The organism is Buchnera aphidicola str. Sg (Schizaphis graminum) (assembly GCF_000007365.1).
GTDB classification, from domain to species: Bacteria; Pseudomonadota; Gammaproteobacteria; order Enterobacterales; family Enterobacteriaceae; genus Buchnera; species Buchnera aphidicola.
Map to the genome: position 1 here is coordinate 1 of NC_004061.1, position 115,343 is coordinate 115,343.

The window sequence follows — 115,343 nt, forward strand, 5'->3', positions numbered from 1 at the left end:
ATGTCAAAGTCGTATTTAAAAAATTTTGATGTTATTGTTATTGGTGGAGGGCATGCTGGCACTGAAGCTGCAGCAGCCTCTGCAAGAGTAGGTTGTAAAACATTATTATTAACTCAAAAAATAACTGATATAGGTGTATTATCTTGCAATCCTGCTATCGGAGGAATAGGTAAAAGTCATTTGGTAAAAGAAATAGATGCTTTAGGTGGTTTGATGGCCAGAGCTATTGATTATTCAGGAATTCAGTTTAGAGTTTTAAATTCTAAAAAGGGTCCTGCTGTAAGGTCAACTAGAGCTCAAGCTGATAGAATACTTTATTGTCAAAATATAAAAAAATTATTAAAAAAAGAACTTAATTTGTTAATTCTGGAAACAGAAGTAAAAGATTTAATTGTAAAAAATTATCAAGTGATAGGTGTTCTAACACAAAGTAATATGAGTTTTTATTCTAGATCAGTTGTATTATCAACAGGTACCTTTCTAGGTGGAAAAATACACATAGGTTTAGAAAGTTATTCTGCTGGAAGAAAAGGAGAAAAAGCATCTATAGATTTAGCTCTTCGTTTAAGAGATTTGCCTTTTCGTGTGGATAGATTAAAAACTGGAACACCACCTCGAATTGATATTAATACAATTAATTTTGAAAATTTATTTGTCCAGCATGGTGATGTTCCTACTCCTGTTTTTTCTTTTATGGGGGATATTTCTAATCATCCTCTTCAAATACCGTGTTTTCTTACACACACTAATGAAAAAACGCATGAAATAATACGTAAAAATTTACATAAGAGTCCTCTATATACAGGTATTATTAAAGGTGTGGGACCTCGATATTGTCCTTCTATTGAAGATAAAATTGTACGTTTCCCTGATAGGAAATCACATCAAATTTTTTTAGAGCCAGAAGGATTAACTAGTATTGAAATATATCCAAATGGTATCTCAACTAGTTTACCCTTAGATGTTCAAAAAGAAATAGTAAGTTCTGTAAAAGGTTTAGAAAAGTCTAAAATTATTACTCCTGGTTATGCTGTAGAATATGATTTTTTTGATCCTAAGGATTTAAATCTTACTTTAGAGAGTAAATGGATTAAAGGTCTTTTTTTAGCTGGTCAAATTAATGGTACTACTGGTTATGAAGAAGCTGCGTCTCAAGGACTTTTAGCAGGTTTAAATGCAGCTTTAAGTGCAAAAGATTGCAAACAATGGTTTCCTAGACGTGATCAAGCTTATTTAGGTGTTCTTATTGATGATTTAACTACTCAAGGTGCGAATGAACCTTATCGAATGTTTACTTCAAGATCTGAATATCGGTTAACTTTAAGAGAAGATAATGCTGATTTACGTTTAACTGAAATAGCTTATAAATTGGGATTAGTAGATAATCCAAGATGGATTCGTTATAATGAAAAAGTACTAAATATCAGTAATGAAAAAAATCGTTTAAAAAAAATAAAAATATATCCTAAATCCTCTGATAGTACTATTTTAAATCAGTTATTTAATATTGTTTTAACTAAAGAAATTAATATTTTAAATTTATTAAAACGTCCAGAAATTACATATGAAAATTTAAAGTATTTAAAAAATTTTAAAGTAGGTATTTCTGATTTAGAAGCAGCAGGTCAAATAGAAAATGAAATCAAATATGAAGGTTATATTAAAAGACAGTTGGAAGAAATTAATAGACATTTAAAAAATGAAAACACTCCTTTATTACCTACTTATGATTATAATAAAATTAAAGGTTTGTCTCATGAAGCTGTTCTAAAATTAAATGATTATAAACCAGTTTCTGTCGGTCAGGCATCGCGAATTTCTGGTATAACACCAGCTACTATATCTATTTTATTAATACACTTAAAAAAAGAATATTACAAAAATCATTTATCATAATAAATTTTCATTTTTTTAAGTTTAAATATGTAATAATTTTTCTTGATTTTATTAATTTAGTAATTTTTAAAATTAGTTATTTTATTTGTCTTGTTTTTATTTATTTATAAAATAAATGAGAAAAAAATTATGTCTTTAGAGAAAATATCTAATCCTCAAAAATATATCAGTCATCATTTAAATCATTTGCAAATAGATTTATGTAATTTTAAGTTTGTTGAACCAGGAAAAATTGTTTCTCATTTTTGGGTTTTAAATATTGATTCAATCATATTTTCTCTTGTATTAGGATGTTTTTTTTTGAGCATCTTTTACACAGTGGCAAAAAAAATTACGACTGGTGTTCCAAATGGATTACAAGCTTCTATTGAATTAATTTTTGATTTTATCCGTTCTAATGTTAAGAGTATGTATCAAGGAAAAAATCCTCTTATTGCACCTTTATCGTTAACAGTTTTTGTTTGGGTTTTTTTAATGAATCTTATGGATTTAATTCCAATTGATTTTTTTCCATTTATTTCTGAGAGGTTTTTTCATTTTCCAGCAATGCGTATTGTGCCGTCCGCTGATATTAATATTACATTGTCAATGTCATTGGGTGTTTTTATTTTAATTTTATTTTATAGTGTAAAGATGAAGGGATTAATTGGTTTTTGTAAAGAACTTACTTTACAACCTTTTAATCATCCTGTATTTTTTATTTTTAATTTTTTATTAGAATTAGTTTCTTTATTATCAAAACCAATTTCTTTGGGATTAAGACTTTTTGGAAATATGTATTCTGGTGAAATGATTTTTATTTTAATTGCTGGTTTACTCCCATGGTGGTCACAGTTTTTTTTAAATGTTCCATGGGCTATTTTTCATATTTTAATAATTTCTCTACAGGCTTTTATTTTTATGGTATTGACGATTGTTTATTTGTCAATGGCTTCTCAATCTCATTAAGATGAAAATTGACCATAATTGTATTGAAAACTGGAGTTTGTAATGGAAAGTTTAAATGTTGATATGTTGTATATAGCGGTTGCTATTATGATTGGATTAGCGGCAATTGGAGCTGCAATTGGTATTGGTATTTTAGGTAGTAAATTTTTAGAAGGAGCTGCAAGGCAGCCTGATTTAGTTCCTTTATTAAGAACACAGTTTTTTGTTGTAATGGGATTAGTAGATGCAATTCCAATGATTGCAGTTGGATTAGGCTTATATATGCTTTTCGCTATTTCTTAATATTTTATTTTTTTGTAAAAAAATTATTATTTTAAATTATAATTAAAATCTTTACGTTTTTTAGACAGCGTAAAGATTAATTTTTATTTTAATACATAAGGTCCATTATCGTGAATCTTAATGCAACAATTCTTGGACAAGCACTGTCATTTATTTTATTTGTTTGGTTTTGTATGAAATATATATGGCCTCCTATTATTTTTGCCATCGAGACAAGACAAAAAAATATTGAGGAATCTTTGATTTCTTTGAAAAAAGCTGAAGAAGAACTTATTATTATTCAAAAAAAAATGAATCAAATAATTCAAGATTCTAAAGAAAAAGCATCTTTTATTATCAACGAAGCAAATAAAAAAAAATCAATTATTTTAGAGGATGCAAAGAGTATTGCTTTAGAGGAAAGCAAAAAAATTTTTTTAAGAAATCAATTAGAAATTGATTTAAAAGTTATGCAAGTACGTAAAAATTTACATAAAGAAATTGTAGATTTATCAATTTTGATAGCTGAAAAAATTATTAAAGACAATATTCAAAAAGATCAATATAAGTATTCAATAAAAAAATTAATTGTTTCTTTATCTAAAGATAAGAAATTAATATAGGTAAAATATTAATGTCAGTACTTGATACTATTGCTAGACCTTATGCTAAAGCAATTTTTGAATTAGCAATTGAAAATCAATCAATAGAAAAATGGAAAAAAACGTTAATTTTTATTAACGAAATCATTCGTTCAAAAAAAATTGAAAAATTTTTATCTGGATCTTTATCACCTAGTTATTTATCATCTTTTTTTATCTTTGTTGCTGGTGATCACATTGATAAAGATGCAAGAAATTTAATAAAATTATTAGCTGAAAATCAGCGTTTTAAAATATTTAATAATATATTGCGACAGTTTTTAAAATTAGAAACATCTTATCAAGGTAATACTATTATTGAGTTAATATCAGCATATTCTTTGCAAGAACATGAGATTATTGATATACGTTGTATATTACAAAAAATATTTTTATCTAAAATTAAATTTATATATAAAATTGATCATCAGATACTTGATGGCATAATTATAAAAAAAGCTGATACAGTTTTTGATTTTTCTGTTCGTAGTTATCTTAAACAATTATCTGACGTTTTAAATTTTTAAGTGAGCATTGTATATGCAATTAAATTCTACAGAAATTAGTCAATTGATTAAAGAAAGAATTGCTCAATTTGAAGTATTTAATCAATCTTATAATGAAGGTACTATTATTTCTGTTAATGATGGTATCATAAAAATTTATGGTCTTTCTGATGTTATGTTAGGAGAAATGATTTTATTACCTGACAATGAATATGCAATTGCATTAAATATAGAAAGAGATACAATTGGTGCTGTAGTGATGGGACCTTATATTCATATTACTGAAGGTACTAAGGTTCGATGTACAGGAAAAATCCTAGAAGTTCCAGTTGGTGTTGCACTTTTAGGAAGGATAGTGAATGCATTAGGTTTTCCTATTGATGGCAAAGGTTCTATAGAACATGATATTTATTTACCAGTAGAGGCGGATGCACCTGGTGTTATTGAACGCGAATCTATTAATGAACCGATACAAACTGGTTATAAAGCTATTGATGCTATGGTTCCTATCGGTCGTGGACAACGTGAATTAATTATTGGAGATAGACAAACGGGAAAAACAGCACTTGCAATAGATACTATTATTAATCAAAAAAAAATTAATCTTCCATGTGTTTACGTTGCTATCGGTCAAAAACTTTCAACTATTATAAACGTTGTAAAAAAATTAGATGAGCATGATGCTTTATTAAATACTATTGTTGTTGTTGCTTCAGCTTCAGAAGCAGCTTCTTTGCAATATTTAGCACCTTATTCCGGTTGTGCAATGGGTGAATATTTTCGCGATCGAGGAAAAGATGCTTTAATTGTTTATGATGATCTTTCAAAACATGCGGTAGCGTATCGTCAAATTTCTTTATTATTACGTAGACCACCTGGAAGAGAAGCATTTCCGGGAGATGTATTTTATCTTCATTCACGTTTATTAGAAAGAGCATCTCGTGTTTCTAAAGAACATGTGAAAAATGTTACTAAAGGTAAAATCACTGGAAAAACTGGTTCTCTTACAGCTTTACCTATTATTGAAACGCAATCTGGTGACGTTTCTGCATTTGTTCCTACAAATGTAATTTCCATCACTGATGGACAAATATTTTTAGAATCTAATTTATTTAATTCAGGTATTCGTCCTGCAGTGAATGCAGGTATATCTGTATCTCGTGTTGGCAGTGCTGCTCAAACTAAAATTATTAAAAAATTATCTTCTGGAATTCGTACTGCATTAGCTCAATATCACGAACTTGCAGCATTTTCGCAATTTGCATCTGATTTAGATCAAACAACTAGAAAACAATTAATATACGGTCAAAAAATTACTGAGTTATTGAAACAAAAACAATATAGACCTATGTCTATATCAGAACAAGGATTAATGTTTTTTATCGCTGAAAATAATTTTCTTGACGATATCTCTGTAGAAAATATTATTCAATTTGAAAAAGAAATTTTGACATATGCTTATAATTATCATTTAGATTTAATGGAAGAAATAAACAAAGATGGAAATTTCAATGATATAATAAAGAAAAAATTTATAGAATTAATTAATAATTTTAAGAATTCTTAATTGTAAAATTTTTATTTTCTTATTTTTATTTTTTGATAATGCAAAAAAATTCATTGAGAAAACATAGTGGCAAGTAAAAAAGAAATAAAAGATCAAATAATAAGTGTTACAAACACTAAAAAGATCACTAAAGCGATGGAAATGGTTGCTGTTTCTAAAATGAGAAAAACAGAAGAAAGGATGCGTTTAGGTCGACCGTATTCTGAAATAATTAAAAAAGTAATTCATCATGTTCTACAAGGTAGTTTAGAATATAAACATAGTTATTTGGAAAAAAGAAATGATAAAAGAATAGGCATAATCATAGTTTCTACTGATCGAGGATTATGTGGAAGTTTAAATACTAATCTTTTTAAACAAGTACTATTTAAAATTCAAAATTTTGCTAAAATAAATATTCCTTGTGATTTAATATTATTTGGTTTAAAAAGTTTATCTGTTTTTAAATTATACGGTAGTTCTATTATTTCAAGTGTGACTAATTTAGGTGAAACTCCTGATTTATCAAAATTAATCGGATCGATTAAAATTATTTTAGAAAAATATCAAAATAATCAAATTGATAGACTTTTTATTGCTTATAATAAGTTTCATAATAAACTGTCACAGTATCCAAAAATTAGTCAACTTTTACCTCTTTATAATGAAAAAAATATTTTTTCTAATAAGAAAATAAAATGGGATTATTTATATGAACCAGAATCTAAATTAATTTTAGATACATTATTTGATCGATATATTGAATCTCAGATTTATCAAAGTCTTTTAGAGAATATCGCAAGTGAGCAAGCAGCTCGTATGGTTGCTATGAAAACTGCTACAGATAATAGTGGTAATCGCATTAAAGAATTACAGTTGATTTATAATAAAGTTCGTCAAGCTAACATTACTCAAGAATTGACTGAAATTGTTGCAGGAGCATCAGCAGTATCAGTAGATTAAAAATTGGTTAGAGGTTTTAAAATGATAGCTACTGGAAAAATTATTCAAATTATTGGTGCCGTAGTAGATGTAGAATTTGATCAAAATTCAGTACCAAAGATATATAACGCTCTAGAAGTAAAAAATAAAAAAATACAACTTATTTTAGAAGTACAGCAACAATTAGGTGCTGGAATTGTACGAACAATAGCTATGGGTTCTACTAATGGTTTGAAAAGGGGATTGATTGTTATTGATCTTGGACACTATATTAAAGTTCCGGTAGGGCAAGCTACGTTAGGTCGCATAATTAATGTGTTAGGAAAAACAATAGACAATAAAGGACCATTAAAAAATTTAGATAATTCTAAATTAGAGTACTGGGAAATTCATCGTTCTGCACCAAGTTATCAAGAACAAGCATCTTCTCAAGAAATATTGGAAACGGGTATAAAAGTTATTGATTTAATTTGTCCTTTTTCAAAAGGTGGAAAAGTTGGTTTATTTGGTGGAGCAGGTGTAGGTAAAACAGTTAATATGATGGAATTGATTAGAAATATTGCAATAGAACATTCTGGTTATTCAGTATTTACTGGGGTTGGTGAAAGAACTCGTGAAGGTAATGATTTTTATCATGAAATGAAAGATTCTAAAGTATTAGATAAAGTTTCTCTTGTCTACGGTCAGATGAATGAACCTCCTGGTAATCGATTACGTGTGGCTTTTACAGGATTAACTATTGCTGAAAAATTTCGTGATGAAGGTAGAGATGTTTTGTTATTTATTGATAATATATATCGTTATACCTTAGCTGGAACAGAAGTTTCTGCACTTCTTGGTCGAATGCCCTCTGCTGTAGGTTATCAACCAACCTTAGCTGAAGAAATGGGCTTGCTTCAAGAAAGAATTACCTCGACTAAAGAAGGTTCCATTACATCTGTTCAAGCAGTATATGTTCCAGCTGATGATTTAACTGATCCCTCTCCAGCTACTACGTTTGCGCATTTAGATTCTACAGTAACATTAAGTCGTCAAATAGCTGCTTTAGGTATTTATCCAGCTATTGATCCTTTAAATTCGACTAGTCGTCAATTAGATCCTTATATTGTAGGCGACGAACATTATGATACAGCGCGAGGGGTACAGTCAATCTTACAAAGATATCAAGAACTAAAAGATATTATTGCAATTTTAGGCATGGACGAATTATCTCAAGAAGATAAAATTTTAGTTTCAAGAGCGCGCAAGATACAGAGATTTTTATCTCAACCATTTTTTGTAGCAGAAGTTTTTACTGGTTTTCCAGGAAAATATGTATCTTTAAAAGATAATATTCGTGCTTTTAAAGGAATTATTGGAGGTGAATTTGATAATTTACCAGAGCAGGCGTTTTATATGGTAGGTACTATTGAAGAAGTAATAAAAAAAGCAAAATTATTATAATTAAATATTTTGGATATATCCATGGATTTTTACTTAGATATTGTTAGTGTTGAAAAGCGCATATTTTCTGGATTAGTCGATAGAATACAGGTATCTGGAAGTGAAGGAGAAATGGGAATTTATCCAGGACATACTCAATTGTTGAGTATAATTAAACCAGGTGTAATATATATATTTCATAAAAATAAAACAGAAGAATGTCTTTATATATCTGGAGGTATTTTAGAAGTTCAACCTTCCGTTGTTTCTATTTTAGCAGATGTTGCTATTCGTGGTATTGATTTAGATCGAAAACGTGTTGTAAAAGCGAAAAAACAAGCTGAAGAATATTTTAAAAAAGAAACTACAAATGTCAAAAAAGACGATGTTTTGCTCGAGATTTCTAAAGCAATTGCAAAATTACGTGTTCTTGAGATTATGGATAAATTTAAGAAATAAAGATCTTTCGCGGCTGGTTTTTTCCTGCCGCAATCATTATTTAGATAGTTTATAGAATTAAAAAAAAAATTTAAGATATTTTATAATTTTTTAAATTATATATTTTAAATATCTATGTTTTCTGCTTTTAAAGCGTTTTTTTGTATAAATTTTCTTCTTGGTTCTACTAAGTCTCCCATCAATGTATTAAATAAATTATTAGCAGAAATAGCATCTTTGATAGTTACTTGTAACATATTTCGTGTTTCAGGATTCATTGTTGTATTCCATAGTTGATCGGGATTCATTTCTCCAAGTCCCTTATAACGTTGTACAAAAAAACCGCGTTTTGTTTCTTTTATTAGCCATTCTAATGTGTTTTTTATGTCATTTATTTTATAAATTTTTTCTCCCTTTTCTATAAAATTTTCATTTTCTTGGAATTTTTTAAATTTTTCACCTAAATTAGTAATTAAAAAATATTCTTTACTTTCTAAAAAATCATTTTTTAAATCATATTGAGTATGGTTGGCATATCTTGATAATTTTATACTTGGTTCAAATATACTATCATTTTCATTTCTCTTGATTTTTGACGTGTATATTGTATTATTTTTATCTTTTTTATTTAATTTTTCTACTAGTTTTTCTATCCAATTTTGAACTACGTTTTCGTTTTTTAAATTATATAAACGAGGATGATAGATCAGTTCATTCAATATTAATTCAGGGAAATAATTTTTATTTTTTTTCATTTTAATTTGAATATGATTAAAATCAGATACTATTTTTTGAAATTCTTTGATAATTTTATTGCAATTTTCATTTTTTTTGTTTTTTATAACAATTTCTTTTAAAGCTATTTTAATTTGATATTTATTCATCTCTTCATCATTTTTAATATATTTTTCTTGTTTTCCTTTTTTTACCTTATATAAAGGTGGCTGAGCAATATAAACATATCCTTTTTTAATTAATTCTGGTAATTGACGATAAAAGAATGTTAATAATAGTGTTCGAATATGTGCTCCATCTACATCAGCATCAGTCATTATGATAATATGATTATATCTTAGTTTATCTAAACTATATTCACTTTTAGTAATGCTACATCCTAATGCTGTTATAAGCGATGTTAATTCTTGAGATAAGATTATTTTATCAAATTTTGTTTTTTGTACATTTAATATTTTTCCTTTCAAAGGAAGAATAGCTTGATTTTTTCGGTTTCTGCCTTGTTTTGCTGATCCACCTGCAGAGTCTCCCTCAACTAAATAAATTTCTGATAATTTAGGATCATTTTCTTGACAATCAGATAGTTTTCCAGGTAACGTACCTAAATCTAATGTCCCCTTTTTTTTATTTATTTCTCTAGCTCGTCTTGCTGCTTCTCTTATTTTAGCTGAGTTTATGATTTTTTGAATTATAAACTTTGCATCAATAGGATTTTCTAAAAGATATTCGATAAGATTTTCGTTAATTAATGATTCTATTACTGATTTTACTTCAGAAGAAACTAGTTTATCTTTAGTTTGAGAAGAAAATTTAGGATCAGGTATTTTTATAGATATGATTGCTGTTAATCCCTCTCGTGTATCTTCACCTGTAATAATTGTTTTGTTTTTTTTATTGTACCCTTCGCGTTCTATATGTAAATTTAATGTACGTGTTATTCCTGCTCGAAAACCAGATAAATGTGTTCCACCATCTTTTTGGGGTATGTTATTAGTGAAACAAAGTATATTTTCTTGGTGTGAATTATTCCATTGTATTGCGATTTCTAATTCTATTTGATTTTTAATACATCGAAAATAAAATATATTTAGATTAATTGGGAATTTATTTTTATTTAAAAATTTGATAAATGCTTTAATACCTCCCTTATAGTGATATTTTTCTTCTAAATTTGTTCGATTGTCTTTTAAGTGAATCAATATGTTAGAATTAAGAAAGGATAATTCGCGTAAACGTTTAGATAAAATTTCATATTGAAATTGTGTTTTATTAGTAAAAATTTTGTAACTAGGCCAAAATCTTATGTATGTTCCTGTTATTTCAGTTGCACCTATGATGCATAAAGGGGATTCTGGATTTCCGTTTTTATATTGTTGTCGATATTTTTTTTTATTTTTATAAATTATTAATTCTAGTTTTTCTGATAAAGCGTTCACAACCGATATTCCTACTCCATGTAATCCACCTGATATCTTATAAGAAGCGTTATCAAACTTACCACCTGAGTGTAATACTGTCATAATAACTTCTGCAGCTGAAATTTTTTCTTCAGGATGTATATCAGTTGGAATACCCCTTCCATCGTCTTTAATTGATACTGAATTATCAGAATGAATAACTACTTTGATTTCTTTACAAAACCCTGCTAATGCTTCGTCAATAGAATTATCAACAATTTCGAAAACCATATGATGTAGTCCACTTCCATCATCAGTATCTCCAATATACATTCCTGGTCTTTTACGAACGGCATCTAATCCTCTTAATATTTTTATTTTAGAAGAATCATAAGTATCTATCATATTTTTCCTTGTTATTTTTTAATTGATAATGTGTTTTTTATAATACGATTATTATATATTTTCTATTTTTAAAATTTTAATTATTTTTTATATTTTGAATATGTTAAAATTTATGTTCTTAAATTTCTTTGATATATATATAAATTACTTATTTTTATCTTTTCAATAGCATTACAACATATGCGTTTGAAGAATTGTTTTCTGCTTCGATTTGTATAGAAGATTTAGATTTATTTAAAAATAAAGCAATATTTTCACTTTTTATATTGTTGATAACATCTAATAGATAATAAACATTTATTGAGATTTCTATTTTTTCTCCGAAATAATCAATTTCGAATAGATCTTCAGCAGTTTCTTCTTCTTGATTATCAGATAGTACTTTAAACTTACCGTTTTCAATTTTTATTTCAATTCCACAGAACTTTTCATGAGCTAGAATAGCAACGCGTAATAGTGATTTTTTTAATAAAATAGAATTAGTAATAATTGGATTCTTTTTTTCTTTAAATAAAACACTCTTATAATCAGGATATTCACCTTCAATTAATTGAGTAGTAAAAATTAAATTTTTTGTATATATTCTAATACTATTGGAACCAATTAAAATATTTAATAATTGTGGTTGAGTATTTAATAATTTTAACAATTCCATTACTGCTTTATTAGGAATAATAATTGAAAAAAAATTGATATCTTTCTTTAATTGAGTATACGATATTGCTAATCTATATCCATCTGTTGCAACACTACGTAAAAATTTATCTTTTTTTTCTAATAACATACCATTTAAGTAATATCTTACATCTTGTTTTCCCATTGAAAATTCAGTTTTTTCTATCATTTCTTTTAATATATTTGAGGATATATCAAATTTGGAAATATAATCAAAATTTTGATGATTTGGAAAAGTATCAGCAGATAAAGTACTTAATATATAATTGCTATTTTCAGAAGAAATATACATTTTTTTATTTTTTAGTTGCATTTTTATTTTTGATTTTTCTGATAAAGTTCGACAAATATTTAAAATTTTTCTACCTGAAATAGTTGTTTTTCCTGGTATATATTTTGTTATAATTTCAATTTTTGAAATAAGCTCTATTTCTAAATTTGTTGTTGTTAAAGACAAAGTTCCATCTTCAACTTGAATTAATATATTTTCTAAAATAGGAAATGAAATATTTTTGACTAGTACTCGAGTTATTTTTTTTAAATTTTTAGTTAAAATATCGTTTTGAATAGTAAATTTCATAATATCACACTGATAGAGTTCTGATTAAATTTGAAAAATCTTCTTTAATATCGTGATTTTCTTTACGTAATTGTTCAATTTTACGACAAGCATGAAGTACTGTGGTATGATCTCTTCCGCTAAAAGCATCTCCAATTTCTGGCAAGCTATGATTAGTTAATTCTTTTGCCATAGCCATCGCCATTTGTCTGGGACGAGCTACTGAACGAGAACGTCGTCTAGATAATAAATCTGCTACTTTTATTTTATAATATTCTGCAACTGTTTTTTGAATATTAGCAATGGTAACTAGTTTTTCCTGCAAAGCTAATATATCTCGAAGCGCTTCACGAACGAATTCTACAGTAATAGAACGGTGTGTAAAATTAGCATTAACAATTACTCTGTTTAGAGCTCCTTCTAATTCGCGAACATTAGAACGTAAATGTTTGGCTATAAAGAATGCAACTTCGTCAGATAATACAATATTATTTTCATCTGCTTTTTTAATCAATATGGCGACTCTTGTTTCTAATTCTGGTGGATCAATAGCAACTGTCAGACCCCAACCAAATCTCGATTTTAAACGATCTTCAACTCCATTAATTTCTTTAGGATATCGATCTGAAGTTAAAATGATTTGTTGATTCCCTTCTAAAAGAGCATTAAATGTATGAAAAAATTCTTCTTGAGAACGTTCTTTATGTGCAAAAAATTGAATATCGTCAATTAACAATGCGTCAACAGAACGATAGTATAATTTAAATTTTTCAATTGCATTATTTTGTAAAGCCTTGACCATATCTTGCACAAAACGTTCAGAATGCATATAGATAATTTTAACATTATATTTATATGCTAATATTCCGTTCCCTATAGCATGTAATAAATGTGTTTTTCCTAATCCTGTACCTCCATATAAAAAAAGTGGATTATAAGAGTTTCCAGGGTTTTTAGCTACTTGAGATGCAGCTGCTCGTGCTAATTGATTTGATTTTCCTTCTATAAAATTTTCAAAACTATGTTTTTTGTTAATATTAGAACGATGAGACGATTTTTTAAAAATTGGTATCTTATCCCAAATTGGTTTTGCATTTAAATTTTGTATTTTTTGTAAAATGTTTTTTTTAAATTTTTTTTCTTTAGAAGTTTGGTATACTTTAAATTTTATGAATGGTGAATTAGAACCACAAAAATCTTGTAGTATTTTTTTAAAATGAATTAAATATTTATCTTTTACCCAATCTAAAATAAATTGATTTGGAGCATATATTTCTAAAATATTATTGTTTAATTTGGCTTTTAGAGAGCGTATCCACATACTAAATTCTGTAGATGGCAGCTCGCTCTGCAACCGGTCAAGACACTGTTTCCAAAGACAAAGTGACACGCTAGACTCCAAGCGAACAAAATTCAATGAAATTTAAAAAATGGCTGTTTTTTTTGTTTTTCTATTTTGACACATATGTTTAATATAAAAAAAAATTATATTTTTTTACATTAAAAGTTATACAATTTAAGATTGGTGAGTATAACGAAAAGGATATAATGTATTTTTAGATATTTTTTATCTAAAGAAGTGATTTTTTTAAATTTAGTTTTTTTATAAAAAAATACATTTTTTATATCAAAATAAAATATCAAAAATTTTTTTTAAATAGTATTTTTTCATTTTTTTAAAATGATGAATTATTAATTTAACAAATAAAGTAAATTTATTTTTATCATTTAAAAAAACATTCTTCTCTTCTTGGTTTAGAGAATCTTATTAATTATATTTAATAAAGTATATTGAGGTAAATATTAAAATGAAACGAACTTTCCAACCATCAATATTAAAACGTAATCGTTCACATGGATTTAGAACTCGGATGGCAACTAAAAATGGGCGTTATATTTTGTCACGTAGACGTGCAAAATTGAGAACGCGTTTAACTGTTTCTAGTAAATAATAGGTTGAATATAGTGTTAAATTATTTTTTTAAAAAAAAATCGAAATTGTTAAAATCTACAAATTTTCAATATGTTTTTAGTAATCCCTGTAATAAAAATACTTTTCACATAAACATATTAGGACGTTCTAATTTATTAGGACATCCTAGATTAGGTCTTAGTATATCGCGTAAAAATATTAAACATGCATATAGACGTAATAAAATTAAACGATTAATTCGAGAAACTTTTCGTTTATTACAACATAGATTAATCTCAATGGATTTCGTTGTTATAGCAAAGAAAAATATTGTTTATTTAAATAATAAAAAAATAGTAAATATATTGGAGTATATATGGTCAAACTATCAACGATAGTTGTTTTTTGTTTAACTTTTTTCGTTTCGATTTATCAAAATTATATTAGTTTTTTTATGCCTTCAAATTGTCGTTTTTATCCTACTTGCTCAACATATATGATTTTATCTTTGCGTAAATTTGGAGTTATCAAAGGTATAATTTTAACAATTTTACGTTTATTTAAATGTCATCCATTGCATCAAGGTGGAGAAGATTTAGTGCCTTTAAAAATTAAAGATAAAAGTGAATATTAATGATGGAATTACAGCGTAATTTTTTTATTTTTGCTTTTTTGTTTGTTTCTTTTTTATTATGGCAAGCATGGCAGAGTCAATCTTTAAAAAAAAATAAAAAAAATGAAGAAACTAATTCGTTTTTTCATTTGAATCATAAAAAAGAAGATAAAAATCAAATAATTATTAAAAATGACGTACTTCGTTTAGTGATAAATATGTATGGAGGTGATATAGAAGAAGCAAGTTTACTTGATTATAAAACTCAATTAAATTCTCCTGAGAATTTGAAATTATTAGAAACAAAATCTGATTTTGTTTATCAGGCTCAAAGTGGATTGATTGGAAAAGATGGTTTAGATAATTCAATTAATAAAATTAGACCATTGTATTCTGCAAAAAAAAATTTTTTTGAATTAGGTCATAATGAAAAAGAATTACGTGTTCCAATAACTTTTATTGCCAAAAATGGGATAACGTATATAAAAAATTTTATCCTTAAACCTGGTAAATATAATGTAGAAGTAGAATATGATATTAATAATTTGAGTAATAAAAAATTAGAACTAAATATTTTTGGACAACTAAAACAAACTGTTAAACTGCCTAAAAATCGTGATATTTATAGTGGTAATTTTGCCCTTCAGACTTTTCGTGGTGCTGCTTATTCAAGTTCAGATGCGAAATATGAAAAATATAAATTTGATAATATCGCTAATCATGAACATCTTCATATCATTACTCATCATGGTTGGATCGCCATGCTGCAACAGTATTTTGTAGTTGCTTGGGTACCTGATACTAACATCAGCAGTTCTAATATAATTTATACATCTTATCTAGATAATGATGGTATTGCTATAATTGGATATAAGTCTTCTTTAATTAACATTCCATCTAATTCTAGATACATTATAAAATCTAAATTATGGATAGGACCTGAAAAACAGCAAGAGATGGCGCTAGTAGCACCAAATTTAGATTTAACAGTAGATTATGGTTTCCTTTGGTTTTTATCTCAACCTTTATTTAAATTATTAAGTACTATACATAATTTTATAGGAAATTGGGGTTTTTCTATTATTTTAATTACTTTTATGATGAAAGCAATTACTTATCCGTTGACTAAAGCGCAATATACTTCTATGTCAAAAATGCGTGAATTACAACCGAAAATTAATGAGTTAAAGAAAAATTTCGGACATGATAAGCAACGGATGAGCAAAGAAATAATGGCTTTATATAAGAAAGAAAAAATAAATCCATTAGGCGGTTGTTTGCCAGTTTTTATTCAAATGCCTATTTTTTTATCTCTTTACTATATGTTAATTGGTTCTGTGGAACTACGTCATGCACCCTTTTTGTTTTGGATAAAAGATTTATCTGATCAGGATCCATATTATGTTTTACCGATATTTATGGGTTTAACTATGTTTTTTATCCAAAGAACATCGTCTAATAATATTTCAGATCCTTTTCAACAAAAAATAATGCATTTTATGCCTTTTATTTTTACAGTGTTTTTTTTGTGGTTTCCATCAGGATTAGTTTTATACTATATTGTTAGTAATTTAGTTACTATTATACAACAAAAATATATTTTATCTAATTTTAAAAAAAATCAAAAAAGATAAAAATTATTTATTCTTTTTATTTAAAAATTAAGAAAATATTTTATGATTCGAAATGATACTATTATTGCTCAAGTTACCTGTCCTGGAAAAAGTGCTGTTGGAATATTAAGAGTTTCAGGTATTCATGCCAATCAAGTTGCTTTTGCAGTGTTAGGTAAAATCCCTAAACCAAGATTTGCTACTTATTCAAAGTTTTTTGATGAAAGTAAAAAGGTATTAGATGAAGGTATATCTTTATGGTTTCCAGCACCTTTTTCTTTAACAGGAGAAGATGTATTAGAACTACAAGGTCATGGTAATCCATTTATTATGGACTTACTAATAAAAAGAATTTTATGTTTGAAAAATATTAAAATAAGAATTGCTCAACCAGGTGAATTTTGTCAACGCGCATTTTTAAATGGGAAAATAGATTTGATTCAAGCAGAAGCAATAGATGATTTAATTAATTCTGAAACAGAGTCCGTGGTTCGAGCGTCCTTAAATTCTTTACATGGAAATTTTTCATTTTATATTCAAAAAATAATAAAAAAATTAATTGAATTTCGTACTAATATAGAAGCAAGTATAGATTTTTCAGAAGAAAATATTGATTTTGATTTTAATATTTTTATTATGTCAAATTTTGAAAAATTGAATGATAAATTTTTAAAAATAAAAAATATAGTTTCAGAAGGTAGTTTGATAAGAGAAGCAAAAAGAATAGTAATTGTCGGACCACCGAATGCTGGAAAATCTAGTTTGTTAAATGTTTTATCATGTCGTGATAGAGCTATAGTAACTGATTTACCTGGTACAACACGCGACGTTCTTTATGAAAATATAAATATTCATGGTATTTCATGTGAAATAATTGATACTGCGGGTTTACGTGAAACAGAAGATAAAATTGAAAAAATTGGAATACAACGTTCTTGGGAGATGATCAAAAATTCTGATCATGTTCTATATGTGATGGATAAAACAATTAGTTTAGAAGATCAAAAAAAAACATCTATTCAGTTTATGAAACAAATTTCTTCTTATAACATACAAGAAGTGACTTTTGTTTTGAATAAAAATGATTTAGTAGAAGATTTTTGTGGAATTACAAAAATTGAAAATTTACTATTTATCAGTATTTCTGCTCTTACGGGTCAAGGAATTGATATTTTAAAAAAACATCTTTCAAACAGACAAAAAGATAAAAGTCAAGAAGGTCTTTTTATTGCTAGAAGACGTCATATTCATCAAATTGATCTATCGTATTGTGAACTTTTAAAAGCTCAAAAAAATTGGTTAAAATATAAAAATATTGAATTATTAGCTGAATCACTCAATATAATTAATAAATTATTAGGAGAAATAACAGGTGAGTTTACTTCTAGTGATTTATTAAAACGTATTTTTTCTACCTTTTGCATAGGAAAATAAGAATATAATTTTTGCCCGGAGGCGGAATTGAACCACCGACACGGGGATTTTCAGTCCCCTGCTCTACCGACTGAGCTATCCGGGCAATTTTTACATTAAATCATCAAAGATAAAACTTTGTCAATCTTTTTTTGTAGAAGTTAATTTGAAATTTTGATTTAACTAATATCTTTTCTATTTTGAAAATATAAAATAAAAATAAAAAAATAATTTTTTCCCCTTGAAAGTTTTAGTAAGCATCCCTATATTTAATATATAAAGAAAGTATTAAATAAAAAAATAATTTTTTTTAATATAATTAAGCAAAATTATTCACAGGAGTATCGCTAATATGAAAATTCGTCCATTGCATGATCGCGTGCTTGTAAAACGTAACGAAGCAGAATTAAAGTCTGCAGGTGGTATTGTACTTACAGGTTCTGCTGCAGCAAAATCTACTCGCGGAACGATTACAGCAGTTGGTAATGGTCGTGTTCTAGATAATGGTCAAATTAAACCATTAGATGTTAAAGTTGGTGATGTTGTAATTTTTAATGAAGGTTATGGTGCAAAAACAGAAAAAATTGATAATGAAGAACTATTAATTTTAAATGAGAGTGACATTTTAGCAATTGTTGAATAGTAAACTAAACCATATATGCTATATCCATAAAACAATATATTTAAGGAAATGTCAAAAATGGGCGCTAAAGATGTAAAATTTGGTAATGAAGCTCGAATTAAAATGCTTCGTGGAGTAAATGTATTAGCAGATGCAGTTAAAGTAACTTTAGGGCCAAAAGGTAGAAATGTAGTATTAGATAAATCTTTTGGAGCACCTAGTATTACTAAAGACGGAGTATCAGTAGCTCGTGAAATTGAACTAGAAGATAAGTTCGAAAATATGGGAGCTCAAATGGTAAAAGAAGTTGCATCAAAAGCAAATGATGCAGCAGGTGATGGTACAACAACAGCTACATTATTGGCACAATCTATAGTGAATGAAGGCTTAAAAGCTGTAGCAGCCGGTATGAATCCTATGGATCTAAAACGTGGAATTGATAAAGCCGTAATTAGCGCTGTTGAAGAATTAAAAAATTTATCTGTACCGTGTTCAGATTCTAAAGCTATTACTCAAGTTGGTACTATTTCTGCAAATGCAGATGAAAAAGTTGGTGCTTTAATTGCAGAAGCAATGGAAAAAGTTGGCAACGACGGAGTTATTACAGTAGAAGAAGGGACAGGTCTTCAAAATGAACTTGAAGTTGTAAAAGGTATGCAGTTTGATAGAGGTTATCTATCTCCTTATTTTATTAATAAACCAGAAACAGGTATTGTTGAATTAGAAAATCCGTATATTTTAATGGCTGATAAAAAAATTTCTAATGTTCGTGAAATGTTACCAATATTAGAATCCGTTGCAAAGTCTGGAAAACCATTATTAATAATTTCAGAAGATTTAGAAGGAGAAGCACTAGCTACTCTAGTAGTAAATTCTATGCGAGGAATTGTTAAAGTTGCAGCTGTTAAAGCGCCTGGATTTGGTGATCGACGTAAAGCAATGTTACAAGATATTTCTATTTTAACGGGTGGTTCTGTAATATCTGAAGAATTAGCTATGGATTTAGAAAAATCTACCTTAGAAGATTTAGGACAAGCAAAAAGAGTTGTAATTAACAAAGATACTACAACTATTATCGGTGGTTCTGGAGAAAAACAAGCTATTCAAAGTCGTATTGGTCAAATTCGTCAAGAAATTCAAGAAGCTACTTCTGATTATGATAAAGAAAAATTAAATGAACGTTTAGCTAAGTTATCTGGCGGTGTTGCAGTACTTAAAGTAGGTGCAGCTACAGAAGTAGAAATGAAAGAGAAGAAAGCTCGTGTAGAAGATGCCTTACATGCTACTCGTGCTGCTGTAGAAGAAGGTGTTGTTGCAGGTGGAGGTGTTGCTTTAGTTCGTGTAGCTGGAAAAATATCTAATCTACGTGGTCACAACGAAGATCAAAATGTTGGTATTAGAGTAGCTCTTCGTGCCATGGAAGCTCCATTGCGTCAAATTGTTTCAAACTCTGGTGAAGAACCTTCCGTAGTTACTAATAATGTGAAAGATGGAAAGGGTAATTATGGTTATAACGCTGCTACTGACGAATATGGCGACATGATTGATTTTGGTATATTAGATCCTACTAAAGTTACTAGATCAGCTTTACAATATGCAGCTTCTGTTGCTGGTTTAATGATTACAACAGAATGTATGGTAACAGATTTACCAAGAGAAGATAAATCTTCTGATGTCGCTTCATCTCCTGCTGGTGGAATGGGTGGTATGGGCGGAATGATGTAAAAATTTTTAGTTAATACTTTTTTAAATTAATTTAAAGATATCTTTCCTCAGATATATTTGTCTGAGGAAAGATTTTAATTTTTTTATTAAGAATAAAAAAATTAAAATTAACTATTTATACTAAATGATAATTAACTTGTTATCTTTCGATCCATTATCAAAAACTAATCTCGGTACTAAAAAACCTGATATCATTTTCATTAAATCTGATATGATAGATTTAGCTTTTTTATTTGAAACTAAAAAATGTGACGTTCCTTTAACTTTATCTAAAATATGTAAATAATATGGAATAATATTATTTTCACATAAACGACTGCTCAGTTCTGCTAAAATAATAGCATTATCGTTTATGTTTTTTAGTAAAACACTTTGATTAAGTAAAATAACGTTAGATTTTTTTAATTTCAATAGACTATCGCTTAATTGTTCATTAATTTCTTGAGGATGATTAATATGAGTAACAATAATGATTTTTAAAACAGAATTTGAAAAAATTTGACAGAGATCAGAAGTTATTCGATTTGGTATTACAATAGGTAGTCTGGTATGAATTCTTAATCTTTTTATGTGTTTTATTTTAGATAAAGATGTAATAAGCCATAGTAATTCATGATCTTTTGCCATTAACGGATCTCCTCCTGACAAAATGACTTCATTTAACTCTATGTTTTGACTAATATAATGAAGTATCTGAATCCAGTTTTTTTTATTCCCTTTATTTTTTTCATATGGAAAATGTTTTCTAAAACAATATCTACAATTAATAGCACAATTTGTTTTTAATATCCATAATACTCTATCTTTATATTTATGTAATAGTCCTGGTAAAACAATGTCTTTTTTTTCTTTTACAGGATCTTCGTTAAATTGTAAATTATTTAAAAATTCTTGATTTTTTGTAATAACTTGTAATAATAATGGATCTTTAGGGTCGTTTTTTTTCATTCTTGATGCAAAAGAATAAGGAACACGAAATGGAAAAACTTTTTTTGGTTTAGAATCGTAATATTTTGGATACTTTTCTAAATGAAGAAATTTTAACAGTTTTTTTGGTTCAACAATAGAATTTGAAATTTCATATAACCATGAATCTTTTTCTCTATTTAATTTTTTTGTGTTGTAATGTTTCATAAATTTATTAAAAGTAGAGGTTTTTATGAGAGTATATCATAGTAATAACTTTCGTTCAGGTCGTAAAATTATTTTTGAAAAAGAACCTTGTTTAATAGAGTCTAGTGAATTTGTTAAACCTGGAAAAGGTCAATCTTTTGTTCGTGTAAAATTAAGAAAATTGTTAACAAAGCAATTAATAGAAAAAACATTTAAATCTACAGATTCTTTAGAAATAGCTGATGTTTCAGAATATACATTATCTTATTTATATAACGATGGTCATTTTTGGTATTTTATTAATAATAATTTTGAAGAATTATCAGTAGATAAAAAAATTGTTGGTGTCAATAAAAAGTGGTTATCAGAACAAGATACATGTGTTATTACTTTTTGGAATAATCAAGCAATTTCTATTACACCTAACATTTTTGTGGAACTTAAAGTGATAGATACAGAGATAGCATTAAAGAGTGATACAATAAACACTACTACTAAATTAGCAACATTAAGTACAGGTGCAATCCTAAAAGTTCCTTTATTTATACAAATTGGATCATTAATTAAAGTAGACACTAGATCTGGTGAATATGTGTCTAGAATTAAATAAAAAAATTATTTATTTCTGATTATTAATATTCATCCCCCCTTACGTATTGTCTATAGCTATCCCATTCAAAAGTTAACCATAGACTATTACCTAAACGCATTCTATCAATTACTCTTTCTCCTAATAAATTTTTCATACCTCTGTGATCTAAATTAGATAACATCCCAGTAGAACGCTTAGAAGATGATCTCCTATCAACTATTTGATTGATAATTACCTTCTCATAACGTGATTCAGTTTGCATACCAATTTCATCAATCATTAACAAATCAACACTACTAAGATTATGTAATAAATTTTCTTCAGTGATATTACTAGTACCACTAAATGTACCTTTCATATTAGACATTAAATCTGCTACTGTTACAATTAAAATACTTTTTCCATGTAAAATTAAATAATTACCTATAGCTGATGCTAAATGATTTTTTCCAGTTCCTGGTCTTCCTGAAAAAATAAAACTTGCAATGTTTTCATTAAATTCTTCAGCATAACGTTTTGCTGCTTTCAGTACCTTTCTTTGTCCATCATGTTCAATTTTATAGTTTTCAAAAGAACAATTCATATATAATTCACGTATTCCTGATCTTCCTAAAACGCGTTGCATTTTCATAGCTTTGTTTTCACGTAATATAGATTCTGAAGATAGCCTACCTTGTTCTTGATTCCAAGCTAATAAATCTTGATCACTTTCAAATTTTGGTTTTACATTACTAGGCATAAGACGTTGAAGGCGTTTAAAAAATTCATTATAAAATGTCATTACTTGCCTCGAAATCCATCAGGTGTTTTTTGATCAGGTACTGGTATATAAGTAATATCTTTTTTTTGTTGTATTGCATTATTCATAGATCGACTTCGTTCTAAACTTCTAGCTAATTTCTGTTGCCATTGTATATGATGAAAAAATAAACCTTCTGCTTCCCAATAGGAAATAAAGGAAGCAAGTTCATATTTTGAAACTTCTTCGTTTAATGATATTCCCCATAATGCAGCTTTTTGTATAAAATCTTTGTCGGGAATCCAATTAGTATGCATTGGAAACTTTTCTATGATTTTTTTTTCTTTTTTTGTTATTTTACTTTTTACAAAATATTCTTTAATATCAAATAATTTTTTTAAAGCTTTTGGCTGTATTACATAAAATACAGTTTTTTTGTTTTTTGATATAGATATAATTTCATTTTTTTCTTTTTCTATAATTTGAATTGGATTTTTGCAAAATAAGTCAAGAGTTATTTTTTTTGAAACTAAAATTTTCATGAATATTTGATCCTATTTGCTTTTATTACAATGACTTTTATTTTTTAAATTTTAAAAAAGTAAAGATAACATGCTATTCTATTTGTAGTTTTCTTCTTATATAAAGTCCAATTTTTAGATATAAAAAAAGAATTTGTATTTTCTTTTTCTATATAAATCAATGATTTTTTTCTCACCCACTGTTTTTGTTCTAATAAAAAAAGAGTTTGGTCAACTAATTTTTGATTATATGGTGGATCTATAAATATTATATCATACGGTTTTTTTTTTTTTTAAGCCAATCAAGAGTGTTAGTATGTATAATTTCTGAATTAGATATATTTAATCTTGTTATATTATTTTTTAATGAAAATATTGTTTTCTTTTCTATTTCCAATAAGGTTACAAATTTTGCATTTCTAGATATAGCTTCTATTCCTAATGCACCGCTTCCTGCAAAACAATCTAAACAATGAGCATTTTCAATATATGCAGATAACCAATTAAAAAGTGTTTCTCGTATTCGATTTGTCGTTGGTCTTATATTTACATTATTTGTAATTAATATTTTTTTTCCCTTTAATTTTCCAGAAATAATACGAATTTTTCCGTTTTTTTTTGCAAAAGAATTGTGCATTTTATTAGATTTTCTTATTTTTTTAATATAATTTATTTTATTATTAAATATAATTTAAATAAATATTTAATTTCTAGTTTTTTAAGTTATAAATAAAATAATTATTATTTGTTTAAATTAGGAGTAACAAGATGAATTTTGATAAAAAAAACAGTTTTTTTTCTTGGATAAATTCTAAGATAAAAAAAAATAATAAAAAAGAAAAAAAAGAAAATATACTGTTAAAGAAAGAAAAAGAAGGTATTCATACAATACAAAATATTGACAATAAAAAAATAGATTTTCTTTTTAAATTGAAAAATAGTTTAAATAAAACTAAACAATTTTTTGGTGACAGCATTAGTCGTATTTTTTTATCAAAAAAAATAGATGATGCTTTTTTTGAGGAATTAGAAGACACGATGCTTCTTTCTGATATTGGTGTTCATACTACAGATCAGATTATCAGTAAATTAATTAATGATGCAACACATAAAGAATTAAAAAATCCTGAAAAAGTTTATTTTCTCTTAAAAGAACACATGTATTCTATTTTAAATAGAGTAGAAAAACCTTTAAAAATATCTAATCATACCCCTTTTGTTATTTTGGTAGTAGGGATAAATGGAACTGGAAAAACAACAACAGTTTCTAAATTAGCAAAAAAATATAAATTAGCAGGAAAATCTGTAATGTTAGCAGCAGCAGATACATTTCGTGCTGCTGGTATAGAACAGTTGCAAATTTTGGGAAAACGTAACAATATTCCTGTTATATCTCAATCTTCTGGTTCAGATCCAGCTTCAGTGGCTTTTGATGCAGTAAAATCTGCTATATCAAAAAAAATAGATGTTCTAATTATTGATACAGCTGGAAGATTACACAATAAATTACATTTGTTAGAAGAATTAAAAAAGATGGTTAGAGTTATTAAAAAATTAAATTTATCTGCTCCACATGAAATTATGTTGATTATTGATGCTTGTAATGGTCAAAATACTATTAAGCAAACAGAAATGTTTCATAAAGCAATAAACTTAACTGGATTAGTTATTACTAAACTAGATGGAACAGCAAAAGGAGGAGTTATTTTTTCTTTAGCTAATCAATTTTTAATTCCTATTCGTTATATTGGTATTGGTGAAAAAACAACAGATTTAGTTGTTTTTAATAGTAATGATTTTATTAAATCTATTTTTGTGAAATAGTAAACTGAAAAATTGTTTATTTTCAAGTGACAGTTTAATTTTTTCATAATTAGTATTTTTATAAATTTTTGATTTTAATTTTTAATTAAAGTATGATTAAATCATCCCATATATTTATAATTCATTAAATATATTTTCTTAATACGGGAATTAAGATGACCAATAAAGTACAGATTTTATCTGTAACAGCACTAGGTAATTTAGATGCTTATATTCGAATAGCTAATCTATGGCCAATGTTGTCGATTAAAGAAGAAAAATTATTAACTAAACGTTTACGCTATCACGATGATTTAGATGCTGCAAAAACTTTAATTCTTTCTCATCTTCGTTTTGTTATTCATATTTCACGTAATTATTCGGGATACGGTTTACTCCAAGCTGATTTAATACAGGAAGGTAATATAGGTTTAATGAAAGCAGTACGTAGATTCAATCCAGACATAGGAGTACGTCTTGTTTCTTTTGCTGTACATTGGATTAAATCAGAAATACATGAGTATGTATTGCGTAATTGGCGAATTGTAAAAGTAGCAACAACTAAGTCTCAAAGAAAATTATTTTTTAATTTAAGAAAAAACAAAAAAAGATTAGGTTGGTTTAATCAAGAAGAAATTGAAATAGTTGCTCGAGAATTAGGTGTAAGCAGTGAAGATGTCAGAGAGATGGAGTCTAGAATGTCAGCTCAAGATATAACTTTTAATCCTTTTCCAGAAGAAGATTTAAAAGATGGAAAAATTAATGGAAATATGTTTTATTTACAAGATAAAACATCTAATTTTGCAAATGGATTAGAACAAGATAATTGGAATAAACATACTACAAGCAAACTAAGTAATGCTTTGTTAAGATTAGATGAGCGAAGTCGAAATATTATTCGTGCACGTTGGTTAGATAAGAAGGAAAAAAACACTTTGCAAAAAATTGCAAATAATTATGGAATATCTGCCGAGCGTGTTAGACAATTAGAAAAAAATGCTATGAAAAAATTAAAAATAGCGATAGAAAATTAATTTTATAATAGTATCAAGTTTTAAAAATTAATAATCTTAAAATTAAGATAATGATCTACATAGAGTATGAGATTAAGTTTTTAAAATTGATCGCTCATACTCTTTTTTTTGATAAAAAAGTTATGTTTGTTAAAGATAAAAATAAAAAAAATTTTATTCTACTGTAACTGATTTTGCAAGATGTCTTGGTTGATCAATATTTTTTCCTTTACTCAATGCAATATAATAAGCAAGCAATTGCAATGGAATTATATATAAAATAGGTGCTATTATTTCTTCTACGTAAGGAATTTTTATAATAGTCATGTTTTTTTCTAAATCAATTTCTTGATCTGAAAAAACGTAAATTATACCACCTCTCGCGCATATCTCTTTAATATTTTTTTTTGTTTTTTCAAGTAATGAATTTTTTGGTGCTGTAATAATAACTGGTATATTTTTATCAATTAATGCAAGAGGACCGTGCTTCAATTCTCCAGAAGGATAAGCTTCAGCATGAATATAAGAAATTTCTTTTAATTTTAAAGCTCCTTCCATAGCAATAGGATATTGATCTCCTCGTCCGAGAAATAATATATTTTTTTTGTTACATAATTGATTTGCAAGAGTTTTAATTAGAGTGTTTTTTTTTAAAATTGCTTCTACTTTAGACGGTAGAAGACTTAGTATTTGTGCAATTTTTTTTTCAATATTATTTTTTTGTTTTTTTAATTTTGTTATTTTTGCTATTAACATTAGTAAAACAGTTAACTGTGTAGTAAAAGATTTTGTTGAAGCTACTCCTATTTCTATTCCTGCTTTAGTTAATAAATAACAATCAGATTCTTGAACTAAAGATGAACCTTTCATATTGCATATAGTTAAACTTCCTAGATAACCTAGTTTTTTTGAAATTCTAAGCGCTGCTAATGTGTCTGCTGTTTCACCAGATTGTGATAAGGTAATAAAAACACTTTTTTTTCTAACTGCTAATTTTCGTGAAGAAAATTCAGAAGCTATTTCAACATCACATGGAATGTTAGCAAGTGATTCAAACCAATATCTAGAAACCATTGCAGCATGATAAGATGTACCACATGCTACTATTTGAATATGTTCTGCATTTAAAAAAAATTTTTTTTCTCTATCTCCTAATTCGGAAAAATTAATTGTGTCTTTTTTTATACGATTATTTAATGTATTTTGAATTGAAATAGGTTGTTCATATATTTCTTTTTCCATATAATGTTTATACTTACCTTTATTTATTGATTTATATTTTACATTAGATGTAATTTCTTTTCTTTTAATTATAAGATTATTTTTATTAAAAATATTTATTTTTTTGGTTTCAACAATAGCAGTATCTCCTTCTTCTAAATATATAAAACGTTTAGTGATATTTAATAATGCAATTTGATCTGAAGCTATAAAGTTTTCTTTGATACCTAATCCAATAACTAAAGGACTTCCAGAGCGAACGGCTATTAATCTTGATGAATTGTAGGCATCCATAACAACCATACTATAATTTCCGTTTAATTTCATTTTGCTCCTTTGTATAACTTCTACTAGTGATTCTCCTGTTTTAGTTTGTTCCCAATGCAATAAATGTGCGATTACCTCTGTATCTGTATCTGAATAAAATATATAGCCTTTTTTTTCTAAAAAATGTCGTAATTTTGTGTTGTTTTCAATTACTCCGTTATGGACTACTGCAATATGTGAAGATATGTGAGGATGTGTATTTTTTTCTGAAACTTGTCCATGAGTAGCCCATCTAGTGTGAGCAAGACCAATATTACTGAATAATTTTTTTTTCTTAACTTTTTTTAAAAGCTTATTTACTCTTCCTACGCATCGGATCCGAACAATATTTTGGTTTTTATTTATTATAGCTAATCCTGAAGAGTCATATCCACGATATTCTAATTTTTTAATACCTTCGAGAAGAAAATCAATTATGTTACGTTGTGTTACTGCAGCAACAATACCACACATAGAAATATACCTTTTTAATTTTTATTGAATAGTTTCACAATGAAATATATCAATTGTTTAATATTATTGATCAGTTTTTTTTATGATTTTTTGAGGACGTTTCCAGTTTTTTTTTTGTTTTTGTTCTTTATTATTATAAATCAAACATGGTGTATTAACGTCTTGAGTTAAGGTAGTTCCTGCTGCTATCGTCGCATTTTTCGTAATTTTAATGGGTGCAATTAACTTTGTGTTAGCACCTATTAAAACGTTATCACCAATAATAGTTTTGAATTTATTGACACCATCATAATTGCATGTGATACTACCTGCTCCAATATTAACTTGAGAACCAATTTCAGAATTTCCAAAATAACTTAGGTGTTTAATCTTAGATTCTTTTTTTATGATACTATCCTTAATTTCAACAAAATTACCTACATGAATTTGATCATCTAATACAGTTTTAGGTCGTAAATGCGCAAAAGGACCTATAATACATTTTTTGCCTATTTTGACGTTTTCTATAATTGTATATTCTTTAATTTCAGTTTGATCGTCAATAAAGCTATTTTTAATCACAGATCCAACTCCAATTTTGATATTATTTCCTAAAATTATATTTCCTTCTAATATAACACCAGTATCGATTTCTATATTTTTTCCATGTTTTAATATTCCTCTTAAAATAAAATGATTTGGATCTTTTAACGTTACACCTGAAAGAAGTAAATCATTAACCTGTTTTTTTCGAAAAATTTTTTCTAAAATAGATAATTGTAGTTTATTATTTACACCTAATATTTCTTTACAGTTTAAAACTTGTACTGTTTTAATAGTACTGTTTTCTAAATTAGCAAAATGGACAATATCGGTTGCATAAAATTCTTTTTTAATATTTTTATTATTAATTTGATTTAGCCATCTTTTTAGATCTTTTCCATTTGCTATGAAGGTTCCAGAATATACTTCTTTAATTTTTTTTTCGTGAAAATTAGCATCTTGTTCTTCTATTATTTTAATAACTTTCCCATTTTTTTTAAAGACTCGTCCGTATCCATCAGGATTTTTAACGTATGCAGTCAATAAGCTAATATCAGATTGTTTTTTAGAGGTAAATAATTTTTTTATTGATTCAATTGAAATATATGGCATATCTCCATAAAGAACTACTATATCGTCTTTATCTGAAAATTTTTTAGATGCTTTTAGTATAGCATCCCCTGTTCCCTTTTGTTCTTTTTGAATAACCCAATCTATAGAAGTGTCACTAATTTTAGATTTTATTTCTTTTTCTTTATTGTTATAAACTAATATAATTTTTTTAGGTTTAACAGATTTTGCTATATTTATAACATGTTCTAAAATTGTTTTTCCACCTAATTTATGTAATACCTTAGGATAGCTAGATTGCATTCTTGTTCCTTTTCCAGCTGCAAGTATTACTACATTTATTTCTTTTTTTAACATTTATATATTCCTTTTTATTTTTATAAGATTGCAATTTTTATTTCAGTCATTAATTTTTACAAAATTTTAAATTATTTTTATATTTTTTATGATATATTTTCATATATTAAATATATATTTTTTATTAAGGTTTTAATTTTTATGTATCGAATTATTGCAGCAGATTTAGATGGCACTTTACTTTCACCAGAAAATAAAATAACAAAATATACTGAAAAAATCATAAAATTTTTAATAGAAAAAGGTTTTTATTTTGTTTTTGCTTCAGGTCGTCACTATATTGATATAATGAAAATTAGAGATACTTTGAATATAAAAGTTTTTATGATTACCTCTAATGGAGCTCAAGTTTACGATTTAAATAATGTATTAATTTTTGAAAACCACTTAGATGAAGAGATTGCTTTAAAATTATGCAAAATGAAATACTTAGATGCAGATATTATCACTCAAGTATATCGTAATAATCAATGGTATATAAATAATAATAAGATAGATAATAATTTTTGCCCTACCTTATCGTCATTAAGGTATAAGTATTTTTGTCCTGATGTGTTTAACTTTAAGAAAGTCAGTAAGGTTTTTTTTACAAGTCATAATTTAAAAAAATTACATACTCTTCAAAAAGACATTATTTCTTTTTTAGGAAATCGAGTTAATGTTCATTTTTCTGTACCAGGTTGTCTAGAAGTTGTATCTGGTGAAGTTTCGAAAGGATATGGATTAAAGTTAATATCTAATATTCTTGGTATTTCTTTAAAAGAATGTATTACTTTTGGAGATGGTATGAATGATCAAGATATGCTTAGTATTTCTGGAAAAGCATGCATTATGGAGAATGCAGATTCGTCTTTAAAAAAGAATTTGCCATATGCTGAGGTTATTGGAAGCAATAAAAATGATGGTGTTGCAGTTTTTTTAAATAAAAATTTTATAAAAAATAATAAATTTATTAAATGTTTTTAACGTTTTTAAAAAAATGCGGTTTTTGTGTATCACGAATGAATTTTAAATGAGTACAAACATGTAAACGTATAGCATAAATAAAATTTTTTATTATTAGTTCTTTTTGATCACCGTCACGTATAGCAGCATATAAACGTTTCCATATTCCATCTCCTAATTTTTTTGTCACTACTAAACCTTGTTTTTCAAAAGTGTCTACTACCCAATGTGGTAATGCAGTAATGCCCATTTTTGCTGCAACCATTTGAATTAAAAGTAAAGTGTTATTTACATTTTTAAAGATTGGTATGATTCCAGCTGGTTGTAAAAAAAATTTCCATATATCTAATTTATCACGTTTAACAGGATATATCATAAGTATTTCAGAAATTAAATCTTCTGGAAGGATATTATGTTTTTTTTGAGCTAAAGGATGATTAGGAGATAATACTAAACGAACTTCAAAATCAAATATAGGAAAATAAAACAAATTGCTTCTTGGTAAAACTTCTGAAGTTAATACAATGTCTAATTTTCCTTGTTGAAGAGAAGGTTGAGGACTAAAAATCATATCTGAATAAAAATCTATTTCTACTCTTGGCCATTTTTTTTGAAAAATTTTTAATGCTGGTGTTAACCATTGAATACAACTATGACATTCAATCGCGAGCTTAATAATCATCTGATGAGTTTTTTTACAATTTTGTATTGCTTTATGAATTTTTGGTAGTATTTCTTTTGATAATTGCAGTAAAATTTCACCTTGTGCTGTAAACTTTATAGGGTTGCTTTTTCTAATAAATAATTTAAAACCTAATTTTTTTTCTAACTCATTAAATTGATGAGATATTGCTGATTGTGTTTGATGCAATTGAATTGCAGCCGCACTTAATGAACCATTGTTTTTTAATGCTTGCAGTGTTCGAAGATGTTTTATTTCGATCATGAGATTCCTTCATATCGAGAATTAACTATTTGCGCTTGCGAATTTTACTGGATATGAGAATTATAAGATATCTGATTTAAATAAATCAATATATAAAATTTTATTAATTGATAATTTTATTATGAATGATAAGGAAAAAGATGACTATTTTTAATCATACTCTTGGATTTCCAAGAATAGGTTTAAATCGTGAATTAAAAAAAGCTCAGGAAGATTACTGGTCTGGAAATCTTCTATATGAAGATTTTTTGTGCGTGGGGTCTCAATTAAGAAGAGAGAATTGGAAAAAACAAAAAGACGCCGGAATTGATTACATACCAGTTGGAGATTTTGCTTGGTATGATCATGTATTAAGTACCAGCATGATGTTAGGAAACATTCCTGAAAGACATCTTAATGTGAATGATAATAAGATTGATTTAGATTGTTTATTTCGAATTGCACGCGGTTGTTCTCCAGATGTTGCTGCTTCAGAAATGACTAAATGGTTTAATACCAATTATCATTATATAGTACCAGAATTCAATAAAAATAGAATATTAAAATTTTCTTGGAAACAAATTTTAGAAGAAACTGATGAAGCATTATTATTAGGATATAAAGTCAAACCTATAATTTTAGGTCCAATTACATATCTTTGGTTAGGAAAGATAAAAGGAGAATATTTTGATCGTTTAGATCTTCTTAAAAATATATTACCAATATATAAACAGGTTTTAAGAGAATTGTCACAACGTAATATTGATTTTGTTCAAATTGATGAACCTGCTTTAGTTTTAGATCTTCCAGAAAAGTGGAAAAAAGCTTATTCTTACGCTTATGAATATTTAAATGGAACAACTAAAATATTATTAACAACATACTTTGACAGTATTGAACATAACATAGAATATATTCGAGATTTACCGATTTATGGTATTCACATTGATTTAGTTTTTGGAAAATATAACTTATTTGATTTTAATTCTAAATTACCGAAAGAATGGATTTTATCTTTAGGAGTCATTAATGGTCGAAATGTATGGCGTGCTGATCTTATAAAATTATTTAAAAGTATTTCTACTATTTTAAAATTTCGTAAAAAATTATTAATTGGTTCATCTTGTTCTTTATTGCATTCTCCTATCGATTTACAAAAAGAAAAAAATCTAGATAAAGAATCTAAAAAATGGTTTTCTTTTGCAGTACAAAAGTGTACTGAATTATCTTTGTTATCAAAAGCGTTAAATAAAAATGATACAGATTCAATTCAAAAATGGTGTTCATCTATTTATGAACGTAATTTTTCTAAAAGAGTGCAAAAAATTGAAGTTCAAAACCGTTTATCTGAAATTTTGAATGTTAATTTTAAACGTTCTGATTCGTATAATATTCGTTCTCGAGAGCAGAAAAAGAAATTTAATTTACCTATTTTGCCAACAACGACTATTGGATCATTCCCTCAGACACTACAAATAAGAAAATTACGACGTGATTATAAACAAGGATTAATCAATGATGTTGATTATGAAATAGGTATTAAAAAACATATTAAAGAAGTAATAAAAGAGCAAGAAAAACTAGGTATAGATGTCTTAGTTCATGGAGAACCTGAAAGAAATGACATGGTTGAATATTTTGGTGAAAATTTAGATGGATTTATATTTACAGATAACGGATGGGTTCAAAGTTATGGATCACGTTGCGTGAAACCACCAATTATTATTGGTGATGTTAGTCGTTTAAAACCAATAACTGTGAAATGGTCTAAATATGCTCAATCTTTAACAGATAAACCAGTAAAAGCGATGCTAACTGGACCAGTAACTATTTTATTTTGGTCTTTTCCTAGAGAAGATATTTCATTAGAAAAAATTGCTAAACAAATCGGGTTGGCATTGCGAGATGAAGTGTTAGATTTAGAAAAAGAAAAAATAGAAATCATTCAAATTGATGAACCTGCATTACGAGAAGGCTTGCCTTTGCGTAAAAGTTTATGGAATGAATATTTGTCTTGGGCAGTAGATGCTTTTCGCTTGAGTTCTTCAGGTGTAAAAAATACTACTCAAATTCACACACATATGTGTTATTGTGAATTTCATGATATCATGCACGCTATATCTTTCTTAGACGCTGATGTTATTACAATTGAAACTGCTCGTTCAGATATGGAATTACTGAAATCGTTTAAAACATTTAAATATCCAAATGAAATTGGTCCTGGAGTTTATGATATTCATTCCTCAAACATACCTAGTATTACATCAATAAAATTTTTATTAAATAAAGCAATAGCTTATATTCCAGTAGAACGTATTTGGGTAAATCCCGATTGTGGTTTAAAAACTCGTAATTGGAATGAAACAATATTAGCATTAAAAAATATGGTTTGTGCTGCAAAAGAAATGAGAGATAAAATAAAAAAAATAACTTAAATAAATAAAATATTTTTTCTATAAAATATAAATTTTAATTAAATCATCTTTTAGATTATTTTATTAGAAATAAAAATCTAAATGATGATTTAATAAATTTAATTTTTTAGATAAAAAATAATATCTTTATTTAAAGAATAAGCCATATTAATAATTTAAAAAAATAAAAATTTGTATAAATTTTACTCTTTTATTAATGTTTAAAATGACGCTTTTTAGTAAAAATCATACTTATATTATGCTCATTGGCAGACTCAATTACCTCTTTATCTCGAATAGAACCACCTGGTTGGATAATACAACTAATACCGATTAGAGCTGCATTATCTATCCCGTCTCGAAAAGGGAAAAAAGCATCAGAAGCCATAGTTGCTCCTGTAGTATTATTGTGATTTCGATCTTTTACTTTTAAGTTTGCTAATTTAGTTGCATCAATTCTGCTTGTTTGTCCTGCTCCTATTCCAATAGTAGTTTTATTTAAACTGTATACAATAGCGTTTGATTTAACAAATTTAGCGACTTTCCAAGAAAAAATAGCATCTTCTAATTCTTTTTCAGTAGGTAAACGATTTGTAACAAAATCAAAATTTTTTGCGTTTATTTCATCACAATCATATTCTTGTATAAGTAAACCATTAGTAATTCTTTTAAAATCTAAACCTTTTTTATTTTTTTCAATTTTTCCGCAAATAAGCAAACGTATATTTTTTTTTCTTTTTAGTATTTTTACAGCCATTTCATCTATTTCAGGAGCAATAATAACTTCGACAAACTGTTTTTTAACAATTTCTTGAGCTGTGTCTAAATCTAAGAGACAATTAAAAGCAATTATTCCTCCGAAAGCTGAAATCGGATCTGCATTATAAGCAGAGAAGTAAGCTTTGATTAAAGAATTACTTTCTGAAACTCCGCAAGGATTTCCATGTTTTACAATAACACATGTTGGTTTAGAAAATTCTTTTACGCATTCTAATGCTATATCAGCATCACATATATTATTATAAGATAGATTTTTACCTTGTATTTGATTCGATGAACTGATCGTACCAGATTTTAATATTTCTTTTTCTATATAAAATGAAGATTTTTGATGTTGATTTTCTCCATATCTTAAATCTTGTTTTTTTATGAAATTTAATTGAAATTCATTTGGAAAAATATTTTTTTGATGTTTTTTTCTATAAGGATTTTTTTTTAAAAAATATTTTGAAATTATTTCTTCATATAGTGCAGTGTACTTAAAAGCTTTAGTAGCTAAATCAAATCTCGTTTCTAAACTTACAGTATTAGTATTTATTAATTGAATACATGATGTAAAATCTGATAAATCTACTATAACTATAACATCTTTATAATTTTTAGCCGCAGCACGTACGAGTGTTGGTCCACCAATATCAATATTGTCAATTATTTCTTCTATAGTAAATTCTTTTCGATTTTGTATTTTTTCAAATGGATAAAAATTCACAATTACTATATCTATAGGTATTAAATTATGTAATTTCATAATTTTTTGATCTTTTTCCCTTCGACCTAAAATACCACCTATTATTTTCGGGTGTAATGTTTTGAGTCTTCCATTCATTATTTCGGGAAAATTTGTGTAGTCTGATATTTCAAGAACAGGAATTTTATTTTTTTTTAAAACGTCAGCTGTTCCTCCTGTACAAAATAAATTAATTTTTTTTTCTGCAAGTATCTTTGATATCTTTAAAAGATCTGTTTTATCTGACAAACTAACTAAAGCATTCTTTATAATATTATTTAATGACATAATTTATTTTCTTTTTTATAAAAATATTGACTATGAATTAATATAAATTTTAATATTTTTTATATGTAAAAATTTTTATTTTTTAAAAATAGATTACTATTAGGGGCATAATGCCCCTTTTGCATTTTTTGGCAATATAAATTACTTAATTGCATTTTTTAATGTTTTTCCAGATATAAAACTAGGGACTTTTGTTGCAGGGATGATTATTTCTTTTCCTGTTTGAGGATTTCTTCCAGTACGAGATGCTCTTGAATTTACTTTAAAAGTACCAAAGCCTACTATTTGTACTGATTCACCTTTTTTTAAAGATTCAATGATAGCCGATAGTATTTTTTCTAAAGTAGATTTAATCTGTATTTTAGATAAATTAGATTGCTTAGAAATAATTTTAATTAATTGAGTTTTATTCATTATTTTCCCTTTCTTACTTAAGTAAGTATTAATTAATTTAAATAAAAAAATTTATTTTAGAATTTCAAATAATTTTTTTAATATAAATATTTACATATTTCATAGATAAGATAAAAAAAACTCTGCTTAATTCAATTTTTTAAAAATAGTTAATTAATATTTAATTTGTAAAAATTGATCGAAAACAAAAAAGATTAACTTTTAAAGTTAAAATATATAATATATCTGAAAACAAGTAAAAAGATAGTATAAATAAAGCATATACATGTGTTTTTAAGTTATTAGATTATTTTAATAAAAATTATTAAGTTATTAATTGCTAACTATAAAAATTTAATTTATTTTTTTTTAATTGTTTATTAAATTATATTTATAACTTTTAAAGTTTATTTGATAAGATAAGAAATGCTATTTTTCCATATTTTGGCTGCTTTTAAGAGCAGCCATAATATAATTATTTTAAAATTATTTATGTATGATCATGTTGTATAAGAGTGGAATTTAATAATTCTGATAAACTTGCAGATGCTTCTTCTGCACTAATTTGAGAAGAAGAGTTATTAGGTTTTATTTGATTGGTATTTACTGTATGACGACGATTTAAACGTTCTTTATGATATGCATATCCAGTACCTGCAGGTATTAAACGTCCAACAATAACATTTTCTTTTAATCCTCGTAATTCGTCTTTTTTTCCTGCAACTGCAGATTCTGTTAAAACTCTAGTTGTTTCCTGAAAAGAAGCTGCTGATATAAAAGATTCAGTTGCAAGAGATGCTTTAGTAATGCCTAATAAATCTCTTGAAAAAGTTGCAGGTATTTTACTTTGTTTATTTAAAATACGATTTGAAATTTTTATTCGAGAAAATTCTACTTGTTCTCCATCTAAAAATTCTGAATTTCCTGATTTAATGACAGTAGCTTTTCGAAGCATTTGTCTAATTATTACTTCAATATGTTTATCATTAATTTTTACACCTTGTAAACGATATACTTCTTGTACTTCATTTACAATATATTTAGTTACAGCCTGCACTCCTCTTAAACGAAGAATATCGTGTGGTGATTCGGGTCCATCTGATATAACATCACCTCGTTCAACTCTTTCTCCTTCAAAAACATTCAATTGTCTCCATTTTGGAATCATTTCTTCATATGCATCACTTCCGTCTACTGGAGTAATAATTAGTCTTCTTTTCCCTTTTGTTTCTTTTCCAAAAGATATAATTCCACTTATTTCAGCTAAAATCGCTAATTCTTTTGGACGTCTAGCTTCAAATAAATCTGCAACTCTTGGTAGTCCACCAGTTATATCTTTAGTACCTCCTGATTCTTGTGGTACTCTTGCTAAAGTGTCACCAGAACTAATTTGTACTCTGTCATCAAGTTGAACAATTGCTTTCCCAGGTAAAAAATACTGTGCTGGCATTTCTGTTCCTGAAATAAGAACGTCATTTCCATCACGATCAACAATTTTTAATGAAGGTCTTAAATCTTTTCCAATTGTCATTCTTTCTGCTGTATCTAGTACAACTATAGAAGATAATCCAGTTAGTTCATCGGCTTGTCTTGTAATACTTTGACCGTCTATCATATCTACAAATCGAACAAATCCGCTCACTTCAGTAATAACAGGTATGGTATGAGGATCCCATTTTGCTACTGTTTCTCCAGAATTAACTTGCTCTCCATGGCCTTTAGCCATAATAGCTCCATAAGGAACTTTATAAGTTTCTTTTGTTCTTCTAAAATTATCAATTATATTAAGTTCTACATTTCTTGAAGTTATAACTATCTTACCTGAAGAATTAGTAACAGACTTTGCGTTATTAAGATTGATTATGCCTTTATTTTTTATTTGAATACTAGATTCAGTAGCTGCCCTTGATGCTGCACCACCAATATGAAAAGTTCGCATAGTTAATTGCGTACCTGGTTCTCCTATAGATTGTGCTGCTATTACTCCTATTGCTTCTCCTTTATTAACTAAGTTACCTCTTGCTAAATCACGACCATAACAGTAAGCACAAACACCAAAATCAGTTTCACAATTTACTACTGATCTTACTTTCACATTATCTATAGAATTTTTTTCTAAAAGATCACACCATTGCTCGTTTAATAAAGTATTTCTTTCAATTAATATATTTTCAGTATTGGGAATTAATATTTTTTCTGCTGTGACACGACCTAAAACACGTTCACGTAATGGTTCTTTGACATCTCCTCCTTCTATTAAAGGAGTCATTAAAATTCCTTCATGTGTTCCGCAATCATTTTGTGTTACAACTAAATCTTGTGCAACATCTACTAAACGGCGTGTCAAATAACCAGAATTAGCTGTTTTTAATGCTGTATCAGCTAAACCCTTTCGTGCTCCATGAGTTGAAATAAAATATTGTAATACGTTTAGACCTTCTCTAAAATTAGCTGTTATAGGCGTTTCAATAATTGATCCATCTGGTTTTGCCATCAGTCCTCTCATTCCTGCTAATTGACGAATTTGTGCAGCAGACCCGCGAGCACCCGAATCGGCCATCATAAATATACTATTAAAAGAGATTTGTTTCTGTTTCTCGCCTTTTTTATTAAATACAGATTCTGTAGATAAGTTTTCCATCATTGCTTTAGCTACTCTTTCGTTAGCTGCTGCCCAAATATCAATGACTTTGTTATATCTTTCACCTGCCGTAACTAATCCAGATTGAAACTGTTCTTGTATTTCAGCTACTTCTATTTCTGCTTCATGAATAATATTTAATTTTTTTACAGGTATGACCATGTCGTCAATACCAACCGAAGCTCCAGATCTTGCTGCATAAGCAAAACCTGTATACATGATCTGATCGGCAAAAGCAACAGTAGGTTTTAAACCTAAAATACGATAGCAAGTATTTAACATTTTAGAAATGTCTTTTTTTCCTAAAGTTTGATTAACAATACTAAATGGCAATCCTTTAGGAACAATCATCCATAAAATAGCTCGTCCTATTGTAGTGTTTATTATCTTTGTTTTAGGAATAAAACTTTGATCTTTATTTTTTTTGTATTCTGTTATGCGTACCTTAACTAGAGAATGTAACTCTGCAATTTCTAAACGATATACTTTTTCTGCTTCATTAGAACCGTTTAAAATCATTCCCTCTCCCTTTCCATTTATTTTTTCGCGAGTCATATAATAAAGCCCTAAGACTACATCTTGAGATGGTACGATAATTGGTTCACCATTAGCTGGAGAAAGTATATTATTTGTAGACATCATTAAAGCTCTAGCTTCTAATTGAGCTTCTAGAGTTAATGGAACATGAACAGCCATCTGATCTCCATCAAAATCAGCATTATAAGCCGCACAAACTAATGGATGTAATTGAATAGCTTTACCTTCTATTAAAACGGGTTCAAATGCTTGTATTCCTAATCTATGTAAAGTAGGTGCACGATTCAAAAGAACAGGATGTTCTCGAATAACTTCGTCTAATATATCCCATACTATTGCTTCTTCTCTTTCAACCATTTTTTTTGCGGCTTTTATGGTAGTTGCCAATCCACGAACTTCTAATTTTCCATATATAAATGGTTTAAAAAGTTCTAATGCCATTTTTTTAGGTAAGCCACATTGATGTAAACGAAGATAAGGTCCTACAGTAATAACTGATCGTCCGGAATAATCAACGCGTTTTCCAAGAAGATTTTGTCGGAATCTACCTTGTTTTCCTTTAATCATATCTGCTAATGATTTAAGAGGTCTTTTATTTGAACCAGTAATGGCTCTTCCTCTTCTACCATTATCTAGTAAAGCATCTATTGCTTCTTGTAACATTCTTTTTTCATTTCTAACAATGATATCAGGTGCTGCTAAATCTAATAATCTTTTTAATCTATTGTTTCTGTTAATGACGCGACGATATAAATCGTTTAGATCAGATGTTGCAAATCTTCCTCCATCTAATGGTACTAATGGTCTTAGATCAGGTGGCAATACTGGTAAAACAGTTAAAATCATCCATTCTGGTTTATTATTAGATTGTATAAAAGATTCTAATAATTTAATTCTTTTAGTTAATTTTTTTCGCTTTGTTTCCGAATTCGTCTCATTAAGTTCTATTCTTAAGTTTTCACATTCTTTTACTAAATTTATATCTTTTAATAAAGATTGAATTGCTTCTGCTCCCATTGTTGCATAAAATTCGTCTCCAAATTCTTCTAATGCATCTAGATATTGTTCTTCAGTTAAAATTTGACGTTTTTCAAGATTTGTCATACCTGTTTCAATAACAACATAAGATTCAAAATATAGTACTCTTTCAATATCTCTTAAAGGCATGTCTAATAATAAACCTATACGTGATGGTAATGATTTTAAAAACCAAATATGAGCTGTAGGAGAAGAAAGTTCTATATGACCCATTCGTTCACGTCTAACTTTACTTTGTGTTACTTCAACACCGCATTTTTCACAAATAACACCTCGATGTTTTAATCTTTTATATTTTCCGCATAAACATTCATAATCTTTTACTGGACCAAAAATACGTGCACAAAATAGTCCGTCTCGTTCAGGTTTAAATGTACGATAATTAATAGTTTCTGGTTTTTTAACTTCACCAAATGACCAAGATCTAATCATATCAGGTGATGCTAGAGAAATTTTAATAGCATCAAAATCCTCATTTTTAGTTTGGGCTTTTAAAAATTTTAGTAAATCTTTCACGCATGAGCTCTCGTTGGAGTGAAATTTTTGAAGGTGGTAAATCTATATGTCTTATATTATTTTAAATTTTATTCATTTTCTAATTCAATATTAATACCTAATGAACGGATTTCTTTCAGCAGTACATTAAATGATTCTGGCATTCCTGGTTCCATTTGATGGTTACCATCTACAATATTTTTATACATTTTAGTTCTTCCGTTTACATCGTCAGATTTTACAGTCAACATTTCTTGTAACGTATAAGAAGCTCCATATGCTTCTAAAGCCCAAACTTCCATTTCACCAAAACGTTGTCCACCAAATTGAGCTTTTCCACCTAACGGTTGCTGAGTAACTAGACTATAAGAACCAGTAGAACGGGCATGCATTTTATCATCTACTAAGTGATTTAATTTTAGCATGTACATGTAACCCACAGTAACAGGTCTTTCAAATTTTTCTCCCGTTCTTCCATCAAAGAGTGATATTTGTCCAGAAGTAGGTAAATTAGAGAATTTTAACATTTGCTTAATTTCATTTTCCTGTGCTCCATCAAATACTGGAGTTGAAATTGGCATTCCTTTTTTTAAATTTTTTGCTAAATCTAATATTTCTTCATTTGAAAAGTCATCTAAGTTAACTTTTTGTCTTAAATTTTCTCCTAAATCAAAAGCTTTCTGAATAAATTTTTTTAAATTTGAAATCTTTTCTTGTTTTTTGAGCATATTGTTGATTTTATTACCGATACCTTTTGCTGCCATTCCTAAATGTGTTTCTAATATTTGTCCGATATTCATACGAGATGGAACTCCTAAAGGGTTTAAAACAATATCTACTGGTATACCATTTTCATCATATGGCATATCTTCAACAGGATTAATTTTTGAAATTACCCCTTTATTCCCATGTCGTCCTGCCATTTTATCACCAGGTTGTATTTGACGTTTGACAGCTAAATATACTTTTACTATTTTTAGTACTCCTGGTGCAAGATCATCTCCTTGTGTAATTTTGCGACGTTTGACTTCTATTTTTTTTTCAAATTCTTTTTTTAGTTGATTGTGTTGTTGTAAAAGTTTTTCTATCTCTTTCTTTTTGTTTCGATCTTGAATATCTATTTTAAACCATTTTTCATAGGGCAATTTATTTAAAAAATCTTCTTTAATATTAAAAGAAACAAGAGTTTTTTTAATTCTTGAAAACAGGCTTAGTTCAAATATTTTAAATTCTTCTGTTAGATCTTTTTTTGCTTTTTTAAGTTGCATGTTTTCAATTTCTAACGCTCTTTTATCTTTTTTTACACCATCTCTAGTAAAGATTTGTACATCTATTACTGTTCCGGATACTCCATTAGGAACTCTTAATGAAGAATCTTTTACATCTGAAGCTTTTTCTCCAAAAATAGCACGCAATAGTTTTTCTTCTGGTGTTAGCTGTGTTTCTCCCTTAGGAGTTACCTTTCCTACTAGGATATCACCTCCAGTAACTTCGGCTCCGATATAAACTATTCCTGATTCATCTAATTTAGATAGTGCTGCTTCTCCTACATTTGGTATATCAGAGCTAATTTCTTCTGGTCCTAATTTCGTATCTCTAGATATACAGGATAATTCTTGGATATGAATTGTTGTAAATCGATCTTCTTGTACAACCTTTTCTGAGACTAATATAGAATCTTCAAAATTATATCCATTCCAAGGCATAAAAGCGACTCGCATATTTTGTCCTAACGCTAATTCTCCTAAATCAGTCGATGGTCCATCTGCTAAAACATCATTTTTATTGATTTTTTCTCTTAATTTCACGCATGGTTTTTGATTAATACAAGTATTTTGATTAGATCTAGTATATTTAGTTAGATTGTAAATATCTATTCCGGCTTCTCCTGTATACGTTTCTTCTTCATTTACTTTAATAATTATACGAGAAGCATCTATATATTGAATAATACCGCCTCTTTTTGCTACTACTGTAACTCCTGAATCAACGGCTACTGCTCTTTCCATTCCAGTACCCACTAAAGGTTTATCAGTTTTTAAAGTAGGCACTGCTTGACGTTGCATATTCGCACCCATCAATGCTCTGTTTGCATCATCATGTTCAAGAAATGGAATTAAAGAAGCTCCTACAGATACAATTTGTTGAGTAGAAACGTCCATGTAATCGACTTGATTACAGTTAAATAAACTAGATTCTCCTTTGTGCCTACAGGTTACTAAATCATCAATAAAGTAATTATTTTTATCTATATTAGTATTTGCTTGTGCAATAACGTAATTTCCCTCTTCTATTGCAGATAAATAGTGTATTTCATCAGTTACTAAACGGTTATGTACCTTTCGATAAGGTGTTTCTAAAAATCCATATGAATTAGTTCGAGCATACACTGATAAAGAATTAATCAATCCAATATTTGGCCCTTCTGGTGTTTCTATAGGACAGACACGTCCATAATGAGTTGGATGTACATCTCTAACTTCGAATCCTGCTCTTTCTCTAGTTAAACCACCAAGTCCCAATGCTGAAATTCTTCTTTTATGTGTAATTTCTGATAATGGATTATTTTGATCCATAAATTGCGATAATTGGCTAGAACCAAAAAATTCTTTAATAGCAGCAGATATTGGTTTTGCATTAATCATATCTTGTGGCATTAGAGTATCTAAATCACCTACCGATAAGCGCTCTTTAACTGCTCTTTCTACTCTTACTAAACCGATTCTAAATTGATTTTCCGCCATTTCTCCTACTGATCTAATTCGTCTATTACCTAAATGGTCAATATCGTCTACCTCTCCCTTTCCATTTCTAATATCGATTAATTTTTTTATTACGTCTATAATATCTTCTTTATTTAGAGTGCTTACTCCTTCAATTTTTTTACGTAGTAGAGAGCGATTGAATTTCATTCGACCTACTGAAGAAAGATCATATCTATCTTCTGAAAAAAACAAATTTTCAAATAAATTTTCTGTTGCTTCTTTGGTAAGAGGTTCACCAGGTCTCATAACTCGATAGATTTCCATCAGTGCACTTATCCGATCATGAGAAGAATCAATCCGCAAAGTTTCAGAAATGTAGGGTCCATGATCTAAATCATTAGTAAAAAGTGTTTCAATAGAAAAAAAACTAGAATTTTTTAATTTTGTCAATATCTCTAGAGATAATTCTGTATTAGCTAAAATAATTGTTTCACCTGTTTTAGGATCTAAATAATTTTTAGATACTATTCTTCCTAAAATGTATTCTACTGGGACAGTAATAGAATTTATTTTATCTTTTTTTAATTCTTGAATGTGTTTTGCAGTAATACGACGACCTTTTTTTACGTATATTTTTCCATTTTTTTTAATATCAAACGATGCTGTTTCACCACGAAGTCTTTCTGAGACTAATTCTAGTTGAATTTTATTATTATTTATATTAAAAATATTTTTTTCAAAAAATAAATTTAATATTTCTTCTGTATTGTAGTTCAGTGCTCTTAAAATAATAGTTACTGGTAGTTTTCTTCGTCTATCAATTCTTACGAATAAATTATCTTTCGGATCAAATTCAAAATCTAACCAAGAGCCTCGATAAGGAATAATACGTGCGTTGTATAAAACTTTACCTGAAGAATGTGTTTTTCCCTTATCACTATCAAAAAAAACTCCAGGACTGCGATGCAATTGAGATACAACTACTCTTTCTGTACCATTAATAATAAAAGTTCCATTATTAGTCATTAATGGTATTTCACCCATATATACTTCTTGTTCTTTGATATCTTTAACAGTAGGTTCTAGAACGTCACGTTCATAAATAACAAGACGTAATCTTACTCTTAAAGGCGCTGAATAAGTAGCACCTCGTATTTGACATTCTTTAACGTCAAATATTGCATCACCCAAACGATAACTGACATATTGAAGTTCAGAGTTTCCATTATATCCACATATAGGAAATACAGAACGGAAAGCTGCTTCTAATCCATGTAAACCCTCTGGGTCTATTTTAATAAATTTTTTAAAAGAGTCGAGTTGAATTGAAAGAAGATATGGTATATCCAAAACCTGAGGACGTTTTCCAAAATCTTTACGAATTCGTTTTTTTTCGGTATAAGAGTAAACCATGGGGTTCCTAAGCTCGCTGACAGATGAATTAAGACTAAAATGGTCTTTCTGTCTGAAGGAGAGACAGTTTTTTATTTTTAATAGTTTTTTTAAATTAAAAATTTTTCTTAAAATTATGAAAACATTATTCATATCAAAACGGCTGGTGAATTAAAAACACCAGCCATAATATGAATGCTAACTAAACGAAAAATATAAAATATATTTATTTAATTTCGATTTCAGCTCCAGCATCTTCTAAAGTTTTTTTAAGAGATTCTGCGTCATTTTTACTCATATTTTCTTTTAATACTGTGGGCGCTGATTCTACTAAATCTTTGGCTTCTTTTAGTCCTAGACCAGTTGCACTACGAACACTTTTTATTACTGATACCTTATTAGGACCAATAGATTTTAGAAAAATATCAAATTCTGTTTTTTCTTCAATAGTGCTTTTTTCACTATTGTTATTGGTATTGACAGACATGTTTGCAGAGACTCCAAATTTTTTTTCCATTGCGGAAATAAGTTCTACAACATTCATAACAGACATTTCTGAGACGGCTTCTAAAATTTGTTCTTTAGTAATAGACATAGTGATCATTCCTAATGACAATTAGACTTATTTTAGATGTTTAATAATACATCAAAAATAATAACCTCTTTTAAGAGGTTTCTTTTTTCTCTTTTATGGCAGATAATGTATAAATGAGTTTACCAGCAATTGATATTTTTAGTGTTAGTAAAAGTTTTCTTATTGCTTCTTCATAAGTAGGCATATCTGCAAGTTGGTTAATTTCTAATTCAGATAATAATTTACCTTCAAAAACAGCTCCTGTAATTTTAAATTTTTTATTTTTTTTTTCAAATTCTTTAAATAATCTTGCACCACTGCCTGGATGTTTTGTAGAATAGGCAATAAAAGTAGAACCTTTTAATTTTTTTTTTAAACATTTAAAAGCGGTATTTTCAATAGCTAAAGATAAAAGAGTATTTCGAACAATACTCATTTTAACACCGATTTCACGGCCAGATTTTCGAAGTTCATTGATTTTATTGACAGATATACCTTGAGAGTTAGCGATGATTGCTGATAGTGCTAAATTAGAAATTTGATTTATTTTAGAAACGATTGTTTTTTTTTTGCTAAGATTTAAAGCCATTTATCATATTCTCCTATAATTTGATGGAGAGAAAAGATTTTTAGTTATTAAAAAAATTGTTTATCATAGTTATGCAGAAATAAAATCGTAGTACTATCGTATAGTACGATTTTAAAAATTTATTAAATAATAATATTGAAATTTAGATGTTTTAAAATGTTCAATTAAAGTTAATTGTGGAATTTTTAAAAAATGGGGCTATTATTATAAATAAATTTTTTTCTGTCGTAAAGTAAAAAAGATTTAATTAAATACTTAAACTAGATTGATCAAGAGTTAATCCTATACCCATAGTACTTGATAAAACTACCTTTTTTATGTATATCCCCTTTGATTGAGGAGGCTTTGCCTTTTTTATAGATTCTAAAAAAACATTGAAATTTTCTTTTATTTGATTTCTTTCAAAATTTATTCGACCGATCGTAGCATGAATAATCCCATTTTTATCATTTCGGTAGCAAACTTGTCCTGTTTTTGCATTTTTAATAGCTTCTTCGATATTTGTCGTTACAGTACCTAATTTTGGATTAGGCATTAAACCTCGAGGTCCTAGTATCTGTCCCAATTGAGTAACAATTTTCATCGCGTCTGGTGAAGCGATAGCAGTATGAAATTTAATACCTTCTTTTTTTATTTGTTCAGCTAAATCTTCCATTCCTATAAATTCTGCACCTGCTTTTTTTGCTATTTTGATATTTTCTCCTTGAGTGAATACAGCTACTTTAACACAGCGTCCTGTGCCATGTGGCAATATTGTTGAACCACGAATATTTTGATCTGATTTTTTTGGATTAATACCTAAATTGATAGCAACATCAATGCTTTCATTAAAATTTACATTTGATGATTTTTTTAATAATTGTATTAATTCATCTATATAATATAGTTTTTCAAAATTTATATCGTTTTTAATTTTCTTCATGCGTTTATTAATTTTTTTCATTTTAATCCTCAACAATCAAACCCATAGATTTAGCTGTTCCTTCAATAGATCGCATCATACTTTCAATATTTAAACCAGTCATATCATTTTTTTTAGTTTTTGCTATTTCTTCAATTTGTAATTTTGTTATTTTTCCTGTTGTCTCTATTTTTGGTTTGCTAGAACCTGATTTGATTCCAGCTGCTTTTTTCAATAAAACAGATGCTGGAGGTGTTTTTGTAATAAATGTAAACGAACGATCAGAATATACTGTAACAATTACTGGTATCGGTAAACCTTTTTCCACATTTTCTGTTGTTTTATTAAATAATTTGCAAAATTCCATAATGTTTACTCCTTTTTGTCCTAATGCAGGTCCTATTGGTGGACTAGGATTAGCCATTCCTGCTGCAACTTGAAGTTTTATATAAGATTGTATTTTTTTTGCCATTTTCTATGTCTCTTTAAAATAAAAATATTAATTTTTTTCAACTTGTCTAAAATCTAACTCTACAGGAGTTGCTCTACCAAAAATAGAAACAGATACCTTTAATCTACTTTTTTCATAATCTACTTCTTCGACAACTCCATTAAAATCTGCAAATGGACCATCGTTAACACGAATCATTTCTCCTGGTTCAAATAAAGTTTTAGGTCTTGGTTTGTCTCCAATTTGACGCAATCTATTAATAATAATGTCTACCTCCTTATCACTAATTGGTGATGGTTTATCTGATTTGCCTCCTATAAATCCTAATACCCTAGGGACATTTCTTATTAAATGCCAAGTAGAATCTGTCATAATCATATGAATTAAAACATATCCTGGAAAAAATTTATATTCACTTTTTCTACGTTGTCCACCTCTGATTTCGATAACTTCTTCTGAAGGAACCATAACTTCTCCGAAGAAATCATTCATTTTATTTAATTTAACATGCTCTTTTATTGATTGTGCTACTCTACTTTCAAAACCAGAAAAAGCCTGTAATACATACCATTTTTTTTTTAGACTTTCATGCATTTTTTTAAAACCTTACACTAATAATAAATGCTATTAAACGAAATATGATACTATCAAGGCCCCATAAAAGTAGAGATATTAATATTGTTACAGATATAATGATGAATGTAGTATACAAAGTCTCTTTATATTGAGGCCAAGTTATTTTTTTCATTTCGTTTTTTGATGCATTGATATATACAAAAACATTCTTTACTTTTTTGGTATATAGTGCAATGCTAATTGCAAAAACAACTAATAAAGTAATTATAGATATGCGAGTAAAATATCCTATTTTATCAAAAAAATTATTGATAAAAAAAGATGTGATAAAAATTGCAGTTATAAAAAACCACTTTATTTTTTCTAAATTTTTAGCTTTTTTTTGATCAGGAATGCGAATTTTCATAGTTTCTCTTAAAGATTATAAAAACAGAACAATAATATAGAAAAAATATGTTAGTAGAAAAACTATTTTCAAAAGTTCTCTTTTTTTATTCTTTTCTCTACATACTATATGTAGAATCTATATTCTTTTACATATTATTATATTTTTAATTTAAAAAAAACTATTAGTTATTTAAAGAGATATTTTATAGTGAATTTAGAAATATAGAAAATCTTAAATAGGTGAGATTTATTTTTGGTTTAATGATCTTTAAAAGTCAATTTTTTAAAATTTTTTAAAAAAGTGAATAAAAATTAATATACGATGTTATGATTTTTTTATGTGCTGATACCCAGGTTTGAACTGGGGACCTCACCCTTACCAAGGGTGTGCTCTACCTACTGAGCCATATCAGCTGAAAAAAATTAAAAATTTTTTTGAGCGGGCAGCGGGAATTGAACCCGCATCATCAGCTTGGAAGGCTGAGGTAATAGCCATTATACGATGTCCGCATTTCTGGTGGGAGAAGGATTCGAACCTTCGAAGTCTTAGACGGCAGATTTACAGTCTGCTCCCTTTGGCCGCTCGGGAATCCCACCTATTTTTAAATTTATGCCGGCTACCGGAATCGAACTGGTGACCTACTGATTACAAGTCAGTTGCTCTACCTGCTGAGCTAAGCCGGCTTTAGTTTATTTATTTTCTTAGTATTTAATACATTTTTCTTTTTATATTATATAATTTTTCATTTTTATTGCAAGTTTTTTAAGAAAAAATTTTTTAGTTAAATTATTATGAGTGTTAAGTATATAAGAGGTATTTTACAATAATTTTACCTTTCCTAAAGAATTAATAAAATCTACCTCAGGTTCTAAGTATATTCCAAATTTTTTTAGAATGCATTTTTGTATTATTTGAGCTAATTTTAAAATGTCTTTGGAATTTGCTTTTTTAAGATTAATTAATATAAGTTTTTGTTTTTTATAAATTGCTGCATCACCAATTTGAATATTTTTAAAATTATACTTTTCAATTAACCAAGCAGCAGGAATTTTGATAAATCCATTTTTTTGGATGTAATATGGCATCTTCATGTATGAAGATAAAATTTTTTTTGTTTTTTTAGATGTAATAATAGGATTTTTAAAAAAACTACCTGCATTTCCTAATTTTTTAAGATTAGGTAATTTTTTTTTTCTTATCTGACAGACTATATTAAATATTTTATAAGCATTTATTTCTAATATTTTTTTACTTTTTAAAAGTGATGAAAAAATAACAGGTTTCCAGTTTTTTTTTATTTTTATACCAACTGCAATAACTGCATATCCGTTATTATATTTGTATTTAAAAATACTGCTTCGATAAGAAAAATTACATGTTTTTTTTTTAAGTCTAATTGTTTTGCCATTTTCTAGAGAAATAACATCTACATACTGGCATATATTTTTTAACTCTAAACCATAAGCACCAATATTTTGAATAGCTGCTGATCCTACTGAACCAGGAATTAAAGCTAAATTTTCTAATCCGAAGAAACCCATTCTCAATGTATATTTAACTAAATCATGCCATTTTTCTCCTGAAAAAACATGTAATAACCAATTTTTTTTTTTTTCTTCAATTCTTATTCCCTTTATGCGATTAATAATGACTACTCCTGCATAATTTTCTAAAAAAAGTACATTGCTTCCTTCGCCTAAAATTATATAAGGAATATTAGATAAATTACATGTTTTCCATATTTTCATTAATGATTGAATTGTCTTAACAAAAATAATTTTTTTTGCTGTAACATTTATTGAAAATGTATTTAAATTTTTTAAAGATTGGTAAGATTTTTTTTTTTTATACATAAAGTTTTAACGTAGTTTTTTTATTTTTTAAATAAAAATTTAATTCTTTAAACTTTAAAAAGTTAATATAAATTTAATGTATAATATATCAAAAATATTAAGTTTTAACTATCAAATTTTAATGGAATTTTTAATAATGAACTTTTTACATCAGTATTATCAGGATATAATTAAGAAAAAATTAGAAAATTTAAATGATAAAATTCAATGTTCTTTCGAATTTTTTCCTCCTAAAAATTTAGATACAGAAAAAAAATTATTCTCTTCAGTTGTAAAATTAAGTCTATTGAAACCGTTTTTGTTTTCTGTCACTTATGGAGCAAATAGCGGAGAACGAAAAAAAACTTATAGTATTGTACAAAGAATACATAAAAAAACAGGTATTACAACAGCTCCTCATCTGACTTGTGTAGATGCTTCATTAAGTGAATTAAAAGAAATAGCAAAATTTTATTGGGAAAATGGTATTAGAAGTATAGTTGCTTTAAGAGGAGACGTGCCAAACAAATCATATCAACATAAAATATATGCTTTAGATTTAGTTGTATTATTGAAGAAAATTGCTGATTTTGATATTTCTGTAGCTGCTTATCCAGAAATACATCCAGAATCAAAAAATGCTCAATCTGATATTTTAAATTTAAAAAAGAAAGCTGATGCTGGTGCAAATAGAGCAATTACTCAGTTTTTTTTTAATGTTGAAAGTTATTTACGTTTTCGTGATAACTGTATAAAAAATAATATAAATATTGAAATTATACCTGGTATACTACCAATTTATAATTTTGAACAACTAAAAAAATTTTCTAGTATGACTAATGTGAGTATTCCTAAATGGATGTTTGAAATGTTTAACGGATTAGATGAAGATTTAGAAACTCAGAAAATTATAGGTTCAAACATAGTTATAAATATTGTAAAAACGTTATTATATGAAGGAGTAAAAAATTTTCATTTTTATACTTTAAATAAATCAGATGTAATATATTCTATATGTCATATGTTTGGTTTATAATAATCAAAGAAATCATTTTTTTTAAATATTATTTAATAACAAAAGTTTTTTATTAATTTTCTTATTATTTTTTTAGTAGGTTTAATAAAAGAACAATCTAAATATTCATCTGCATTATGTGCTTGTTGAATAGAACCTGGTCCTAGTATTAAAGTTGGTCCAATTTTGCCAAGAAAAGGTGCTTCAGTACAATAATTAGCTGTTGTTGGTTTTAATTGACATGAGTTTTCTATTTTTTTAATGATTTTTTTTTCTTTAGGAAACTCGTATGGAGGTACAGAAAAAAAAAGATTTTTTAAAAAAATGCGATTTGGCCATTTTTTAAAAATTGCTTGTAACATTTCTTGAATTAGAATTTCAATTTGTGTTAAAGTCAATCCCGGTGTCGGTCGTATTTCAAATTTTAAGTTGCACAATGCACAAATTCTATTAATTGCATTACCTCCATTTATAGAAGAAAAATTCATAGTAGGATATCCAATAGAAAAGTCTTTATGAAAATATTTTTCTCTTAAATAAATTTTCAATTTAAGTAGTTTTTTTATAACTAAATGCATAATTTCAATACTGTTAATACCATTAGCAGGATTGCTTGAGTGACCAGTATTACCGACAACATCAATAGAATAAGAGACGTGCCCCTTATGTGCTTTTACTAATTTTAAAGATGTCGGTTCTCCAATAATAATAAAATCTGGTTTTATACTTGAAGATTGAATAAAATATCTCGCTCCTGACATATCAGTTTCTTCGTTGGCAGTTGCAAGAATATAAATTGGTTTTTTTATACTTTTTATGTTTATCGAACATAGAGCATCTAGTATAAAAGCAAAAAAACCTTTCATATCTACTGTACCTAATCCATATAATTTATTATTTTTCTCAGTTAGTTTAAAAGGATCTTTTGTCCATAAGTGTTCATCAAAGTCAACAGTATCTGTATGTCCAGAAAATAAAATACCTCCCTTTCCATCTCCAAAAGAGGCTAACATATTGAATTTATTTGTATTTGGAATATTTTTTATGTTTATCAAAAAATTCAATTCAGAAAAATAATTAGATAATAGATCAATTAAAACTTTATTACTTTGATCAAGCTTGTTGTTTAGACTACTAATAGTAGGTATTTTAATTAATGATTCATATATTTTAATAAAAGAAGGTATTTTTCTTATCATTTAAAGTAATGTTATTTAGGTAATTTATTAAATTTTTTTATGATTATGATGTATTTTAAATATAAAATAAAAAATATCAATAAAATTTAATAATTAATAGAATTTATTTTAATTAACTGATTCTTTTTTTTAATATTTTTATTTTTTTAAGGTTTATTAATTTATGTTGAATGTGTTAATTGTTGGTGCTAGTGGATATTCTGGTGCGGAATTAGTTAATTATATTAACCGTCATATGTTTTCTAAAATTAAAAAAATTTTTGTTTCAGAAAATAGTTCTCATATAGGTAAATTATTTTCAGAATTACATCAAGAATTTAAAAATATTATAGATTTACCATTTGAAGCAATCAACTATGATACTTTAATTGAAAAAGATATTGATGCTGTTTTTTTAGCTACTGATCATCACGTTAGTTACTCTCTTGTGCCCTTTTTTTTATCTCTTAATTGTGTTGTTTTTGATTTATCTGGTGCTTATAGAGTTAAAAACACTGATACTTATTTAAAGTATTATGGTTTTTCTCATCAACATCAAGATATCTTAAAACGATCTGTATATGGATTGGCTGAATGGAATAAGCAAGAAATTAAAAAAGCTGAATTAATTGCTGTTCCAGGATGTTACGCAACGTGTATACAATTGGCATTAAAACCTCTTATAAAAGAAAATTTTTTAAATGATGAATTTATTCCAATTATTAATGCTATAAGTGGTGTTAGCGGAGCTGGTAGAAAAGCTAATATTACTAATAGTTTTTGTGAAGTTAGTTTGCATCCATATAATGTTTTTACTCATCGTCATACTCCTGAAATTATAGAGCATTTAGGTATCCCAGTGATTTTTATTCCTCATTTAGGTTCCTTTTCACGTGGAATTCTTGCTAGTATTACATGTAAGTTAAAATGTAATTTTACATTCCAGGATATTTATAATTTATATAATACAGTTTATAAAGAAAAACCATTAATTCGAGTATATGAAAAAAATTTTCCTAGTATTAAAGCTGTGGTAAAATTACCTTTTTGTGATATTGGATTTATCATCCAAGATAAATATATCGTTATTATAGCTGCTGAAGATAATTTATTGAAAGGTGCAGCTGCACAAGCTATACAATGTTTTAATATTCGTTTTGGATTTTCTGAAATTGAATCAATTATTTAAATGAGGTATTTTTTGATGATGAGTCCTTTGGTTATTAAATTAGGTGGAGTTCTTTTAGAAAGTGATAATGCAATGATGCGTTTGTTTAAAGCGCTTCTTGATTATCAAAAATCTAATAAACGACATATTTTAATAATTCATGGAGGAGGACGCTTAATAGATGATTTAATGAATAAATTATCATTGCCTATTGAGAAAAAAAATGGTTTGCGAATCACTCAATCTGAACATATTAATGTTATTACAGGTGCGTTAGCAGGAACAGCTAACAAAATTCTGCTTTCATGGGCATTAAAATATAAAATAAATGCTGTTGGTTTGTGTTTAGCAGATGGAAAAAGTGTTAATGTAGAAAAATTAGATCAGGATTTAGGGCACGTTGGAAAAGCTAAACCAGGTTCTCCTCTTTTTTTAACAAAATTATGCGAACAAGGCATTTTACCAATCATTAGTTCTATAGGTATTACAGATGATGGTTTATTAATGAATGTTAATGCAGATTTAGCAGCCACGGCTTTGGCTACTACCTTAAAAGCAAATTTGATTTTATTATCTGATATAAGTTCAATATTAGATGGTAAAGGTCAAAGAATTTCAGAAATAAATTACCTTCAAGCTAAAAAATTAATATCTCAGGGTATTATTACTAATGGTATGATCGTTAAGGTGAATGCAGCTTTAGAAGCAGCTCGGGTATTACAACGTTCTATAGATATTGCTAGTTGGCAAAATACAGATCAACTTAAATTATTATTTAATGGTATCAATATTGGTACTCGAGTTTTAGTATAGTCTGATTATAATAGGTTGTAAAAATATTATGAATAATTTTAAAAAAGTGGTGTTAGCATATTCTGGTGGTTTAGATACTTCAGCCATCATCCCTTGGTTGAAAGAAAATTATCATGTTGATGTTGTGGCTTTTGTAGCTGATATAGGTCAATCAAAAAAAGATTTAAATGGTATTGAAAAAAAAGCACTGCAATCTGGTGCAATTGATTGCCGTGTTTTTGATTTAAAAGAGGAATTTATAAAAGATTACGTATATCCAGTTTTAAAAACAGGTTCTTTATATGAAGGAAATTATTTATTAGGTACAGCAATAGCTAGACCTATTATTGCTAAAAAACAAGTAGAATTCGCTTCGAGTATTGGAGCAAAATTTTTATGTCATGGCGCTACTGGGAAGGGTAATGATCAAGTTCGTTTTGAGATAGCTTATGCAGCATTAGCTCCTTATATGAAAGTGATTGCTCCATGGCGCGAATGGAATCTTAATTCAAGAGAATCACTGTTAGAATATTTGCGTGAAAAAAATATTCCAACATCAGCGACTTTAGAGAAAATTTACAGCAGAGATGAGAATTCTTTGCATATTTCTACAGAAGGAGGTTTACTTGAAGATCTTTGGAATAAACCGAATGCAGATTGTTGGAATTGGACAGTAGAACTAGAAGATGCTCCAGAACAACCAGAATATATTTCTTTAATTGTAAAAAATGGATCTGTTGTATCTGTTAATAATGAGTTTTTAACTCCTTTAAAATGTATAGAAAAATTAAACAAAATTGGTTCTAAACACGCTATAGGAAGAATTGACATTGTTGAAAATAGACTCGTTGGAATTAAATCTAGAGGTTGCTATGAAACTCCGGGTGGTACTATTATGCACATAGCACTCAGAGCAATTGAGCAATTAGTATTTGATCGAGAAAGTTTTAAATGGCGAGAAAAAATTGGTTTAGAAATGTCGTCTGTAGTTTACGATGGACGTTGGTTTACTCCTATTCGTAAATCTTTACAAGCTTCTGCAGATTCTTTATCTTCTGAAGTTAATGGCGAAGTTGTATTAAAATTGTATAAAGGCAGTGTAATTCCTGTACAAAAAAAATCTTCGAATTCTTTATATTCTAAAGAATATGCAACTTTTGGTGAAGATGAAGTTTATAAGCATTCTGATGCTGAAGGTTTTATTCGTCTTTTTTCTCTTTCTTCTAGAATACGAGCTCAAAACAAGTTAAAATAAAAACATAAATATTTTTAAATCATTCTTATAGAGAAAATATATGTCGCTTTGGGGTGGAAGATTCCTTGATGAATCTAATGAAACATTTAAAAAATTTAATGCCTCTTTACCTTTTGATTATATTTTAGTTAAAGAGGATATATTTGCATCTATTGCTTGGTCTAAATCTCTTGTTGAAGTTGGAGTTCTCACTCAGGAAGAGCAAAAAAAAATAGAGTCTGCACTAATTTCTTTAAAAGAAGAAATTTATAATAATTCAAAAAAAATTCTTGAAAGTGACTACGAAGATATTCATAGTTGGATAGAAGCTAATCTTATTAAAAAAATAGGTGAATTAGGTAAAAAATTGCATACTGGTCGTAGTAGAAATGATCAAATTACTACTGATTTAAAATTGTGGTGTAAAAGAAAAATTTTTGTTTTATTAGACAGTATTATTAATTTACAAAAAAATTTTATTTTTGTTGCTGAATTAAATGATGACGTCATAATGCCAGGATATACTCATTTGCAGCGTGCTCAACCGATCACTTTTTCTTATTGGTGTTTAGCTTACGTACAAATGTTTAAACGTGATGTTAGTCGTTTAAAAGATATTTTAAAAAGATTAGATATCAGTCCATTAGGTTCAGGTGCTCTATCTGGAACTGCATGGAATATTAATAGGAAAAAACTTGCTATATCAATGGGTTTTAGTTCGGAAACTAATAATGCACTTGATAGTGTTTCTGATAGAGATTATCTTATAGAATTGCTATCAGCTTCTTCAATTAGTATGACTCATTTATCTCGTTTCTCTGAAGATTTAATTTTTTTTAACTCTAGTGAAGCTAATTTTATTGAATTATCTGATTCTATTACATCTGGATCGTCTTTAATGCCGCAAAAAAAAAATCCAGATGCATTAGAGCTTATACGTGCTAAATGTGGTCGTGTTCATGGTGCTTTAGTCTCTATTTTAGTGGTTTTAAAATCTCTTCCCTTATCTTATAATAAAGATCTTCAAGAAGATAAAGAAGGTCTATTTGATTCTCTTAAAACTTGGAATGATTCTTTGTTGATAGCTAGTTTAGTTTTAAAAAACATAAAATTAAATCGTTTATCGTGTCGTAAAGCTGCAGAAAAAGGTTATTCTAATGCCACGGAAATTGCAGATTATTTAGTAAAAAAAGGTATGACTTTTCGTGAAGCACATCATGTATCAGGTAAATTAGTGCTTCGAGCTATTAAGGAAAACAAATCTTTGAATGATTTAGATCTCTCGATATTTCAAAGTTATAGTGCCCTTATTACTGATGATATATATAAAAATATTACGCTAGAAGCATGTCTTGAAAAACGTTCTTCTAAAGGTGGAGTAGCACCAAATGAGATACGTAAAGAGATTTTTAAAGAAAAAGAAAGATTAAATATTTTATAAAAGATTAATTTTTAATTGAAGTTTTTTATTTTTAAATTTTATAAGGCATTTAAATTTTTTTTAAATGCCGTAATTAAAATTTATTTTATATAAAATTTTTTTAAGCGATGAAAAATAGGATTTTTATTATATGCAAGATGCATTATTTTTTATTTCTAATAATTTAGTACTTAGTTTAATATGGTTGTTTTTTCTTATTTTAATATTTTTTTTAAGTACTAAAAATATGTTTTTAAAATCTAAAATTATTAATAACTTTCATGCAATAAATTTAATAAATCAAAAAAAAGCCATTATAGTTGATACACGATCTGTTGAATTGTATGATTCTGGTCATATCATTAATGCTATAAATATTCCATTTAACAATATTTGCCGAAAAACGATAAAAAAATTAAGTTTGTCTAGATCTGTTCCTATTATTCTTATAATAGATTCATTAGAGTATAATAAATATATTAAAAAATTTACTAAATATGGATTAGATAAAGTTTATTTTTTAAAAAACGGGATGAATTCTTGGAATTCAGAAAATTTACCTACTACTTTTAAAAAAAATATTTTTTTAAAATAAACTATTAAAATTAAGATTTAAAATCTAGTTTTTAAATATTTAAATACAAATTTTATTAATTTTAATGGATAAAATATGTCAGAAGAAAAATTAAAAAAAAAATCTTTTGAAATTCAAAGGATTTATATAAGAGACGCTTCTTTTGAAGCTCCGAATACTCCAAATATTTTTCATAAAAAATGGGATCCTGAAATAAAGTTTAATTTAAGTACAGTTTCTAAAAAATTAAAGCCAAATATTTTTGAAACTAATTTACAAGTAAGAGTAATAGTAAAAAGTGAGGAAAATTTAGTTTTTTTATGTGACGTTCATCAAGTAGGAATTTTTTTTATTTCTTGTTTAGATGAACAAGAATTAAAACATTGTTTAGGATCTTATTGTCCAAATATTTTATTTCCTTATGCTAGAACATGCATATCTAGTTTAGTATCTTATGGTAGTTTTCCACAATTAAATCTTTCACCTATTGATTTTGATGATATTTTTTGTAAAAATTTAAAATCTAAAAGAAATAATTTTTATCAGAAAGAAAATATTTAATTTTTGTTATTTTGATAGATAACATTAATCTAGTTTAGATATTGTTTTAAAGGTAGAGTTATGTGTTCTTTAGAAGAGTTAGAATTATGGAATATGATAAAACACAAAGCTCAAAAAATATTAAAAAAAGAGCCAATTTTATCAAATTTTTATCAAAAAAGTATATTAAATCATAAAAAATTAAGTCATTCTTTAAGTTGTATATTATCTGATAAATTATCAACATCAATGATATCTGAAAAAGATATATACAATATTTTTAATAAAATATATGCAAATAATATATCTATAATTAATTCGGTAGTTAAAGATATAAAAGCAGCATCACAACGTGATCCAGTTGTAAAACATTATTTAACTCCTCTTTTGTATTTAAAAGGTTTCCATGCTTTAGAAGCGTATAGACTAAGTCATTATCTTTGGAATATTAAAAGATATGAGTTATCTGCATACTTACAAAGTAGAATATCGACTGTTTTTTCAGTAGACATTCATCCTGCTGCTTCTATTGGTTCTGGAATTATGTTAGATCATGCAACTGGTATTGTTATTGGAGAAGGTGTAATAATAGAAAATGATGTATCGATTTTTCATTCCGTAACTTTAGGTGGAACAGGTAGTAATACCGGTAAAAATAGGCATCCTATAATTAGAAAAAACGTCACTATAGGAGCTGGAGCAAAAATATTAGGTAATATTGAAGTTGGTCAGGGAGTAAAAGTAGGTGCTGGATCTATAGTTTTAAAAAATATTCCTCCATTTGTTACGGTTGTGGGTGTTCCTGCTAAAATTATAAAAAAAATTAAAAATAGTAATAAAAATCTTTTTCAAAAAGAAAAAAAATAATTTAATACGTAATTTAAAATATTTGTAATATGGAGAAGGTATTTAATTTATATATATTATTTTGAAATTAAAACTCCTGTTTTTTTCTTAAAAACATAATGTATGTATTACTATTTTTTTGGTACAGAAGTTTTATTTTCTACAATATTATATATCTTTTTTTCATTGCTAATCGTCTAAAAAACTACGTAGTACCTCTGATCTGCTTGGATGACGAAGTTTTCTTAATGCTTTTGCTTCTATTTGTCTTATTCTTTCTCGAGTTACATCAAATTGCTTTCCGACTTCTTCTAAAGTATGATCAGTATTCATGTCAATTCCAAAACGCATGCGAAGTACCTTTGCTTCACGAGCTGTAAGACCTGATAAAACATCATGTGTTGCTGATCTTAGACTTTCAGATGTAGCTGAATCAAGAGGTAGTTCTAATGTAGTATCTTCTATAAAATCACCTAAATGTGAATCATCATCGTCTCCAATAGGTGTTTCCATAGATATTGGTTCTTTAGCTATTTTTAAAACTTTTCTAATCTTATCTTCAGGAATTAACATTTTTTCAGAAAGTTCTTCTGGAGTTGGTTCACGTCCTATTTCTTGAAGCATTTGTCTAGAAATACGATTAAGTTTATTAATCGTTTCTATCATGTGTACGGGGATTCGAATAGTTCGTGCTTGATCTGCGATAGAACGAGTAATTGCTTGTCTGATCCACCAAGTTGCGTAAGTTGAAAACTTGTATCCTCGACGATATTCAAATTTATCTACTGCTTTCATAAGGCCAATATTACCTTCTTGAATTAAGTCTAAAAACTGAAGTCCTCTGTTAGTATATTTTTTTGCAATAGAAATTACTAATCTTAAATTAGCTTCGACCATTTCTTTTTTTGCTCTTTTTGCTTTTGCTTCTCCAATAGACATTCTTTTGTTAATATCTTTAACTTGCTCGATTGTTAAACCAGTTTCTTTTTCTATTTGTTTTAATTTTTTCATGCTAGAAAAAACTTTTTCTTTGATTTCTTCTAATTTTTTAGACCAAGATTGATTTGAACTTTGTTCTTTTTTAAACCAATTTTGATCAGTTTCTTTTCCTGAAAAAATTTTTAAGAAAATTTTTTTAGGGATTTTGCATTCTTCAATACATAGTTTCATAATTTTTCTTTCTTGTTTTCTAACTCTGTTCATCATATTACGCATGTTATTAACTAAGTGATCAAATTGTTTTGGAACTAACCTAAATTGTTTAAAAATTTCTGAAAGATTATAAATTTCTAACAATGAATCTTGATGATTTCTATTTTTATTTTTAATTGTATTGCTTGTATTAGTATATTGTTTTCTCAATTCTCTAAATTTTTCATTAGCTAGTTCTGGGTCAATGCTATTTTCATCTTCATCTTCGTTTTCATCTTCGTTTTCATCTTCGTTTTCATTACTATCATTTGTTATATTATCTAAAATTTCAGAACCAATGTGAATTGCTGAGGTAGAATGAGAAAAAATTTCTTCTGCATTTGGATCCACAAATCCTGTTATTATATCAGATAATCGTATTTGACCAGTTTTAATTCGATCATATTGTTCTAAAAGATAAGTAATAGCTTCTGGATATTCTGATACGGAAGATTGAACTTGATTAATGCCTTCTTCAATGCGTTTAGCTATATCAATTTCACCCTCTCTTGTTAGTAATTCAACAGTTCCCATTTCTCGCATGTACATGCGAACAGGATCAGTAGTTCTTCCTAATTCAGATTCAACACTTGATAAAACTTGTGTAGCAGCTTCCACTGCATCTTCGTCTGTATCTGTATTTATTTCATTCAAAATTAAATCGTCTGCGTCGGGTGCTTCTTCTACAACTTGAATTCCCATATCATTAATCATCTGAATAATGTCATCGATTTGTTCAGAATCAATAATTTCTTCTGGTAGATGATCATTAACTTCGGCATAGGTTAAATACCCTTGCTCCTTACCATGCGTAACAAGCAGCTTAAGTTGTGACTTTGGGTTATGCTCCATAGGAAAATATCCAAATTTTGTTGATATAATGAATATTAATTGACTTTTTAGTCAATAAATGAATAATAATTTATTTTTTAATTGATATTTAAAATTCTTTTTATATAAAAAAACTATTTTTTTGATAGCTTTTTATTAATAGACCAGATCTCTTTTTTTTCGTCTATTGTTAATCCTTGAATTCTTTCTTTTGCAATTAATTTTTCTTGTCTTTTTTCTAGAATTTTACTATATGTATTTTTTAATAAATCTAAAAACATATTTTGAATTTTTTCTTTAATTATCATATGATCCCATTTAGATAAAATTTTTAAAATATTAATTATTTTACTATATCTGTAAAACTCTAATAATTGACCTGTATTAAAATTGGGATTATCAGAACATGTTTTTAAAATTTCTAAAAAAATAGGAAGTCCTTGTATTTTTTCATTTTCAAATTTTTTTGTTGAAGGTACTAATCTTGCTAAATTAGGATTTTGAATAAGTAAACCTATAAGAGTTCGCATAGGAGTATGTTTAATTTGAAACTGTAAACTTTTCTTTTTTCTTTCTTTTTCGTATAAAAATTTTTCAAATTGATAGTCATCTACAATCCCTATTGTTCTGGCTAATATTTGTCTCAAGTAAATCCTTATTGTATCACTAGATATGCAATTTATTAAAGGTAAAGCACGTACACTAAGGTGAAACTTATCATCATCAGATGACAAGTCAACGTTTTTTAAAATATTTTTAAAAAAAAATTTTGACATAGTAAGAGCGTTGTCAATTCGTAATTGAAATTTTTTTTGGCCTTCTTTTTTTATAATTGTATCAGGATCTTCATTATTAGGTAATATTATAAATTTTATATTTTTTTTGTCAGATATATATGGTAATGCAATTTTTAAAGTCCTCCAAGAGGCATTTCTTCCTGCATCATCACCATCATAACAATATATGACTGTATTAGTATGACGAAAAAGTATTTGTATGTGTTCTTTTGTTATAGATGTGCCTAATGATGACACTACATATTCAATGTTATATTGTGTTAACATGATAACATCTATATATCCTTCTACAACTAGTAGATATTTTGGTTTGGAATGTTTTTTTTTAACTTGATATAATCCATAAATTTGTTTTCCTTTATGGAAAATATCATTTTCATGTGAATTAAGATATTTTGGCAAAATATTATTTGTTATTGAACGTCCTCCAAAACTTATAATTCTTCCATGTTGATCATGTATAGGAAAAACGATACGTCCTTGAAAAGTATCATATATATATCCGTTTTTATTAGTAGAAATTATTTTATAATGTAATAAATCTTTCTCAAAATCTTTTTTTATATTGAATTGTTTAGAAAATAAATCCCATTTATTACTTGAAAATCCAATACAAAAAAAATCAATCATATTTTTATTAATTCCTCTTTCAGTTAAATATTTGTTTGCTGAATTAGTAAAAATAATATTTTTTTGATATAATTTAGACATTTTATCCATTAAAAAGTATAATTTTTGTTTTTTTAGATAGATTTTTTTTTCAATTGTACCTTTTTTATCAAATGGAATCTCAATACTATGAATTGTAGCAAGTTCTTCAATACTTTCTACAAAATTTAAATTGTCGTAGTTGATTAAAAAATCAATTGCATTGCCATGCGCACTGCATCCAAAACAATAATAAAATTGTTTTTCGTAACTTACAGTAAAGGATGGAGTTTTATCATTGTGGAAAGGACAATGAGTTTGATAATTTTTACCATTTTTTTTTAACTTTATTCGTGTCTCTATAAGTTCAACGATATTAGTTCGAAATAATAGTTCATTAATGAAATATTTAGGTATTTTTCCAGACATATATTTTTATATGGTAGAATAAAATTCCGTTCTTAAGTAAAGAACGGTTTTTTAATTTTTTTATTTTTAAGAAATATCTTAGTACATACGAATACGTCTTGCATTTTCTCGTGTAAGCTTTTTTGCAAGACGTTTAATAGCAGAAGCTTTAGCACGTTTTCGTTCAGTAGTGGGTTTCTCGTAAAATTCTCTTCTTCGAATTTCAGCTAAAATACCAGCTTTTTCACAAGATCTTTTAAAACGGCGAAGTGCTACATCAAAAGGTTCATTTTCACGTACTTTTATTATTGGCATTTAGATTTTACCTCTATTATTTATTTTTGATAAGTGTAAAAATTAATAATCAATATTTTTTGAATTATAAGATAGATCCTATCTTAATTAAGATTATTTTGTAAAGTACCATTATCTTTTATTTTAATTTTTTAATTTTTCTTAAAAACTTAGTAAATAAATGATTTTTAATAGTATCTAACTTCAGCAGTGTTAATGATTTTAAATTAATTTTATAGGTGTATGAAAAAAAATGAAAGTTTTAGGTATTGAAACATCCTGTGATGATACTGGTATAGCTATTTATGATGTTTCTAAAGGTTTGTTAATTAATGAATTACATAGTCAAAAAAAAATACATGCTAATTATGGAGGTATTATTCCAGAATTAGCATCTCGTGAACATACAAGGAAAATAATTTTTTTATTAGATAAAATTTTTAAAGAAAAAAATATTATGAAGGAAATTGATCTTATTGCATATACTGCGGGACCTGGTTTAGCTGGTTCTTTATTAGTTGGTGCTACATTTGCATGTTCTTTAGGTTTTTCTTTAAATATTCCTGTTTTACCTGTTAATCATATGGAAGCGCATTTATTATCACCAATGTTAGAGTATAAGTCAATGCAATTTCCATTTATCGCATTGTTAGTTTCCGGAAAACATACACAAATAATCGCTGCTTATGAATTAGGAAAATATGAAATATTAGGAAATTCTTTAGATGATGCAGCAGGTGAAGCTTTTGATAAAGTATCAAAAATGTTAGGATTGAAATATCCGAGTGGACGTGAACTATCTAGTTTAGCTGCTCAGGGAATAAAAAATTATTTTTATTTTCCTCGACCTATGATACATCATTCAAGCTTAAATTTTAGTTTTTCAGGTTTAAAAACTTTTACTTCTAAAGTTATTAGTAATAATACTTTAAATATTCAACAAAAAGCTAATATTGCAAGAGCTTTTGAAGATGCAGTAATTGATGTACTATTAATTAAAACTAAAAAAGCGTTATACAAGAAAGGATGGAAACGTTTAGTTATAGCAGGCGGTGTCAGTGCAAATACTGTATTACGCAAAAGATCGAAAGACATGATGGAAAACGTTTTTCATGGAAAAGTTTTTTATTCTTCATTAAAATTTTGTACAGATAATGGTGCCATGATTGCCTATCTTGGATCTCTACGTTATAAAGAAGCAAGCGTTTCTCAATTGGAGATAATTGTGAAACCAAAATGGTCTATAGATAAGTTATCTTATATTTAATAAATATTAGTGTTTAACAATTTCTTTTTTTTATAAAATTTTTTATTTTTTATTTTGAACATAGAGAATTAAGTCTTTAATAGTTAATATTTTCATTTTTTTAGATTTTGAAAATTTTATAATTTCAGGTGTTCGAGACATTGATCCATCTTTGTTTGTTAGTTCACAAATTACTCCATATGGTTTAAAACCTGCAAGCGATACTATTTCGATAGCTGCTTCTGTATGTCCTGCTCGTGCTAAAATCCCGCCTCCATTTGCTCTAAGAGGAAATACATGTCCTGGTCTATTTAAGTCACTAGGTTGAGCATCATCTGCTGTAGCAGTTTTTATAGTAGTTAATCGATCTTTCGCTGATACACCAGTGGAAACACCTTTTGAGGCTTCTATTGTTACTGTAAATCCAGTACGATAAGTACTAGTATTATGTTTAACCATCATAGGTAAGTTTAATTTTTTACGTTTAGATTCTGTTATACATAAACATACTATACCACTACCATATCTAATTGTTAAAGCCATCTGTTCGACTGTCATTGTTTCAGATGAAAAAACAAGATCTCCCTCATTTTCACGTTTTTCATCATCTAATATAATAATCCCCTCACCTAATTGTAAAGCAGATATAGCTTTTTTAACTCGTTCTATAGGGTTTCCAAATTCAGAAAGCAGTGTTTGATTCATTTTGAAAACCTTCTTAAATTATTAAACAAATAAAAATTCTTGAAAATTGAATAATATTAAATTAAATATTGTAAATTATTTTATTATATATCGAATAAAATTTAAGAGCAATCTAGAAATGTATAGTTTTGATTATTGTATATCTTATTTTATACCTAAGTATTACAAATAATATTTAGATATAAAAGTATTTTAAAAATTTTTTAATTGTTCTTTAATATAAAAAAAATTTAATAAAATTTAATTAAATTTTATTAATTTAAAAAATATATTATTAAATGTTTAAGACTGTATTTAATTGATTGATTGTTAGTGTTTCAGTACCTATCTTTTGTATTACTATACTGGCTCCTACATTTGCGTAGAAGCAAGCTTCTTCTAACGAATATCCTGTAGCTAAAGAAGAAGCTATTATTGAAATTACAGTATCTCCTGCACCTGTTACGTCCGATGCTGTTTTAGATAAAGCTGGAAAATGTATAGGTTGTTTTTCAGGTTGAAATAAAGTCATACCATTTTTCGAACGAGTGACTAATAATGCCGATAGATTTAATTCAGATACTAATTTAATTCCTCGTTGTAATATTTGTTTTTCTTGATGACATTTACCTACTATTTGTTCAAATTCAGAAAGATTTGGTGTTAATAAAGTTGCACCGGAATATTTTTTAAAATCTAATCCCTTTGGATCTATAAGTATAGGAATAGACATTTTTTTTGCTAAAGTGATAATTTTTTTTACATTAACTAATGTGCCTTTTGCATAATCCGAAAGTACTAAAACTTTATAGTACGTTAATGAACTAATAATTTTTTCATATAATAAATTAAATTTTTTTGAAATATATTTTTCTTGAAAATCTAATCTAATTAATTGTTTTTTTTCTGATAAAATTCTAATTTTTGTGATTGTTTTATTTTTTTTTATACTGATTAAATCAGGATAAATTCTGGTATGATTAAGAAGTTTTTTTAATGTTAACCCTTCATAATCCATACCAATAAAACCAATAATTTTAGAATTTCCTCCAATTTCAGCGATATTTTTAGCAACGTTTGCTGCTCCACCTGGTTGTTTTTTTATTTTGTTAATTGATGCAATTGGTAGTGATTCTTCTAATACTACATAGTAATTTTTACTGTACCAGTAGCAATCTAATATAAGATCTCCAACAACAAGAACAAGTGCGTTTTTAAAATTAATTAATTTTTTTTTCATGAAATTCTCTTTAAATTATATGAAATTATTAATTTTTATTTTTAAAAATATATAGTGTCTTAAAAAAATGAGTATTTTTTTAATTATTTTACAAAATTCTAATCTTAAAAATTATTTAATTTTTTTTATATATTATATAAAAAATTATTACAAGATTTTATTTTATAAAATTATAAATAATTATTTAATATATTTTATTTTTTCTATTATAGAATAGAATTTTACTTTTTAGTATGAGAAAATTTTTATGAAAGTATATTTAGTAGGAGGGGCTGTTCGTGACAGTTTATTAAACTTACCTATTAAAGATAGAGATTGGGTAATAGTAGGAGGTACAAAGGAAATATTATTAAAAAAAAATTTTCAACAAGTAGGAAAAGATTTTCCTGTTTTTTTACATCCAGAAACACATGAAGAATATTCATTAGCAAGAAAAGAAAGAAAATCTGGTAGAGGATATACCGGTTTTCATACTGAATTTAGTTCTGATGTTACTCTAGAAGAAGACTTAATTAGACGTGATTTGACAATTAATGCTATTGCTCAAGATGAAAACGGTAATTATATTGATCCTTTTCAAGGTAGAAAAGATCTAAATCTTAGATTATTGCGTCATGTTTCAGAGTCTTTTACGGAAGATCCATTACGTATTTTACGTACAGCAAGGTTTGCAGCTAATTTGATGCATTTAGGTTTTCATATTGATAAAGATACTATGATTTTAATGTGTAAAATGGTAAAAAAAAATGAACTTTTATATTTAACTAAAAATAGAATTTGGAATGAAACTGAAAAAGCTTTTAAAACTCTAAATCCTCATGTTTATTTTCAAATTTTACATGCCTGTAAAGCATTAAATTTTATTTTTCCAGAAATTTTTTTTCTATATGAAAGAAGAACATTTTTTTCTATACTTTTTACAAATTTTTACAGTATTTCTTTTCTTTCAATAGGTTTATCTAAGATATCTACTTTAACTAAAGATGTTTCTATACGATTTTCTTATCTATGCCAATTTTTGTCTGAAAAAATTGATTTTTCTTCTACGAAAGAAAATTATGATGATGATTCTGCTAAACTTGTAAAGAAATTATGTAAGCGTTGTAACATTCCATCACACATTGAAGAATTAGCTGTTTTAAATACTGGTTTTTGTGTATTTTTGAGTTCAATTCATTATCAATCTTCTAGTAACATTATCAAGATGTTTTCAAAAATTGATGCTTGGCGTAAACCAGATCGAATTTATAAATTATCCTTTTTATGTGATTTTAATTTATTTTATCATCAAAATAAAATAGATAATTCTAAGTTAAAAACTGGTTTTTTAAAAAAATGTTTTTTTATTATTAAAGATATTTCTGTTAAAAAAATTTTAAATCAAGGTTTCAAAGGATATCAGATTAAAAATGAATTGAATAAATTAAGAGTTAACAAACTTAAATTTTGGCGTATGAAAAAAAAATGTTTTTTTTTTAAAGAGTAAATTTTTTTATATAAAATAAATTATTCCTGCGATGAGAAAGCGATAAATTCCAAAAAAAGTCAATGATACCTTATTAAGTATAGTAATAAATTTTTTTATGAGTAAAAAAGAAATAATAAACGATATAGTAAATCCACTAAATAAATATGGAATATTTAACATATTAACGTTTTGAATATTTTTTATTAAATCTAAAACTGATGCTCCTGCTATTAATGGAATTGAAATGATAAAAGAAAAATTTACTGCAACAGAACGTTTGAAACCTAACAATGTAGCAATTGCTATACTAGCTCCAGATCGTGAAAATCCTGGGTATAAACATAAAGTTTGAAAACATCCAATAATTAGTGATTGTACTAAATTTATCTCTTTAATAGAATTAGTTTTTGGTTTTTTTGGTTTAAATTTTTCAGCGATGATTAAAAAAAATCCACCTAATATTAATGCGTACATAACATTTGTAGGATTAAATAATGATTTAATTTTATTATAAAAAATTAATCCTAAAAACATTGTTGGCAAGATAGAAATAAGAACATGTATATTCTTTTTTTCATTACTTTCCTTTTGCATTGGTAACTGCAATATTTGTATTATTTTTTTATAAAAAAATAAAAAAACTGATATAGTAGAGCCAAGTTGAACAAATATTTCTAATATTTTAGTATCTTTATTTTTTATGTCTAACCAATCAATAAAAATAATCATATGTCCTGTAGATGAAACAGGAAAAAATTCTGTTATTCCTTGTATTATTCCTATAATAATAGGAATAACTATCTTATGAAAAAAAAACATTTTTACTTCTCACCTTGATGTTAAAACGGTACTAAATAATAGCACCGTTTTTATATTAAAAATCAATTATATAAAGACATAATAATTGTTTTTCCAGCAATAATTGTACCTGATGACTTTTCTATGTTTTTAAATTTTTCTATATTGGATATTACAACTGGGGTTAAGATAGAACGAGCTTTTTCTTTTAATAAATTTAAATCAAATAAGATTATAGTATCTCCTATTTTTACTTTTTGATTATCTTGTGCTATTTGTTTAAAACCTTCTCCCCTTAATTTTACTGTATCAATGCCAAAATGCACAAATAATTCTACTCCTTCTTCTGAAATAATTGAAAAAGCATGCATACTATTTAATATCTTTCCAATTGTACCGTTTATTGGTGCAAGGATTTTATTTCCTGTAGGATTAATAGCTATTCCATCACCTACAATTTTTTTAGAAAAAACAACATCTGGTACATCTTCAATATTGATTATATCACCTGATAAAGGTGCTAAAATATCTATTTTTTTTGAATATTTAGATTTTTTTTTATTAAAAAAACCAGAAAAGAAACTCATTTTTATCTCCTAAGTCCTTCTGTAAATTAAATTTTTTTTAAAATTTCATCTATCCTTAAATAATGAATTTATTTAATAAATCTAAAATTTCTTTTGTAGTTGCTGCTTTTAATACCTTTTTAGCTAATTCTTGAGATTTTGAAAAAGATGTTTTACGAATAATTTCTTTAATTTTAGGAATACTTGTTGAACTCATACTAAATTCATCTAAACCCATCCCTAACAAAAGTGTTGTAACGCGTTCATCTCCTGCTAATTCTCCGCACATACCTGTCCATTTTCCATGTAAATGTGATATATCAATAACTTGTTTAATTAGTTGTATAACAGAGGGACTTATAGGATTGTAAAGATGTGAAATTAAATCATTTCCTCTGTCTACTGCCAAGGTATATTGTGTTAAATCATTAGTACCAATACTAAAAAAATCAACTTCTTTTATTAGATGATCTGCTATTATCGCTGATGCAGGAGTTTCTATCATGATGCCAATTTTAATATTCTCATCGAATACCAAATGCTCTTTTTTTAACTGAATTTGCAATTTATGAACTTCAATTTTTAATGTTCTAATTTCTTCTACCGATATAATCATAGGAAATAAAATATAAATTTTACCAAATGCAGAAGCTCTAAGAATTGCTCTTAATTGTGCATGTAAAATTTCCTTACGATCCATTGAAATACGTATAGCTCTCCATCCTAGAAAAGGATTTTCTTCTTTTGGTAAATTCATGTACGGAAGATCTTTATCACCACCGATATCCATAGTTCTGATAATGACTGGTTTGTTTTCCATTGATTCTGCAATTTCTTTATATGCTTGAAATTGTTCGTTTTCAGTAGGAAGTGCATTTCTGCCCATAAATAAAAATTCTGTTCTATACAAACCTATACATTCTGCACCATTTTTTTTTGCTGAATAAATATCTTGAATATTGCCAATATTAGATCCAATTTTAATATTGTGTCCATCAGTAGTAGTTGCATATAAATTTCTTAATTTTTTTAAATTTTCTTTCTTAAAAAAATATTTTCTTTCAACTTGTTTTTTTTCATTTATTATTTGATCAGATGGATTGATAATAATTTCATTATTAAGAGAATCTAAAATAATGAAATCGTTGTTTTTTACCTTTTTAGTTATATTTACAGTACCTACAATAGCTGGTATTTCAAGTGATCTTGCCATAATGGATGTATGTGAAGTTGGACCGCCTAAATCTGTAATAAATCCTAAAATATATTTTAAATTGATTTGTGCTGTTTCTGAAGGAGTGAGATCTTTTGAAATTAAAATAACTTGATTTTTTATATTATTTAAATCAACAATACTAATATTAAGTATATTTTTTAGTAAACGAGAACCAATATCTCTTACATCAATTGCTCTGTTTTTTAAATATTCGTCTTTTATTTTTTCTAATGCTTTTGCTTGTCCTTCAATAATGAATTTTGTTGCTTCTGCAGCAGATATTTTTTTTTCTGTTATTAAGTTGATTATTTCTTTTTCCAGTTCTTCGTCTTCAAGAAGCATTATATGACCTTCGAAGATACCTTCTTTTTTCTTTCCAAATTTTTCGCCTGTTGCTATTTTTATTTCTGTTAGTTGTTTTACTGATTTTTTTCTACCGTTAAAAAACTTATTTATTTCTGTTTTTATATTTTCAGTAGAAATATTTTGCCGGTTAATGACAATTTCTTCTTTTTTTAATAAAAGTACATTGCCAAAAGCTATACCGGGTGATGCTAAAATGCCTGAAATCATAACATTACCTTAACCATAAAATTTGTTTAGAGAGGGAAAAAATAGAATGTCAGGCGAATATATTTTATTTATTATAAAATAAATCCGGAAGTAATGTAAAACCTCCGGTATTTTTTATAAAAAAAATTATTTTCAATTATAATTTATTCTAGTTCTGTCATTATTTTAGATAAATGTTCAACAGCTTTTTTTTCATCTTCACCTTCTGCTGACAATATAATAACGCTATCTTTCACTAAACCTAAAGTTTGAATTTTAAATAAGCTTTTTGCGTTAACAGATTTTCCATGGTAAATAATATGAATATCGGAGATAAAATTTTTTGCTTCCTTTACAAATTCAGCTGCAGGTCGAGTATGTAAACCATGTAATGCATTGATTTTAATTTCTTTTTGAAACATTTTTTTTCCTTATATAATATTAAGTTTATAGAATAATTGTTAATATATTTTAAAATAAATTTTAATTTAAAATATTAAAATACAACTTTTATAATAAAAATTAATTTATTTTTTTATTAAAAAAGTTGTATTATTTTTTTAATAATTGTTTTCATTTTTAAATGATCTAGAAAATAACTCTGTACTTAAATAACGCTCTCCTGAAGAAGGTAATATAACTACTATATTTTTATTTTTAAAATCATTTTCTTTTTGTATTTTTAAAGCCGCTGCTATAGCTGCACCTGAAGAAATTCCTGATAATATTCCTTCCTTTTTCATTATTTTTTTAGCATTAAATATTGCTTCTTCGCTGGATACTGTAATGATTCTGTCAATTAATGATAAATCTAAATTTTTAGGAATAAAACCTGCTCCTATTCCTTGTATTTTATGTAATCCTGGTTTTATTTTTTTTCCTGATAAAAATTGTGTAATTACAGGTGATTCTAAAGGTTCAACGGCAACGCTAATTAAGTCTTTTTTCCCTTCTTTTATTTTTATATATTTTGTAATTCCTGTAATAGTTCCTCCTGTACCTACGCCTGAAATTAATATGTCTATATTGCCTTTGGTGTCTTTCCAAATTTCTGGACCAGTGGTTTTTTGATGTATTTCTGGATTGGCTGGATTTTCAAATTGTTTTAATAAAAGATAACGTTTTGTATTTAAAGATACAATTTCATTTGCTTTAGATATAGCACCTTTCATACCGTGTTTTCCATTTGTTAGTATTAAATGTGCACCTAAAGATTTTAATAATTTTCTTCTTTCTATAGACATAGAATCAGGCATTATAAGAGTTAATGAATAATTTCTCGCCGCTGCAACATATGCTAAAGCTATTCCTGTATTACCACTAGTTGCTTCAATTATTTCTATGTTTTTATTTAAACGTCCCTTTTTTTCTGCGTCCCATATCATATTAGCACCAATTCTACATTTCACACTAAAACTTGGATTTCTAGATTCTATTTTTGCTAAAATGTTTCCGTTTCCTATATTGTTTAAACGAACAAGTGGTGTATTTCCAATAGTGAAAGAATTATCTTCATATATTTTATTCATTTTTTCTGAATTCCTTAATACTAATTTTTATTTTTATTTAAAATTTTTTAGTATGTTATTAAATGTTCTTTATTAGGATTTTTTAGATTTTTCATTATACTTTTTTTAATATTCATCAGAACAGTTTATTTATATAAAATATAAATAATTTAAAAAATTTAATTTTTTTTATTTTGTTTTAAATATTAATTTTTATAAAAATTAATTTAATATTTAAGAAATATTTTTGTTAAAATTTAAATATTTATTTAACGAAAATGTTCTTAATATTTTCAATTACTTAAGCAGTTGTGTATCAATGGTGATTTTTTATATTATGATAAAAAATTCTATAAAAAAATATTAATATTATTAATTTAAAAAATTTGTAATAATTAAATATTTATTTTTATTGATTAGACAACTAATATAATTATGAAATCAGTTAAAAAGAAAATTGATGAATTACGTGAAAAAATTTTGAAATACGATTATTTTTATCATAGTTTAGATCAACCTATTATTTCTGATGCAGAATATGATTATTTATTAAATCAATTGTATAGTTTAGAATTAAAAAATAAAGAATTTATTACTTCTGACTCTCCTACTCAAAGAGTAGGTTCAAACTTAATTGAAAAATTTAAAAAAGTAGTGCATTTTTCTCCTATGTTATCTTTAGAAAACACATTTGATATAAATGGATTTTTAGAATTTGAAAACAGAATTAAAAAAAATTTTGATAAAAGTCAATTGATAAATTTTTGTTGTGAATTAAAAATTGATGGTATAGCTGTTAGTTTAATTTACGAAAAAGGTATTTTAGTTCGTGCAGCAACTCGTGGAGATGGCTATATAGGAGAGAATATAACAGATAATATAAAGACTATAAAATCTATTCCATTAGAATTAAAAGGAACTTCTATACCTAGAAGATTAGAGGTTCGAGGTGAAGTTTTTATGTTAAAATCTGATTTTTTAGAATTAAATAAAACATTATTTCTTGATAAGAAAAAATGTTTTTCTAATCCTAGAAATGCAGCAGCAGGATCTTTACGTCAAATTAATCCTAAAGTAACTGCTAAAAGAAAGTTAATCTTTTTTTGTCATGGATACGGTTTTTTTGAAGGAATAGAATGTTTGAGAAGTCATTATCAAAGATTGATACATTTTTCAACATGGGGTCTTCCAATTAATCAAGAAATGCTAATTTGTAAAAATCACGTTGAAGTATTTAATTTTTATAAAAAAATTGAAGGAAAACGCTGTTTTTTTAACTTTGATATAGATGGGATTGTTATAAAAATAGATTCAGTTGAATTACAAAAAAAATTAGGTTCTAATAATAAATTCCCTAGATGGGCTATTGCATTTAAATTTCCTTCTAAAGAAAAAGTTACTAAATTACGTGATGTAAAATTTCAAGTTGGTAGAACAGGGATAATTACACCAGTAGCTTATTTTGATCCTGTTTGTATATCAGGAGTTACTATTAAAAAAGCTTCTTTATATAATAAAAATACGATTGAAAAATTAAATTTGCATATTGATGATTTTATTTCAATTTGTCGTTCTGGCGATGTGATACCTAAAATTGTAAGTGTAATTAAGAAAAAAGATTTTGAAAATCAAAAAAAAATAATTTTTCCCCTTTTTTGTCCAGTATGTAATTCACGTTTAATGGAAAATAAAGAAGATAAAATCATACGTTGTCATGCTGGCTTGACATGCAATGCTCAGAAAAAAAAAGCATTGCATCATTTTTTTTCAAAAAATGCATTAAATATACCTGGTTTAGGACCGAAAATTATAAATGAACTAATAAAAAAAAAATTGTTACGAATCCCTTAGACATTTTTTATCTTACAAAGTGTAATTTACAAAAATTAAGAAAAATAAAAGAAAAAAAAAGTTTAAATATTATTAATGCTATTTCAAAAATAAAAAAAACTACTTTAAAACGTTTAATTTTTGCTTTAGGGATTCCTTCTGTAGGTGAAGTAACGGCAAAAAAACTAGTTATCAATTTTCAAAAATTAGATAGAATAGTTAATGCAACAATGTTGGAATTAGAATCGATAAATGGTATAGGAAAGGAAGTTGCTAGTAATATATTTAATTATTTTGCAATTTTTTCAAATCGAGAATTAGTTAATCATATTTCTAAAAAAATAGATTTTTTCGAAAATAGTAAAAAAAATTTAAAAAATAAATTTTTTTTTAATAAAAGAGTTGTTTTGACGGGAAAATTTATTTCTTTTTCACGTAGTCAGTTGTCAGAAATATTAATTGAATTAGGTGCTAGGTTATCTAATAGTGTTTCTAAAAATACGGATTTTTTGATTTGCGGGAAAAAGATGGGTGATAATAAAATTTTGAGAGCAACTCTATTAAACGTTAAAATGATGAATGAGAAAGAGCTTAATTTATTAATTAAAATTAAATAGAGAAGTTTTTTTATGGGTCGTGCAGGATTTGAACCTGCGACCAATTGATTAAAAGTCAACTGCTCTACCGACTGAGCTAACGACCCTAATATTTTTTGGTAGGTGATGACGGACTCGAACCGCCGACTTCCTCCGTGTAAAGGAGGAGCTCTACCAACTGAGCTAATCACCTTTTAAATATTTTTATAGTGTTATTGTAAAGGTAAGAAAATTAGAGTCAATCTTTTTTTTTAAAAGAGTATTTGTTTGTTGTAAATTTAATCATTATGATTAAATAATTATCTATAATTTAATATTTATAAAATTAATCTATAGAATTTTAAAAAATGTAATATGAAGTATATGAATCAAATAAAATTTTTAGTTAAGGAACTTATGAAAGTAAAAACTCGTTTTGCACCTAGTCCTACTGGAAATTTACATATTGGTAGTATTCGTACGGCTTTGTATTCTTGGTTATTTGCACGTCACTATCATGGAAAATTCATTCTTCGTATCGAAGATACAGATTTTGAACGTTTTGATTCAAAATCCGTTGAATCTATTTTATATGGATTAAAATGGTTAGGATTAAATTGGGATGAAGGTCCTTATTTCCAGAGTAAAAGATTAGAAAGGTATAAAGAAGTTATTAAAATGATGTTAGAATCAGGTAATGCTTATAAATGTTTTTGTTCAGTAAAAGAATTAGAAGATGAGCGAATAAGACAAGTTTCTAAAGGAAAAAAACCACGATACAGTGGAATTTGTAGAAATTTACATTATAGAAATTATATTGCTAATGAAAATTATGTAGTACGATTTAAAAATCCGATTTCAGGTCAAGTAACATTCGAAGATAAAATTAGAGGTAAGATTACTTTTCAAAACGAAGAATTAGATGATCTTGTAATTCAACGTTCTAACGGAATTCCTACATATAATTTTTGCGTGGTGATAGATGATTTAGATATGAATATAACTCATGTTATTCGTGGTGAAGATCATATTAATAATACTCCTCGTCAAATAAATATTTTAAAATCCTTAAATGCTAAAATACCTATTTATGCTCATGTTTCAATGATTTTTAATGAAGATGGACATAAATTTTCTAAAAGACAAGATGCTTTGAACATTTTAGAATATTGTAAAGATGGTTTTTTACCAGAAGCTTTACTGAATTATGTAATACGTTTAGGTTGGTCTTGTGGTAATCAAGAGATTTTTAGTATTTCAGAAATGAAAGAATTATTTGATTTAAGAAAAATTAGTAAGTCTTCTAGTGCTGTAAGTATGAAAAAACTTTTTTGGTTAAATAAATATTACATTAATAATTTACCGTTAAGTTATATTTCGAATCTTTTAAAAGATCATATGAATCATGAAAAGATTAATTTAAAAAATGGACCTGATTTAGAATCTGTTTTGACTTTATTAAAAAATCGTCATCATACTTTAAAAGAAATTGCTCAATCTTCTAGATATTTTTATGAAGAATTTGCTAATTTTGATAAATCAGCAGCAGATGAATATTTAATTCCAGAAAATCATTTTATTTTAAAAAATTTATATAAGAATATAAAAAAAATATCTATTTGGAGTAATGAGACATTATCTTCATTGATTAAAAATGATTGCATTAAACTTAAAATTACATTAAGAAAAATAAGCATGTTATTACGTGTTGTATTAACAGGAAATATATTTTCGCCGAGTATAAGTTCTGTGATTTTTTTAATTGGAAAAGAGAAGACTTTATTAAGACTAAAAAAAGCAATTTTATTTATTGATAATAAAATTAAAAATATAAATAATTAGAAAAGAATAACTATTAATGAAAAAAATTAACAAATTGTTTTCACTTAAAGTCGTTTTAAAATTAATTAAAAGAAATTTGATAGATCTTTTTTAATAAGATTAAACTTAATTTTTCATGTCTTATATTTTCAATATTTTTAGTTTTATTGTAAAATGATATCTTGTTTGTTTTTTTTATTAGTAATTTTAGTAGAAAAATAAATTGACAGAATTAATGTGTTTTTATATTGTAATATTTTCGGGGCTATAGCTCAGAGGCAGAGTTCTTGCATGGCATGCAAGATGTCGGCGGTTCGATTCCGCCTAGCTCCAAAAAAAATGGATATGTATCTTTTAAAAAATGTTTTCTTTATTGATAGAGTATCTTTGACTACATTTTTTATATTAATTTAAAATAATTAAAATTTTGATAAAAATAATAACTTTATTAAGTTCTTTTACTGTAAAAAAATGTTCAAAAATTATAGATCTAAAATTCTGTGCTAAATAAAAAATAGAATTTAGCACAGTATTTTGAAATTAAATTTGTTGATTCATTATTTCTTTATAAGCTGAAATAATTCTATTTCTTACTTGAATAGCTAATTCAATAGAAATAGAAGATTTCTGTAAATTTATCATTATGTCATTTAAAGATATATCAGAATGATTTGATTGGAACTTTTCTATATTTTTTTTTGAATTGTTTTGAATATTGCTTATTTCTCCTAATGCTTTTTGAAAATGATTAATAAAATTATTAGATTTTTTATTTTTTTGTTTATTTGTATCTAAAAAATCAATGTTTGTATAAATATTTTGATCGTAAATATTATCAATAAACATATCTTCCTCTGATGTTTTTTGTTTTTCAATAAAATATTTTTAAAATAATATATTGTATCGAATATAAATTTTTTATATGTTTTTAATTTATCAGGAAATGTTTTTATTTCAAGTGAAATTTATTATTTGTGATTCAATTATATAGTTAGGATTAACTATTAGATTAGGAAGATGTTATGAATTTCAGTACTATAGAAGAATCCGTTTCAGAAGAGAAAAAAAAATTTAATAATTTTTTGTCTTATTTTTTTAAAAATTCACGTGTTTTAATTATTTTATTTGTATTAGCTGTAATTACTACTGTTTCAATTTCTATGTGGCGTAAATCTCCTGATTATCAAGTTTTATATAATAATTTATCTAATGAAGATGGAGAAATGATCATTGATCAATTAAATCAAATGCAAATACCCTATAAACTTTCTGAAGATTCTGGTCAATTGTTAGTTCCAAAAGATAAAGTTTATGAACTTCGTTTGCATTTTTCTGAAAATAATTCTCCTCATAGAGATATAGGTTATGAAATTTTAGATAAAGAAAGATTTGGAGTTAGTCAATTTGGTGAGCAAATTAATTATCAACGTGCTTTAGAAGGGGAATTAGCTCGTACTATAGAAAAAATTAATGTTGTAAAAAATGCTAAAATACACATAGCTTTTCCAAAAAATTCTTTATTTTTAGAAGATAAAAAAAAACCATCAGTTTCTGTTATTTTAAATTTAAAATCTAATCAAGGATTAGATCATAGTCAAGTTAATGCTATATTGCATTTAATTTCTAGTAGTATATGTGATTTATCTATAGAAAATATAACAATAATAGATCAGTTTGGAAAATTGTTAAATAATTCATCATTGGGTTTAAATCAAATTGATGATTTAAAACTCAGATATTCTGAAGAAGTTGAATCTCGTTATAGAAATAGAATTAAAAACATTTTAGAACCTTTATTGGGGTTTAATAATGTTTATGCTCAAGTTACTGCACAAATAAATTTTAATTCTCACGAAAAAACACAAGAAAAATATACACCTAATACAAATTATAAAAATCAAGCAATACGATCTCGTCAAAGTACTGTTAACGACAAGATAAATAATAGAAAAGAAGAAAATAAACCAGACGAACTTTTTCCCCAAACTAGTTTTTCTTCGAATAAGGATTTAAATAGTACAACATATAGTAATAAAAAAATTAAAAAATCTATTATACAAAACAATCAAGATAATAATATTTTACATTCTAATTCTGCTATTAGTCATGATGATACAATAAATTATGAGTTGAATCATAGTCTTTCTCACACTAAAATGAATATAGGAGAAATAAAAAGATTGTCAGCAGCAGTAATAGTTAATTTCGTTAAAGATAAAAATGGAAAATCAGTTCCTATAAATGTAGAACAGATCAAAAAGATTAAAAATTTAGTACGCGAAGCAATAGGTTATTCCAAAGTTAGAGGAGATAGCGTATATGTTGTTAATGAATCTTTTTTTCAAAAAAACAAAAATTCTCCTATTAAATTATTGAAAGATTCTAATCAATCTAATTTTTATAGTACTTTTTTAACTTTCACACCTTGGTTCATTTCTCTTTTCTTTCTTTTTTTTCTTGTAAAAAAATGTTTTTTTTCTTCTTCAAAAAACAATATTAATAATCAATCATATAAAAATAAAACTGAAGAAGATTTATTAGAAAAAGATACAAAAGCAGAAAATATTTCTGAATTAAAATTTTCAAAAACTTCGAATACAGATAAATTAATTCATCAAATTTGCAATATATCTAATCAAAATCCACGTATTATAGCGTCGATTATTCGTCAATGGATGAGTGATAAAAAATGACTTTAAATGGTACTGAGAAAAGTGCAATTTTATTGATGTCAATAGGAGCTGATCAAGCATCAGAAGTATTAAAACATTTAACTCCTTTTGAAGTTCAAGAATTAGTTGCTTCTATGGTTAATATTAATCAATTTTCTAATACAATATTAAATACAGTATTATCTGAATGCTATGATCTTTTTTCAAAAAAAAATAATTTAATTTGTAATAATGATGAAAACTATATTAGTGATGTGTTAACAAAAACTTTAGGAGAAAAACAAGGTCGTATTTTATTAAATGAAGTATTAGAAACTCGTAATGTCAAAATGTGTATTGAAACATTTAACCACATGGATCCAGAAAAATTTATTTCTTTGCTAGATCAAGAACATCCTCAAATTTTAACAACAATACTTATGTATTTAGACAAACGTCAATCATCAAAGGTTCTTTCAAGATTAAGTGAGAAAAAATGTACTGAAATTGTTTTAAGAATGGCAGAGTTTAATTGTATTAAAGAGTCGAATTTAATTGATTTAAAAAAAATAATTGAAAATTTGTTAAAAAGAAAAAAATTAATTTTTTCGGAAAAAAATGGCATAAAAACTGTCGCTGAAATTTTAAATTCTATGAAAATAGAAGATGAACAAAATATTTTAAAAAAAATTAATGTATTAAATAAAAACTTAACTCGTAAAATTATTAAAGAAATGTTTTTATTTGATAACATTGTCAATATAGAAGATAAATATATTCAATGTCTCATTTCAAACTTAGAAAAAGAAAAATTATGTATTGCACTTCAAGGTACTAGTGAAGTTATAAGAAATAAATTTTTCAAAAATATGAATGAGGAAGAAGCAAATAAATTATCTATTTATTTAGAAGAAAAATCTTATATTTCTGATATAGCTATAAAAAATGAACAAAAATTGATCTTAATAATGCTTAAAAATATTTTAGATAATGGTATTTTTTCATTAAAAAAATTAGGAAAATATTATGTCTAATATAGATGTAAAACAAAATTGGAAGAGATGGTATCCAGAAGAAATATTTTTAAAAAATTCAAAAAATAAAAAAAAATATTTTTGGAATTTATATAAATTAACACAACAAGATTTTTTTACTAATAATGAAAATAAAAAGAATTCTAATAAATTGAAAAAAACAGATGAATTAAAAGATTATCCTTCAAAGGAAGAAGCATATAATTTAGCTTTTAAATCTGGTATTGAAAAAAAAGAAGAAAAAAAAATCTTATTCAATGACAACTTAAATAAGTTATTATCAAATTTTGAAGCAGCTATTTCTTTATTTGATCAAATGTTATTTACGCGTTTACTAAAAACTATTTTAATTATTTCTTCTTATATAGTTGGAAAAAATATTAAAATGGATGAATTAATTTTATTAAAAAATGTAAAAAAAATTATTAATAATGATAGTTTTTTTTTGAAAAAAAAACAGTTAATTATTCATCCTAATAACAAAAAATTTTTAGAAAAAATAATAAAAAATTCTGTTTATAGCGATAAATGGGAATTATGTTATGATGTTAATATAGATATTAACGGTTGTAAAATTCGATCAGAAAATGGTGATATAGATAATACTATTGAGGCTAGATGGAAGGAACTATGTCGTCTTGTTTCAGAGGAATGTTAATGAAATTAAGATTTTCTGAATTATTAAATAATATTTCTTCTTTCGAAAAGAAAGTTAATAATCTTTCTGATATTTTTTCTTATGGTTGTCTTATTAGTGTTAATGGTTTACTTTTAGAAGTGATTGGGTTGACGGCACCAATTGGATCTCGATGTTATGTTGAAAGAATAATAGATGGTAAAATTTTAAATATCAGTGCTGAAGTAGTCGGTTTTAAAAAAGAAAAAACATTGTTATTTTCTCTTGAAGAAACATATGGTGTTTTCCCTGGTACCCGAGTGTTTTTAAAATGTTTTAAAAATACATATTCTATTACAGGAAAAATTCCATTATCAACAGAGCTATTGGGTAGAGTACTCGATAGTAAAGGTAGACCTTTAGACGGACGTTCTCAATTAAATCCCAAATTTTTTACCTTTTTAAAAAGTAATGTTGTTAATCCATTAAATAGAAAACCAATTACTGAAGTGTTAGATACTGGAATACGTGCTATAAATGCTCTTATAACTGTAGGAAGAGGTCAAAGAATAGGAATTTTTTCCAGTTCAGGTCTTGGAAAAAGTATTCTATTAGGTATGATGGCAAAATATACAAAAGCAGATGTAGTTATTATTGGTTTAATTGGAGAACGAGGGCGGGAAGTAAAAGATTTTATAGAAAATATACTGGGTTCAAATGGATTGTCTCGATCTGTAGTAATTGCTGCTCCTGCTGATGTTTCTCCTTTATTGCAAATAGAAGCTGCATCGTATGCTACAAGCATAGCTGAATATTTTCGTAAAAAAAATAAACATGTATTATTGATTATGGATTCCTTAACTCGTTATGCTATGGCACAAAGAGCTGTTTCATTATCGTTAGGAGAACTACCTGTCTCTAAGGGGTATCCATCTTCTGTTTTTTCGAAAATTCCTATTTTAGTAGAACGCACAGGAAATACAGATAATTATGGTTCTATTACCTCGTTTTATACAGTATTAACTGAAAGTGAAGAAGATCCGCAGGATCCAATTGCTCACATTTGTCGTTCTATATTAGACGGGCATATTGTATTATCTCGGCATTATGCTGAATTAGGGCATTATCCAGCAATTGATATTGAAAATTCTATTAGTCGCGTAATGCCTAATATTATTAGCAAAAAACAATATTCTCAAGCTTGTTATTTTAAAAAATTAATTGCTTCTTATCAAAGAAATAGAGATTTAATTAATATTGGTGCTTATTTAAAAGGAACTGATTCAACTTTAGATCATGCTATTAAGATATGGCCTATCTTAGAAAGATTTTTACAGCAGAAGCAATCAGAAAAAAGTAGTTATTTATCTTCTTGCGAAGAATTAAATCAAATATTTATTTAATTTTTTATTTTAGAACTTGATGGGATATTAGTTAATGAAATATAAAAAAAAAATATTCTCTATTTTAGAAAATTTAGAAAAAAAAAATATAGAAAAAGATATAATAAATATTAAAAATTTGTATCTTCAAAAAGAAAAATACGTTACACAATTAAGTTTGCTAAAGGATTATCAAAACGAATATCTGATAAAATTAAAAAGTAAAATAGAATTAGGAATATGTTTATATCAATGGAGAAATTATAATAATTTTATTTTTATATTATATTTTCTTATTAAAGATAATGAACAAAAAATTAAAAAAAATCAAAAAATTCTTGAAAAAAGTTTAAAACAATATTCTAAAAATCAAATAAAGTTAAAAACTTGGAATTATCTATATAAAAAATATAAAAAAAAGGAAATCAAAAAAATTTTATTGGTAGAAGAGATGATTTCTGATGAATTTTCTCAATTAAAAAATCTTGCAGAAGGCAGCTGTTATAATGTTTAAATATTCTGATAATATTGCTTTAGAAGGAAAATTATCAGATAATCAAAATAATAATTTAACTTCTTTAAATTTTTTTTCTAAATCTAATATTAATGCATTCAAAAAATTATTTATTAATAAAGGAATTGAGTTTGACAATGTTTCTACAAAAAAAAAGAAAGAGGAAGATAAGAATATACCCTCGATTAATTTTGTTATTACTAATTTAATAAATATTTTAAATAAAAAAGATACGATGTTAAAAGAAACGATGTTAAATCATATTGCCAAGAAAAACTATAAATGTAGAAATATCCAAAGAAAAAATAAAGACAAAAATTTTAAATTAAAAAAATATATAAAACTAGATATAGAAACTAAAAATGAAACAAAAAAAAATCAGAAATACAAAAAATTTATAGTTCATCCAATATTTAAAAAATCAATAGAAATTAAAAATCAATCAAATGAATTTAAACAAATTAATATATTTCATAATTTTAATGACAAATTTTTCTTTAGAAAAGATAGATATTCAAATATAAAATCTAATAAAAGTATTTTTTCTGATAATAAAATTTTAAGATGTTTTAGAAATTTTAGAAAAAATACACCTGATTTATTTTTTTTAAAAAATATAAATAAAATAAGCAATGTGACAACTTACGAAACGAATACTTTTAAGGATAACAATAATAAAAAACATCTTAAATGTGTAAATAGTTCATTAGAGCTTCTTAATTCAAAAAAAAATGATAAGTGGAAACAGGTAATTAACCATCAGATATTGCTTTCTATATCAAATAAAGAAAATAAAGCAGAAATATCCTTTACACCAGAATATCTCGGCTCTATACATATAAAAATCAAAATGAGAAATGATCAAGCAACATTGAATTTTATTTCTAATCATGATGAAGTCAAAGTTTTTTTAAAAAATTGTATCCCATTTTTAAAGAATTCGCTTATGAAAAATGGCATTCAATTAGAAAAAATCAATATTTATAATTCTTCTTTTTCAAAAAATCATATTTCTCAAAAAAATAAAAGAATCGTAAAAAATTATTTTTTTCACGGAAACGAATTTAAAAAAACGTTTAATTTTCAAGAAAACTATATGAAGTTAATACAATATAAATCAATTGATATGTATATTTAAATGAAATACATACTTAATCTTTTTAAGATAAAAATTTTGATTACATTCTTAATGCTTAACAAATCAGTATTTAAGATACTTTTTTAATAACTTTTACCTATAAGGTGCTTCATACAATGGGCAAAAGTACTAATTTAGATAATGAATATAAAATAATTTACAAAAGAGAAAAAAATTTAGATAGGTTTTTAGATCAGAATGAAATGAAAAAATTAGAAAAAATAAATAAAAAATTTATACAAAAAATAATAATGATTTTTTCTAGTTTTATTAAAAGTAATATCGAATTAAATTTTTATACTGTAAAAATAAATAGTTATACAAACGATGATAAAAATTTTAAACATTTATATGCTAATTCTCTAAAAATAGAAACCTTAGAAAAAAAATCTTTTATATTTTTTTCTCCTAATTTCTTGTCTGTTTTTATAGATTTTTTATTTGGGGGTAAAGGTAATTCTATAATAAGAATGGATATAAAGAAAGAAATTACCTATACAGAGCATGTAATTAATAAAAAAATAGTAGGATTTATCATAGATGCTTATTGTGAATCTTGTAAAGATTTCTTTTATATAGATATAAAATTTCTTGATTTTAATATTATTAAATTAAATAAGCATTTTTTTTATACAAATGATCTTTTCATAACTAATTATTTTAGTTTCAATTTAAACGGCATTAAAATATTTTTAAGTATTTTGATTCCTGTTTCAATCATAAAAGAAAAAAATAAAAAAATAATTAATTTTTTAGATAAAAATATTTTTTCAAAAAAAACAATTTTAAAAGAAAATTTTTTTATTGAAAATTTATCTAATATTGAATTAGATGTTACTGTGGAATTAATTCCATCTTATATTTCTAAACATACATTTGATAATTTACGCGAAGGAGATGTGATCACAATTGAAGATCCTGGAAAAGTCACAGTATGTATAGAAAAAAAACCTATATTTTTAGGAAAACATAAGATTTTTGATGAAAAATCTATCATTTTTTTAGAAAAATTTCTTCATCAAAACTTAGAAAAAAAATAATGTAAGGAAAATTTTAATGAAAAAAGTAGAAAAAAAAGATAATTTTAAAAAATTTAAAAATGATAATATATATAAAAAAGATGACAAAAATATTAATCAAGAGCTAATTAATGAAGAAAAAAAAATAAAAAATTTCAATAGTTCTAATAATGAATCATCAAATGAAAAAAAAATACTTTTTGATATAGAAATGAATATAACTGTAGAATTAGGAAAATCAAAAGTAAAAATAAAAGATTTACTAAATTTTTCAAAAGGAAGTATGCTCTTCTTACAAAGAAAAAAAGAAGATCCTCTAAAAGTTTTTGCGAATAACAAACTAATTGCTTTAGGTGAAATTGTATTTTCTAATAATAAATATGGCATTCGTATTATCAGTATAAATAATTCTTTAAATGGTATTAATACATCAGTTTAAATTTTATGGAAAATAATGTGTATTCGCAAATAGCACCAAGTATATTTAAAAGAATTTTTGATGACACAAACATTTTTCATGTAATGAGTTCATTATTTGGAATGTTGCTACTAGTATTAATTTTAATTTGGATTTTAAAGAAAATTTCTTTATTGAAAATAAATAAAAACAATTATTTTATAAAAACTATTGATAGAATGTCTCTTGGTCCTAATGAATCTATTGTTATTATCAAAATTGAAGAAATAAAATTAGTATTAGGAATAACAAAAAATCATATTACTCATCTATATACGCTATCATCCGATGTAAAAGATGACGTAGTTGATAAAAAAAAAGAAGTTATTTTACCAACGAAAAATTTTAACGATTCTTTAAAAAATTTTGCTAAAATATTTTGGAAAAAAACAATGTTTTATCGAATTATTCCACTTTTTTTCTTATTTTTATTTTGTCCATTAGTTTATGCTGATATTCCTGGACCAACGAGTCATATTTTAAGAGATGGAAGTCAAACTTGGTCTTTACCAGTACAAACTTTAATTTTTTTGACTTCATTAACTTTTCTTCCTGCATTTCTTTTAATGATGACTAGTTTTACGAGAATTATTATTGTTTTTGGTTTATTGCGAAATGCCTTAGGTACTCCATACGCACCTCCCAATCAAATATTACTTGGTTTAGCTCTTTTTCTGACTTTTTTTATTATGTCGCCTACCTTTGATCAGGTTTATAAAGAAGCGTATCTTCCCTTTAGTCAAGAAAAAATAAATATGGATGAAGCGATTATTAAAGGTGCTGTTCCATTAAAAAAATTTATGTTAAATCAAACACGAAATTCTGATTTAGAATTATTTTCTAAATTAGCACATATTTCTTCTTATAAAAATAAAGATGAAATACCAATGCGTATTTTATTACCTTCATTTATTACTAGTGAATTAAAAACAGCTTTTCAAATTGGTTTTACTATTTTTATACCTTTTTTAATTATTGATTTAGTTGTTGCTAGTGTTTTAATGGCTTTAGGTATGATGATGGTTCCTCCATCAACAATATCCTTACCTTTTAAATTAATGCTATTTGTATTAGTAGATGGATGGCAATTATTAGTAACTTCTTTATCACAAAGTTTTAAGATTTAATCTTTTATAAAAAAAGAATTTTTTATATAATTCAGGATTTTTTATGACACCAGAATATGTAATGGGACTATTTCATAGCGCTATGAAAGTTACATTAATGCTTGCATCTCCTTTATTGTTGTCGGCTTTAGTTAGTGGATTAATCATCAGCATATTGCAAGCTGCTACTCAAGTAAACGAGCAAACTCTTTCTTTTATTCCTAAAATAATTTCTATTTTAGTTGTAATAACTTTACTTGGTCCTTGGATGTTAGGTGTTATGTTAGATTATATGCATAACTTATTTTACAATATACCATCAATTATTATAAGATAATGTTAACTTTTAATAGTTTCAATTTAGCCATTTTAATCAGTAATTTTTTTTGGCCTTTGGTTCGGATTTTAGCATTTTTTTCAACGGCACCTATTTTTAATGATCAAAATGTAAATAAAAAAGTTAAAATAATCTTATCTTTTTTAATTGCTTTTTTAATAAAACCTTTTTTACCTAAAGTAAATGTAGAATTATTTTCTATAATAGGTTTGTTTTTATTATTCCAGCAAATTTTAATTGGTATAGCTTTAGGATTAACTTGTCAATTTTTATTTGCTGCATTTACTTTATCTGGAGAAATAATAGCTCTACAGATCGGTTTGTCTTTTGCAAATTTTTTTAATTCAAATCGATATATAGGTACTTCTTTAATATCACGTTGGTTGAATATTTTAAATCTATTGTTTTTTTTAACATTGAATGTTCATCTTTATTTAGTTTTTATGTTGATAGATAGTTTTTACAAAATACCAGTTGATGTTAATTTTTTAAGTGCTAATATTTTTTTTATTTTCTTAAAGTTTTCTAGTAATATTTTTTTGAATGGTGTTATGTTTGCTTTACCAATTATGATTTTCTTTTTGATATCTACTCTAATAATGAGTATTTTAAATCGTCTATCTCCTCAAATATCTATTTTTTCTATTGGTTTTCCATTAAATTTATTGATAGGAATATTAATTTTATACTATTTAATGTCTATGTCTTTTCCTTTTTTTAAAAGTTTAGTTAATCAATTAATTTCATTCATATTTTATACTTTTTTAAAAATATAGTTTTTATTAAATGTAGAAATATATTTAATATTTTTAAGAAAATTTAAATTTTAAAAGATTTTTCATTTCTAAAATAAAGTATAATTTTTATAAAATTATACTTTAATTTAAAAAAATATTAATTTTTATTATTTAATTTTTCCCTCATTATATAGAATATGTTTTCGAATAATAGGATCATATTTTTTTAATTTCAATTTATCTGGAGTATTTCTTTTGTTTTTTGTAGTAGTATAATAATGTCCTGTTCCTGCAGAAGAAATCATTTTTATTTTTTCTCGATTTTTTTTAGCCATAGTATTTAACCTTTATTTTTTGTGATACCTATTTCTTGTATTATTAATTCTATTCCTTTTTTATCAATGCAGCGCATACCGTGAGCAGATATTCGTAGTTTAATAAATCTTTTTTCTTCAGGAATCCAGAATCGATGATATTGAATATTTGGTAAAAATTGCCTTTTTTTTGCATTCATAGCATGTGACCGATTGTTACCAATCATTCTTTTTTTTCTTGTAACTTGACATATACGGGACATTTTATGTTTTCCGAATTATAAAATTTAAATTTATTTTATTTTTTTATTAAATAATATACTAACATAGTATAAATTACTATAATAGTTGTTTGCTTTGAACTTAATTTGTTTTGAATAAACGCGTAAATATATTTTTTAATTTTGATAAGATATTTTATAAAAATATTAATATTAATATTAAATTAGGATTGTTTATATGAGTTTGTATCAGAGATATTTATCTAAATCTTTGATTTTTATTTTTAGTTTATTTTTTTTAATATTATTCTTTTTAGAAAGTAGTATAGGATTCAAATATTTTTTTAATTTTACTAATTACTTTTTCATAGGATTGAAAACAGAAGAAATATCAGGAAATTGGCGTGATTTTAAATTAAAGAAAATCAATTTTAATATTTTCGGAACATCTATTAAAGCTGAAAGTGTTCATATTATAACAGATCCGATATCTTTATTTAAAGTTTCTACTATTTTGAAAAAAATAAAAACAAAGAATTTGGTTATTTCATTCAATAAAAAAATTAAAAAAGTAGCTTTAAAAAATAATTTTCTAAAAGAAAAAAAAATAAAAAATACTATTTTTTTTAAACATTCATTAATTTTAAGAAAAATATATTCTGATAAAATTTTATTAAAAACACAAAAAAAAAATATATTTTTATTTGGTGTATTTAGTGGATTACAATTAAGTAATGATACTTGTACTTTCTTGCCTACTAAAATTAATTCAATTTATATTGATTCATCCATGCGTAATGTAAAAAACATTGATAATAAAAAAAGCAATTTTTTTATTAAGAAAGATATTTTTTACAGAAACAAAATAGATAATGCTTTATCTTTTTTTTCAATTTTTAAAAATTTTTTTATTCCTATAAATATAAATTTGATAAATTTAAAATGTAATCAACTAAAATTTTTTAATAGAACGTTTTTAGATATCTATAAAATCAAAATGAGTGCTCAATTAAAAAAAAATATTTTAAAAATAAAAAAAATTCAAATATATTCAAAATATTTTAAAACAAAGTCTAAAGGTAAAATTTTTTTTAGAAGTGACTTTTCTATTTTTTTCATAGTAAAAAATGAAATGTCAATAAATATTATTAATAATAAAGCTATGAATTTGTTATTTAAAGATACTATTGATCATAAACTCAATTTCAAATCAAATAATTTAATCAAATTTAATATTCATGGAGAAATATCATTAGATGATTTAAATTATCCTATTCATATAAATTTACATCTTAATCGTCTTTTTTTGCCTATAAGTAAAAATTTAATATTAAGTTCAAAAAATTTTAATTTTTCTTTAAAAGGAAAAATTAATAATTATTTTTTATCATTAAAAAATATTATTAATATTTCAGGTATGCCATCTTTTTTTATCAGTATTTCAGCTATTGGTAACATTCAAAATGTTGTTATAAAAAAAATTCATTTTTTTCCATTTTTTAAAGAAATTAAAACTAAAAAATTTATAAAAATAAAAAAAGAAATAGATTACAATAAGTATATTACTCAGTTAGCAGGAAAAATGCGTATATTATCCGATTTCAATAAACAATCTAGTAATATTTTTCTTCCTTATTTTCATGTTTACGGAGATTTCATGAGGAAAAAAATATCTGTATTAGGTTCTTTATATTATCGGAAATTAAATGGTATAACAATTCCTAGAATAAATTTTTTATTAGGAAAAAATAAAGGTCATATATCTGGATCTATATCCAAAAAAGTCAACCTTCGTTCGTCAATTTATGCAAATAATTTAAACTATTTTTCACCAAATTTAAAAGGTATAATAAAAGCTACTTTAAACATATATAGTTTTTGTTCTCTTCCTTCTTTTTCTAGTGTTATTCTAGGTCAAAAAATTAATTGGAAAAATATTTTATATTTCAATAATATTAAAATCACTACTAATGGAAATTTAAAAAAATCTTTTCCAAATAAATTTTTTGCTGATTTTAAAAATATACGTTTTTCAAAATTTCATATTAATTCTTTGCATATTAAATCTGATTGGAATAATATAAATCAAAAATTTTCTTTATCGTTGAAAGATAAAAAATTATCTATAACATTCATTTTAAATGGTCATCTAAATAGAAAAGTAGGTATTTGGAAAGGTGTTTTAAAAAAAATAGATGTTAAAACTTCCTGGGGACAATGGATTTCAAGAAATAATCCTTTAATATTCTATCATATTAAAAATAGCATTAATTTTAAGAATATAAAGAAAATAAAAAATAAAAATGCTTTTTATTCTGCTATTAATAATATTCAAACTTCATTGTTTAAATTAATTCGTCAATCACCTGTAAAATTTCAAACTGATTTATTCTTTAATACACAATTTCAGTGGAAATTAAGAGAAAATATTACTAATTTAAAACTTTTTTTAAAGGGTAGTAACATAAATTTAGAAAAAAAAATAAAAGAAAAAATAATGTTTGAAAAAATAAGTGCTGTAAATTTATATATTAATTTTAAAAAAAATAATTTTATAACGAAATGGATAATAAAAAAATCAAAAAATTCATTAAAAGTAAATAAAATATCTGGTTTTTTAAACATCTATGATTTTTTTCATGAGAAAAAAATAGAAGGAAAGGTTTTTTTATCTGATTTTTCTTGTTCTTTTTTGAATTTTTTTGAAAATTTTTTTACAAAAATTCAAGGAAAATTTTCAGGAAATATAAATTTTTTAGGAACTATATATCAGCCTCAAATATCGGCTGATATTAATTTTCAAGATTTTTATATAAAAAGTGATAAGATATTTAAATATATGCTTTTATTTTTTTGTTCTTTTCCAAATAAAATAGAAAACATTAAAATTAATCAAGAAATAATAATGAAAAAGGGAAATGCATTATTCAAATTAAATTCTGTTGTTAAAAACAATATATCTCATATTAAATGGAATATTTTATTTCATAGCAATAAATTAGCAATTGTACTTTTTCCTAAAATAAAGTTGAATTTTTCTTCTCAACTAAATTTGTATTATTTTTTATCAAAATATGACTTAATTGGATATTTAAAATTTTCTTTTTTTTCATTTAAAATTAACGAAAAAAACTTTTTATTTTAGAGATGTGTTTTTCTTAGCACGATCATATGAATTTTTAATTTCTAACTTTGCTTCGTGATGATCACCCCATCCTATGATTTCTACCCATTTTTCTTTTTCTAATGTTTTATAATATTGAAAAAAATGTGAAATTTGTTTTTTTAATAGTTCGGATATATCTGATATATCGTTTATATTTTCATATTCTTTAGAAACTTTATCATTTGGAACTGCTATAATTTTTGCATCATTTCCTGATTCATCATGCATTTTTAATATACCTACTGGTTTGCAATTGATAACAACATTTGATTGTATTGGATATGGAGAAGGTACTAAAACATCTAATGGGTCACCATCAAGTGACAAAGTTTCGTTAATATATCCATAATTACATGGATAAAACATTGGTGTAGGTATAAAACGATCTACGAAAAGAACACCTGATTGTTTGTCTACCTCATATTTAATAGGAGAAGAATTGGATGATATTTCAATTATAACATATATATCACTTGGTATATTATTACCAGCTTTAATCAAGTTTAAATTCATTATAAATGTGTTCCTAATATTTTTAGAATCCTAAATAAAATTAAATTCTATATGAAATAAAAGTAGAAAATAATTAAATTTTATTTAAAAAAAATAATTTGTTTTGGATAATTATTTTTTTTTTTATATAATTATCTTTATTAAAAATAGTTTTATTAGTTAATATATATTTAAGGACCTATAAATGCAATTATTAAATCAAATAGAAAAAGAAGAAAATTTACTGATAGAAAAAGTAAAAAACACTCTTTTTCTAGCTCAAGAAAAAGTTAATTGTTCTATCGAGGTTTGTGTTAAAAAAACAATAGGTATAAGTGTCAATATAAGAAATAGTATTGTTGAAAATGTAGAATTTAATAATGATAGTATACTTTTTGTTACAGTTTATAATAAGTTTTCTAAAGGTGTTTCATCCTCTAAAGATTTTAGCACCAACGGTATAAAAAAAATGTTAGAAATTGCAATTGACATTTCTAAACATACTTCTTCCGATTTTTTTTCAGGATTACCAGATGCAAAATTTTTATGCTTTAAAGCTCAAGATCTTGATTTATTTTATCCTTCTGAATTTAATATTAAAAATGCAATTAATTTTGCTTCTGAATCAGAACGAGAAGCTTTTAAGTTTGACAAAAGAATTATAAATAGTGAAGGTAGTTTTTTTAGTAATCATATTACGATAAAAGTTTTCGCTAATAGTTTAGGTATGTTAGAACAATATAAGTCTACTCGTTACTCTAACTATAACTGTATGATTGCGAAAGATAATAGTACTATGCAAAGAGACTTTTCTTATTCTACTTCAAGAAAATTAGATGATTTAGAAAAACCAGATGTATTAGGTCAAAAAACTGCTACAAATGCTATATCTCGATTAGGTTCTAAAAAAATAAATACTATAAAATGTCCAGTAATTTTTTCAAAAGAAACATCTTCTATTTTTTTTTCTCATCTTATTCCAGCGATTAGTGGTGATAATATTTATCGAAAATCGACTTTTTTACTTTATGATTTAAAAAAAAGAATTTTCCCTGAATGGCTAAATATTGAAGAAAACCCACATATTAAAAAAGGATTAGGAAGTAAACCTTTTGATAGTGAAGGTGTATCAACAACTATTAGAAGTATTATTAAAAATGGAATTTTGGAAACTTGGTTATTAAATACCTATAATGCTCGTAAATTAGGTTTAACAACTACAGGTCATTCTGGAGGTATTTCAAATTGGTTAGTTTCAAATAAAAATATATCTTTCAAAGAATTGTTAAAGATGATGAAAACTGGTTTACTAATCACTGAATTAATGGGACAAGGAGTTGATATTGTTAGTGGTAATTATTCACGTGGAGCAGTAGGATTTTGGATTGAAAACGGAAAAATTAAATATCCAGTAAATGAAATTACTATATCTGGTAATTTAAAAAAAATGTGGAATAGTATTCTTAGTATTAGTAATGATGTTAATATGTATAGTAATATTCAATGTGGTTCAACATTACTATCTGAAATTCAGATTTCAGGAAATTAATTTTTTATTTTTAAATAAATTTTTTAGTAAAAAGGTAATAAATTTATTACCTTTTATATTTTATTTTTTAAGAAGTTGACCTATAAGCCGGGTTCTGTTTTAACAGTCATTCATCTAGATTAGTAATTACTTACTAATTCAAGCAGCCCACCCAGGTTTTTTAAAATACGAGCAATATTAATAACCTATATTTGGCTTTGCTCCAGGTGGAGTTTACATTGCCATAAATTGTTGCCAATTATGCGGTGTGCTCTTACCACACCTTTTCACCCTTTCCCTATTATCTGCAGTTAAAAAAAGAAAATAAGGTGGTTTTTTTTCTGTTGCACTTGTCATAAGCTTGCGCTTTCCAGGTGTTACCTGGCACCCTGCTCTATGGAGCCCGGACTTTCCTCTCTTTAGTTTTAAAACTAAACAGCGACTGTTTAGTCAACTTCAAAATAATAAATTGTATATTATTTTAATAGAAATGTCACTTATCTTTTTCTTTTATTGCATGTTGATATAAATCATTTTTTTTTATTTTATGTATTTTAGAAGTAATAAATACTGATTGTTTTAATGAAAGAAAATTTCTTAAGATTGTCAATGTATTTATTGCTTTTGCTGAAATATCTTTATTTTTTAATTCTTTAAAACCATCTATAATAATTACTATTTCGCCTTTTTTATAACGACTTTGATCTTCTTTCAGCCAAGACAGAATTATATTAGCTTTTGCACCGTATATATACTCCCATTTTTTTGTAATTTCTCTTGCGATTACTAAATATCTATTTTCATCTATTGTTTCTATAATATCTTTTATACTTTCAAGTATTCTATGTTTCGATTCATAAAAAATTATTGTCCTTATTTCTTTTTTTAAAGATTTTAATAAATCACGTCTTATTTTTTTTTTAGAAGGCAGAAATCCTTCATAGCAAAAACGATTAGTAGATATTCCAGAAGCACTCAGTGCTGTAATAGCTGCACAAGGTCCTGGGAGAGGAATGATTTTAATGTTTAAAAAACAGCATTTTTTTACTAAAAAATAACCTGGATCGTTAATAACTGGTGTCCCTGCATCAGATACTAAGGCAATTTTTTTTCCTTTTTTTAGTTCGTTAATTACATAATCACTTTGTTTTTTTTCATTATTTTTATTTAAAGATATTAAAATATTTTTAACGTTGTAATGTTGTAGTAAAATATTAGTATGATGAATATTTTCAGCTGCTATTAAATTAACATTTTTTAGTGTTTCTACAGCTCGATAAGTAATATCAGATAAATTTCCAATAGGTGTTGGAACAATGTAAAGAAGACCAGTTTTATTCAATGAATTCACTTTTTTTCCAGATATTTTTTGTAATAAAAAAAAATAATAATTTATTATATAAGTAATATTAAATTTAAGTTGTTTTTATATGTAAATTTGATGTTAAAGAATAATTATAAGGTATTTTAAGTGAAACGAGTCGTAATTACTGGATTTGGTATTATTTCAAGTATTGGAAATAATAAAAAAGAAGTTTTAAATTCTTTATATAATGGTATTTCTGGAATTACATTTTCAGAAGAAATGAAAGAATCAGGTATGCGTAGTCAAGTTTGGGGAAATATAAAATTAGAAAATAAAAAATTTTTTAAAAAAAATAAAATCTCTCGTTTTATGAACAATGGATCTATTTATGCTTTTTTGTCAATGGAGCAAGCAATAAAAGATGCTAACTTACAAACTAAACAATATCAAAAAAATCCACGTATTGGAATTATTGCTGGTTCTGGAGGTGGTTTTCCAAAATATCATATACAGGGCATAGATGCTATCAGAAGCAATCGAGGTCTAAATTCTGTTAGTCCTTATATTGCAATTAAAGCTATGAATTCTGGAATATCCGCTTGTTTGTCAACTTTATTTAAAATATATGGAGTAAATTATTCTATAAGTTCAGCTTGTGCGACTTCTGGACATTGTATTGGTAATGCATTTGAGTTAATTAAATTTGGTAAGCAAGATCTTATTTTTGCAGGAGGAGGTGAAGAGGTAAGTTGGGAATTAGCATATGAATTTGATGCAATGAAAGCTCTTTCTAGTAATTTTAACAAAAATCCTACTAAATCATCGCGTGTTTATGATGTAAACCGTGATGGTTTTGTCATATCTGGTGGTGGAGGTATAATAGTTATTGAAGAGTTAAATTGTGCTTTATCTAGATCTGCTCACATTTATGCTGAAATTATTGGCTATGCTGCAACATCTGACGGTAAAGATATGGTTGTACCATCAGGAGATGGAGCGGTACGCTGTATGAATTTAGCAAAAAAACAAAACAAAATGTTATTTATTGATTATTTAAATGTTCATGGGACTTCTACTAAAATTGGTGATCTTATTGAATTAGAAGCAATTAAAAAATCTTTTTTTCATGAAAAAAAACCTATGATTTCAGCAACAAAATCGATGACTGGTCATGCTTTAGGAGTATCTGGAGTACATGAAATTATTTATACATTATTAATGATGAAGTATAATTTTATAGCTCCTTCAATTAATATTGAAACAATAGAACCTTCTGCTGACAATATGAATATTGTACAAAAAACTTTTCATAAAAAAATTAAAACAGCACTATCTAATAGTTTTGGTTTTGGTGGAACTAATGTTTCTTTGATATTAAAAAAGTATTAATTTTTTATAAAAAAATACTTTTTAATATTTTTCATGCACAATGTATTTAATATTGTTAAGTAAAATACGTTTTTTTTACATATAATTTTAATCTTTGATTTGCTAATTTTATTTCTTAATTTTTTAATAAAAAGGACAAAACAATGAATCAACTAAATGCGTTAAAACAATTTACGACAATTGTTGCAGATACAAGTGATATAGAGTCGATTTGTAAATATAAACCACAAGATGCAACTACTAATCCATCTTTAATACTTAAAGCTGTCAGTTCAAGTGTTAACAAAAGATTTATTGATCAAGCAATAGAATATGCTAGAAAAAAAGGTGGTTCTTACAATTATAAGATAGTAAATGCTAGTGATAAAATTTTAGTTGATCTTGGAGTAGAAATTTTAAAACATATACCAGGTTATATTTCTAGTGAAGTTGATGCTCGTTTGTCTTTTAATAAAGAAAAATGTATTTTAAAAGCAAAAAAAATAATTGATATGTATGAAGAAAAAGGTATTTCTAGAAATAGAGTATTAATTAAACTAGCGGCTACTTGGGAATGCATAAAAGCAGCAGAAGAGCTTAAAAAAAATAATATTGCTTGTAATTTAACTCTTTTATTTTCTTTTGCTCAAGCTCGTGCTTGTGCAGAATCAAATGTATTTTTAATATCTCCCTTTGTTGGCCGTATTTACGATTGGTATCTATCTCAAAATTTAATATTAAAAAATCCTGCTGATCAGGATCCAGGTGTCTTATCTGTTTGTAAAATTTATGATTTTTATAAAAAATATAATTACAAAACTATAATTATGGGCGCAAGTTTTCGTAATGTTCAACAAATTTTATCTCTTTCAGGATGCGATCGATTGACTATTTCACCTGTATTATTAAAAGAGTTGGAATCTAGTAATAAAGAATTAAATAGAAAATTATGTCCTCCTACTTCATTTTTAAATCCACCTGTGCCTCTTACTGAAGCGGAATTTAGATGGGAACATAATCAGGATGAAATGGCTGTTCAAAAATTATCAGAAGGTATAAGAAATTTTGGAAAAGATCAATTAAGTTTGGAGAAAATTTTTTCTAAACTAATATAAATGTTGAATAAGATATTAATTTTTTTAAGTATAAATTTGGAGAAATATTTATGTGTGTAAGAAGAGAATTAGCAAACGCAATTCGTATGTTGAGTATAGATGCTGTTCAAAATGCAAAATCTGGTCATCCGGGTATGCCTATGGGAATGGCTGATATTGCAGAAGTTTTATGGAGAAAATTTTTTAAACATAGTCCAACGAATCCTAATTGGAACAATCGTGATCGTTTTATTCTTTCTAACGGACATGGTTCTATGTTGTTATACAGTTTATTGCATCTTACTGGATATGATTTATCAATAGACGAACTTAAAAAATTTAGACAGCTTCATTCAAAAACACCAGGACATCCAGAAACAGGTGAAACGCCAGGTGTTGAAACTACTACTGGTCCCTTAGGGCAAGGTTTAGCTAATGCGGTTGGAATGGCTATTGCAGAAAGAACATTAAGTGCTTATTTTAATCGACCAGATTACGATATAGTTGATCATTATACTTGGGTTTTTGTAGGAGACGGTTGTTTAATGGAGGGTATTTCTCATGAAGTCTGTTCTTTGGCTGGAACATTAAAATTAGGGAAATTAATTGTTTTTTACGATAAAAATGGTATTTCAATAGATGGTAAAATTTCGAATTGGTTTACAGATGATACAGTTATGCGATTTAAATCGTATAATTGGCATGTTGTAGATAAAGTCGATGGTCATGATGCTAATTCTATTAAAAATAGTATTGAAGAAGCAAAATCAGTAAAAGATCAACCTTCAATTATTATTTGTAATACGATTATTGGTTTTGGTTCTCCAAACAAGTCAGGTACAGCTGATTCTCATGGTGCTCCTCTTGGAGAAGAGGAAATTTTTTTAACGCGAAAAAATTTAAATTGGAAGTATTCACCGTTTGAAATACCTAATAAAATTTATGATAAGTGGAACTTTGTAAAACAAGGTTTAAAATTAGAAGAAAATTGGAATAAACAATTTCATTTATATAAATCTGAATATCCTGCACTTGCAGAAGAATATTCAAGAAGAATCAAAAAAAAATTACCTACACAATGGTATAAAAAAACTAAAGATTATATTTTTAATTTGCAAAAAAATCCTCAAAATATTGCAACTAGAAAAGCTTCTCAAAATGCTATAGAAGAATTTGCGGCACTACTTCCAGAATTAATAGGTGGATCTGCAGATTTGTCACCAAGTAATCTAACTATGTGGTCGAAGTCTAGTTCCATAACAGAAAATTTATGTGGAAATTATATTCATTATGGTGTTCGTGAATTTGGAATGACAGCGATTGCTAATGGAATCTCTCATCATGGAGGATTTATTCCATATACTTCGACATTTTTAATGTTTGTTGAGTATGCTCGAAATGCAGTCCGTATGGCAGCTTTGATGAATACTAAACATATTTTTGTATATACACATGATTCTATTGGATTAGGTGAGGATGGTCCTACACATCAACCAATAGAACAATTAGCAAATTTAAGAATGACGCCAAATATAGATGTTTGGAGGCCTAGCGATCAAGTAGAAACTGCTGTAGCATGGAAATATGCGATTGAAGAAAAAAATGGTCCAACAGCACTGATTTTGTCACGTCAAAATTTATTCCAATTTTCTAGAAATAATGAACAAATAAAAAATATTTCTTACGGGGCTTACATATTATATGATTCTAAAAAACCTATCGATATCATTTTTATATCAACAGGTTCTGAATTACAAATAACTTTAACTTCTGCTAAAAAAATTGCTGCTTTAGGTTATTCTGTGCGTGTTGTATCTATGCCTTCTAATAATGTTTTTGATAGACAAAATATTGATTATAAAGAATCAATATTGCCATCTTATATTACTAAAAGAATTGTAATAGAGGCTAGTATAAAAGACTTCTGGTATAAATATGCAGGGTCAGAAGGATTAATTATTGGCATGGAAACATTTGGAGAATCTGCTTCAGAAGAGGTTTTATTTAAAAAATTTGGTTTTACTGTAGAAAATATAGTAAATAAATCTAAAATTTTATTGAAACATTAATTTTAAACTTTTTTATGATATTAATGGGGGCTTTTTTCTTAGCCCCAATTATTTGAATAAATATGAAAGAAGATATACATGAGGAAAAAATGGTTTGTTCAATTACTAAATTAGCACAAAAGTTAATTTCAATTCCATCTATTAGTCCAAAAGACTTAGGTTGTCAAGATATTATGATTGATTTTTTAGATAATCTTGGATTTGAAATAAAAAAAATTAATATAAATGATACGAAAAATTTTTGGGCTACTAGAGGATTTGGTAAAACTTTAACATTTGCTGGTCATACAGATGTCGTACCACCAGGTGATTATAAATATTGGAATGATGATCCTTTCAATCCAGTAATAAAAAATGGTTTATTATTTGGTCGAGGTTCATCAGATATGAAAGGTGCCTTAGCATCTATGTTAATTGCATCTGAAAGATTTATAAAAAAAAATCCTAACTATGAAGGGCGTTTGTCTTTTTTAATTACTTCAGATGAAGAGTCATCCGCGATTGATGGTACTAAAAAAGTTATAGATTATTTAATTTCTCGAAAAGATACGATTGATTATTGTGTTATTGGAGAACCTTGTAGTAGTTCTAAAATTGGTGATGTTATAAAAAATGGACGTAGAGGTTCTATAACAGCTAATTTAACAATTCATGGAATTCAAGGTCATATTGCATACCCTCATTTAGCAGATAATCCCATACATAAGGGATTACCTATTATTTTAAAAATATTATCTATTAAACTAGATGATGGTAATGCATTTTTTGCTCCAACTAGTGTCAATATTTCTAATATTCATGCAGGAGATGGAATTAATAATATTATTCCAGGTTCTTTGTTTGTTCAGTTTAATTTTCGTTTTAGTACAGAAACTTCTGAAAAAGAGATCAAATCAAAATTTACACAAATATTAGATAATAACAATATTAATTATTCTCTAAATTGGTTTTTTTCAGGAAATCCTTTTATTACAAAAAAAGGTTTGTTAATAGATAATATAACTAAATCTATTATAAATTTAAATAAAGTTAAACCTGTTTTATCAACTGATGGAGGAACTTCAGATGGTCGTTTTATTGCTTCAATGAATGCCGAAATAGTAGAATTAGGTTTAATGAATAATACAATTCATAAATCAAATGAATATGTAAGAATATCTGATTTAGAAAAATTAGCTATTATTTATGAAGATATTATGTACAGGTTATTGACTTAGTTTTATAGTTTTTTTATTTATTAAAATAATGATGCAGAATATCATTTAAGATAATCTGCACCCATTTTTTTAAATTTTCAATAATAGATTTTTTTTATATCATTTTAGCCTCATTATTTTATGAAGATGATTTCGTTCATACAGGAGGAAAAATATCGTGATATTTTTTATTTAAATCTTCTTGTGTATAAGGAATGTAATATTCTTGATTTTTAGAGGGAATATTAATTCCTTTTGGTATAATTAATTTTTTAAGTTCATTATTCTCATTCTTAAAAAGAATGTCATTATTTTTTAAGGAGCAAGATGTTATTAAAGAAAAAATTCCAATTTTAAAAATTGTGATCATTACTTTAAAAAAAAATTTATATCTTTTGAAGATTAGCATATTGAAGTGCTTTTTCAATTTGTGTACGTGTAGAATTTAAAATTGGTGTCATCGGTAGTCGAAGTGTATCACTTTTTATTAAACCTATTTTTTTAGCTAACCATTTTATTGGAATAGGATTAGGTTCTATAAATAAAGATTCATGTAATAACATCAAACGTTCATTTATAGATCTTGCACTTTTAAAGTTACCTTCAAGTGCATATGAACACATCTGTGTCATTTCTTTTGCAGCAATATTTGCTGTAACTGATATCACTCCTTGACCACCTAATTGAATAAAATCTAAAGCCGTAGGGTCATCACCACTAATTAATAAAAAATCGTCTTTAACCAATTTTTTAATTTTATGTATTCTTGATAGATCACCTGTCGCTTCTTTAATTCCAATAATATTTTTAAATTCAGATAATCTTGCCACAGTTGATGGAAGTAAATCACATCCAGTTCGACTTGGAACATTATATAAAATTTGTGGTAATTTTGTGTTTTCTGAAATTGCTTTAAAATGCTGGTATAATCCTTCTTGAGTTGGTTTGTTATAGTATGGTGTAACAGTAAGACATGCTTCAATTCCTGATTTTTCAAATCTTTTTGTTAAGGATATTGCTTCTGTTGTCGCATTCGCACCTGTACCTGCAATGATAGGAATGCGTTTATTTGCAAGTTTTAAAGTTAGCATAACTACTTCAATATGTTCTTCTTGACTAAGAGTAGCCGATTCTCCAGTCGTTCCAATAGAAACAATAGCTTTTGTTTTATTTAATACATGATAATCAATTAGCTTTTTTAAGCTTGAATGACAAATTTCACCTTCTTCATTCATTGGTGTAATTAATGCAACAATACTTCCTTTGAACATTTATTTTGTTCTCCTCCATAAAAAATACTTTATGGTATCTTTCATACAAATCTAAAATTAAGTAAATAAAAGTTATAAATCTCATAGTTATAAAAAATTGATTTTTTTTGAATATAAAAATTTAAATAATAAGATATAATTTTTTATATTTACTTTAAAGTTTAAATTTTTATACCATTATCACTATATTCTCTTTTCTTATAATAGTAAGAATAATTATACATTCTAAAATATATATTTTAAAAATTTAATCTATTTTTATTTTGAAAATCAATTTAATTCATAACATTTTTTATTAAAAAATAATATTTTTATATTATTAAGGAATATATCATATAATGACTACACTAAAACCTGGAGATATTGCTCCAAAATTTATTCTTCCTAATTGTATTGATAAATCAATAAAACTATCTGATTTTTTAGGTAAGAAAGTACTAGTGTATTTTTATCCAAAAGCTATGACTCCCGGCTGTACAGTACAAGCATGTAATATCAGAGATAATTTAGAATTATTTAAAAGTAAGAAGGTGGAAGTTTTAGGTATTAGTCCTGATAATACGAATAAGTTATTAACTTTTGTTGAAAAAAAAATGTTAAATTTTACTTTATTATCTGATAAACAAAACATTGTTAGCAAAAAATTCGGTGTGTGGGGTGAAAAAATTTTTATGGGAAAAAAATATTTTGGAATCTATCGTACTAGTTTTTTAATTAACTCATCTGGTTTTATAGATAAAATATTTTTTAAATTTAAGTGTAAAGATCATCATAAAATTATATTAACATATTTAAATTCAAAAAAAAGTGATTGATTCTTAGTGAATAAATATAATGTTATTAAGTTTTTATATTCCTCTAAGCTACTAAATAATAAATTTAGTAGCAAAAATATTTAATTTTTTTTAATTATAAAAGTTATTTTGCACATTGTGCTCTAAATCTTAATAGATGATCCATTAGTACTATTGCTACCATTGCTTCCGCTATTGGTACAGCACGTATTCCTACGCATGGATCATGTCTTCCTTTGATTACTATTTTGACTTTTTCATTGTTTTTATTTATTGTATTTCCTGATTGTCGAATACTTGAAGTAGGTTTGAATGCAACTTTTAAGAAAATATTTTCACCATTGCTAATCCCTCCTAAAATACCCCCGCAATGATTACTTTTAAATCCATTAGGAGTCATTTCATCTCTATTTTCGCTCCCCTTTTGGTTAACTACTGAAAAACCATCTCCAATTTCTACTCCTTTTGCAGCATTGATACTCATCAAAGCATGAGCTAAATCTGCATCTAGTCTATCAAAAACTGGTTCTCCGAAACCTACTGGTACGTTTTGGGCTATAATTGTGATTTCTGCTCCTATTGAATCACCTGTTTTTTTTAATTTTTTAATTAGTTCTTCTAACTGAAAGACTTTGTTTTTATTTGAACAAAAAAAAGGATTTTGTTCTACTTCTTCCCATGATTCAAATGGACATTTTATATCTCCCATTGCTGATAAATATGCACGAATAACTATTCCAGTTTGAATTTTAAGGTATTTTTTTGCAATACTACCTGCGGCAACTCGCATTGCAGTTTCACGAGCTGAAGATCTTCCACCACCACGATAGTCTCGTATTCCATATTTTTTTTCGTAAGTATAATCAGCATGTCCGGGTCTAAATAAGTCTTTTATTTCGCTATAATCTTGTGAACGTTGGTCTTTATTTTGAATAACTAAACCAATACTTGTTCCTGTAGTTGTTCCTTTAAATACTCCTGAAAGTATTTGAACTTCATCTAATTCAGATCGTTGAGTAGTATAACGTGAAGTTCCAGGTCTTCTACGATTTAAATCATATTGCAAATCATCTGAAGATAATTCTAAACCTGGTGGCATTCCATCAATTACACATCCTAGTGCTGTTCCATGAGATTCACCGAAAGTAGTTACACGAAAAACTTTTCCAATTGTATTTCCAGCCATTTTTTTTTCTATTAAATTTTGATTTAAATGATATAACTATACAGAAAAAAAAATAAAAAAAATAATTTTTTTATCTAAAAAAATATTTAATGATAAATTTTTATTTGTTGTTTTTACAAAAACTAAATTATATAATTAAAAAATATATAAAAAAATATTAAATAAGATATGTAAATTTATTAATTTTTGGTAATACATTATTATGAATAAAAATCGACAACTTGCTGTCAATAGCAATATTTTATTTCGTAAGTGGTTGAACGGCACCCGTGAAATGGTACAGGATACTATATTTCATTCTCGATTACATAAAGTAAATCAAAAAATCCGATCTAAAAGAATGTTTTTTGAACAAGACGTTCATAGTAATTATTTTTCTTTTTATAAAAAAAAAGATTTTTTTAAAGAAAATCCTGTGTCTTATGTTCGGAATAAAGATTTCACCAATGTTTTAAAAAAATTAAAAAAAGGAAAATATTATCCAGATATATTTCTTGATTTACATGGTTTAAATCAATATCAAGCAAGAAAAAAATTAGGTCAGCTGATTGCAATATGTCAAAAAGAAAAAATGTTTTGCGCTCATATTATGCATGGATATGGTAAAAATATTTTAAAAAAACAAATACCTTTTTGGCTATCTCAACACCCTGATATAGTGGCTTTTCATCAAGCTCCTAAAATGTTTGGAAATGATGCAGCAATTATGGTTATCATTGAAATTCATTCTTAAGTAAATATTTTATATATATTAAAATAATATTAATTTTTTATAAAATTTAATAATTATTAACATTTATTATTAATTTTTTAAACTTTAAATAAATTTTATTCAAATTTTTGTTTTTTAATAAAAAATTTTGAAAATACATATTTTTTATATTTTAACAATAAATAATCTTTATAATTTTAAAAAATGTTATATATATACAATATTTACTGTATTATTCAAAGAAAATATAATTTTTAAAAAACCCTGATTTTGGGTTTTTTTATTTTAAAAGATATTAAATTGCAAGTTTGTTTTTAAATATAAAAAAATTAAAGGATTTTCAAGATGTTTAATACTAATCGTGTACGTATAGCGATGCAGAAAACTGGTCGTTTAAGTAGTGAATCTATAAAATTACTTACATGTTGTGGAATTAAAATTAATTTAAAGCAGCAAAAATTAATAGCTTTTGCTGAAAATATGCCTATTGATGTTATGCTAGTACGTGATGATGATATTCCAGGATTAGTTATGGATGGTGTAGTAGACTTAGGTATAGTAGGAGAAAATGTTCTTCAAGAAGAATTATTACATCGAATATCACAAAATCTAGAAAATTCTTATATTACATTAAGACGACTTGATTTTGGCATTTGTCGTTTATCTTTAGCTATTCCTATTAATACTCCATATGTTGATATAACATCTTTAAAAAATTTTAGGATTGCTACCTCTTATCCTCATTTATTAAAAAAATATTTAGATAGTAAAAACATTGTTTTCAAGTCTTGTATGTTAAATGGTTCTGTAGAAGTTGCACCTAGAGCTGGTTTAGCAGATGCTATTTGTGATTTAGTTTCAACTGGTGCAACATTAGAAGCAAACGGTTTACGTGAAGTACAAGTGGTTTTTCGTTCTCATGCTTGTTTAATTTGTAAAACTGGTAATATTAATTTTGCAAAAAAAGAAGTAATTAATAAGTTAATGACTCGTATCAAAGGTGTAATTAAAGCACGTGAATCTAAATATATTATGCTTCATGCTCCTGTTAATAAACTTGAAGAAGTAATATCTTTATTACATGGAGCAGAAAAACCGACTATTTTAAAATTAGCCGGAGATGATCATCGTGTAGCTATGCATATGGTCAGTAGTGAAACATTATTTTGGGAAACGATGGAGAAATTAAAATCTTTAGGTGCTAGTTCAATTTTAGTTTTACCAATTGAAAAAATGATGGAGTAAAAATTTAATGAAATATTTTAATACAATTGTTAATTGGAATATGTTAAATTCTAATGAACAAAAAAATATTCTATTAAGACCCGTTATAAAAAACAATAATTCTATCAAAAAAAAAGTAAAAAAAATAATAGAAAATATTCAAGTTTTAGGAGAAAAAGCATTAAGAGAATATACAATTTTATTTGAAAAATGTCATATTAATAAATTTGAAGTTTCTAAAGAAAAAATGTTATCTTCTTCTTTATACGTCAACCAATCACTAAAAGATGCAATTTCAACTGCTAAAAAAAATATTACATCTTTTCATACAGCTCAAATTTTATCTCCAATAGACATTGAAACTCAAGTTGGAGTACGATGTCAACAGATTTATTTACCATTAAATTCTGTTGGAATTTATATTCCAAGTGGAATTGCTCCTTTGTTTTCTACTGTTTTAATGCTTGCTATACCTGCTAAAATTGCTGGTTGTAAACAAATTATTCTTTGTTCTCCACCTCCTATTGATAATACAATACTTTATGCGGCAAATATTTGTGGTGTCGATAAAATATTTCAAATGGGAGGTGCTCAAGCTATAGCAGCATTAGCTTTTGGTACTAAAAACATTCCTAAAGTAGATAAAATTTTTGGTCCAGGAAATGCTTATGTTACAGAAGCAAAATTACAAGTTAGTTCTATTTTTAATGGACCTCAAATAGATATGTTGGCTGGACCTTCAGAATTACTAATCATTGCTGATGAAGCGTCTAATGCTGATTTTATTGCTGCTGATTTATTGTCACAAGCTGAACATAGTATATCTTCTCAAGTCATATTGTTGACACCATCTCTTCAATTAGCTAAAAAAGTTATTATATCTATTAACAATCAGTTAAAAAATCTCTCTAAATCAGATGATATATCAACTGCATTAGATAATAGTGTTATTATTTTAACAAAAGACTTATTTGAATGCATTAAAATATCAAATATCTATGCTCCTGAACATCTAATTATTCAAACAAAAGAACCAAGATTAATACTTAAAGAAATATTAAATGCTAGTTCAATCTTTTTAGGACCATGGTCTCCTGAATCAGCAGGTGATTATGCATCTGGCACTAATCATGTTTTACCTACTTATGGAAAATCTGTTTCAAGTTCTGCTTTGGGTTTATGTGATTTTAAAAAACGTGTATTAATTCAAGAATTGACATCTCAAGGTTTTATAAATTTATCTAATACGCTTAAAATTCTATCTGAAGCGGAAAAACTTGAAGCACATAAAAATGCTGTAAAAATAAGAGTAGATTTTTTAAAGGAAAAAATATGACAGCTAATATAAATAAGTTAGCTCGAAAAAATATACAGAAATTAAACCCTTATCAATCAGCTAGACGAATTGGTGGAAAAGGTGATACATGGTTAAATGCAAATGAATCACCTATATCTGTTCCGTTTAAAGGAAAAGTAAAAGTATTTAATCGTTATCCAGAATGTCAACCTAATAATTTACTTTCTTCTTATGCGAATTACGTTGGTTTATTAAATAATCAAATTTTAGTTACTAGAGGAGCAGATGAAGGTATTGAACTTTTGATTAAAGCTTTTTGTGAACCCGGTAAAGATGCAATAATTTACTGTCCTCCAACCTATGATATGTATGCCATAAATGCCAAAATTGCAAATGTTGAAATAAAAGAAATTCCTACTTTTAAAAATACTTGGAAAATAGATTTATTGAATATTCGATCCAATCTTAATAAAGTTAAATTAATATATATTTGTAATCCTAACAATCCTACTGGAAACATTGTTTCTCAAGAAGATTTAAAAAGTTTATTAAAAGTTACATTAGGACAATCTCTTGTAATAATAGATGAAGCTTATATCGAATTTTCCCCAAAAAACAGTATGGTAAATTATTTAAAAACATTTCCCAATTTAATCATTTTAAGAACTTTATCCAAAGCATTTGCATTAGCAGGAATAAGATGTGGTTTTACATTGGCACAAAAAGAGGTGATTGATATTTTACATAAAGTGATTAGTCCTTATCCAATATCTACATTAATTGCTGACATAGCAGTACAATCTTTAGAAAAGAAAGCAATTGACGATATGAAAAATAGAGTCTTAAAATTAAATATGAATCGTATTTGGTTAATTGATGAATTAAAAAAAATTTCTTGTGTAAAAAAAGTTTTTGATAGTCATGCTAATTATATTTTAGTAGAATTTTACATGTTTAAAAAAATATTTCAGAGTTTGTGGCAAAAAGGTATAATTTTAAGAAATCAAAATCATAAAAACAATTTGAAAAATTGTTTAAGAATATCAATAGGATCCAAGTCAGAATGTATGCGTTTAGTTCAAGAGTTAAAAAATTTTATTTAAAAAATAATTTTTTCAATGAGGTATTGATGAAACAAAAAATATTATTTATTGATCGAGATGGAACATTAATTCATGAACCATCTAATGATTGTCAAGTGGATGCAATTAATAAACTTGAATTTAAAAAATATATTATTTCTTCACTATGTCAATTAATGAATTTTGGTTATAAATTTGTTATGGTGACAAACCAAGATGGTCTTGGCAGTAAATCATTTCCTCGGGAAAATTTTAATATTCCACATTTTTTTATGTTAAACATTTTTCGTTCAGAAGGAATAATATTTGAAGATGTTTTAATTTGTCCTCATTTTTTAGATGATAATTGTGATTGTCGTAAACCTCAAACTAAACTGTTAAAACCTTGGTTGAAAAAAAATAAGATAGATAAACAACGCAGTTATGTAATTGGTGATCGAGAAACTGATATGGAATTAGCAAAAAATATAAATTTAACAGGTATACAATACAAGGAGAAAGAATTTAATTGGATAGATATTACAAAAGAAATTATAAAAAGAAATAGATATAGAGAAGTGATTCGAGAAACAAAAGAAACTTATATACATATAAAGTTATGGTTGGATTTAGAACATCATAGTTGTATCCAAACTGGTATTAATTTTTTTGATCATATGTTAGAACAATTATCTATTCATAGCGGAATTTCAATGTATATTTTAGCAAAAGGAGATTTGCAAATTGATGACCATCATACTATAGAAGATACTGGAATTGTCTTAGGAGAGGCATTATCTCAAGCATTAAACAATAAAAATGGTTTATCTAGATATGGTTTTGTTTTGCCTATGGATGAAAGTCAAGCAAAATGCATTATAGATTTATCAAATCGTCCATATTTATCTTTTAATGCTCACTTTAAACATAAAATGGTTGGTGATATGAATACTGATATGGTTGAACATTTTTTTTATTCTCTTTGTTGTTCTATGAAAATCACCTTACATATAGATGTTAAAGGAAAAAATGATCATCATTGTATTGAAAGTTTGTTTAAAGCATTTGGACGTGCACTCCGCAAGGCAGTAAAAATAGAAGGAAATACACTGCCAACATCTAAAGGGATTTTATAAGTGGATATTGCAATATTAAATACTGGTTGTGCTAATTTAACTTCAATTCAAGTTGCAATTAAAAAATTAGGTTATGATTCCATAGTAACTTCTGATCCTTCTATAGTATTAAAATCTAAAAAAATTTTTTTACCAGGTGTAGGAACAGCTTTAGCTGCTATGGAACAATTACATAAAAAAAATTTGATTAATACTTTAAAAAAATTGACGCAACCTATTCTAGGCATTTGTCTTGGAATGCAAATTTTTTCTCAATTTAGCGAAGAATGTAAAGGAGTAAAAACTATTGGAATTTTTGATAATTGTTTTACGCATCTTTTAAAAAGCAGTAATTTACCATTACCGCATATGGGTTGGAATCATATTGTTTTTAATAATTTGCATCCATTATTTAAAAACATTGATAAAAAAGAAAGATTTTATTTTGTTCATAGTTATATTATACCCCTGAATAAATATACTTTAGCAAAAACTAAATATGGTGTATCTTTTAGTTCTGTAATGCAAAAAAATAATTTTTTCGGAGTTCAATTTCATCCAGAAAAATCTGGTGATGCAGGAGCTCAATTGTTAAAAAATTTTTTAGAGATATAAAAATCCATGATTATTCCAGCATTTGATTTAATTAATGGCGAAATAGTTCGCTTGTATAAAGGAAATTTTTTTAATCGAACAAAATATGACATAAATTTATATAAACGTTTGAAAGATTATGAAATTAAAGGAGTAAAAAAAATTCATTTGGTAGATTTAGATGGTGCAAAAAATATTAAAGACAGACAAATAAAAGTTTTTAGGGATATTATTTCTTATACAAATATTCCTATACAAATAGGTGGTGGAATAAGAAACGAAGAAGACATTAATATGTTTCTTAATTTAGGAGTTAAGAAAGTTGTAATTGGTTCTTCTGCAATAAAAAACAAAACAAAAGTGAAAAAATGGCTAAAAATATATGGCCCCAATGTTATTATTTTGGCACTAGATATTATTATTAAAAATAATAATAAAGAGATAGCAATACATGGTTGGCAGGAGACAACGAATATAACTTTAGAAGAAATTATTGAGTATTTTTCACCAATTGGTTTAAAACATGTTTTATGTACTGATATATCGAAAGATGGAACGTTATCTGGTCCTAATAATATATTATATAAAGATATTGTGAAAAAATTTAAACATATATCGTTTCAAGCGTCAGGAGGAGTTTCAAGATTAAAAGATCTTCTATCTTTAAAAAAAACAGGTGTTAAAAGTGTTATTATTGGTCGTAGTTTGTTAGAAAATAAGTTTACAATAGAAGAGGCATTAAAATGCTGGCAAAGCGAATAATTGCATGTTTAGATGTTAACAATGGAGTTGTAGTAAAAGGCATTCAATTTAAAAACCATGAAATTGTAGGTGATATTATATCTTTGTCTAAACGTTATACAAAAGAAGGTATAGATGAATTAGTATTTTATGACATAACAGCTTCTACTAATAATAAGCTAGTTGATAGAAGTTGGATAAAGAAAGTAGCAGAAATAATTAATATTCCATTTTGCGTAGCCGGAGGTATTAAAAGTGTAGAAGATGCACAGAATATTCTATCTTTTGGTGCAGATAAAATATCAATTAATTCTTCAGCATTAATAGATCCTGATTTAATAACTAAAATTGCTAATCGTTTTGGTGTACAATGTACAGTTGTTGGCATTGATTCTTGGTTCGACTCAGACAAGAAAAAATACATGGTCCAACAATATACAGGTGACGCTAATCGTACTTATCAAACTGATTGGGAAACAATAGATTGGGTTGAAAAAGTGCAAAAAAAAGGTGCTGGAGAAATTGTTTTAAACATGATGAATCAAGATGGATTACAAAATGGATATGATTTATCACAGTTAAATGAAATAAGAAAAAAATGTAAAGTACCTTTAATTGCATCAGGGGGGGCAGGGTGCGCAGATCATTTTTATCAAGCATTCGATCATGCTAATGTAGACGGTGTTTTAGCTGCTTCCGTTTTTCATAAGAAAATCGTTAACATAAAAGATTTAAAATATTTTTTAATTCAAAAAGGTTTGGAAATTAGAATATGTTAAGTAAAAAAGAAAATTTATTGAAGCTTGATTGGATAAAAACAAATGGTCTAATTCCAGCAATAATACAAGATTTTGCATCTAATTTAGTTTTAATGCATGGATATATGAATAAAGAAGCTTTTTTAAAAACTCAAAAAGAAGGTTTTGTTACTTTTTATTCTCGTACTAAAAAGCGTTTATGGACTAAAGGAGAAGAATCAGGTAACTTACTAAAAGTTATAGATATTGTTACAGATTGTGATTATGATACTATATTAATTATAGTTGAACCTCTTGGAAAAACATGTCATTTAAATAGAAAAAGTTGCTTTTTTTTAAAAGAAAATACATTAAATTTTCTTTCTAAATTAGAAGATCTTATAGAAGATAGAAAAAATTTTAATACAGATAATTCATATACTGCTAGATTATATAAATCTGGTACGAAACGTATTGCACAAAAAGTTGGTGAAGAAGCTATAGAAACAATATTAGCAGCAATGAAAAACGATGGAGATGAGCTTATAAATGAATCTTCAGATTTAATTTATCACTTAATTGTTTTATTGCATGATCAAAATTTAAATTTTAATTTAATTATTGAAAACTTAAAAAAAAGAAAAACAGAAAAATTATAAATTTGTAATATGAAATTTTAATTTTAAGTAAGAGAAAATATTTCTGTAAGTCATTATTTGTTGTTTTTTTAAAAATATTGTTTTGAACAATATTTAACTTATATACACAATATTTCAATTTCAAAAAAATTTCAATAGAACTAAACATATATATTACCTATATATGGATAAGTTCTTCTTTTTTAAATTTAAAAATCAAAAAAAATTATCTAGCAAATATCTTTGATAACAAAGACACAATTGTACTATTAACAATTTCGAATAAATTTTGTATTTTTTTTCAAAAAATATTCTTTTATTGAAAAAATGATAAATTGAAAATAGTTGTAATATCATTTATTGTGTAAGAATATAGAATGAAACATAAATAGAATTTAAAAAATATTTTTTTTGTAAATTATAAGATGTAAAATTGGAGAAAAAAATGTTAAAGCAACAAGTTGGTGTTATAGGAATGGCAGTAATGGGAAGAAATTTAGCATTAAACATTGAAAGTAAGAAGTATACGGTATCTATTTTTAATAGAACTCAATCTGTAACCGAAGAAGTTATCAATAATAACAAAGAAAAAAAAATTTTTCCATATTTTTCTATTAAAGATTTTGTAAATTCATTAAGAAAACCTAGATGTATTTTACTCATGGTAAAATCAGGGCAACCTACAGATGAAACTATTCAATTTATTCTTCCTTATTTAAATAAAGGAGATATATTGATTGATGGTGGAAATACCTTTTATAAAGACTCTATTAGAAGAAGTAATGATTTAATGAAATGTGGCATTAATTTTATCGGAATGGGTGTATCTGGAGGCGAGTTAGGAGCATTAAATGGTCCATCTATTATGCCAGGTGGATCCAGGGAAGCATATGATCTAGTTTCTTCTATGTTAAAGAAAATATCTGCGAAATTTAAAAATGAACCATGTGTTAGTTATATTGGTCCAAATGGCGCTGGTCATTATGTTAAAATGATTCACAATGGTATTGAATATGGTGATATGCAATTAATATCAGAATCATATTTTATATTAAAAAATGTATTGAATATGAAAAATGAGGAATTATCTAATACATTTTCTCAATGGAATAAAGGTGAGTTAAATAGTTATTTAATTGAAATAACAAAAAATATTTTTCTTAAAAAAGAAAAAGATGGTATTCATTATTTAATAGATTCTATATTAGATCACGCAGAAGATAAAGGCACCGGTAAATGGATTAGTCAAGATGCTTTAGAACTTCATGAACCGCTCTCACTCATTACTGAATCTGTTTTCGCAAGATATTTGTCTTCTCTTAAAGATCAACGTCTTATTGCATCAAAAATTTTAAAAGGTCCGATTTTAAAATGTATATCTTCTCAGAATAAAGAACTTTTTGTTGAAGAAGTACGAAGAGCTTTATATTTAGGTAAAATAATTTCCTATGCACAAGGTTTCTCTCAATTAAAAAAAGCTTCAGAAAAATATTCTTGGAATTTACAATATGGTAAAATTGCTAAGATTTTTAGAGCTGGTTGTATTATTCGCGCTGATTTTTTAGAAAGAATAACTGATGCATTTAAAAGTAACAATGTAACTAACTTGTTATTGACACCTTATTTTTCAGAAATATCTAATAAATATGAAAAATCTTTACGTTATATTACCTCATATGCAATAAAATACGGTATTCCTGTTCCTACTTTTGCATCCGCTATATCATATTACGATAATTATCGAACAATGTCTTCGTCTGCAAATTTAATTCAAGCTCAAAGAGATTATTTTGGAGCACATACTTATAGAAGAACTGATAAAAAAGGATATTTTCATACGAATTGGTTAACTAAAAAAGAGCTTTAATTGTTAATTTAAAATTAATTGTAGAACTATTTTTTAGTTTTTTATTATAGAATAGCAGAAGATAATAAAATACATCTCTCTGCTATTAATAAAAATTATTTCTAATTTTTTATAAGATATTTTATGTTTACAACATATATAAATTAATTTTAGGAAAAAAAATGCGTTTATCTGATACAGATATTGAAGAATGGTTAAGTAAAAAAAAATTGGTTATCCAGCCTTATCCTAAAAAACAATTAATTAATGGAATTACCGTTGATATACATCTTGGTAATAAATTTCGTTTTTTTTATGATCACACCACTTCTTGTATTGATTTAAGCGGTTCAAAAGAAAAAATAGCTTTAGATTTAAATAAAATTGTAAGTTGTGAAACTATTTTTTCTAAAAAGGAACCATTTTTTTTAAAACCAGGAGCTTTAGCATTGTTTTCAACTTTAGAAAATATTACCTTACCAAATAATTTAGTTGGTTGGTTAGATGGACGTTCCTCGTTAGCTCGTCTTGGTCTTATGGTTCATGTTACATCACATCGAATTGATCCTGGTTGGCATGGTAATATTGTTTTAGAATTTTTTAATGCAGGAAAATTAACTTTGGTTTTAACTCCTGGAATAAAAATTGCAGCACTGAGTTTTGAATTACTTTCAAAACCAGTTTTACGACCTTATAATTCTCGTAATGAATCTAAATATAAAAGACAAAACGGAGTTGTACCTAGTCGAATTTATGAAGAATAAATACCTTTATATATAGTAATTTTTAAAAATGAAAAAGTTTACGATGAATCATATTTTGTATATGATATTACCTATTTAATTAAGTAAAAAATTATGTCTAATAAATTCAAAAAAATTTTAGTTACTTGTGCATTACCATACGCTAATGGTCCTATTCATATAGGTCATATGCTTGAGCACATTCAAGCAGATATTTGGGTTCGTTATCAAAGAATGAGAAATAATGAAGTTTGGTTTATTTCTTCTGACGATGCACATGGTACAGCTATTATGTTAAAATCTGAAAAATTAGGAATAACACCTATAAAATTAATTAAAAAAATTAAAGAAGAGCATATAATAGATTTTTCAAATTTTAATATTTCACATGACAACTATCATAGTACGCATTGTGTAGAGAATTTATTTCTATTAAGAAAAATATTTTTATCTTTAAGTGAACAGAAACTTATTAATGAAAAAAAAATTTTTCAATTTTATGATAATACAAAAAAAATGTTTCTTCCAGATAGATTCATAAAAGGTACCTGTCCTTTTTGTTCTTCAAAAAATCAAAACGGAGACAACTGTGAAATATGCGGTTCAATTTACGAACCTACAGATTTGGTTAATCCTATTTCTGTAATTTCAAATAGTGTTCCTATTTTAAAAAATACGACACATTTATATTTTAATTTACCACTTTTTACTAATATGTTAAATAAATGGATACATTCTGGTATTTTAGAAAAATCAGTTGCTAAAAAAACGGAAGAATGGTTAAAATCAGGTTTAAAAGAGTGGGGTATTTCTCGAGATGCTCCATATTTTGGATTTAAAATTCCAAAATTTGATAAGAAATATTTTTATGTTTGGCTAGATGCGCCTGTTGGTTATATAAGTGCATTTAAAAATTTTTGTACTAAAAATAAAAAAGTAGATTTTAATGAATTTTGGAAGAAAGAATCAAAATGTGAATTGTATCATTTTATTGGTAAAGATATTATTTATTTTCATACCCTGTTTTGGCCTGCAATATTAGAGGCTTCTTCATATCGAAAACCTAATGGTATTTTTGTTCATGGCCATCTAACTATAAATGGATTAA

At 26.0% G+C, this 115,343-nt stretch carries 100 protein-coding genes, 8 tRNA genes, 1 other RNA gene and 4 pseudogenes (1 of these 113 running past the window's edge); 65 read left to right on the forward strand and 48 right to left on the reverse strand.

Going from position 1 to position 115,343, the window contains the following annotated elements:
• The 9 genes from mnmG (at window position 1) to BUSG_RS00045 (ending at window position 8,621) form a co-directional block, all read left to right on the forward strand.
• A complete protein-coding gene (gene mnmG / locus BUSG_RS00005) occupies window positions 1-1,896 on the forward strand; it encodes a tRNA uridine-5-carboxymethylaminomethyl(34) synthesis enzyme MnmG (protein WP_011053539.1) in 1,896 nt (631 codons plus the stop codon).
• 129 nt (window positions 1,897-2,025) lie between these two features.
• Window positions 2,026-2,844, forward strand: a complete 819-nt coding sequence (gene atpB, locus BUSG_RS00010; protein ID WP_011053540.1) for a F0F1 ATP synthase subunit A — start codon at window positions 2,026-2,028, stop codon at window positions 2,842-2,844.
• Between the two features lie 42 nt (window positions 2,845-2,886).
• Window positions 2,887-3,126, forward strand: coding sequence for a F0F1 ATP synthase subunit C (gene atpE, locus BUSG_RS00015; RefSeq protein ID WP_011053541.1), 240 nt, complete (start codon window positions 2,887-2,889; stop codon window positions 3,124-3,126).
• 110 nt (window positions 3,127-3,236) lie between these two features.
• Window positions 3,237-3,728 carry a F0F1 ATP synthase subunit B gene (gene atpF / locus BUSG_RS00020; RefSeq protein ID WP_011053542.1) on the forward strand — a complete coding sequence of 164 codons (492 nt, stop codon included), beginning with the start codon at window positions 3,237-3,239 and terminating at the stop codon, window positions 3,726-3,728.
• Between the two features lie 11 nt (window positions 3,729-3,739).
• Window positions 3,740-4,273 carry an ATP synthase F1 subunit delta gene (atpH, locus tag BUSG_RS00025; protein WP_011053543.1) on the forward strand — a complete coding sequence of 178 codons (534 nt, stop codon included), beginning with the start codon at window positions 3,740-3,742 and terminating at the stop codon, window positions 4,271-4,273.
• 13 nt (window positions 4,274-4,286) lie between these two features.
• Entirely contained in the window at window positions 4,287-5,819 is a 1,533-nt protein-coding gene (gene atpA / locus BUSG_RS00030) for a F0F1 ATP synthase subunit alpha (protein WP_011053544.1), read from the forward strand.
• Between the two features lie 66 nt (window positions 5,820-5,885).
• A complete protein-coding gene (gene atpG / locus BUSG_RS00035) occupies window positions 5,886-6,761 on the forward strand; it encodes a F0F1 ATP synthase subunit gamma (protein ID WP_011053545.1) in 876 nt (291 codons plus the stop codon).
• Between the two features lie 24 nt (window positions 6,762-6,785).
• Window positions 6,786-8,183, forward strand: coding sequence for a F0F1 ATP synthase subunit beta (gene atpD / locus BUSG_RS00040; RefSeq protein WP_044006070.1), 1,398 nt, complete (start codon window positions 6,786-6,788; stop codon window positions 8,181-8,183).
• 15 nt (window positions 8,184-8,198) lie between these two features.
• Window positions 8,199-8,621, forward strand: coding sequence for a F0F1 ATP synthase subunit epsilon (locus tag BUSG_RS00045; protein ID WP_044006071.1), 423 nt, complete (start codon window positions 8,199-8,201; stop codon window positions 8,619-8,621).
• A 104-nt stretch (window positions 8,622-8,725) separates the two neighbouring features.
• Here BUSG_RS00045 and gyrB read toward each other — a convergent pair whose 3' ends face one another.
• The 3 genes from gyrB to dnaA form a co-directional block, all read right to left on the reverse strand.
• On the reverse strand, window positions 8,726-11,137 hold the full coding sequence (gene gyrB, locus BUSG_RS00050) for a DNA topoisomerase (ATP-hydrolyzing) subunit B (RefSeq protein WP_011053548.1): 2,412 nt from the start codon (window positions 11,135-11,137) through the stop codon (window positions 8,726-8,728).
• A 154-nt stretch (window positions 11,138-11,291) separates the two neighbouring features.
• Window positions 11,292-12,392: a DNA polymerase III subunit beta gene (gene dnaN / locus BUSG_RS00055; RefSeq protein WP_011053549.1), complete on the reverse strand. Its 1,101-nt coding sequence runs from the start codon at window positions 12,390-12,392 to the stop codon at window positions 11,292-11,294.
• A gap of 4 nt (window positions 12,393-12,396) precedes the next feature.
• Window positions 12,397-13,761, reverse strand: coding sequence for a chromosomal replication initiator protein DnaA (gene dnaA, locus BUSG_RS00060; RefSeq protein ID WP_011053550.1), 1,365 nt, complete (start codon window positions 13,759-13,761; stop codon window positions 12,397-12,399).
• A gap of 418 nt (window positions 13,762-14,179) precedes the next feature.
• On the opposite strand from dnaA, the gene rpmH reads away from it, so the two are divergent.
• Genes rpmH through mnmE form a run of 5 tightly spaced genes read left to right on the forward strand, consistent with a single transcriptional unit; the run spans window position 14,180 to window position 17,943 of the window.
• The gene (gene rpmH, locus BUSG_RS00065) at window positions 14,180-14,323 is read left to right on the forward strand and encodes a 50S ribosomal protein L34 (protein WP_011053551.1); all 144 of its coding nucleotides are present in this window, start codon (window positions 14,180-14,182) and stop codon (window positions 14,321-14,323) included.
• Between the two features lie 13 nt (window positions 14,324-14,336).
• On the forward strand, window positions 14,337-14,681 hold the full coding sequence (rnpA, locus tag BUSG_RS00070; RefSeq protein WP_011053552.1) for a ribonuclease P protein component: 345 nt from the start codon (window positions 14,337-14,339) through the stop codon (window positions 14,679-14,681).
• A complete protein-coding gene (yidD, locus tag BUSG_RS00075; RefSeq protein ID WP_011053553.1) occupies window positions 14,660-14,917 on the forward strand; it encodes a membrane protein insertion efficiency factor YidD in 258 nt (85 codons plus the stop codon). Before rnpA ends, yidD begins: the two co-directional genes overlap by 22 nt.
• Window positions 14,918-14,919: 2 nt before the next feature.
• Entirely contained in the window at window positions 14,920-16,530 is a 1,611-nt protein-coding gene (gene yidC, locus BUSG_RS00080; RefSeq protein ID WP_044006072.1) for a membrane protein insertase YidC, read from the forward strand.
• Window positions 16,531-16,572: 42 nt separating this feature from the next.
• Entirely contained in the window at window positions 16,573-17,943 is a 1,371-nt protein-coding gene (gene mnmE / locus BUSG_RS00085) for a tRNA uridine-5-carboxymethylaminomethyl(34) synthesis GTPase MnmE (RefSeq protein WP_011053555.1), read from the forward strand.
• A gap of 12 nt (window positions 17,944-17,955) precedes the next feature.
• Here mnmE and BUSG_RS00090 read toward each other — a convergent pair.
• A tRNA-Phe gene (locus tag BUSG_RS00090) sits at window positions 17,956-18,028 on the reverse strand.
• Between the two features lie 246 nt (window positions 18,029-18,274).
• On the opposite strand from BUSG_RS00090, the gene BUSG_RS00095 reads away from it, so the two are divergent.
• Window positions 18,275-18,565, forward strand: coding sequence for a co-chaperone GroES (locus BUSG_RS00095; RefSeq protein WP_011053556.1), 291 nt, complete (start codon window positions 18,275-18,277; stop codon window positions 18,563-18,565).
• A gap of 57 nt (window positions 18,566-18,622) precedes the next feature.
• The gene (groL, locus tag BUSG_RS00100) at window positions 18,623-20,269 is read left to right on the forward strand and encodes a chaperonin GroEL (RefSeq protein WP_011053557.1); all 1,647 of its coding nucleotides are present in this window, start codon (window positions 18,623-18,625) and stop codon (window positions 20,267-20,269) included.
• A 120-nt stretch (window positions 20,270-20,389) separates the two neighbouring features.
• Here the strand turns inward: groL and epmB are convergent, their stop codons facing one another.
• Window positions 20,390-21,403 carry an EF-P beta-lysylation protein EpmB gene (gene epmB, locus BUSG_RS00105; protein WP_011053558.1) on the reverse strand — a complete coding sequence of 338 codons (1,014 nt, stop codon included), beginning with the start codon at window positions 21,401-21,403 and terminating at the stop codon, window positions 20,390-20,392.
• A gap of 25 nt (window positions 21,404-21,428) precedes the next feature.
• On the opposite strand from epmB, the gene efp reads away from it, so the two are divergent.
• On the forward strand, window positions 21,429-21,992 hold the full coding sequence (efp, locus tag BUSG_RS00110) for an elongation factor P (protein WP_011053559.1): 564 nt from the start codon (window positions 21,429-21,431) through the stop codon (window positions 21,990-21,992).
• 22 nt (window positions 21,993-22,014) lie between these two features.
• On the opposite strand, the gene dnaC is transcribed toward efp, so the two are convergent.
• From dnaC to rsmD, 3 genes and pseudogenes are all read right to left on the reverse strand, one after another.
• On the reverse strand, window positions 22,015-22,755 hold the full coding sequence (gene dnaC / locus BUSG_RS00115; RefSeq protein ID WP_011053560.1) for a DNA replication protein DnaC: 741 nt from the start codon (window positions 22,753-22,755) through the stop codon (window positions 22,015-22,017).
• On the reverse strand, window positions 22,755-23,255 hold the full coding sequence (gene dnaT, locus BUSG_RS00120) for a primosomal protein DnaT (RefSeq protein ID WP_011053561.1): 501 nt from the start codon (window positions 23,253-23,255) through the stop codon (window positions 22,755-22,757). The genes dnaC and dnaT overlap by 1 nt, the downstream gene beginning before the upstream one ends.
• A 44-nt stretch (window positions 23,256-23,299) precedes the next feature.
• Window positions 23,300-23,871: pseudogene (gene rsmD, locus BUSG_RS00125) on the reverse strand (16S rRNA (guanine(966)-N(2))-methyltransferase RsmD).
• A gap of 131 nt (window positions 23,872-24,002) precedes the next feature.
• Between rsmD and ftsY the strand changes: the two are divergent.
• Entirely contained in the window at window positions 24,003-25,058 is a 1,056-nt protein-coding gene (gene ftsY, locus BUSG_RS00130) for a signal recognition particle-docking protein FtsY (RefSeq protein ID WP_011053562.1), read from the forward strand.
• A gap of 155 nt (window positions 25,059-25,213) precedes the next feature.
• Window positions 25,214-26,071, forward strand: a complete 858-nt coding sequence (rpoH, locus tag BUSG_RS00135; protein ID WP_011053563.1) for an RNA polymerase sigma factor RpoH — start codon at window positions 25,214-25,216, stop codon at window positions 26,069-26,071.
• Between the two features lie 153 nt (window positions 26,072-26,224).
• On the opposite strand, the gene glmS is transcribed toward rpoH, so the two are convergent.
• Entirely contained in the window at window positions 26,225-28,051 is a 1,827-nt protein-coding gene (glmS, locus tag BUSG_RS00140) for a glutamine--fructose-6-phosphate transaminase (isomerizing) (RefSeq protein WP_011053564.1), read from the reverse strand.
• 63 nt (window positions 28,052-28,114) lie between these two features.
• Window positions 28,115-29,500, reverse strand: coding sequence for a bifunctional UDP-N-acetylglucosamine diphosphorylase/glucosamine-1-phosphate N-acetyltransferase GlmU (gene glmU / locus BUSG_RS00145; protein ID WP_011053565.1), 1,386 nt, complete (start codon window positions 29,498-29,500; stop codon window positions 28,115-28,117).
• A gap of 141 nt (window positions 29,501-29,641) precedes the next feature.
• Between glmU and BUSG_RS00150 the strand changes: the two genes are divergently transcribed.
• Window positions 29,642-30,466, forward strand: a complete 825-nt coding sequence (locus BUSG_RS00150) for a Cof-type HAD-IIB family hydrolase (RefSeq protein WP_011053566.1) — start codon at window positions 29,642-29,644, stop codon at window positions 30,464-30,466.
• On the opposite strand, the gene metR is transcribed toward BUSG_RS00150, so the two are convergent.
• Window positions 30,453-31,391: an HTH-type transcriptional regulator MetR gene (gene metR / locus BUSG_RS00155; protein WP_011053567.1), complete on the reverse strand. Its 939-nt coding sequence runs from the start codon at window positions 31,389-31,391 to the stop codon at window positions 30,453-30,455. The genes BUSG_RS00150 and metR overlap by 14 nt on opposite strands.
• Window positions 31,392-31,531: 140 nt before the next feature.
• Between metR and metE the strand changes: the two genes are divergently transcribed.
• Window positions 31,532-33,805: a 5-methyltetrahydropteroyltriglutamate--homocysteine S-methyltransferase gene (gene metE / locus BUSG_RS00160; protein WP_011053568.1), complete on the forward strand. Its 2,274-nt coding sequence runs from the start codon at window positions 31,532-31,534 to the stop codon at window positions 33,803-33,805.
• 193 nt (window positions 33,806-33,998) lie between these two features.
• On the opposite strand, the gene purH is transcribed toward metE, so the two are convergent.
• The 15 genes from purH to murB all read right to left on the reverse strand — a co-directional run bounded on the left by purH (window position 33,999) and on the right by murB (window position 50,112).
• On the reverse strand, window positions 33,999-35,579 hold the full coding sequence (gene purH / locus BUSG_RS00165; RefSeq protein ID WP_011053569.1) for a bifunctional phosphoribosylaminoimidazolecarboxamide formyltransferase/IMP cyclohydrolase: 1,581 nt from the start codon (window positions 35,577-35,579) through the stop codon (window positions 33,999-34,001).
• Window positions 35,580-35,720: 141 nt separating this feature from the next.
• The gene (locus BUSG_RS00170; protein ID WP_011053570.1) at window positions 35,721-35,993 is read right to left on the reverse strand and encodes an HU family DNA-binding protein; all 273 of its coding nucleotides are present in this window, start codon (window positions 35,991-35,993) and stop codon (window positions 35,721-35,723) included.
• 469 nt (window positions 35,994-36,462) lie between these two features.
• Window positions 36,463-40,704, reverse strand: coding sequence for a DNA-directed RNA polymerase subunit beta' (rpoC, locus tag BUSG_RS00175; RefSeq protein WP_011053571.1), 4,242 nt, complete (start codon window positions 40,702-40,704; stop codon window positions 36,463-36,465).
• 68 nt (window positions 40,705-40,772) lie between these two features.
• Entirely contained in the window at window positions 40,773-44,801 is a 4,029-nt protein-coding gene (gene rpoB / locus BUSG_RS00180; protein ID WP_011053572.1) for a DNA-directed RNA polymerase subunit beta, read from the reverse strand.
• Between the two features lie 205 nt (window positions 44,802-45,006).
• On the reverse strand, window positions 45,007-45,375 hold the full coding sequence (gene rplL, locus BUSG_RS00185; protein ID WP_044006039.1) for a 50S ribosomal protein L7/L12: 369 nt from the start codon (window positions 45,373-45,375) through the stop codon (window positions 45,007-45,009).
• A 70-nt stretch (window positions 45,376-45,445) separates the two neighbouring features.
• The gene (gene rplJ, locus BUSG_RS00190; protein WP_011053574.1) at window positions 45,446-45,943 is read right to left on the reverse strand and encodes a 50S ribosomal protein L10; all 498 of its coding nucleotides are present in this window, start codon (window positions 45,941-45,943) and stop codon (window positions 45,446-45,448) included.
• A 247-nt stretch (window positions 45,944-46,190) separates the two neighbouring features.
• Complete coding sequence (gene rplA, locus BUSG_RS00195) at window positions 46,191-46,886, reverse strand: 50S ribosomal protein L1 (protein WP_011053575.1); 696 nt, start codon at window positions 46,884-46,886, stop codon at window positions 46,191-46,193.
• Window position 46,887: 1 nt separating this feature from the next.
• Entirely contained in the window at window positions 46,888-47,316 is a 429-nt protein-coding gene (rplK, locus tag BUSG_RS00200; RefSeq protein ID WP_011053576.1) for a 50S ribosomal protein L11, read from the reverse strand.
• 27 nt (window positions 47,317-47,343) lie between these two features.
• A complete protein-coding gene (gene nusG / locus BUSG_RS00205; protein WP_011053577.1) occupies window positions 47,344-47,889 on the reverse strand; it encodes a transcription termination/antitermination protein NusG in 546 nt (181 codons plus the stop codon).
• 4 nt (window positions 47,890-47,893) lie between these two features.
• Complete coding sequence (gene secE / locus BUSG_RS00210; protein ID WP_011053578.1) at window positions 47,894-48,277, reverse strand: preprotein translocase subunit SecE; 384 nt, start codon at window positions 48,275-48,277, stop codon at window positions 47,894-47,896.
• A gap of 322 nt (window positions 48,278-48,599) precedes the next feature.
• A tRNA-Thr gene (locus BUSG_RS00215) sits at window positions 48,600-48,672 on the reverse strand.
• 24 nt (window positions 48,673-48,696) lie between these two features.
• A tRNA-Gly gene (locus BUSG_RS00220) sits at window positions 48,697-48,768 on the reverse strand.
• Window positions 48,769-48,773: 5 nt separating this feature from the next.
• A tRNA-Tyr gene (locus BUSG_RS00225) sits at window positions 48,774-48,855 on the reverse strand.
• 14 nt (window positions 48,856-48,869) lie between these two features.
• Window positions 48,870-48,942 (reverse strand) — tRNA-Thr (locus tag BUSG_RS00230).
• Window positions 48,943-49,077: 135 nt separating this feature from the next.
• The gene (gene murB / locus BUSG_RS00235) at window positions 49,078-50,112 is read right to left on the reverse strand and encodes a UDP-N-acetylmuramate dehydrogenase (RefSeq protein ID WP_011053579.1); all 1,035 of its coding nucleotides are present in this window, start codon (window positions 50,110-50,112) and stop codon (window positions 49,078-49,080) included.
• A 136-nt stretch (window positions 50,113-50,248) separates the two neighbouring features.
• Here murB and metF point away from each other — a divergent pair, with 136 nt between their 5' ends.
• Window positions 50,249-51,127, forward strand: a complete 879-nt coding sequence (metF, locus tag BUSG_RS00240) for a methylenetetrahydrofolate reductase (RefSeq protein ID WP_011053580.1) — start codon at window positions 50,249-50,251, stop codon at window positions 51,125-51,127.
• A gap of 32 nt (window positions 51,128-51,159) precedes the next feature.
• Here metF and argE read toward each other — a convergent pair whose 3' ends face one another.
• Window positions 51,160-52,305 carry an acetylornithine deacetylase gene (gene argE / locus BUSG_RS00245; RefSeq protein WP_011053581.1) on the reverse strand — a complete coding sequence of 382 codons (1,146 nt, stop codon included), beginning with the start codon at window positions 52,303-52,305 and terminating at the stop codon, window positions 51,160-51,162.
• A gap of 163 nt (window positions 52,306-52,468) precedes the next feature.
• On the opposite strand from argE, the gene argC reads away from it, so the two are divergent.
• The 7 genes and pseudogenes from argC (at window position 52,469) to cysE (ending at window position 58,907) form a co-directional block, all read left to right on the forward strand.
• Entirely contained in the window at window positions 52,469-53,473 is a 1,005-nt protein-coding gene (gene argC, locus BUSG_RS00250) for an N-acetyl-gamma-glutamyl-phosphate reductase (protein ID WP_011053582.1), read from the forward strand.
• Window positions 53,474-53,491: 18 nt separating this feature from the next.
• Window positions 53,492-54,265, forward strand: a complete 774-nt coding sequence (argB, locus tag BUSG_RS00255) for an acetylglutamate kinase (RefSeq protein ID WP_044006073.1) — start codon at window positions 53,492-53,494, stop codon at window positions 54,263-54,265.
• 28 nt (window positions 54,266-54,293) lie between these two features.
• Window positions 54,294-55,499, forward strand: coding sequence for an argininosuccinate synthase (locus BUSG_RS00260; RefSeq protein ID WP_011053584.1), 1,206 nt, complete (start codon window positions 54,294-54,296; stop codon window positions 55,497-55,499).
• Window positions 55,500-55,539: 40 nt separating this feature from the next.
• Window positions 55,540-56,919, forward strand: coding sequence for an argininosuccinate lyase (argH, locus tag BUSG_RS00265; RefSeq protein ID WP_011053585.1), 1,380 nt, complete (start codon window positions 55,540-55,542; stop codon window positions 56,917-56,919).
• A 130-nt stretch (window positions 56,920-57,049) separates the two neighbouring features.
• Window positions 57,050-57,493 carry a rhodanese-like domain-containing protein gene (locus BUSG_RS00270; protein WP_011053586.1) on the forward strand — a complete coding sequence of 148 codons (444 nt, stop codon included), beginning with the start codon at window positions 57,050-57,052 and terminating at the stop codon, window positions 57,491-57,493.
• A 75-nt stretch (window positions 57,494-57,568) separates the two neighbouring features.
• A complete protein-coding gene (gene secB, locus BUSG_RS00275) occupies window positions 57,569-58,033 on the forward strand; it encodes a protein-export chaperone SecB (RefSeq protein ID WP_011053587.1) in 465 nt (154 codons plus the stop codon).
• Window positions 58,034-58,093: 60 nt separating this feature from the next.
• Window positions 58,094-58,907: pseudogene (cysE, locus tag BUSG_RS00280) on the forward strand (serine O-acetyltransferase).
• Between the two features lie 140 nt (window positions 58,908-59,047).
• Here the strand turns inward: cysE and rpoD are convergent.
• From rpoD to rpsU, 3 genes are all read right to left on the reverse strand, one after another.
• Window positions 59,048-60,901: an RNA polymerase sigma factor RpoD gene (rpoD, locus tag BUSG_RS00285; RefSeq protein ID WP_011053589.1), complete on the reverse strand. Its 1,854-nt coding sequence runs from the start codon at window positions 60,899-60,901 to the stop codon at window positions 59,048-59,050.
• Between the two features lie 113 nt (window positions 60,902-61,014).
• Window positions 61,015-62,754, reverse strand: a complete 1,740-nt coding sequence (gene dnaG / locus BUSG_RS00290; RefSeq protein WP_011053590.1) for a DNA primase — start codon at window positions 62,752-62,754, stop codon at window positions 61,015-61,017.
• Window positions 62,755-62,832: 78 nt separating this feature from the next.
• Window positions 62,833-63,048, reverse strand: coding sequence for a 30S ribosomal protein S21 (gene rpsU / locus BUSG_RS00295; RefSeq protein ID WP_011053591.1), 216 nt, complete (start codon window positions 63,046-63,048; stop codon window positions 62,833-62,835).
• 232 nt (window positions 63,049-63,280) lie between these two features.
• Between rpsU and tsaD the strand changes: the two genes are divergently transcribed.
• Window positions 63,281-64,294: a tRNA (adenosine(37)-N6)-threonylcarbamoyltransferase complex transferase subunit TsaD gene (tsaD, locus tag BUSG_RS00300; protein WP_011053592.1), complete on the forward strand. Its 1,014-nt coding sequence runs from the start codon at window positions 63,281-63,283 to the stop codon at window positions 64,292-64,294.
• 42 nt (window positions 64,295-64,336) lie between these two features.
• Here the strand turns inward: tsaD and ribB are convergent, their stop codons facing one another.
• Window positions 64,337-64,978 carry a 3,4-dihydroxy-2-butanone-4-phosphate synthase gene (gene ribB / locus BUSG_RS00305; RefSeq protein WP_011053593.1) on the reverse strand — a complete coding sequence of 214 codons (642 nt, stop codon included), beginning with the start codon at window positions 64,976-64,978 and terminating at the stop codon, window positions 64,337-64,339.
• Window positions 64,979-65,252: 274 nt separating this feature from the next.
• Entirely contained in the window at window positions 65,253-66,197 is a 945-nt protein-coding gene (rfaE1, locus tag BUSG_RS00310; protein WP_011053594.1) for a D-glycero-beta-D-manno-heptose-7-phosphate kinase, read from the reverse strand.
• Between the two features lie 247 nt (window positions 66,198-66,444).
• Between rfaE1 and BUSG_RS00315 the strand changes: the two genes are divergently transcribed.
• Window positions 66,445-67,683, forward strand: a complete 1,239-nt coding sequence (locus tag BUSG_RS00315; RefSeq protein WP_011053595.1) for a tRNA CCA-pyrophosphorylase — start codon at window positions 66,445-66,447, stop codon at window positions 67,681-67,683.
• A 6-nt stretch (window positions 67,684-67,689) separates the two neighbouring features.
• On the opposite strand, the gene BUSG_RS00320 is transcribed toward BUSG_RS00315, so the two are convergent.
• The 5 genes from BUSG_RS00320 to cysK all read right to left on the reverse strand — a co-directional run bounded on the left by BUSG_RS00320 (window position 67,690) and on the right by cysK (window position 72,326).
• Window positions 67,690-68,484 carry an undecaprenyl-diphosphate phosphatase gene (locus tag BUSG_RS00320; RefSeq protein ID WP_011053596.1) on the reverse strand — a complete coding sequence of 265 codons (795 nt, stop codon included), beginning with the start codon at window positions 68,482-68,484 and terminating at the stop codon, window positions 67,690-67,692.
• A 62-nt stretch (window positions 68,485-68,546) separates the two neighbouring features.
• Window positions 68,547-69,050, reverse strand: a complete 504-nt coding sequence (crr, locus tag BUSG_RS00325) for a PTS glucose transporter subunit IIA (protein WP_011053597.1) — start codon at window positions 69,048-69,050, stop codon at window positions 68,547-68,549.
• Window positions 69,051-69,105: 55 nt separating this feature from the next.
• Window positions 69,106-70,818: a phosphoenolpyruvate-protein phosphotransferase PtsI gene (gene ptsI / locus BUSG_RS00330; protein ID WP_011053598.1), complete on the reverse strand. Its 1,713-nt coding sequence runs from the start codon at window positions 70,816-70,818 to the stop codon at window positions 69,106-69,108.
• A 143-nt stretch (window positions 70,819-70,961) separates the two neighbouring features.
• Window positions 70,962-71,219, reverse strand: coding sequence for an HPr family phosphocarrier protein (locus BUSG_RS00335; RefSeq protein WP_011053599.1), 258 nt, complete (start codon window positions 71,217-71,219; stop codon window positions 70,962-70,964).
• Between the two features lie 138 nt (window positions 71,220-71,357).
• The gene (gene cysK / locus BUSG_RS00340; protein ID WP_011053600.1) at window positions 71,358-72,326 is read right to left on the reverse strand and encodes a cysteine synthase A; all 969 of its coding nucleotides are present in this window, start codon (window positions 72,324-72,326) and stop codon (window positions 71,358-71,360) included.
• Window positions 72,327-72,740: 414 nt separating this feature from the next.
• Between cysK and ligA the strand changes: the two are divergent.
• Window positions 72,741-74,752 (forward strand): annotated as a pseudogene (gene ligA, locus BUSG_RS00345) (NAD-dependent DNA ligase LigA).
• A gap of 13 nt (window positions 74,753-74,765) precedes the next feature.
• On the opposite strand, the gene BUSG_RS00350 reads toward ligA, so the two are convergent.
• Both BUSG_RS00350 and BUSG_RS00355 read right to left on the reverse strand, forming a co-directional pair.
• A tRNA-Lys gene (locus BUSG_RS00350) sits at window positions 74,766-74,838 on the reverse strand.
• Window positions 74,839-74,848: 10 nt separating this feature from the next.
• A tRNA-Val gene (locus BUSG_RS00355) sits at window positions 74,849-74,924 on the reverse strand.
• Between the two features lie 203 nt (window positions 74,925-75,127).
• Here BUSG_RS00355 and gltX point away from each other — a divergent pair.
• Window positions 75,128-76,552, forward strand: coding sequence for a glutamate--tRNA ligase (gene gltX / locus BUSG_RS00360; RefSeq protein WP_044006074.1), 1,425 nt, complete (start codon window positions 75,128-75,130; stop codon window positions 76,550-76,552).
• Between the two features lie 240 nt (window positions 76,553-76,792).
• Window positions 76,793-76,864: transfer RNA gene (locus BUSG_RS00365), tRNA-Ala, on the forward strand.
• Window positions 76,865-77,071: 207 nt separating this feature from the next.
• Here BUSG_RS00365 and fliE read toward each other — a convergent pair.
• Window positions 77,072-77,377: a flagellar hook-basal body complex protein FliE gene (gene fliE, locus BUSG_RS00370; protein ID WP_011053602.1), complete on the reverse strand. Its 306-nt coding sequence runs from the start codon at window positions 77,375-77,377 to the stop codon at window positions 77,072-77,074.
• A gap of 176 nt (window positions 77,378-77,553) precedes the next feature.
• Here fliE and fliF point away from each other — a divergent pair, with 176 nt between their 5' ends.
• The 12 genes and pseudogenes from fliF to fliR all read left to right on the forward strand — a co-directional run bounded on the left by fliF (window position 77,554) and on the right by fliR (window position 87,561).
• Window positions 77,554-79,224 (forward strand): flagellar basal-body MS-ring/collar protein FliF, encoded by a 1,671-nt coding sequence (gene fliF / locus BUSG_RS00375; RefSeq protein ID WP_011053603.1) that lies wholly within the window; start codon window positions 77,554-77,556, stop codon window positions 79,222-79,224.
• Window positions 79,221-80,216: a flagellar motor switch protein FliG gene (fliG, locus tag BUSG_RS00380; RefSeq protein ID WP_011053604.1), complete on the forward strand. Its 996-nt coding sequence runs from the start codon at window positions 79,221-79,223 to the stop codon at window positions 80,214-80,216. The genes fliF and fliG overlap by 4 nt, the downstream gene beginning before the upstream one ends.
• Window positions 80,209-80,874: a flagellar assembly protein FliH gene (locus BUSG_RS00385; RefSeq protein WP_011053605.1), complete on the forward strand. Its 666-nt coding sequence runs from the start codon at window positions 80,209-80,211 to the stop codon at window positions 80,872-80,874. The genes fliG and BUSG_RS00385 overlap by 8 nt, the downstream gene beginning before the upstream one ends.
• Window positions 80,835-82,235 carry a FliI/YscN family ATPase gene (locus BUSG_RS00390; RefSeq protein ID WP_108926808.1) on the forward strand — a complete coding sequence of 467 codons (1,401 nt, stop codon included), beginning with the start codon at window positions 80,835-80,837 and terminating at the stop codon, window positions 82,233-82,235. The genes BUSG_RS00385 and BUSG_RS00390 overlap by 40 nt, the downstream gene beginning before the upstream one ends.
• 34 nt (window positions 82,236-82,269) lie before the next feature.
• Window positions 82,270-82,728 (forward strand): flagellar export protein FliJ, encoded by a 459-nt coding sequence (locus tag BUSG_RS00395; protein WP_011053607.1) that lies wholly within the window; start codon window positions 82,270-82,272, stop codon window positions 82,726-82,728.
• Window positions 82,721-83,866: a flagellar hook-length control protein FliK gene (locus BUSG_RS03115; protein ID WP_011053608.1), complete on the forward strand. Its 1,146-nt coding sequence runs from the start codon at window positions 82,721-82,723 to the stop codon at window positions 83,864-83,866. Before BUSG_RS00395 ends, BUSG_RS03115 begins: the two co-directional genes overlap by 8 nt.
• 116 nt (window positions 83,867-83,982) lie before the next feature.
• Window positions 83,983-84,906, forward strand: coding sequence for a FliM/FliN family flagellar motor switch protein (locus BUSG_RS00405; RefSeq protein ID WP_044006042.1), 924 nt, complete (start codon window positions 83,983-83,985; stop codon window positions 84,904-84,906).
• A gap of 16 nt (window positions 84,907-84,922) precedes the next feature.
• Window positions 84,923-85,324: a FliM/FliN family flagellar motor switch protein gene (locus BUSG_RS00410; protein WP_011053610.1), complete on the forward strand. Its 402-nt coding sequence runs from the start codon at window positions 84,923-84,925 to the stop codon at window positions 85,322-85,324.
• A 101-nt stretch (window positions 85,325-85,425) separates the two neighbouring features.
• A pseudogene (gene fliO, locus BUSG_RS03235) lies at window positions 85,426-85,701 on the forward strand (flagellar biosynthetic protein FliO); the annotation flags it as partial.
• Window positions 85,702-85,734: 33 nt separating this feature from the next.
• Entirely contained in the window at window positions 85,735-86,469 is a 735-nt protein-coding gene (gene fliP / locus BUSG_RS03240; RefSeq protein WP_044006076.1) for a flagellar type III secretion system pore protein FliP, read from the forward strand.
• A gap of 43 nt (window positions 86,470-86,512) precedes the next feature.
• Window positions 86,513-86,785 (forward strand): flagellar biosynthesis protein FliQ, encoded by a 273-nt coding sequence (gene fliQ, locus BUSG_RS00420; RefSeq protein ID WP_011053612.1) that lies wholly within the window; start codon window positions 86,513-86,515, stop codon window positions 86,783-86,785.
• Window positions 86,785-87,561 (forward strand): flagellar biosynthetic protein FliR, encoded by a 777-nt coding sequence (fliR, locus tag BUSG_RS00425; protein WP_011053613.1) that lies wholly within the window; start codon window positions 86,785-86,787, stop codon window positions 87,559-87,561. Before fliQ ends, fliR begins: the two co-directional genes overlap by 1 nt.
• Before the next feature lie 128 nt (window positions 87,562-87,689).
• Here fliR and rpmG read toward each other — a convergent pair whose 3' ends face one another.
• Window positions 87,690-87,857 (reverse strand): 50S ribosomal protein L33, encoded by a 168-nt coding sequence (gene rpmG, locus BUSG_RS00430; protein ID WP_011053614.1) that lies wholly within the window; start codon window positions 87,855-87,857, stop codon window positions 87,690-87,692.
• A 5-nt stretch (window positions 87,858-87,862) separates the two neighbouring features.
• Window positions 87,863-88,099: a 50S ribosomal protein L28 gene (gene rpmB / locus BUSG_RS00435; RefSeq protein WP_011053615.1), complete on the reverse strand. Its 237-nt coding sequence runs from the start codon at window positions 88,097-88,099 to the stop codon at window positions 87,863-87,865.
• A gap of 196 nt (window positions 88,100-88,295) precedes the next feature.
• On the opposite strand from rpmB, the gene BUSG_RS00440 reads away from it, so the two are divergent.
• Window positions 88,296-91,202, forward strand: coding sequence for a hypothetical protein (locus tag BUSG_RS00440; RefSeq protein ID WP_011053616.1), 2,907 nt, complete (start codon window positions 88,296-88,298; stop codon window positions 91,200-91,202).
• Here the strand turns inward: BUSG_RS00440 and ppa are convergent.
• A complete protein-coding gene (gene ppa / locus BUSG_RS00445) occupies window positions 91,194-91,736 on the reverse strand; it encodes an inorganic diphosphatase (RefSeq protein ID WP_011053617.1) in 543 nt (180 codons plus the stop codon). The genes BUSG_RS00440 and ppa overlap by 9 nt on opposite strands.
• Window positions 91,737-91,920: 184 nt before the next feature.
• Between ppa and pmbA the strand changes: the two genes are divergently transcribed.
• Window positions 91,921-93,264, forward strand: coding sequence for a metalloprotease PmbA (gene pmbA / locus BUSG_RS00450; protein ID WP_011053618.1), 1,344 nt, complete (start codon window positions 91,921-91,923; stop codon window positions 93,262-93,264).
• Window positions 93,265-93,331: 67 nt separating this feature from the next.
• On the opposite strand, the gene rnpB is transcribed toward pmbA, so the two are convergent.
• Window positions 93,332-93,701: RNase P RNA component class A (gene rnpB / locus BUSG_RS03140), an RNA gene on the reverse strand.
• Window positions 93,702-93,736: 35 nt separating this feature from the next.
• A complete protein-coding gene (gene rsmI / locus BUSG_RS00455; RefSeq protein WP_011053619.1) occupies window positions 93,737-94,594 on the reverse strand; it encodes a 16S rRNA (cytidine(1402)-2'-O)-methyltransferase in 858 nt (285 codons plus the stop codon).
• A 120-nt stretch (window positions 94,595-94,714) separates the two neighbouring features.
• On the opposite strand from rsmI, the gene BUSG_RS00460 reads away from it, so the two are divergent.
• The 4 genes from BUSG_RS00460 to dapE all read left to right on the forward strand — a co-directional run bounded on the left by BUSG_RS00460 (window position 94,715) and on the right by dapE (window position 100,297).
• Window positions 94,715-95,938 carry a 3-oxoacyl-ACP synthase I gene (locus BUSG_RS00460; protein ID WP_011053620.1) on the forward strand — a complete coding sequence of 408 codons (1,224 nt, stop codon included), beginning with the start codon at window positions 94,715-94,717 and terminating at the stop codon, window positions 95,936-95,938.
• A 143-nt stretch (window positions 95,939-96,081) separates the two neighbouring features.
• Window positions 96,082-97,032 (forward strand): transaldolase, encoded by a 951-nt coding sequence (gene tal / locus BUSG_RS00465; RefSeq protein WP_011053621.1) that lies wholly within the window; start codon window positions 96,082-96,084, stop codon window positions 97,030-97,032.
• A 50-nt stretch (window positions 97,033-97,082) separates the two neighbouring features.
• Window positions 97,083-99,080 carry a transketolase gene (gene tkt, locus BUSG_RS00470; RefSeq protein ID WP_011053622.1) on the forward strand — a complete coding sequence of 666 codons (1,998 nt, stop codon included), beginning with the start codon at window positions 97,083-97,085 and terminating at the stop codon, window positions 99,078-99,080.
• A gap of 89 nt (window positions 99,081-99,169) precedes the next feature.
• Entirely contained in the window at window positions 99,170-100,297 is a 1,128-nt protein-coding gene (gene dapE, locus BUSG_RS00475) for a succinyl-diaminopimelate desuccinylase (RefSeq protein ID WP_044006078.1), read from the forward strand.
• Window positions 100,298-100,433: 136 nt separating this feature from the next.
• On the opposite strand, the gene BUSG_RS00480 is transcribed toward dapE, so the two are convergent.
• Window positions 100,434-100,646, reverse strand: coding sequence for a hypothetical protein (locus BUSG_RS00480; RefSeq protein WP_148140852.1), 213 nt, complete (start codon window positions 100,644-100,646; stop codon window positions 100,434-100,436).
• A 16-nt stretch (window positions 100,647-100,662) separates the two neighbouring features.
• A complete protein-coding gene (dapA, locus tag BUSG_RS00485) occupies window positions 100,663-101,547 on the reverse strand; it encodes a 4-hydroxy-tetrahydrodipicolinate synthase (protein ID WP_011053624.1) in 885 nt (294 codons plus the stop codon).
• Between the two features lie 338 nt (window positions 101,548-101,885).
• On the opposite strand from dapA, the gene bcp reads away from it, so the two are divergent.
• Complete coding sequence (gene bcp / locus BUSG_RS00490; RefSeq protein ID WP_011053625.1) at window positions 101,886-102,362, forward strand: thioredoxin-dependent thiol peroxidase; 477 nt, start codon at window positions 101,886-101,888, stop codon at window positions 102,360-102,362.
• Window positions 102,363-102,465: 103 nt separating this feature from the next.
• On the opposite strand, the gene aroC is transcribed toward bcp, so the two are convergent.
• On the reverse strand, window positions 102,466-103,527 hold the full coding sequence (gene aroC / locus BUSG_RS00495; RefSeq protein WP_011053626.1) for a chorismate synthase: 1,062 nt from the start codon (window positions 103,525-103,527) through the stop codon (window positions 102,466-102,468).
• 202 nt (window positions 103,528-103,729) lie between these two features.
• Between aroC and smrB the strand changes: the two genes are divergently transcribed.
• From smrB to metG, 12 genes are all read left to right on the forward strand, one after another.
• The gene (gene smrB, locus BUSG_RS00500) at window positions 103,730-104,260 is read left to right on the forward strand and encodes an endonuclease SmrB (RefSeq protein ID WP_011053627.1); all 531 of its coding nucleotides are present in this window, start codon (window positions 103,730-103,732) and stop codon (window positions 104,258-104,260) included.
• Window positions 104,261-104,584: 324 nt separating this feature from the next.
• Complete coding sequence (gene hisG, locus BUSG_RS00505) at window positions 104,585-105,484, forward strand: ATP phosphoribosyltransferase (RefSeq protein WP_011053628.1); 900 nt, start codon at window positions 104,585-104,587, stop codon at window positions 105,482-105,484.
• 7 nt (window positions 105,485-105,491) lie between these two features.
• Window positions 105,492-106,799, forward strand: coding sequence for a histidinol dehydrogenase (gene hisD, locus BUSG_RS00510; protein ID WP_011053629.1), 1,308 nt, complete (start codon window positions 105,492-105,494; stop codon window positions 106,797-106,799).
• Window positions 106,796-107,863 carry a histidinol-phosphate transaminase gene (hisC, locus tag BUSG_RS00515; protein ID WP_011053630.1) on the forward strand — a complete coding sequence of 356 codons (1,068 nt, stop codon included), beginning with the start codon at window positions 106,796-106,798 and terminating at the stop codon, window positions 107,861-107,863. Before hisD ends, hisC begins: the two co-directional genes overlap by 4 nt.
• A gap of 26 nt (window positions 107,864-107,889) precedes the next feature.
• Window positions 107,890-108,957, forward strand: coding sequence for a bifunctional histidinol-phosphatase/imidazoleglycerol-phosphate dehydratase HisB (gene hisB, locus BUSG_RS00520; RefSeq protein ID WP_011053631.1), 1,068 nt, complete (start codon window positions 107,890-107,892; stop codon window positions 108,955-108,957).
• On the forward strand, window positions 108,958-109,551 hold the full coding sequence (gene hisH, locus BUSG_RS00525; RefSeq protein WP_011053632.1) for an imidazole glycerol phosphate synthase subunit HisH: 594 nt from the start codon (window positions 108,958-108,960) through the stop codon (window positions 109,549-109,551). It begins immediately after the preceding gene.
• Window positions 109,552-109,557: 6 nt separating this feature from the next.
• The gene (hisA, locus tag BUSG_RS00530; RefSeq protein WP_011053633.1) at window positions 109,558-110,292 is read left to right on the forward strand and encodes a 1-(5-phosphoribosyl)-5-[(5-phosphoribosylamino)methylideneamino]imidazole-4-carboxamide isomerase; all 735 of its coding nucleotides are present in this window, start codon (window positions 109,558-109,560) and stop codon (window positions 110,290-110,292) included.
• Complete coding sequence (gene hisF, locus BUSG_RS00535) at window positions 110,274-111,050, forward strand: imidazole glycerol phosphate synthase subunit HisF (RefSeq protein WP_011053634.1); 777 nt, start codon at window positions 110,274-110,276, stop codon at window positions 111,048-111,050. The genes hisA and hisF overlap by 19 nt, the downstream gene beginning before the upstream one ends.
• A complete protein-coding gene (gene hisIE / locus BUSG_RS00540) occupies window positions 111,044-111,667 on the forward strand; it encodes a bifunctional phosphoribosyl-AMP cyclohydrolase/phosphoribosyl-ATP diphosphatase HisIE (RefSeq protein ID WP_011053635.1) in 624 nt (207 codons plus the stop codon). The genes hisF and hisIE overlap by 7 nt, the downstream gene beginning before the upstream one ends.
• Window positions 111,668-112,091: 424 nt before the next feature.
• Window positions 112,092-113,513 carry an NADP-dependent phosphogluconate dehydrogenase gene (gene gndA, locus BUSG_RS00550; RefSeq protein ID WP_011053636.1) on the forward strand — a complete coding sequence of 474 codons (1,422 nt, stop codon included), beginning with the start codon at window positions 112,092-112,094 and terminating at the stop codon, window positions 113,511-113,513.
• A 161-nt stretch (window positions 113,514-113,674) separates the two neighbouring features.
• Window positions 113,675-114,256 carry a dCTP deaminase gene (gene dcd, locus BUSG_RS00555; RefSeq protein WP_011053637.1) on the forward strand — a complete coding sequence of 194 codons (582 nt, stop codon included), beginning with the start codon at window positions 113,675-113,677 and terminating at the stop codon, window positions 114,254-114,256.
• A 93-nt stretch (window positions 114,257-114,349) separates the two neighbouring features.
• Window positions 114,350-115,343: the 5' portion of a methionine--tRNA ligase gene (gene metG / locus BUSG_RS00560; protein WP_011053638.1), read on the forward strand. It continues 644 nt past the right edge of the window; the window shows 994 of its 1,638 coding nt (coding positions 1-994); its start codon is at window positions 114,350-114,352; the stop codon falls past the right edge of the window.

Coding starts and splice junctions, on each gene's coding strand:
- mnmG (WP_011053539.1), top strand. CDS start 1: ATGTCAAAGTCGTATTTAAAAAATTTTGATGTTATTGTTATTGGTGGA.
- atpB (WP_011053540.1), top strand. CDS start 2,026: ATGTCTTTAGAGAAAATATCTAATCCTCAAAAATATATCAGTCATCAT.
- atpE (WP_011053541.1), top strand. CDS start 2,887: ATGGAAAGTTTAAATGTTGATATGTTGTATATAGCGGTTGCTATTATG.
- atpH (WP_011053543.1), top strand. CDS start 3,740: ATGTCAGTACTTGATACTATTGCTAGACCTTATGCTAAAGCAATTTTT.
- atpA (WP_011053544.1), top strand. CDS start 4,287: ATGCAATTAAATTCTACAGAAATTAGTCAATTGATTAAAGAAAGAATT.
- gyrB (WP_011053548.1), bottom strand. CDS start 11,137: ATGATAGATACTTATGATTCTTCTAAAATAAAAATATTAAGAGGATTA.
- dnaN (WP_011053549.1), bottom strand. CDS start 12,392: ATGAAATTTACTATTCAAAACGATATTTTAACTAAAAATTTAAAAAAA.
- rpmH (WP_011053551.1), top strand. CDS start 14,180: ATGAAACGAACTTTCCAACCATCAATATTAAAACGTAATCGTTCACAT.
- yidD (WP_011053553.1), top strand. CDS start 14,660: ATGGTCAAACTATCAACGATAGTTGTTTTTTGTTTAACTTTTTTCGTT.
- yidC (WP_044006072.1), top strand. CDS start 14,920: ATGGAATTACAGCGTAATTTTTTTATTTTTGCTTTTTTGTTTGTTTCT.
- mnmE (WP_011053555.1), top strand. CDS start 16,573: ATGATTCGAAATGATACTATTATTGCTCAAGTTACCTGTCCTGGAAAA.
- BUSG_RS00095 (WP_011053556.1), top strand. CDS start 18,275: ATGAAAATTCGTCCATTGCATGATCGCGTGCTTGTAAAACGTAACGAA.
- groL (WP_011053557.1), top strand. CDS start 18,623: ATGGGCGCTAAAGATGTAAAATTTGGTAATGAAGCTCGAATTAAAATG.
- epmB (WP_011053558.1), bottom strand. CDS start 21,403: ATGAAACATTACAACACAAAAAAATTAAATAGAGAAAAAGATTCATGG.
- efp (WP_011053559.1), top strand. CDS start 21,429: ATGAGAGTATATCATAGTAATAACTTTCGTTCAGGTCGTAAAATTATT.
- dnaC (WP_011053560.1), bottom strand. CDS start 22,755: ATGACATTTTATAATGAATTTTTTAAACGCCTTCAACGTCTTATGCCT.
- dnaT (WP_011053561.1), bottom strand. CDS start 23,255: ATGAAAATTTTAGTTTCAAAAAAAATAACTCTTGACTTATTTTGCAAA.
- ftsY (WP_011053562.1), top strand. CDS start 24,003: ATGAATTTTGATAAAAAAAACAGTTTTTTTTCTTGGATAAATTCTAAG.
- rpoH (WP_011053563.1), top strand. CDS start 25,214: ATGACCAATAAAGTACAGATTTTATCTGTAACAGCACTAGGTAATTTA.
- glmS (WP_011053564.1), bottom strand. CDS start 28,051: ATGTGTGGTATTGTTGCTGCAGTAACACAACGTAACATAATTGATTTT.
- glmU (WP_011053565.1), bottom strand. CDS start 29,500: ATGTTAAAAAAAGAAATAAATGTAGTAATACTTGCAGCTGGAAAAGGA.
- BUSG_RS00150 (WP_011053566.1), top strand. CDS start 29,642: ATGTATCGAATTATTGCAGCAGATTTAGATGGCACTTTACTTTCACCA.
- metR (WP_011053567.1), bottom strand. CDS start 31,391: ATGATCGAAATAAAACATCTTCGAACACTGCAAGCATTAAAAAACAAT.
- metE (WP_011053568.1), top strand. CDS start 31,532: ATGACTATTTTTAATCATACTCTTGGATTTCCAAGAATAGGTTTAAAT.
- purH (WP_011053569.1), bottom strand. CDS start 35,579: ATGTCATTAAATAATATTATAAAGAATGCTTTAGTTAGTTTGTCAGAT.
- BUSG_RS00170 (WP_011053570.1), bottom strand. CDS start 35,993: ATGAATAAAACTCAATTAATTAAAATTATTTCTAAGCAATCTAATTTA.
- rpoB (WP_011053572.1), bottom strand. CDS start 44,801: ATGGTTTACTCTTATACCGAAAAAAAACGAATTCGTAAAGATTTTGGA.
- rplL (WP_044006039.1), bottom strand. CDS start 45,375: ATGTCTATTACTAAAGAACAAATTTTAGAAGCCGTCTCAGAAATGTCT.
- rplJ (WP_011053574.1), bottom strand. CDS start 45,943: ATGGCTTTAAATCTTAGCAAAAAAAAAACAATCGTTTCTAAAATAAAT.
- rplA (WP_011053575.1), bottom strand. CDS start 46,886: ATGAAAAAAATTAATAAACGCATGAAGAAAATTAAAAACGATATAAAT.
- rplK (WP_011053576.1), bottom strand. CDS start 47,316: ATGGCAAAAAAAATACAATCTTATATAAAACTTCAAGTTGCAGCAGGA.
- nusG (WP_011053577.1), bottom strand. CDS start 47,889: ATGCATGAAAGTCTAAAAAAAAAATGGTATGTATTACAGGCTTTTTCT.
- secE (WP_011053578.1), bottom strand. CDS start 48,277: ATGAAAATTCGCATTCCTGATCAAAAAAAAGCTAAAAATTTAGAAAAA.
- murB (WP_011053579.1), bottom strand. CDS start 50,112: ATGTATAAAAAAAAAAAATCTTACCAATCTTTAAAAAATTTAAATACA.
- metF (WP_011053580.1), top strand. CDS start 50,249: ATGAACTTTTTACATCAGTATTATCAGGATATAATTAAGAAAAAATTA.
- argE (WP_011053581.1), bottom strand. CDS start 52,305: ATGATAAGAAAAATACCTTCTTTTATTAAAATATATGAATCATTAATT.
- argC (WP_011053582.1), top strand. CDS start 52,469: ATGTTGAATGTGTTAATTGTTGGTGCTAGTGGATATTCTGGTGCGGAA.
- argB (WP_044006073.1), top strand. CDS start 53,492: ATGAGTCCTTTGGTTATTAAATTAGGTGGAGTTCTTTTAGAAAGTGAT.
- BUSG_RS00260 (WP_011053584.1), top strand. CDS start 54,294: ATGAATAATTTTAAAAAAGTGGTGTTAGCATATTCTGGTGGTTTAGAT.
- argH (WP_011053585.1), top strand. CDS start 55,540: ATGTCGCTTTGGGGTGGAAGATTCCTTGATGAATCTAATGAAACATTT.
- BUSG_RS00270 (WP_011053586.1), top strand. CDS start 57,050: ATGCAAGATGCATTATTTTTTATTTCTAATAATTTAGTACTTAGTTTA.
- secB (WP_011053587.1), top strand. CDS start 57,569: ATGTCAGAAGAAAAATTAAAAAAAAAATCTTTTGAAATTCAAAGGATT.
- rpoD (WP_011053589.1), bottom strand. CDS start 60,901: ATGGAGCATAACCCAAAGTCACAACTTAAGCTGCTTGTTACGCATGGT.
- dnaG (WP_011053590.1), bottom strand. CDS start 62,754: ATGTCTGGAAAAATACCTAAATATTTCATTAATGAACTATTATTTCGA.
- rpsU (WP_011053591.1), bottom strand. CDS start 63,048: ATGCCAATAATAAAAGTACGTGAAAATGAACCTTTTGATGTAGCACTT.
- tsaD (WP_011053592.1), top strand. CDS start 63,281: ATGAAAGTTTTAGGTATTGAAACATCCTGTGATGATACTGGTATAGCT.
- ribB (WP_011053593.1), bottom strand. CDS start 64,978: ATGAATCAAACACTGCTTTCTGAATTTGGAAACCCTATAGAACGAGTT.
- rfaE1 (WP_011053594.1), bottom strand. CDS start 66,197: ATGAAAAAAAAATTAATTAATTTTAAAAACGCACTTGTTCTTGTTGTT.
- BUSG_RS00315 (WP_011053595.1), top strand. CDS start 66,445: ATGAAAGTATATTTAGTAGGAGGGGCTGTTCGTGACAGTTTATTAAAC.
- BUSG_RS00320 (WP_011053596.1), bottom strand. CDS start 68,484: ATGTTTTTTTTTCATAAGATAGTTATTCCTATTATTATAGGAATAATA.
- crr (WP_011053597.1), bottom strand. CDS start 69,050: ATGAGTTTCTTTTCTGGTTTTTTTAATAAAAAAAAATCTAAATATTCA.
- ptsI (WP_011053598.1), bottom strand. CDS start 70,818: ATGATTTCAGGCATTTTAGCATCACCCGGTATAGCTTTTGGCAATGTA.
- BUSG_RS00335 (WP_011053599.1), bottom strand. CDS start 71,219: ATGTTTCAAAAAGAAATTAAAATCAATGCATTACATGGTTTACATACT.
- cysK (WP_011053600.1), bottom strand. CDS start 72,326: ATGAATAAAATATATGAAGATAATTCTTTCACTATTGGAAATACACCA.
- gltX (WP_044006074.1), top strand. CDS start 75,128: ATGAAAGTAAAAACTCGTTTTGCACCTAGTCCTACTGGAAATTTACAT.
- fliE (WP_011053602.1), bottom strand. CDS start 77,377: ATGTTTATTGATAATATTTACGATCAAAATATTTATACAAACATTGAT.
- fliF (WP_011053603.1), top strand. CDS start 77,554: ATGAATTTCAGTACTATAGAAGAATCCGTTTCAGAAGAGAAAAAAAAA.
- fliG (WP_011053604.1), top strand. CDS start 79,221: ATGACTTTAAATGGTACTGAGAAAAGTGCAATTTTATTGATGTCAATA.
- BUSG_RS00385 (WP_011053605.1), top strand. CDS start 80,209: ATGTCTAATATAGATGTAAAACAAAATTGGAAGAGATGGTATCCAGAA.
- BUSG_RS00390 (WP_108926808.1), top strand. CDS start 80,835: ATGGAAGGAACTATGTCGTCTTGTTTCAGAGGAATGTTAATGAAATTA.
- BUSG_RS00395 (WP_011053607.1), top strand. CDS start 82,270: ATGAAATATAAAAAAAAAATATTCTCTATTTTAGAAAATTTAGAAAAA.
- BUSG_RS03115 (WP_011053608.1), top strand. CDS start 82,721: ATGTTTAAATATTCTGATAATATTGCTTTAGAAGGAAAATTATCAGAT.
- BUSG_RS00405 (WP_044006042.1), top strand. CDS start 83,983: ATGGGCAAAAGTACTAATTTAGATAATGAATATAAAATAATTTACAAA.
- BUSG_RS00410 (WP_011053610.1), top strand. CDS start 84,923: ATGAAAAAAGTAGAAAAAAAAGATAATTTTAAAAAATTTAAAAATGAT.
- fliP (WP_044006076.1), top strand. CDS start 85,735: ATGTTTTATCGAATTATTCCACTTTTTTTCTTATTTTTATTTTGTCCA.
- fliQ (WP_011053612.1), top strand. CDS start 86,513: ATGACACCAGAATATGTAATGGGACTATTTCATAGCGCTATGAAAGTT.
- fliR (WP_011053613.1), top strand. CDS start 86,785: ATGTTAACTTTTAATAGTTTCAATTTAGCCATTTTAATCAGTAATTTT.
- rpmG (WP_011053614.1), bottom strand. CDS start 87,857: ATGGCTAAAAAAAATCGAGAAAAAATAAAAATGATTTCTTCTGCAGGA.
- rpmB (WP_011053615.1), bottom strand. CDS start 88,099: ATGTCCCGTATATGTCAAGTTACAAGAAAAAAAAGAATGATTGGTAAC.
- BUSG_RS00440 (WP_011053616.1), top strand. CDS start 88,296: ATGAGTTTGTATCAGAGATATTTATCTAAATCTTTGATTTTTATTTTT.
- ppa (WP_011053617.1), bottom strand. CDS start 91,736: ATGAATTTAAACTTGATTAAAGCTGGTAATAATATACCAAGTGATATA.
- pmbA (WP_011053618.1), top strand. CDS start 91,921: ATGCAATTATTAAATCAAATAGAAAAAGAAGAAAATTTACTGATAGAA.
- tal (WP_011053621.1), top strand. CDS start 96,082: ATGAATCAACTAAATGCGTTAAAACAATTTACGACAATTGTTGCAGAT.
- tkt (WP_011053622.1), top strand. CDS start 97,083: ATGTGTGTAAGAAGAGAATTAGCAAACGCAATTCGTATGTTGAGTATA.
- dapE (WP_044006078.1), top strand. CDS start 99,170: ATGGTTTGTTCAATTACTAAATTAGCACAAAAGTTAATTTCAATTCCA.
- BUSG_RS00480 (WP_148140852.1), bottom strand. CDS start 100,646: ATGATCACAATTTTTAAAATTGGAATTTTTTCTTTAATAACATCTTGC.
- dapA (WP_011053624.1), bottom strand. CDS start 101,547: ATGTTCAAAGGAAGTATTGTTGCATTAATTACACCAATGAATGAAGAA.
- bcp (WP_011053625.1), top strand. CDS start 101,886: ATGACTACACTAAAACCTGGAGATATTGCTCCAAAATTTATTCTTCCT.
- aroC (WP_011053626.1), bottom strand. CDS start 103,527: ATGGCTGGAAATACAATTGGAAAAGTTTTTCGTGTAACTACTTTCGGT.
- smrB (WP_011053627.1), top strand. CDS start 103,730: ATGAATAAAAATCGACAACTTGCTGTCAATAGCAATATTTTATTTCGT.
- hisG (WP_011053628.1), top strand. CDS start 104,585: ATGTTTAATACTAATCGTGTACGTATAGCGATGCAGAAAACTGGTCGT.
- hisD (WP_011053629.1), top strand. CDS start 105,492: ATGAAATATTTTAATACAATTGTTAATTGGAATATGTTAAATTCTAAT.
- hisC (WP_011053630.1), top strand. CDS start 106,796: ATGACAGCTAATATAAATAAGTTAGCTCGAAAAAATATACAGAAATTA.
- hisB (WP_011053631.1), top strand. CDS start 107,890: ATGAAACAAAAAATATTATTTATTGATCGAGATGGAACATTAATTCAT.
- hisA (WP_011053633.1), top strand. CDS start 109,558: ATGATTATTCCAGCATTTGATTTAATTAATGGCGAAATAGTTCGCTTG.
- hisF (WP_011053634.1), top strand. CDS start 110,274: ATGCTGGCAAAGCGAATAATTGCATGTTTAGATGTTAACAATGGAGTT.
- hisIE (WP_011053635.1), top strand. CDS start 111,044: ATGTTAAGTAAAAAAGAAAATTTATTGAAGCTTGATTGGATAAAAACA.
- gndA (WP_011053636.1), top strand. CDS start 112,092: ATGTTAAAGCAACAAGTTGGTGTTATAGGAATGGCAGTAATGGGAAGA.
- dcd (WP_011053637.1), top strand. CDS start 113,675: ATGCGTTTATCTGATACAGATATTGAAGAATGGTTAAGTAAAAAAAAA.